Genomic DNA, 115,343 nt, shown 5'->3' with positions numbered 1-115,343 from the left:
AGAGGCGGGTTTTGTTTTTCCGTCTCCAGGGCTCTGTCAAACGCCAGGAGACACCCATGAGTAGCCCACTGCCGCAGTCCACGGTCGACGCTGGATTGCTTGAGCATTACGTAAAGAAAATCCTCGCCGCGCCGGTCTACGACCTGGCGGTACGCACGCCGTTGCAGCCGGCCCCGGCGTTATCGGCGTTGCTGGGTAATCAGATCCTGCTCAAGCGCGAAGACCTGCAGCCGACGTTTTCCTTCAAGATCCGCGGTGCCTATAACAAGCTGGTGCAGCTTAGCGATGAGCAAAAGGCCTGCGGGGTGGTCACTGCGTCTGCTGGCAACCATGCCCAGGGCGTAGCCCTGGCGGCGCGTGAACTGGGGATCAAGGCGACGATTGTGATGCCCAGCACCACCCCCGAATTGAAAGTACTGGGCGTACGCTCCCGGGGCGCCGACGCGGTGCTGCACGGGGCAAGTTTCCCGTTCGCCCTGGCCCATGCATTGCAGTTGGCCGAACAGTCGGGGGCTACCTTTGTGTCGCCCTTCGATGATCCCGACGTCATCGCGGGACAGGGCACCGTCGCCATGGAAATCCTGCGCCAGCAACAAGGCGCACTGGACGCGATCTTCGTACCGGTGGGTGGAGGCGGGTTGATTGCCGGCATCGCGGCATACATCAAGTATTTACGACCAGAGGTGCGGGTCATTGGCGTGGAGCCTGAAGGCTCCAGCTGCCTGCTGGCGGCCTTGCGTGCCGGCGAACGGGTGATATTGCCCAGCGTGGACAGCTTTGCCGATGGTACCGCCGTGGCGCAGATCGGCGCCTACGGCTTTGAAATCTGCCGCCAGCATGTCGATGAAGTCATCACCGTCAGCAACGATGAACTGTGCAGCGCGATCAAGCTGATCTACGACGATACCCGCTCCATCACCGAACCCTCAGGTGCCCTGGCGGTTGCCGGAATCCGCCGCTATGTGCAACGCAACGGGGTGCTGGGGCAGACGTTGGTGGCGATCAACTCCGGGGCCAATATCAACTTCGATAGTTTGCGCCACGTGGCTGAGCGGGTGGCGGCACAAGCCTGACGCCCCCCCTTGTGGCGAGCGGGCTTGTCGGAACGCCGCATCGCCCGCGCTGGGCGGCAAAGCCGCCCCAAACCAGGCGCTACGGAGAATCTGATACAGCGCATTCGGCTGAGGGGGGCTGCTTCGCAGCCCAGCGCGGGCGATGCGGCGTTCCGACAAGCCCGCTCACCACAGAAGGCCGATCTGCGCGTTACTGCTCGCTAGCCTTCTCGACGGTGGTCGATGCCGACCAGATGCGGTAACGCACTTCGACATCTTTTGGAACATATACAACGATGGGCAACTTGCTGTTGTAACGCAGCACAAAACCATCGCCGACCACCGGCACAAAGTCCTCGCGGGTCTTGCCATCGGGGCAGGCCATCATCGTGCTCATGGGGCCGCTGACCTTCTCCAGGCGGTAAAACGGGTAGCCCCAACCTTCGAGGTTTTTCTCTTCCAGAACACCGCCCAGACGCTGCTGGTTGCAGTCCACAGGCAAGGTTTTACCCGCGAGGATTTCGACCTTGAAGTCCTGTTCTTGGGGCTTTTGCGGCAAGTGGATGACCTGGCGAACATGCCCGGCATCGGCCTTGGGGTAGGGCGCGATATCTTCAAGCTTGGCCGCATTGGCCTGGGCGGCGAGCACGGTCATGGCCAGTACCGAAAAGATGTTGAGGGCAGAAGAGGTCATGGGACGTCCTTATCTTTGGGGATGATAAACAGGTGCTGCCACGATGCACGCCAACGTCCGGTAGTGCAAACCGGCAGCAACTTATATAAGGGTTGCTGGTGCTTATGAGGAAAGGATCCTACGCCGACAGACACAAGGAGTAGGCTTTGCAGTTGAAAGCGCCTGCCAGGGTTGGCAAGGCGTGAAGTCAACCGTCCTGACGCGGCGGTCAGACTATTGATATCTATAAAAATTCATTGGCGGTCTCAAAAAAGGAGAGGTTCAGCCATGTTTTCGGAATTGGAACTACGCGGCATTATTGAAGGAAGTTTCCTGCCCAGACGTTGTGAATGCACCAAGGCACAGGATGCGTCGTTGACCATCGAAGTCTACGGTGACGAGGGTAGGCTTATTAAACTCACCGGCATCCAGGCCGATAAACTCAACAGCAGCCGAGCCATCTGCAACCTGATCACCGAGCTGCGTGAAGACCTCAAACATGCCCACGCCCATGCGCCCGCTCCGCGCAGAGCGGGTGCGAGGCTGTACTGATCAGTCCGTGGCCGGATCGCGGGCCTGGATAAACCCCAGGCCCAGCAGCAACTCCGTGCCCACGGCCAACAGAATCCCCGGGCCGGCATGGCCATTGAGCCATTCGCCGATCCCCAGCACCGCCAACCCCAGGCAGCCCACGATAAACCCTGAAACCAGTGCGCTGCGCGGGGGGGATGGGGGCATGTGGCGCAACCGATAAAACATGATCCCGATAGCCAGGAACAGCACGCCATTGCGTCGAGCAACGAGCCCGCTGGCGGCGGAGTATTCCACGCCCCAGAGCCACAACAGCCAGTCTGGCCGGATGCCCCAGGCAACCGCGAGGGCCAGGCACAGCACGGCGGTAAAAGTGGCGAGCGAGGGGAAGCTGATGCGCATGGCGAGTCCTTTCGGCCGTTTCAGAGGGGCCCAAGAGTACGCTGTGTGGCAAGCCTCAGACAAATCCGATACGGCGCCGGCCCCGCGCGCTGCTACTGTCCGGCCACATCTGTCGCCAGTGGCTGAGGTAGGGCGTGCAACAAAAAATCGCAGCAGAGTTTCTCGGCACCTTCTGGCTGACCTTCGGCGGCTGTGGCAGTGCCATTCTGGCGGCCGCGTTTCCCGGCCTGGGCATTGGATTTGCCGGGGTGGCCCTGGCGTTTGGCCTGAGTGTGCTGACCATGTCCTACGCGGTAGGCAGTATCAGTGGCGCGCATTTCAACCCGGCGATCACGGTCGGCCTGTGGGTTGGAGGACGACTGCCGGGGATGGATGTGCTGCCTTACCTCATCGCTCAGGTCGCCGGGGCAACGGTCGCGGCGGCGATCCTCGCGCTGGTCGCCAGCGGTCGGCCGGGCTTTGCACTCGGCGAGTTTGCCGCCAATGGCTACGGTGCGCTGAGTCCGGGGCAGTACAGCCTGCTGGCCGCCATGGTGGTAGAAAGCGTGGGGACGTTCTTCCTGGTGTTTATCGTCATGCGAGTGACCGCGCCAGGTGCCGCGCCAGGGTTTGCGCCGATCGCCGTGGGCCTGACGCTGACCCTGATTCACCTGGTGTCGATTCCCGTCACCAACACCTCGGTCAACCCGGCGCGCAGTACCGGGACGGCGCTGTTTGCCGGTACCGAGTACCTGATGCAACTCTGGCTGTTCTGGCTGGCGCCGCTGATCGGCGGCATCCTCGGCGCCTGGGTGGCCCGAGGCGTGCGAGTGACGACGAAGTGAAATTGCGCGGGGTTACTCGTTTAATTGATGACGATAGGGCAGGTCTGGCCCGGTCTTGCCACAGGTCAGCGCGGCGGCGCGAATGGCGAACTTGAGCATGCCGTCAATCTGCTCCCGGCCCAGGCCCTGTACGCCTTCCATCGAATCCAGTTGCTGCTCGGTGAGCCAGGCAATCAGGGCCGCCTGGAAGGTGTCACCAGCGCCCACCGTATCGGCCATCACCACCTTGACCGCCGGTGCCGACCAGTTGCCATGCTGGCGACTGAATACGCTCGCGCCATCGCCGCCACGGGTCAGGAAAATCAGCTGGCAACGGTGCTGCAACCAGCCTTGCAACACGCTTTCTGGCGCCTGGCCGGGGTAGAGCAGGTGCAAGTCTTCATCGCTGACCTTGATCAGATCGGCATAGTGCACCAGCTCAGCCACTCGCCGGCGCCACAGTTCGATATCCGGCTCGGGGTTCAGGCGCACATTTGGATCGAGGCTGATCAGGCGCCTGCCGCTTTCCCGGCGGATCAGGGCCAAAAGGCTGTCGGCAACCGGCTGCACCACCAGGGAAAACGAACCAAAATGCAAGCCGCGTACCCGTCCATCGAGGGCGGGTAGGTGTTCGACCTGCAACTGCCGATCGGCACAGCCTGCGCCCCGAAAGCTGTACTGCGGGGAACCGTTGGCCCCCAGGGCAACCATTGCCAGGGTGGTCGGCGCGGCAAACTCCACCAAGTAATCGTCGCGTACCCCTTCATCCTTGAGGACCTGGCGCAGGCGCTGGCCCAGGTAATCTTTGGACAACCCGGCGAACAACCCCGCTTCGATTCCCAGGCGGCGCAGGCCCACGGCGACATTGAACGGCGAACCGCCGGCAATCGCCTTGAAATTGACTTGGGACGCAGGTGCGCTGGCATCCTCTTGGCTGAAAAAATCAAACAGCGCTTCGCCACACACTAGATACATAGTTATTCGCTCTTAAAGGGTTGCCACAAGCTGTTGATAGCGCTCATAGGCCTGCTGATAAGCCCTGACGCTGGCGGCGACGGGTTGGGTGCGGCTGGCCGGGTCGATGCTGACGCAGCGTGCGCACAGTGCCTGCAGGCTTTCGCCGGACTGGCACCATGCGGCCTGGATCGCCGCGCCCAGGGCCGCCGCTTCGCTCTGTTCGGTACAGACCACTTCGGTGTCCATGATATCGGCGACCATCTGCCGCCACACCGGGCTTTTCGAGCCGCCGCCGGTCAGGCGGATACTGTGGCTTTGCAGGCCGGTCTGGCGCAACAGGTCCAGGCCTTGGCGCAAGCCAAAGGTGGTGCCTTCGACCACTGCGCGGCATAGGTTGCCACGGGTCATGTTGGTCATGGTCAGCCCGTGCAGGCTGCCGGTGGCGTGGGGCAGGGCGGGGACGCGCTCGCCATTGAGAAACGGCAGCATGCTGACGCCCTCGGCGCCAATCGGGGCCTGGGCCACCAGGGCGTTGAACGCCACCAGGTCCAGCTCGAACAGCTCGCGGATCACCCCGGTGGCGTTGGTCAGGTTCATGGTGCAGATCAGCGGCAGCCAGCCGCCGCTGGACGAGCAGAATGTCGCCACCGCGGCCTGGGCGCTGACATTCGGCTGGTCGGCGAATGCATACACGGTGCCGGACGAGCCGAGGCTCATGGTAAACACCCCAGGCTCGATGTTGCCGGTGCCAATCGCCCCCATCATATTGTCGCCGCCGCCACTGGACACAATGGCCCCAGGGTTGATCCCCAGGCGTTCGGCGATGGCCGGCAGAATGCTGCCCACGGGCTGGTCGGCCTCGATCAACGCTGGCAAAGCTGCCTCCAGGCGCCCGCTGGTATCGATGTGACGCAGCAACCCAAGGTCCCATTGGCGGCTGCGTACATTGAAATAGCCGGTGCCCGAGGCGTCGCCATACTCGGCGCAGGCGCGGCCGGTGAGCCAATAGTTGAGGTAATCGTGGGGCAGCAGGATATGGGCGATTCGTGCGAAAACATCCGGGTGTTGTTCCAGGGTCCATAGCAACTTGGACACGGTGTAGCCTGGCGCAATCGCTACGCCCAGGCGCTCCAGGGAGCCGCTTTCACCGCCCAGGTGCTCTAGTAATCGGCTGTTTTCGGCGCTGGTTTCGGTGTCACACCACAGCTTGGCCGGGCGCAGCACCTGGCCGTGTTCATCGAGCAGCACCAGGCCGTGCTGCTGGCCGGAAACTCCGATGCCGAGAATGTCCTGGCCGTCCACGCCGGCTTGTTGCAAGGCGCGGTGGGTGGCCTCGGTAAAGGCGTCCAGCCACTCCTGAGGGTGCTGCTCGCGCCGGCCATTGGCGCCGCTGATCAGGGTGTGGGCAGCGGCGCCCAGGCCCAGCACCTTACCGCTGGCGGCGTCGAGGACGATGGCCTTGGTGCCTTGGGTGCCGCAGTCGATGCCGAGGAATAGAGATTGCCGGGTCATAGTTATCGCTCAATGGAACGCGGTCAAAATGTGGGAGCGGGCTTGCTCGCGAAAGCGGCGTATCAGCCAAACATCTATCAACTGACCCACTGCTTTCGCGAGCAAGCCCGCTCCCACATTATTTTGCTCAAGCTTTGTCAGTGAAGGTTGGCGAGCAGCTGCTTCAGGGTCTCTGCGACACCTTTGTCACGCAAACTGGCAAAACACCGCTCAAACGCTGCCACAAACTCAGGTGAGTTGGGAATTGCCGGGCCAAAAATCTCTTCCACACTCAGCAGTCGCTGGCTGATCGAGGCGTCATCCGCCACCAGCGCCCGGCAGAAGTCGGCGCGGGGGTCGGGGATCGGGTAGCGCACGCCGTTCTCGTCCACACCTTGCAGGTACAAGGCCCAGGCGGCTACCACCAGCGCTGCGCGCTCAGTGTCGCGGCCCTCGGCAATCAGGCGGTTGATCGTCGGCACAGTGAACTTGGGAAACTTCGACGAACCATCGGAGCAGACTCGCTCCAGTTGATCGGCAATCGCCTGGTTGGAGAAGCGCTCCACCAAGGTCTGCTTGTACTGCTCCAGATCGATGCCCGGCACCGGCGCCAGGTTGGGGGTCACGTCCAGGTCCATATAGGCGCGCATATACGCGACAAACAGCGGGTCGTTCATGGTCTCGTGGACAAACCGGTAGCCCTTGAGAAACCCCAGGTAGGTCAGGGCCAGGTGACTGCCGTTGAGCAGGCCGATCTTCATTTCTTCATAAGGGGTGACGTCGTCGGTGAACTGCACACCCACCTGCTCCCAGGCTGGCCGGCCGTTGACAAACTTGTCTTCCAGCACCCATTGCACAAAAGGCTCGCACACCACTGGCCAGGCATCATCGATGCCGTGTTCATCATGCAGTTGCAGGCGGTGGGCGGTACTGGTCATGGGCGTGATGCGGTCGACCATGGCGTTGGGGAAACTCACATTGGCCTGGATCCAGTCATGCAGTTGGGCATCGCGCAGCGCGGCGAACGCCAGCAGCGCCTTGCGGGTCACGGCGCCGTTGTGCGGCAGGTTATCGCAGGACATCACGGTAAAGGCCCGAATGCCGGCGGCACGGCGCTGGCTCAGGGCTGCGCAGATAAAACCGAATACCGTCTGCGGCGCCGTAGGGTGAGCGAGGTCATGCTGGATCTGCGGCAGGTGGGCCATGAACTCACCGTTGCTGTCGTCGATGCAGTAGCCGCCCTCGGTGATGGTCAGCGACACGATGCGGATTTCAGGGCTGGCCAGTTTATCGATCACGGCCTGGGCGCTGTCCTGCGCCAGGAGCATGTTGCTGATGGCGCCGATCACTCGCACTTCGGTGTCGTCGGTGTCGCCCAGTTCATACAGGGTGAACAGATAGTCCTGGCCGGCCAGGTCATCCCGCGCCTTGCGGTCTTCGGCGCGCAGGCCAATGCCGCAGATGCTCCAGTCCAGGCCGACACCGGTGTTCATCAGGGCGTCGGTGTAATAGGCCTGGTGTGCGCGGTGGAAACCGCCGACGCCGATATGGGCGATGCCCTGGCGCGTGTCGGCGAGGGCGTAGGTCGGCAGGCGCACTTCAGGTGCCAACACGTTGAGGTTGTGTTTATTGAGTTTCATCAAAAGCTCTCGCGAAATCAGGCGGCAGCGCGCAGTGGGCGGGCCACCGCAACACCGTCGGTGTCGAACAGATGGCAGTGCGCCGGGTCCAGGTGCAGTTGCAGCGTCTCGCCATACTGGCTGGCCATGTCGCCACGGATCCGCATGGTCAGCGGCTCGCCACTGGCGGTGAGCACATGGCAGAACGTGTCGCTGCCCAGGCGCTCGCCAACGTCGGCGGTAACGGTGAGGGTGGTATCGCCCGGCGCGGCCAGTTCCAGGTGCTCGGGGCGGATGCCCAGGGTCACGGCACTGCCCACGCTCAAGCTGGCACTGTGCAACGGCAGGCTGATCAAGGTGCCGGCATCCAGTTGTACTTCGCAGCCTTGGCCTTCGACCCGGGTGACCTTGCCCTTGAGAAAGCCCATTTTCGGCGTGCCCAAAAAGCCCGCGACAAACAGGTTGGCCGGTTGGTGATACAGCTCCAGTGGCGAGCCGACCTGTTCGATGCGCCCACTGTTGAGCACCACCACCTTGTCGGCCAGGGTCATGGCTTCGACCTGGTCGTGGGTTACGTAGATCATGGTGGCTTGCAGTTCTTTATGCAGGCGCGCCAGCTCCAGGCGCATTTGCACGCGCAGGGCCGCGTCGAGGTTGGACAGCGGCTCGTCGAACAGGAAGATCTTCGGGTTGCGCACAATCGCCCGGCCAATGGCCACCCGCTGGCGCTGCCCGCCAGACAACTGCTTGGGCTTGCGCTCCAGCAGCGGGCCCAACTCCAGGATACGTGCGGCCTCACTGACTTTGCTGTCGACGATCTGCTTGTCCACGCCCGCCAAATCCAGGGCAAACGACATGTTCTTGCGCACGCTCATATGCGGGTACAGGGCATAGGTCTGGAACACCATGGCCAAGTCGCGCTTGGCCGGGGTCACCTCGGTGATATCGCGGCCATCCAGTTCGATGGTGCCTTCGGTGACTTCCTCAAGGCCGGCAATCAGGCGCAGCAGAGTGGACTTGCCACAGCCCGAAGGCCCGACAAAGACCACGAATTCCTTGTCGTTCACTTGCAGGTCGATGCCCTTGATGATGGAGAAACCTTCGAAGCCTTTTTGCAGATTCTTGATTTTCAGGTTGGCCATGATGGGCCTCCTTTTATAAGGGGTCGTTATTTCACTGCGCCAAAGGACAAACCGCGCACCAACTGCTTCTGGCTGATCCAACCGAAGATCAGGATCGGCGCGCAGGCCAGGGTCGAGACTGCGGACAATTTGGCCCAGAACAAACCTTCGGGGCTGGAGTAGGAGGCGATCAGCGCGGTCAAGGGCGCGGCATTCGACGAGGTCAGGTTCAGCGACCAGAACGCTTCGTTCCAGCACAGGATCAGCGACAGCAACACCGTGGAAGCCAGGCCGCCCTTGGCGATGGGCAGCAGCACCCGCACCATTTCCTGCCACAGGGTGGCGCCATCCAGGCGTGCGGCTTCGAGGATGTCCTTGGGAATGTCCTTGAAGTAGGTGTAAACCATCCACACCACAATCGGCAGGTTGATCAGGGTGTAGATGATGATCAGCGCGATGCGCGTATCCAGCAGGCCCATGCCCTTGGCCAGCAGGTAGATAGGCATCAGCACACCCACGGGTGGCAGCATCTTGGTCGACAGCATCCACAGCAGCGTGCCCTTGGTGCGCTGGGTTTCGTAGAACGCCATGGAGTAGGCCGCCGGCACCGCAATCAGCAGGCACAAGGCGGTGGCGCTGAAGGAAATCACCACTGAGTTCCAGGCGAAGCTTACGTAATTGCTGCGCTCGTTGATGAGCAGGTAGTTCTCAAGGGTAGGGGTGAAAATAAACTGTGGCGGCGTGGCAAACGCGTCGATTTCGGTCTTGAAACTGGTAAGTACCATCCAGAAGATCGGGAAGAAAATCACGATCGCGATGGCCCAGGCCAGGGTGCCGAGCAACAGGCTTTGCAGGCGGCGGGATTGTTGAAGCGTCATGGCGCGGCCCTCAAGGCTTGTCAGTCAGGTTTTTGCCGAGCATCCGTACCAGGATGATCGCCGCGATATTGGCAATGACCACGGCAATCAAGCCGCCGGCCGAAGCCATGCCCACGTCGAACTGCACCAGCGCCTGGTTGTAGATCAGGTAGGCGAGGTTGGTCGAGGCGTAGCCGGGGCCGCCGTTGGTGGTGGTGAAGATTTCGGCGAACACCGAGAGCAGGAAAATCGTCTCGATCATCACCACCACGGCGATGGGCCGGGCCAAGTGCGGCAGGGTCAGGTGCCAGAAGATCGCAATCGGACCGGCACCGTCCAGGCGCGCCGCTTCTTTCTGTTCCTGGTCCAGGGACTGCATGGCGGTCATCAGAATCAGGATGGCGAAGGGCAGCCATTGCCAGGACACAATGATGATGATCGACAGCAGCGGGTAGTGCGCCAGCCAATCCACCGGCTGCGCGCCAAACAACTTCCACACCGCCGCCAGCACGCCGGACACCGGGTGGAAAATCAGGTTCTTCCAGATCAGCGCACCCACCGTGGGCATGATGAAGAACGGCGAGATCAGCAACACCCGCACCAACCCGCGACCGAAAAACTCGCTGGCTTCCAGCAAGGCACTGATCAACACGCCCAGCACCACACTGATCAGCAGCACGCTGCCCACCAGCAACAGGGTGTTGGTGGCGCCGGGCAGGAAGCCGGAATCGGTGATGAAGTAGGTGAAGTTCTCCAGGCCCACGAATTGGTTTTCGCCGGGGTAAAGCAGGTTGTAGCGGATCAGCGAAAAGTACAGGGTCATGCCCAGAGGCACGATCATCCACAGCAGCAACAGGGCCACCGAGGGGCTGACGAGGAGCCAGCCGGGGTTGAGCAGGCGGTTTTTACGCGGTTTATCCGCAGCAGCGGTTTGCACATTCATAGGATCAAAACCAGTTTGCAGAGCGAGAGTCGGAGCGCGGTCAGTGTGGGAGCGGGCTCGCTCGCGATAACGGTGGTTCAGCCGACATATTCGGTGACTGATACGCCGCTATCGCAGGCAAGCCAGCTCCTACATTTACGGGGTGAGGCTGGGTTATTTGGGATAGCCGGCGCGCTTCATTTCCCGCTCGGTGGTGGTTTGCGCGGCCGCCAGGGCCTGGTCCACCGTCTGCTGGCCGGTCAGGGCGCCGGAAAAGAACTTGCCCACCTGGGTGCCAATCGCCTGGAACTCAGGAATGGTCACCAACTGGATACCGATATACGGCACCGGCTTGAGGGTTGGCTTGGTCGGATCCGCAACCTTCAACGACTCCAGCGTGACCTTGGCAAAGGGGGCGGCCTGCATGTACTCCTCGCTGTAGGTCGAGGCGCGGGTGCCCGGCGGCACGTTGGCGATACCGTCGGTCTTGGCCACCAGCGCGCCGTACTCCTTGGAAGTGGCCCAGGCACTGAAGACCTTGGCCGCGTCCTTGGCCTTTGAACTGGTCGGGATCGCCAGAGACCAGGAATACAGCCACGAGCTGCCCTTGTCGGTGACTTGTTGAGGGGCAAAGGTGAAGCCGACGTGATCGGCGACCTTGCTCTGGGTCTTGTCGGTAACAAATGAGCCGGCGACGCTGGCATCCACCCAGATCGCGCACTTGCCGCTGTTGAACAGCGCCAGGTTCTCGTTGAAGCCGTTGCTGGATGCGCCCGGCGGGCCGGATTTTTTCATGTTGTCGACGTAGAAGTTCAGTGCATCTTTCCACTCGGGTCCGTTGAATTGTGGTTGCCACTTTTCATCGAACCAGCGTGCGCCATAACCGTTGGCCAGGGTGCCGATCAGTGCCATGTTTTCGCCCCAACCGGCCTTGCCGCGCAGGCACAGGCCGTACTGTTCCTTGCTTTTGTCGGTGAGTTTTTCGGCAAACTCGCCAATCTGCACCCAGGTCGGGTGTTCAGGCATGGTCAGCCCGGCCTGCTTGAACAGGTCGGTGCGGTAGTAAGTAATGGAACTTTCTGCATAGAAAGGCAGGGCGTACAGCGTGCCCTTGACGGAAAGGCCGTCGCGCACTGAGGGGAATACATCGTCCAGGTCGTAGGACGGCGGCAGATCCTTCATTGGCTCCAACCAACCCTTGGCGCCCCAGAGTGCAGCTTCGTACATGCCGATGGTCAGCACATCGAACTGCCCGCCCTGGGTGGCGATATCGGTGGTCAGGCGTTGGCGCAGGACGTTTTCTTCCAGTACCACCCAGTTCAACTTGATTTGCGGATGCTCGGCCTCGAAGGTTTTCGACAGCTTTTGCATGCGGATCATGTCGCTGTTGTTGACGGTGGCAATGGTCAGGGTCTGTGCGCCCAGGCTGGCGGCGCTGAGAGTCATGCAGGTACAGGCAAGCAGTGCTTTTGCTGGGAAAGTCATCGCGCACTCCGTTTCTGCGCCCAGGGGCTACAGAAGGACAGTTATTGTTGTTGTGTCTTCCATGACGGCAGGAAGAGTGTGCGTTGATTACAGCCTTCTGCAGGCGCGGTGACAAATCCTTGAGCGCACTAGGACTGATACTTTTTTGCACTCAAACGAGCGATCTTTTACCGGCGTCGCGCTCAGGCCAGGTTCTGCTCGGTCAAGCGCTGCATAGCCAGCCGTCGATAATGGGAGGGCGTCATGCCTTTGAGCTGCTGAAAGCGCCGATTGAAGTTGGAGATATTGTTGAAGCCTGACTCAAAGCACACATCGGTGACGGCCTTGTCACCATCGGCCAGCAGCTCACAGGATTTACTGATGCGCAGGCGGTTGACGAACTCGATGAAAGTGCGCCCGGTCGCCTGCTTGAACACCCTGGAAAAGTACGTCGGCTTCATTCCCAGATGGTCGGCCACTTCTTCGAGGGGCAACTCCCGGCCGTAGTGGGCGAAGATATAGTCCACCGCACGGTTAGTGCGGTCGATGCTGTGCTCATCGGCCAACTGCGGCGTGGTCACCCCGGACAGCAACTGGTAATCCTCACAGGCACTCAACACTTCCAGCAGGATAAAAAAGTGCCCTAGCCGCGCCACGCCGCGCGCGTTTTCTATCTGCTGCATCAGCGTCATGGCCTGGGCGATGGTGTGCTTGCAGCGAAACTCGATGCCGTACTTCGCCCGCTCCAGCAGCGGCGCCACAGCCTTGAGCTCACTGAAGACCGGAACCGCGCTATCAAACAACTCGTCGGTAAAGTTCACCAGCATGTCGCGCTTGGGCACCACCTCATCTTCGGCCACCTGGCTGATCCAGTTATGGGGCAGGTTGGGCCCGGTGAGGAACAGGCTTTCGGGATAGAAGTTGCCGATGTAGTCGCCGATAAACACCTTGCCGGAGCTGGCAATAATCAGGTGCAGCTCGTATTCCTTATGGAAATGCCAGCGCACCAGCGGGCAGGGGAAACCGTGCTGGCGATAGATGATGGACAGGCCATTGTGGTCGTCCATCAATTCATAGGAGGGGTCGGTGATTCGCGCGGCTCGAGTCATGCTGGCGTCGCTTTTATTGTGGTCGCGCAACCGATAATGCCCCGTTGCGCAGCACCTCGCCAGCATTTAGAACGTGCGGTTTTTCGCCTCGATCCACTGCGCCATGTACTGGGTACTTTTATGCAGATGATGGCGCAACATGCTGCCGGTAAAGTTATTGCGCCGATGTTGTGCCAGTTCGTTACGGCAGTGTTGCAGGCGTTCGACCAGCGCAGGGCCGTGGAGTGACGCGCTATAGCGCTGGGCGAGCAGCACGCGGCCATGTTCCTGCGCCTCGTTCCAGGCTTGCCGGTCCTGGTACAAGGCCACGGCGGCATCGGCCAGGGCCGTGGCACTCTGGGCGATCAGCCCTGGCCACGGTTGTTCGTCGGTCATGCCTTCGGCGCCGATGGGCGTGGTGATACTGGGCGTGCCACAGAGCATGCCGTCGGCCAGCTTGCCCTTGATTCCGGCGCCGAACCGCAGCGGGGCCAGGCAGATACGTGCGCCTGACATGACTTGCAACGCGTCTTCTGCCCAGTTCATCACATGAAAGCCCTGGGCCGGGTTATGCAGCGCAGTGGCCTTGGGTGGCGTGTAGGCGCCATAGATATGCAACTGGGCACCGGGCAAGCGCTGGCGAATCAATGGCCAGATGCTGTTTTTCATCCATAACACCGCGTCCCAGTTGGGCGCATGGCGGAAATTGCCGATGCTCAGGAAATGCGCGCGGTCTTCATAAGGCACAAACGCCTCGGTGGCCGGCGCGACCATCAACGGGCACCAGTGGAGCAGGGCCGCGGGCACCTTGAAGTGTTCGGTCAGCAACTGGATCTCCACATCGGAAATCATCAGGCTGATATCGCAGCGGTAGATCGCGGCGATTTCGCGCTTGGCCAGGTCGGTATCGGCCATCAGCTGGAATTCGGCGTCCAGGGCCTTGGCGAATAGCGGGCCGAAGTCATCTGCCGCCGGATGATCCTTGAGGTAATCCTTCAAGCGCTGCTGGCGGGCATCGCGCAGGCTCTGCAAATCGGAGGTTTCCAGCACGCGCAAGGCATCCGGGCACTGCTTCTCTACACGCCAGCCGAACTGCTCTTCCATCATGAAGCGATCGAACAGCACGATATCCGGGGCCAGTTCCCGGATAAATTCGTCGAAACTGCTGTTATTGAGCTCAATGGCGCATTCGCGAATGCCCAGTGCGCCGAGGTCCGCCTTGTGTTCGCCGATCGCTGCCGGGCTGCTGAAGGTTATTTCCCAGCCTTGAGTAAGAAAACTCTCAAGTATCTGCATCATATGCCCGCCCGCAGCCGAGGAGCGGGGCTCCGGCCAGACATAACCAATGACCAGAACGCGGGTGGCAGACGGATTGTTCAACGATGAATTCCTTCAAGGGCAGGGCAAAAGCGGCGCAATTAAACCACAGCCGCCCGGCCCGGGCGCAGTCATGACATTTTGTGTTCGGCCATAGGTGTCAATCGCACTTTGTGGTTAACTTCGGCCTCTCGAATTCGTTTCATCTAACCCAGCATAAGGATTCCGTTCATGGCTCAAGTCACCCTCAAAGGCAACCCGGTCCAGGTTGAAGGCGCGTTGCCGCAAGTTGGCACCCAGGCCCTCGACTTTTCCCTGACCGCAGGCGATCTGTCGGACGTCACCCTGGCGACTTTCGCCGGCAAGCGCAAAGTACTGAACATCTTCCCAAGCGTTGATACCCCGACCTGCGCGACTTCGGTGCGCAAGTTCAACGCCCAGGCCAACGACCTGAACAACACCGTTGTACTGTGCATCTCCAGCGACCTGCCATTCGCCCAGGCGCGCTTCTGCGGTGCCGAAGGCCTGGAAAACGTGAAGAGCCTGTCGGACTTCCGCAACGCCGATTTTGCCGTTGACTATGGTGTATCCATTGCCGACGGCCCACTCAAGTGCCTGACCGCCCGCGCCGTGGTAGTCCTGGATGAAAACGATAAAGTGCTGCACAGCGAACTGGTTCGCGAGATCGCCGAAGAACCAAACTACGACGCGGCCCTGGCTGTGCTGAAGTAATTGTTCCGGCGCGTTACTGTCGCTTTGCAGTAACACGTATGATGCATGCTTGCGGCCTGGCCTAGTCCAGGCCGTTTTTATTTGTGCTTCAGCGGTTTAGCCCAAATTGCTGAGGTTTCACCTCGAAAAGTAAATGTTTGTAAGCCCGAAGGTAAATAGCCGGTAAAGGCGCTTTTCTAAACGCGCCCCAGTGCTTATCTTTCAGCCTCCCAAAGAAGAAGCCCTCGCATCCAATGGTTGATCAATCCATGCAATCGTCTCCCCGTAGTTCCCGCCGCTGGCTGTTTGGCTTGCTTGTCCTGTTGGTGATTGCCGGCCTGTGCTGGAAGTTCTGGCCCACAGGCTCTGCCCAGAAAGAGGCCCCGGCGGCCAGGACCAGCAAGACGGGGATGATGCGTCCCGGCTTCGGCGGCTCCGGTGCTGCGGTGCCCGTGCGAGTCGCACCGGCGGTCACTGGCGATTTCCCGGTGTACTACAAGGCGCTTGGCACCGTGACGGCGCTCAACACCATCAATGTGCGCAGCCGGGTCGGGGGAGAACTGGTCAAGATCGCGTTTGAAGAAGGGCAGATGGTCAAGGCCGGCGACCTGCTGGCGCAAATCGATCCGCGCAGCTACCAGAACGCCTTGCTCCAGGCCCAGGGCACGCTGCTGCAAAACCAGGCCCAACTGAAAAACGCCCAGGTCGACCTTGAGCGTTATCGCGGCCTGTATGAGCAGGACAGTATCGCCAAGCAGACCCTGGATACCGCCGCCGCGTTGGTCCTGCAATACCAGGGCACGGTCAAGACCAACCAGGGCGCGGTGGATGACGCCAAGCTCAACCTTGAATTCACCCAGATCCGCGCGCCGATCTCCGGCCGTGTGGGCCTGCGCCAACTGGACGTCGGCAACCTGGTGGCGGCCAACGACACCACCGCCCTGGCAATCATCACCCAGACCCAACCGATCAGCGTGGCCTTCACCTTGCCGGAGAACAGCCTGCAAACCGTGTTGGCCCGCTATCGCACCGGCAACAAGCTGCCGGTGCAGGCGTGGGACCGTGGCGACCTGCAACTACAGGCCACCGGCGTACTGCAGAGCCTGGACAACCAGATCGACGTCGCCACCGGCACCCTGAAATTCAAGGCCCGTTTCGATAACCAGGACCAGGTGCTGTTCCCCAACCAGTTCGTCAACGTGCGTCTGTTGGCCGACACCCTGAAAAACGTAGTGCTGGTGCCGTCGGCGGCAATCCAGTTCGGCACCAACGGCACTTTTGTCTATGCCCTGGACGGTGACAAGAAGGTCAAGATCCGCACGCTGGTCATTGGTGATACCGATGGCCAGAACACCGTGGTCAAGGAAGGCCTGGCTGCGGGCGACCGCGTGGTGCTGGAAGGCACCGACCGCCTGAAGGACGGCACCGACGTGGAAGTGGTCAACGACAGCAACCAGGTGCCCACCACACCCACTGAACATTTGCAGGGCAAGCCCGCGGCACAAGGCGAAAGCAGCCCGGCGGCGGATGCCGGCAAGGCGCAAAAGGCCGGCGCATGAACCTGTCACGGCTGTTCATCCTCAGGCCCGTCGCCACCACCCTGAGTATGCTGGCCATTGTCCTGGCTGGCCTGATCGCCTATCGCTTGATGCCGGTGTCAGCCTTGCCCCAGGTGGATTACCCGACCATCCGCGTCATGACCCTGTACCCAGGCGCCAGCCCGGACGTAATGACCAGCGCGGTCACCGCGCCCCTGGAGCGCCAGTTCGGGCAAATGCCCGGCCTGACGCAGATGGCCTCGACCAGTTCCGGTGGGGCCTCGGTGCTGACCCTGCGCTTCAACCTCGACGTCAATATGGACGTCGCCGAGCAACAGGTGCAGGCGGCGATCAACGCGGCGAGCAACCTGCTGCCCTCGGACCTGCCGGCGCCCCCGGTGTACAACAAGGTCAACCCGGCCGATACCCCGGTGCTGACCCTGGCTATCACTTCCAAGACCATGCTGTTGCCCAAGCTCAATGACCTGGTCGATACGCGCATGGCGCAAAAAATCGCGCAGATCAGCGGTGTCGGCATGGTCAGCATCGCCGGCGGCCAGCGCCAGGCGGTACGGATCAAAGTCAATCCCGAGGCCCTCGCCGCCAACGGCTTGAACCTGGCGGACGTGCGCAGCCTGATCGCCGCCTCCAACGTCAACCAGCCCAAGGGTAACTTCGACGGCCCGACACGGGTGTCGATGCTCGATGCCAACGACCAGTTGGTATCGCCCGAGCAGTACGCCGAATTGATCCTGGCCTACAGCAACGGTGCGCCGCTGCGCCTCAAAGACGTCGCGCAGATCGTCGATGGCGCCGAGAACGAGCGTCTTGCCGCCTGGGCCAATGAAAACCAGGCCGTGCTGCTCAATATCCAGCGCCAGCCGGGGGCCAACGTGATCGAGGTGGTGGACCGGATCAAGGCGCTGCTGCCAAGCATCACCGACAACCTGCCCGCGGGCCTCGACGTCACGGTGCTCACCGACCGCACCCAGACCATCCGCGCCTCGGTCACCGATGTGCAGCACGAATTGCTGATCGCCATTGCCTTGGTGGTGATGGTGACGTTCCTGTTCCTGCGCCGCTTCAGCGCCACCATCATTCCGTCGATTGCCGTGCCGTTGTCCCTGATCGGCACCTTTGGCGTGATGTACTTGGCCGGGTTCTCTATCAACAACCTGACCTTGATGGCCCTGACCATCGCCACCGGGTTTGTGGTGGACGATGCCATCGTGATGCTGGAGAACATTTCCCGCTACATCGAGGAAGGCGAGACGCCACTGGCGGCCGCGCTCAAGGGCGCCAAGCAGATCGGTTTCACCCTGATTTCCCTGACCCTGTCGCTGATTGCGGTATTGATCCCGCTGCTGTTCATGGCCGATGTGGTCGGGCGGCTGTTCCGCGAATTTGCCATCACCCTGGCGGTGGCGATCCTGATTTCCCTGGTGGTGTCCCTGACCCTGACGCCGATGATGTGCGCGCGCCTGCTCAAGCGCGAACCCAAGGAAGAAGAACAGGGCCGCTTCTACAAGGCCAGCGGCGCCTGGATCGACTGGCTGGTCGCCGCCTACGGGCGCAAGCTGCAATGGGTACTCAAGCATCAACCGCTGACCCTGCTGGTGGCCATCGCCACCCTGGGCCTGACGGTCGTGCTGTACCTGGTGGTGCCCAAGGGCTTCTTCCCGGTGCAGGACACCGGGGTGATCCAGGGCATTTCCGAGGCGCCGCAGTCGATTTCCTTTGCCGCCATGAGCCAGCGCCAGCAAGAACTGGCGAAGATCATCCTCGAAGATCCTGCGGTGGAAAGCCTGTCGTCCTACATCGGGGTCGATGGCGATAACGCCACCCTCAACAGTGGCCGCCTGCTGATCAACCTCAAACCCCATAAAGAGCGGGACCTGAGCGCTGTCGAGGTGATTGCGCGCCTGCAGCCGACGTTGGACAAGCTGGTGGGTATTCGCCTGTTCATGCAGCCGGTGCAGGACCTGACCATCGAGGACCGCGTCAGTCGCACCCAGTACCAGTTCAGCATGTCGTCCCCGGATGCCGAGCTATTGGCACTGTGGAGCGGCAAGCTGGTACAGGCCCTGAGCCAGTATCCGGAACTCACCGATGTGGCCAGCGACCTGCAGGACAAAGGCTTGCAGGTATACATGGTGATCGACCGCGATGCCGCCTCGCGCCTGGGCGTGTCGGTCGCCAATATCACCGATGCGCTGTACGACGCCTTCGGCCAGCGGCAGATTTCCACGATCTACACCCAGGCCAGCCAGTACCGCGTGGTGCTACAGGCCCAATCCGGTGAAAGCCTGGGGCCGGATGCGCTGAACCAGATTCATGTGAAAACCACCGATGGCGGCCAGGTACGCCTGTCGAGCCTGGCCCGCATCGAGCAGCGCCAGGCCCAGTTGGCGATCACCCATATCGGCCAGTTCCCGGCGGTGATGATGTCGTTCAACCTGGCCCCCGGTGTGGCCCTGGGCAAGGGCGTGGAACTGATCAACCAGGTGCAGAAGGACATCGGCATGCCGGTCGGCGTGCAGACCCAGTTCCAGGGCGCCGCCCAGGCTTTCGAAGCTTCGCTGTCGAGCACCTTGCTGCTGATTCTGGCGGCGGTAGTGACCATGTACATCGTGCTTGGCGTGTTGTACGAAAGCTACATCCACCCGATCACCATCCTCTCGACCTTGCCATCGGCAGCGGTGGGGGCCCTGTTGGCGCTGCTGCTCACGGGCAACGACCTGGGGATGATCGCGATCATCGGCATCATCCTGCTGATCGGCATCGTGAAGAAGAACGCGATCATGATGATCGACTTCGCCCTCGACGCCGAACGCAACCAGGGCCTGGACCCGCAGACCGCGATCTACCAGGCGGCGCTGCTGCGCTTCCGGCCAATCTTGATGACCACCCTGGCGGCGCTGTTCGGTGCGGTGCCCCTGATGCTGGCCACCGGTTCCGGCGCCGAGTTGCGCCAGCCCCTGGGCCTGGTGATGGTCGGCGGCTTGCTGTTGAGCCAGATCCTTACCCTGTTCACCACGCCGGTGATTTACCTGTACTTCGACCGCCTTGGCCGTCGCTGGCGCAAGACGCCAGAAACGCTGGAGCCGGTTGAACCATGAACCTCTCCGGACCTTTTATTCGCCGGCCGGTAGCTACCATGCTGCTGAGCCTGGCGATCATGTTGCTGGGGGGCGTCAGTTTCAACCTGCTGCCGGTGTCGCCCTTGCCGCAGATCGACTTCCCGGTGATTGTGGTCTCCGCCAGCCTGCCTGGCGCGAGCCCGGAAGTAATGGCGTCTACCGTGGCGACGCCCCTGGAGCGCTCCTTCGGTTCGATTGCCGGGGTCACCACCCTGAGCAGTTCGTCCAGCCAGGGCTCGACCCGGGTGATCCTGGCATTTGACTCCGACCGCGATATCAACGGCGCGGCGCGAGAAGTGCAGGCAGCGATCAACGCCTCGCGCAACCTGTTGCCCAGCGGCATGCGCAGCATGCCCACCTATCGCAAGATCAACCCGTCCCAGGCGCCGATCATGGTGCTGTCGCTGACCTCGGACGTGCTGCCCAAGGGCCAGCTGTATGACCTGGCCTCCACCATCCTCTCCCAAAGCCTGTCCCAGGTGCCGGGTGTGGGCGAAGTGCAGATCGGCGGCAGCTCCCTGCCGGCAGTGCGTATCGAACTGGAGCCCAAGGCCCTCGACCAGTACGGCGTATCCCTGGATGAAGTACGCGACACCATTGCCAATGCCAACGTGCGCCGGCCCAAGGGCTCGGTGGAAGATGGCGAGCGTAACTGGCAGATCCAGGCCAATGACCAATTGGAAAAGGCCAAGGACTATGAGCCGCTGTTGATCCGCTACCAGGACGGCGCGGCGTTGCGCCTGAGCGATGTGGCAAAGATCAGCGATGGCGTCGAGGATCGCTACAACAGCGGCTTCTTCAACAACGATGCGGCGGTGTTGCTGGTGATCAACCGCCAGTCCGGCGCCAACATCATCGAGACCGTCAAGCAGATCAAGGACCAGTTGCCGGCGTTGCAGGCGGTGCTGCCGTCCAGCGTCAAGCTCAACCTGGCCATGGACCGCTCGCCGGTGATCACCGCCACCCTGCATGAGGCGGAAATGACCCTGCTGATTGCCGTGGCCCTGGTGATCCTGGTGGTGTACCTGTTCCTTGGCAATTTCCGCGCCTCGCTGATCCCGACCCTGGCGGTACCGGTGTCGCTGGTGGGCACCTTTGCGATCATGTACCTGTACGGTTTTTCCTTGAACAACCTGTCGCTGATGGCCCTGATCCTGGCCACCGGCCTGGTGGTGGATGATGCCATCGTGGTGCTGGAGAACATCTCGCGGCATATCGACGACGGCATCGCGCCGATGAAGGCGGCGTACCTGGGGGCCAAGGAGGTCGGTTTTACCCTGCTATCGATGAACGTGTCGCTGGTGGCGGTGTTCCTGTCGATCCTGTTTATGGGCGGGATCGTCACCAGCCTGTTCCGTGAGTTTTCCATCACCCTGGCGGCGGCGATCATCGTTTCGCTGGTGGTCTCGTTGACCTTGACCCCGATGCTCTGCGCACGCTGGCTCAAGCCTCATGACAAAGGGCAGCAGACTGGCTTGCAGCGCTGGAGCCAGAAGGTCAACGACCATATGGTCGCGGGTTACGCGCGCAGCCTGGATTGGGTGCTGCGGCACAAACGCCTGACTCTGCTCAGCCTGTTTGTGACCATCGGGGTGAACATCGCGCTGTATGTGGTGGTGCCAAAAACCTTCATGCCGCAACAGGACACCGGGCAACTGATCGGTTTTGTACGCGGCGACGACGGCCTGTCATTCAGCGTCATGCAGCCGAAGATGGAGATTTTCCGCAAGGCTGTGTTGAAAGATCCTGCCGTGGAAAGCGTGGCCGGCTTTATCGGTGGCAGCAACGGCACCAACAACGCCGTGATGCTGGTGCGGCTCAAACCGATCAAGGAGCGCAAGCTGTCGGCCCAGGCGGTGATCGAGCGCCTGCGCAAAGACGTGCCGCTGGTGCCCGGTGGCCGCTTGATGCTGATGGCCGACCAGGACCTGCAATTTGGCGGTGGCCGCGACCAGACGTCCTCGCAATACTCCTACATCCTGCAAAGTGGCGACCTGGCCGCCTTGCGCCTGTGGTACCCGAAAGTGGTCGCCGCGCTGCGTGAACTGCCGGAACTGACCGCCATCGACGCCCGCGAAGGCCGTGGCGCGCAACAGGTAACGCTGATTGTCGATCGCGACCAGGCCAAGCGCCTGGGCGTCGACATGAACATGGTCACCTCGGTGCTGAACAACGCCTACAGCCAGCGGCAGATTTCCACTATCTATGACAGCCTCAACCAGTATCGGGTGGTGATGGAGGTCAATCCGAAATACGCCCAGGATCCGATCACCCTCAATCAGGTGCAGGTGATTACCGCCGACGGCGCACGGATCCCGCTGTCGACCATCGCCCACTACGAAAACAGCCTGGCCGACGATCGCGTCAGCCACGAAGGGCAGTTCGCTTCCGAAGACATCGCCTTCGACATGGCCCCCGGGGTCACGGTGGAGCAGGGCACGGCCGCTATCGAGCGGGCGATTGCCAAGGTCGGCTTGCCCGAAGACGTCATCGCCAAGATGGCCGGCACCGCCGATGCCTTTGCCGCCACCCAGAAAAGCCAGCCGTTCATGATCCTTGGCGCGTTGGTGGCGGTGTATTTGGTGCTGGGGATTCTGTATGAGAGCTACATCCACCCGCTGACCATCCTCTCGACCCTGCCGTCGGCCGGGGTCGGCGCGCTGTTGTCGATCTACGTGCTGGGCGGCGAGTTCAGTCTGATCTCGCTGTTGGGCCTGTTCCTGCTGATTGGCGTGGTGAAGAAGAACGCGATCCTGATGATCGACCTGGCGCTGCAATTGGAGCGCAAGGAAGGCATGCAGCCCCTGGAATCCATACGCAGCGCATGCCTGCTGCGCTTGCGACCGATCCTGATGACCACCCTGGCGGCAATCCTCGGAGCCTTGCCTTTGCTGCTGAGCACCGCCGAAGGCGCGGAAATGCGCCAGCCCCTGGGCCTGACGATTATCGGCGGCCTAGTGTTCAGCCAGATCCTGACCCTTTACACCACCCCGGTGGTTTACCTCTATCTCGACCGCCTGCGCCACCGTTTCAACGGCTGGCGCGGGGTGCGTACCGACGCTGCCCTGGACACTCCGCTATGACCGCAACGCACCTGCCTGTAGGCGCTGGCTTGCCAGCGAAAATCTCCAACGAAAACGCTGGGCACCTGACTCACCGCCGCGCCCTCAGGTTTTTCGCGAGCAAGCTCGCTCCTACAGTGTTTTGCGCCATGCTCCTGAGTGCCTGCGCCATTGGCCCGGATTACCAGCGCCCGCAAGTGGCTGAGCCTGCGCAGTACAAAGAAGCCCAGGGCTGGCGCCAGGCCGCGCCCAGCGATGCCCTGGCCCGTGGCGCCTGGTGGGAGTTGTATGGCGACCAGCAACTCAACAATCTGGTGGACAAGCTCAACAACGCCAACCAGACCGTGGCCCAGGCCGAAGCCCGCTACCGCCAGGCCCAGGCTACCGCACGCAGTTCCCGTGGGGCCTTCTTCCCGACGGTGGACCTGAGCGCCGGCAAAACCCGCGCCAGCCAGGGCACAGGCAGCAGCAATGCAAGCCTGAGCAGTTCCAGCAGCGGTATCCGCGACACCCTCAACACCCAGTTGGGCGTCAGTTGGGAAGCGGATATCTGGGGCAAGTTGCGCCGAGGCCTGGAAGCCAGCAATGCCAGCGAACAAGCCAGCGCCGCCGACCTGGCCGCCATGCGTTTGAGCCAGCAGTCGGAGTTGGTGCAGAACTACCTGCAACTGCGGGTCATGGACGAGCAGACCCGCCTGCTGCAAAGCACCGTCGAGACTTACCAGCGCTCGCTGCAAATGACTGAAAACCAGTATCGCGCCGGTGTCTCCGGCAAGGACGCTGTGGCCCAGGCCCAGACCCAGCTCAAAAGCACCCAGGCCAGCATGATCGACCTGATCTGGCAGCGCGCACAGCTTGAAAACGCCATTGCGGTGTTGATTGGCGAGCCTCCAGCCACGTTCAACCTGGCGGTGAGCAAGGACATTCCCGCTTTGCCGCAGATCCCTGCCAGCCTGCCATCACAATTGCTGGAGCGCCGCCCGGACATCGCTTCGGCCGAGCGTGCGGTGATCGCCGCCAACGCCAATATCGGCGTAGCCAAAACCGCCTACTACCCCGACCTGACCCTGAGCCTGGCCGGTGGTTATTCCAGCAGCACCTACGCCGACTGGATCAGCCTGCCCAACCGTTTCTGGTCGGTGGGGCCAAAACTGGCGATGACCCTGTTCGACGGCGGGCAGCGCTCGGCGGAAGTTGACCGCGCCGAAGCCTCCTACGACGAAACCGTGGCCAAGTACCGCCAGACCGTGCTCGATGGCTTCCGCGAGGTGGAAAACTACATGGTCCAGCTCAAGGTCCTGGAAGACGAGGCCGGCGTGAGCAACCAAGCCCTGGAATCTGCCCGCGAATCCCTGCGCCTGACCCAGAATCAGTACAAGGCAGGCCTGATTGCGTACCTGGATGTGGTTAACGTCCAGGCCACGGCATTGAGCAACGAACGCACCGTGCTGACTTTGTTGCAGACCCGGCTGGTGGCCAGCGTGCAGTTGATCGCCGCACTGGGCGGCGGATGGGACGGCCAGATGCAGCCACGCGAAGAGTAATCGGTATCTCTGACAGCAGTTGGTGAGGCTGTTGGGGCGGCTTCGCCACCCAGCGCGGGGCAAGCCCGCTCGCCACAAAAAGTCAGCGTTGCGCAGCAAACTCCAGGCTGCCACAACCCCCCTGTGGCGAGGGGGCTAGTCCCCCGTTGGGTGGCGAAGCCGCCCCAAAACCATCCCCCTCGGTCTATCTGACAGCAGTTGGTGAGGCCATTGGGGCGGCTTCGCCACCCGGCGCGGGGCAAGCCCGTTCGCCACAGAGAAGTCTGTTCGTCAAAGGGCGATTTCAGGTGATGGCCTTGTGACAATATTTCACCTGTCCAAGAATTTTTGTCGCTACAATCCCGGCTTTTCCCGGCATGGATGCCGCTCGCACTGTCATCCCTAGAGAAGCCCCATGCTTACCGGCAGTTATTCCCCCGCACTGGTCCTGATTTCCCTACTGGTGGCGATCCTCGCTTCCTATACCGCCCTTGATTTGACCGGCCGCATTGCCACGGCCAAGGGGCGGGCGGTGTACCTGTGGATGGCCGGCGGGGCACTGGCCATGGGCTGTGGCGTATGGTCGATGCATTTTATCGGGATGTTGGCGTTTAGCCTGCCCATCACCCTGGGTTACGACATTGGCATTACCGCGCTGTCGCTGCTGATCGCCATGCTGTCCAGCGGCTTTGCCCTCTGGCTGGTCAATCAGCCGCGCTTGCCGGTCTGGCAACTGGGCTTTGGCGCCTTGATCATGGGGGCCGGCATCAGCGCCATGCACTACACCGGCATGGCTGCCATGCGCATGACCCCGGGGATCGACTACGACCCCACTTTGTTCGGTGCCTCGCTGCTGATCGCCGTCGGTGCTTCGGCCGCTGCCCTGTGGATTGCCTTCAACCTGCGGCGCAATACCCCCTATGTACGCCTGGCGCGGGGCGGCGCGGCAGTGGTGATGGGCGTGGCGATCGTCGGCATGCACTACACCGGCATGGCGGCAGCCCGTTTTGCCGATGGCAGCTTTTGCGGGGCGTCGGTGGATGGTCTGAGCGGCAGCGGCCTGGATAACCTAGTACTGGTGACCACCCTGGCGGTGCTGGCCATCGCGCTGTTGACCTCGTTGCTCGACGCACGTCTGGAAGCCCGTACCGCCGTGCTGGCCGATTCCTTGTCCCTGGCTAACCAGGAACTCACCCATCTGGCCCTGCACGACCCACTCACCGGCTTGCCAAACCGTACGCTGCTGGCCGATCGCATTCAGCAGGCGATGCAGTTGGTGGCGGAGCAGGGCGGCTGTTTTGCCCTGATGTTTATCGACCTGGACGGTTTCAAACCGGTCAACGATGCCTTTGGCCATCATCTGGGCGACCAATTGTTGCGCGAAGTGGGCCTGCGCCTGCGTGAAGACCTGCGCAGCCAGGACACCCTGGCCCGGATCGGCGGCGATGAGTTCGTGTTGCTCGTGCAATTGAGCCAGCCCGACGATGCACTGCGCCTGGCCGAGCGCCAGGTGGGCCTGATCAACAAGTCGTTCCGGGTGGCCGAGCATGACTTGAACATCTCTGCCAGCGTCGGTATCGCTCTATTCCCCGGCAATGGTGCAACGCCCCAGGAACTGCTGATGAATGCCGATGCGGCGATGTATCACGCCAAGAGCATGGGCAAGAACGGCTATAGCTTTTTTGATGTATCGATGAACACCAACGCGCGCCGGCAGCTGCAACTGTTGCAGGATTTGCGTAATGCGGTGGAGCAACAGCAGTTGCGCCTGCATTACCAGCCCAAGTTCGACGCCCTCAGTGGCCGCGCTGTCGGTGCCGAGGCCCTGTTGCGCTGGGAGCATCCGCAACATGGCTTGTTGCTGCCGGACAAGTTTATCGAGCTGGCGGAAAAGACCGGGGTGATCATTGCCATCGGCGACTGGGTACTCAACGAAGCGTGCCGGCAAATGCAGGTGTGGTACGCCCAGGGGTACCGGGACTGGCGCATCGCGGTCAACCTGTCGGCCCTGCAGTTCTGCCATGCCGGGCTGGTCAGCAGTGTGGCCAACGCCCTGCAACGTCACCAGTTGCCGGCCAATAGCCTGACCCTGGAAATCACCGAAACCACCGCCATGAGCGATGCCGATGCGAGCATGACGGTGTTGCAGAAGCTCTCGGAAATGGGCGTGGACCTGTCCATCGACGACTTTGGCACCGGTTATTCCAGCCTGATGTACCTCAAGCGCCTGCCGGCCAACGAGCTAAAGATCGACCGTGGTTTTGTGCGGGATCTGGAGCATGACAGTGATGATGCCGCCATCGTTTCGGCCATTGTCGCCCTGGGCCAGGCCCTCGGCCTGCGCATCGTCGCCGAAGGGGTCGAGACCGACATGCAACAGGATTTCCTCACGCGCCTGGGCTGTGATTCGTTGCAAGGCTATCACCTGGGCCACCCGCTGCCGGCGGATACCTTCATGAGCGCGATCATGGCCAAGGAGCAATTGCCTCCGCCGCCTACCCAACCCTGAGATCAATTGACCCCGGTCCATGCAAAACCTGGCAGGCGCAGGTATTCTTGGATCCAACAGCTCAGGTTGAACGGGGAGTCAGTACACATGGACAAAGTCGTCATCATCACCGGTGGCAGTCGTGGGATCGGGGCCGCCACGGCGTTGCTGGCGGCCCGCCAGGGCTATCGCATCTGCATCAATTTCCAAACCGATGAAGACGCCGCGCTGCGTGTACTGGAGCAGGTCCGGGCACTCGGCGCCCAGGCCATCGCGGTGCGCGCCGACGTGAGCATCGAAGACGAAGTGATCAGCCTGTTCCACCGCGTCGATACCGAGTTGGGGCGCGTCACCGCGCTGGTCAACAATGCCGGCACCGTGGGGCATAAGTCGCGGGTCGATGAGATGTCCGAGTTCCGCATCCTGAAAATCCTCAAGACCAATGTGTTGGGCCCGATCCTGTGTGCCAAGCATGCATTGCTGCGCATGTCGCCCAAGCACGGCGGGCAGGGAGGCAGCATCGTCAATGTGTCCTCGGTGGCGGCACGCCTGGGGTCACCCGGTGAGTACGTGGACTATGCAGCCTCCAAGGGCGCGCTGGACAGCTTCACCATTGGTTTATCCAAGGAAGTGGCGGGCGAGGGGATCCGAGTCAACGCGGTGCGTCCGGGTTATATCTTTACTGACTTCCATGCCTTGAGCGGCGACCCGGATCGGGTCAGCAAGCTTGAATCAGGCATCCCCATGGCCCGTGGCGGGCGCCCGGACGAAGTGGCCGAAGCCATCATCTGGTTACTGTCGGACAAGGCCTCGTATACCACCGGGACCTTTCTTGATCTGGGCGGCGGTCGCTGATCCTGCCTGGGTGCTGAGAGCCCCCTCACAAAGGGGGGGCTACCTGGCTTTTCGTGGCGAGCGGGCTTGCCCCGCGCTGGGTGGCGAAGCCGCCCCAATCGCCTCACCACGTTGTGCCAGATACACCGAAGTGGCTGGTTTTGGGGCCGCTGCGCAGCCCAACGGGGGACAAGCCCCCTCGCCACAGGGGGGCGTTGCAGCAGGTGGGAACTTACTGTGGATCGCAGATTTTCAGTGGCGAGCGGGCTTGCCCCGCGCTGGGTGGCGAAGCTGCCCCAATCGCCTCACTACGTTGTGCCAGATATACCGAAGTGGCTGGTTTTGGGGCCGCTGCGCAGCCCAACGGGGGACAAGCCCCCTCGCCACAGGGGGGGCGTTGCAGCAGGTGGGAACTTACTGTGGATCGCAGATTTTCAGTGGCGAGCGGGCTTGCCCCGCGCTGGGTGGCGAAGCCACCCCAATCGCCTCACCACGGTGTGCCAGATATACCGAAGTGGCTAGTTTCCCAGCGGGAGTGCCCTCTCACCACCGACACGAGCCCGTGTCAGAAGTTGCTTAACGCCTGATACCCCTGGCGCGCAAACTGGTCCAGGCGGTCTGCCTCCGAGTCATGCAGGATGGTGACGCCCAAGTCGGAAAAGCCGTCGATCTTGCCGTTACGTTCCTCGCTGCCCTTGAGCTTGTCTTCGTCCAGGTTATCAACGAAGCGCAGCACTTTATCCAGGTTGTAGATCGCATCGGCGCGGGCCTGGGGGGCTTTGTTGGCCAGCGTCCAGTCCCCCACGTGGCGCTTGAGGTCCGGCTGGAGCTGAAAGCGATCATTGCCTGCAAGGAAGTCCCTGAGCACCGGGCTCTGTTCGATAATCCTTTCTGCCGAACGATGGTCACCTGTCGGGCGTCCGGTTGGCCCGTTCAACTGGCGAACTTCGCGCTGTTCGGCCACCCGCATGTAGTTGGGTGGGAGCGGCAGCGGAAGATGGAAGAATGGCGGCAATACACCTCGCATCAAACGTTTCCTGAGCAATGGAGAAAATGGATCCCCCTACGTGGCACGTTTCAGTGTTTGGTTCCCTTTCAAGCGCAGCCCCTTAAAACGAACGCACAATGCGCCCCAACGTTTCCATGGCTTTTTCCGCCGCCTCATCCCACGGACTGCCGTAATTCAAGCGAATGCAGTTACGAAAGCGTTGGGTCGGCGAAAAAATCGGCCCCGGGGCGATACTGATGCCCTGGGCCAGGGCCATCTGGAACAGTTTCAGGGAGTCGGTCTGTTCGGGTAGTTCCAGCCACAGGAAATAGCCGCCGGCGGGCTGGCTGACCCGGGTTTGCGGCGGAAAGTAGCGACCGATGGCCGCGAGCATGGCACTTTGCTGCTCTTCCAGGGCATAGCGCAGTTTGCGCAGGTGCCGGTCGTAGCCGCCGTGTTGCAAGTAATCGGCAATCGCCGCCTGGGCGGGCATCGAGGCGCATAGCGAGGTCATCAGTTTCAAGCGTTCGATTTTTTGTGCATAACGACCTGCCGCCACCCAACCTACACGGTAGCCAGGGGCCAGGCTCTTGGCGAATGAACCGCAGTGCATCACCAGGCCTTCGGTGTCGAACGCCTTGGCTGGCTTGGGCGCCTGTTGGCCGTAATACAACTCGGCGTACACGTCGTCCTCGATCAGCGGCACCTGATGGCCGCGCAACAACTCAACCAACGCCTGCTTCTTGGCCTCGGGCATGGTTGCACCCATGGGGTTCTGGAAACTGGTCATACACCAGCAGGCCTTGATCGGGTAACGCTCCAGGGTCTGGGCCAGCACCTGCAGGTCGATGCCATCGCGTGGGTGTACGGGGATTTCCACGGCCTTGAGCTTCAAACGCTCAAGCACTTGCAGGCAGGCATAAAACGCCGGGGCCTCGATGGCCACCAGGTCGCCCGGTTCGGTCACCGCCTGCAGGCACAGGTTCAGCGCTTCGAGGGCGCCGTTGGTGATCAGCAATTCCTCCATGGGCAGCATCAAGCCGCCGACCATATAGCGCAGGGCAATTTGCCGGCGCAGTTGCGGGTTGCCTGGCGACATGTCGGTGACCACCATGCGCGGGTCCATCTCGCGGCTGGCGCTGGCCAGGGAGCGGGCCAGACGTTGCAGGGGGAACAGCATCGGGCTGGGGAAGGCCGAGCCGAAGGGCACGGTCTGAGGGTCCTTGATCGAATCGAGTACCGAAAACACCAGCTCGCTGACGTCCACCTCAGTGGACTCGTGGACATGGGCGCTGACCGCCGGCTCGGAAAACGGGCTGGGGGCATGGGTATTGACGAAATACCCTGAGCGCGGCCGCGCACGGATCAGGCCACGGCGCTCCAGCAGGTAATAGGCCTGGAACACCGTGGACGGGCTGACGCCGTACGTCTGGCTGGCATAGCGCACCGACGGCACGCGCTGGCCCGGTCCGAGGACACCGGAGCGGATCAGTTCAGCGATGTCGTCGGCAAATTTCTCGTAGCGTTTCATCGTGATCCTAGGTTCTACACAGGTCAAAATGTGGGAGCGGGCAAGCCCGCTCCCACAGGGGGGGTGTCAGCGGTTCAGCGGCGCCACAAAACGGCTGTCGGCGACACTATAAACACTTGGCTCATCCATATCCGTCACCTTGAAGCGGATGGTTTGCGAGCTGCTGGTCGGTTTGTCACTGGTCAACGCCACCGAAACCGGCAGATCCGTGATTTCCCCTGGCGCCAGGCTGACCTCGGTCTTGCCCTGCAGCTCGAAGCCCTCGCCATCTACCAGCTCCACGCGGTAATCCTGGCGCTGTTGGGTTTTGTTGATGATCTTCAGGCTGTAGATGTTCTCGATCAGCCCCTGACTGTTTTCCCGGAACATCCCACGGTCCTTGGTCACGTCAAGCGACACCATTGGCCGCTGCACCAGCGCCATCACCAACGCAGCGATCATCACCAGCAGCACCGCACTGTAGCCGATCAAGCGCGGTCGCAGCAGGTGGGTCTTGCCACCCTGCAACTGATGCTCGGAGGTGTAGCTCACCAAGCCGCGGGCATAGCCCATCTTGTCCATGATCGAATCACAGGCGTCGATGCAGGCGGCGCAGCCGATACATTCCATCTGCAGGCCGTCGCGGATATCAATGCCGGTAGGGCAGACCTGTACGCACAAGTGGCAGTCGATGCAATCGCCCAGGCCGACCTCGGCCGGGTTCACATCACGTTTGCGCGGGCCACGGCTTTCGCCACGGGCAGCGTCGTAGGAAATGGTCAGGGTGTCCTTGTCGAACATCACGCTCTGGAACCGCGCATACGGGCACATGTGCATGCACACCGCTTCACGCAGCCAGCCGGCGTTGATGTAGGTGGCGCCGGTAAAGAACAGCACCCAGAACAGGCTGACACCGCCCATTTGCCAGGTCAGCAGCTCTTCGGCCAAAGGCCGGATCGGGGTGAAGTAGCCGACAAAGGTCAAGCCGGTCAGTACGCTGATCGCCAGCCACAGCGTGTGTTTGGCGGCGCGGCGCGCCAGTTTGTTCACGCCCCAGGGCGCAGCCTGTAGCTTGATCCTTTGGTTGCGCTCGCCTTCGGTGACTTTCTCGCACCACATGAACAGCCAGGTAAACGAGCTTTGCGGACAGGTGTAACCGCACCAGACGCGGCCGGCAAACACGGTGATCGCGAATAGGCCAAAGGCACAGATGATCAACAACGCCGACAACAGGATGAAGTCCTGGGGCCAGAAGGTCGCGCCAAAGATATGAAACTTGCTTTCAGCCAGGTCCCACAACACCGCCTGGCGCGAGTCCCAGTTCAGCCACACGGTGCCAAAAAACGCCAGGAACAAAAAGCCTGCGCCACTGATACGCAAGTTGCGGAACAGGCCGCTGAAACTGCGGGTGTGGATCTGGTTATCGCTGGATTTGGCCTTCATCTTCTTTGGATGTGCAGGCTCGAAATTTTCTACTAATCGGACGGGGATTCTATCGCTCATGGTCTTTCGCTCATCAGCCTCCATCAGGCGGATGAACTATGGGCCGCGATCTGTTTGCATAACAGACTCAGGTAAATCGATAAAAAGCGGATCAGATGGGTTTTTACCCCGGCCCTGCGACAATGTGCAGCACCCCGCAAGCCGTGGGGCCGGTGCCTGGATCAACAGTGCACCAGGCATGCTGATCCAGATCAATCAAATCACCGAATCACCGTCAGTGGCCTTGAGGTGCTTGCGCCCATCGATGGCGCCGGCGACGGTCAAGGCGTCGGCTTCAGCCTCGGTGATATAAATCCGTTGGCCGTCGATCTCCACTGCAGACATGGATTTATCACTGTCGGTGATCACCGTCACGTCCCCCACAGGAAGGCTGCGCTCTTCGCCGCTGTCATCGATCTTGAAGTAACTGGTCTGGTTTTCGGTACGTACGGGCATGGTGTTCTCCTGGTTGCAGGGTTCTGTTCTTTAGGTCCCGGCCCCTGGTCAATGGTTCGGCGCAACTGACTGGCGGTCGTTGCTGTCCATCTTCTATCCCCCATGAAAAGGACAGGACCATGGACGCCTGGTGGCAAGAAGTCTGGCAAACCCTGCAAAGCGAATTCGCCGATATCGGTGATGCGCGACAACTGACGCAAATCACCGTACGCCTGCTGATTGCGGCGATTCTCGGTGGCATCCTCGGCTTTGAACGTGAACAAAAAGGCAAGGCCGCGGGTGTACGCACCCATATGCTGGTGGCGATGGGCGCGGCGCTGTTTGTGCTGGTGCCGCAGATGGCCGGTTCCCAGGCCGATGCCATGAGCCGGGTGGTGCAGGGGGTGATCGCCGGGATCGGCTTTCTAGGCGCGGGCACCATCCTCAAGGGCAAGGAGGAGGAGGCCGGCCAGCACGTCAAGGGTTTGACCACTGCGGCCGGCTTATGGATGACCGCTGCGATTGGTGTCGCGGCGGGTCTGGGGAAGGAATCGACTGCGGTCCTGAGTACGCTCCTCGCCTTATTGGTGTTCAGTGTGATGCCCTGGATCGTCAGGGGGCTAGAGAAGGACCGCTGATTTACCTGGCCGTCTTGTCGATGGCCGTCTGGTCAGGGGCGGCGCGGTTGAGCAATGCGCCGAGGCTCCTCAGTGTGTGGGCGTTTTCTTTGATGTGACGTACATGTGCTTGGGAGGCCAGGATGGCTCCCTGCGATCGGTCCCATTGACTGATGGCGGTGTTCCACGCCGACTCGGGATCGGCAAGAGCCAGCTTGAGGCTGTTATCGAACCGTTCCGCTTCATACTTTCTTTCGATGCTCTTCACGTAGGCACCCATGGATTCGTTCAGCCCTTTGCTGATGGCGCTTTCGCTCAATCGTGCGCCGAGATCCCTCAGGGCTTTACTGGTTTGCGCCGATGGGGAGGCTCCGCGCAGCATGCCGATGGTGTCCTTGTTTATTGAGTCTTTAAGCTGAGACAGCAACTCGCTAGCCGCAGGAGACTCAGGATCTTTCAGCAATGCCTTGATGTTCTGCTCACTCAGCATATTGCGGATCCCACTCAGACGTTGGTTGCTCTCCTGTTCGCTCTTGGCGTCTGGCGCCGGATCGCTGGCGGGAGTGGTTGAGGCTTTGACGGAGGATGGCTTGACCGGCTGGTTACCCCAACCAGGGCCTGAATCCAGCATAGCGCTCAGGGACTGGGGATTCTTCGTCGATGCGCCAGAGGGCGTTGTGGATCCCTGGGGTGGCTCGCTTGGTTGAAGAGGGCGGTAGGTATTCAATCCGGTATTGATGGACGACATGATGGTTTTTCTCTGTACGCGTTGAATGGTCGCGACGTCTTTCCCGGAGTCCAGGGACGCGCCCCCCCAATATTCACACGGAGCGGGCGAGCCCACCTGAAGATAAATCTTCTAAAACCGTCAGAAACGTCGGCAACGCAAGCGTCCATTCAGACGATCACGGGCGGCATGGTTTTCGGTGGCTCCTCCACCGCCGGGGGCTGGGTGCCAGGCGGCTCCTGCTCAGGAATCGGCTCTGGTTCGGTCGGCGGCAAGGTCGGGTTATCAATATTCGGGTCTGGGGTTTCAGCAGGAATCGGGATGTTCATCGCAGTGGCCTCGTTTGTGCTTTGCTCAATCGGTGGACAACCGTCATGGCCGTTTGATTCCCGCCCGGTGGCGGTACATCCACCTGAACTTTTCCAAGGCCACCGGGCTCGGACCTTATGTAGCCGGCTCAGGAAGAGCCCGCTTGCGGCACTGACAATCAAGCACAAGAGCGTCCATGGGGCGTAAGGGGAGATGCTCGATGACTGCTGAAAGACCCGCATTACCACTGTCCCAGGCACTGTTACTGCCCAGGATCGCCATTGAAGACACCACCCCTGTGATCGACGCCGGCGCCTTTGCGGTCAAGGCGGTGCAAGGCCAGCGTATCCAGGTGACGAGCAATGTGTTCGCCGATGGCCATGACCAGTTGGCGGTCATGATCCGCTGGCGGGCCTTGAGTGAGGACGACTGGCACCGCGTGCCCATGAGTGACCAGGGCAACAATGCCTGGCAGGGCGCGTTCAGCGTGATCGAGCAAGGCCCCCACCAGTATTGCGTCGAAGCCTGGATCGATCATTTCGCCAGCTTCTGCTACGAGTTGGGCAAAAAACACATGGCCGGCGTCCCCGTCAGCCTGGAACTGCAGGAAGGTCGCAACCAGGTCCTGCAAGCCGCTGAACGCAGCGAAGGCGCGTTGCAGGAGCACTTGCAGCAATTACACCAGCAGCTCTCCGGGTTGCTGGAAACCGAGCAGGTCGCGCTGTTTCTGCACGAAGACAGTGCGCATCTGATGGCCCAGGCTGATTTGCGCCCCTATCTGAGTATCAGCCCGGTGTATGCGCTGGATGTGGAACGCCCACAGGCACTGTTCGCCAGTTGGTACGAGCTGTTCCCGCGCTCGATTACCGACGATCCGGCGCGCCACGGCACCTTCAATGACGTGCATTCGCGCCTGGCGATGATCCACGACATGGGCTTTGACGTTCTGTATTTTCCGCCGATCCACCCTATCGGCCGCAGCCATCGCAAGGGCAGGAACAACTCATTGAGCGCCGGCCCCGATGATCCCGGCAGCCCGTATGCCATCGGCAGCGAGGAGGGTGGCCACGACGCGATCCATTCGCAACTGGGCACCCGCGAGGATTTCCGCCGCTTGGTCGCGGCCGCCGCCGAGCATGGCCTGGAGATCGCCCTGGACTTTGCCATCCAGTGCTCCCAAGACCACCCGTGGCTCAAACAACATCCCGGCTGGTTCAACTGGCGCCCGGACGGCACGATCAAATACGCGGAAAACCCGCCGAAAAAATACCAGGACATCGTCAACGTCGACTTCTATGCCGCCGATGCGATCCCCAGCCTGTGGCTGGAGCTGCGCGATATCGTGCTGGGCTGGGTCGAGGAGGGGGTCAAGACCTTCCGCGTCGACAACCCGCACACCAAGCCGCTGCCATTTTGGCAATGGTTGATCAGCGATGTACGGGCCCAGCACCCGCAAGTGATCTTCCTCGCCGAAGCCTTCACCACCCCGGCGATGATGGCGCGCCTGGGCAAGGTCGGTTACTCCCAGAGCTACACCTATTTCACCTGGCGCAACACCAAGGCCGAACTCAGCGAGTACTTCACCCAACTGAACCAGTCGCCCTGGCGCGAATGCTACCGGCCGAACTTTTTCGTCAATACGCCAGACATCAACCCAGGCTTCTTGCATGAATCCGGCCGCCCGGGCTTTTTGATCCGCGCCGCGCTGGCCACCATGGGCTCGGGCCTGTGGGGTATGTATTCGGGCTTTGAACTGTGTGAAAGCGCGCCAGTACCGGGCAAGGAAGAGTATCTGGACTCGGAAAAGTACGAGATCCGCCCCCGGGACTTCAGCGCCCCCGGCAACATCATTGCCGAGATCGCCCAACTCAACCGCATCCGCCGGCAAAACCCGGCGCTGCAGACACACCTGGGCCTGACGCTCTACAACGCCTTCAACGACAACATCCTGTACTTCGGCAAGCGCAACGAGGATGGCAGCAACTTCATCCTGATCGCCGTCAACCTCGACCCGTTCAACGCCCAGGAAGCCCATTTCGAATTGCCGCTGTGGGAGATGGGCTTGCCGGACGACGCCCAGGTCCAGGGCGAAGACCTGATGAATGGCCATCGCTGGACCTGGTACGGCAAGACCCAATGGATGCGCATTGAGCCCCATATGCCGTTTGGCATCTGGCGCATAACCCATTCTTGATGCTGGCGGCGATCAAATGTGGGAGCGGGCTTGCTCGCGAAGGCGGTGTGTCAGCCAAGTATCAACCCACTGATCCACCGCTTTCGCGAGCAAGCCCGCTCCCACCTAGATCTAGCCCAGTGTCTAAGCTTTTTTGAATTTTCCAGGAGTTTCCAATGGCGAAGAAACCCAAGGCTGCCACCTTTATCAAAGACCCGCTCTGGTACAAGGACGCGGTGATTTACCAGGTTCACGTCAAATCCTATTTCGACTCCAACAACGACGGCATCGGTGATTTCCCCGGGCTGATCGCCAAACTCGACTACATCGCCGACCTGGGCGTGAATACCATCTGGCTGCTGCCGTTCTATCCCTCGCCACGTCGCGACGACGGCTATGACATCGCCGAATACCGTGGCGTACACAGCGACTACGGGACCATGGCCGACGCCAAGCGCTTTATCGCCGAGGCGCACAAGCGCGGCCTGCGGGTGATCACAGAGCTGGTGATCAACCACACGTCCGACCAGCATCCCTGGTTCCAGCGGGCCCGCAAGGCCAAGCCCGGCTCCAGTGCGCGGGACTTCTACGTGTGGTCCGACGATGATCAGAAATACGACGGCACCCGCATCATTTTCCTCGACACCGAAAAATCCAACTGGACCTGGGACCCGGTCGCCGGCCAGTACTTCTGGCACCGTTTCTATTCCCACCAGCCGGACCTCAACTTCGATAACCCGCAAGTCATGAAAGCCGTGCTGTCGGTGATGCGCTACTGGCTGGATATGGGCATCGACGGCCTGCGCCTGGACGCCATTCCCTACCTGATCGAGCGCGACGGCACCAACAACGAAAACCTCCCCGAAACCCACGATGTGCTCAAGCAGATCCGTGCCGAGATCGACGCCAACTACCCCGACCGCATGCTGCTGGCCGAAGCCAACCAGTGGCCGGAAGATACCCAGCTGTACTTTGGCGACCAGAAGGGCGATGACGGCGATGAATGCCACATGGCCTTCCACTTCCCGCTGATGCCGCGCATGTATATGGCCCTGGCCCAGGAAGATCGCTTCCCGATCACCGACATCCTGCGCCAGACCCCGGAAATCCCCGCCAACTGCCAATGGGCGATTTTCCTGCGCAACCATGATGAGCTGACCCTGGAAATGGTCACCGACAAGGAGCGCGACTACCTGTGGAACTACTACGCCGCCGACCGCCGCGCGCGTATCAACCTGGGCATTCGTCGACGCCTGGCGCCATTGATGGAGCGCGACCGCCGACGCATCGAGCTGCTCAACAGCCTGCTGCTATCCATGCCCGGTACGCCGACCCTGTATTACGGGGATGAAATCGGCATGGGCGACAACATCTACCTGGGTGACCGCGACGGCGTGCGTACGCCGATGCAATGGTCCATCGACCGTAATGGCGGGTTTTCCCGCGCCGATCCGGCCAGCCTGGTGCTACCACCGATCATGGACCCGCTCTACGGTTATCAGTCGGTCAACGTCGAAACCCAGGCCCAGGACCCACACTCACTGCTGAACTGGACCCGCCGCATGTTGGCGATCCGCAAGCAGTCCAAGGCATTTGGGCGTGGCAGCCTGAAAATGCTCTCACCGAGCAATCGCCGGATCCTCGCCTACACCCGCGAATACACGGGCGCCGACGGCAAGCACGAAATCATCCTGTGTGTGGCCAACGTATCGCGCACGGCCCAGGCGGCGGAGCTGGACCTGTCGGCCTTTGCCGGCATGGTTCCGGTGGAAATGCTCGGTGGCAACGCATTCCCGCCCATCGGCCAGCTGAATTTCCTGCTGACCCTGGCGCCGTACGGCTTCTACTGGTTCGTGCTCGCCAGCGAAAACCAGATGCCTAGCTGGCATGTGGAACCGGCTCAGAGCCTGCCGGATTTCCCCACACTGGTCCTGAAAAAACGCCTCGAAGAGTTGCTCGACGCGCCATCTCGCACCACCCTGGAGCAAACCTCGTTGCCCACCTGGCTGCCCAAGCGGCGCTGGTTTGCCAATAAGGACGCGGCCATCGACGGTGTGCGCATCGCCTACGGCGTGCGGTTTGGCGATGCGCAGCACCCGGTGCTGCTCAGCGAGATAGAAGTGACCAGCGCCGGGCAGACCAGCCGTTACCAATTGCCCTTTGGCCTGCTGGGCGAAGACCAGTTCACCAGCGCCTTGCCGCAACAACTGGCCCTGGCGCGGGTCCGCCGGGTGCGCCAGGTGGGCTTGATCACCGATGCTTTCAGCCTCGACAGCTATATCCGCGCCGTTATCGAAGGCCTGCGTGCGCAGACCGTACTCAGCAGCAGCGATGGCGAGATCCGCTTCGAACCGACCCCGCAATTGGCCGATCTGCCGGTGGGGGACGAGTTGCAAGTGCGCTACCTGGCGGCTGAACAGTCCAACAGTTCGGTGGTGGTTGGCGAAAGCCTGGTGTTGAAGCTGATCCGCAAAGTCAGCGCCGGGGTCCACCCGGAACTGGAAATGGGTGCCTACCTGACCGCCGCCGGCTACGAACATATCTCGCCCTTGCTGGGCTCGGTGGTCCGTCACGATGCCGAAGGCCAGGACAATCTGTTGATGATTGCCCAGGGCTATCTCAGCAACCAGGGCGATGCCTGGAGCTGGACCCAGAACAACCTGGAGCGGGCGATCCGCGACGAACTGGCCCAAGCCATTTCCGAGCAGGAACAGCACTACAACGCCCTCGGTGAACTGGCCGACTTCGCCGGGTTGCTCGGGCAGCGGCTGGGGGAAATGCACAACGTCCTGGCGGCGCCAACGAACAATCCAGACTTCCAGCCGCAAGTCACCTCGGCCAAAGACAGCCTCGCCTGGGGCAAGCAGGTGGGCAGCCAGGTCGAGCGCGCCCTGCAGTTGCTCAAACAGCATCAAAGCCAATTGAACCCTGACGATCAGGCGTTGGTCACTCAACTGCTGGCACAGAAAAAGCGCATCGCCAGCCATGTGCAGGATTTGGCGAAAGCCACCCTGGGCGGTTTGCGCATTCGTGTGCATGGGGATTTGCACCTGGGCCAGGTACTGGTGGTCAAGGGCGATGCCTACCTGATCGACTTCGAAGGCGAGCCCGCCCGGCCGCTGCACGAGCGCCGGGGCAAGCACAGCCCGTACAAGGACGTCAGCGGCGTGTTGCGTTCGTTCGACTATGCCGCCGCCATGGCCCTGAATGTGCAAGCACAAGGCCTGGATCACTCGGCCGACGCCGATGCGGCACGCCTGCGGGTCGCTGATCGTTACCTGAGTGAAGCGCGGCAGGCATTTATCCAGGCGTATCAACAGGCTACATCTACACTGGCGCATGACTGGCAGGATGCCAACGGAGCGCAAGCGGCACTGGCGTTGTTCAGCCTGGAGAAGGCTGCGTACGAAGTGGCCTACGAAGCGCAGAACCGTCCGACCTGGTTGGCGGTGCCATTGCGTGGGTTGCATGGGTTGTTGGCCGGCCACATTTAGGAGGCTTCCTGTGTCAGACCCTTATTCAAAACCGCAAGCAGTGGGAGAAATCATGAGTTTTACACACAAAGAACCGCTGCAATCGACGTTCACGGTCATGCCTGCACCCAAGGATATTGAAGCCCTGGTGCGGGCCGAGCACCCGGATCCGTTTGCGATCCTCGGGCCCCATGAAGATGAGGCGGGCGGTCAGGTCATCCGCGCGTTTTTGCCCGAAGCCCTGAGCGTCGAGGTGCTGGCACGTGGCAGTCACGAGGTCCTCGGCAGCCTCGACGCCACCCCGGTCCCAGGTTTGTTCATTGGGCATTTCGCCACACGCCAGGGCTACCTGCTGAAGATCCAGTGGGCCGGCGGCGAGCAGATCACCGAAGACCCCTACAGCTTTGGCCAGTTGCTCGGGGAAATGGACCTGTACCTGTTTGCCGAAGGCAATCACCGCGACTTGAGCAACTGCCTTGGCGCCCAGGTGATGAGCGTTGACGGCATTCAGGGCGTGCGCTTTGCGGTGTGGGCGCCGAATGCGCGGCGGGTCTCGGTGGTGGGCGATTTCAATATCTGGGACGGGCGCCGCTACCCGATGCGCCTGCGTCATCCGGCTGGGGTGTGGGAGATCTTTATCCCGCGCCTGCAACCGGGGGCGGCCTACAAATACGAAATCCTCGGCGCCACCGGCATCTTGCCGCTCAAGGCCGACCCCATGGCCCTGGCCACGCAACTGCCACCCGACACTGCGTCGAAAGTCGCCGCGCCGTTGCAGGTGGCGTGGGCAGATGAGGCGTGGATGCAAGCCAGGGGTGAGCGCCAGGCGGCCAGCGCGCCGCTGTCGATCTACGAACTGCACGTCGGCTCCTGGCAGTGCGAACTCGATGAATTGGGCGAAGTGGCGCGCCAGTACGGTTGGCGCGAACTGGGCGAGCGGCTGATTCCCTATGTGCAGGAACTGGGTTTTACCCATATCGAGTTGATGCCGATCATGGAGCACCCATTCGGTGGCTCCTGGGGCTATCAGCCGCTGTCGCAATTTGCGCCCAGCGCGCGCTTCGGCTCGCCCGATGACTTTGGCGCGTTCGTCAACGCCTGCCATCAGGCGGATATCGGCATCATTCTCGACTGGGTGCCCGCGCATTTCCCCACCGACACCCACGGCCTGGCGCAGTTTGATGGCACCGCACTGTACGAATATGGCAATCCCCTGGAAGGCTTCCATCAGGATTGGGACACCCTGATCTACAACCTGGGGCGTACCGAGGTTCACGGTTTTATGCTGGCCTCGGCGTTGCACTGGCTCAAGCATTTCCATATCGATGGGCTGCGGGTGGATGCGGTGGCGTCGATGCTGTATCGCGACTATTCGCGCAAGGCCGGCGAGTGGGTGCCCAATCGCCACGGCGGGCGCGAGAACCTGGAAGCCATCGACTTCCTGCGCCATTTGAACGATGTGGTGGCGCTGGAGGCCCCTGGCGCCCTGGTGATTGCCGAGGAATCCACGGCCTGGCCCGGTGTCAGCCAGCCGACCCAGCAGGGCGGCCTGGGCTTCAACTACAAATGGAACATGGGCTGGATGCACGACTCGCTGCATTACATCCAGCAAGACCCGGTGTACCGCGCCCACCATCACAATGAACTGAGTTTTGGCCTGGTGTACGCCTGGTCCGAGCGCTTTGTGCTGCCGATCTCCCATGATGAAGTGGTGCACGGCAAACACTCGCTGATCGACAAAATGCCCGGCGATCGCTGGCAGAAATTCGCCAACCTGCGCGCCTACCTGAGCTTTATGTGGATGCATCCGGGCAAAAAACTGTTGTTCATGGGCTGTGAGTTCGGCCAATGGCGCGAATGGAATCACGACCAGCAACTGGATTGGTACCTGCTGCAATACCCCGAACACCGGGGCGTGCAGAAACTGGTGGGCGACCTCAATCGGCTGTACCGCGAAGAACCGGCACTGCATGAACAGGACGATGCGCCGCAAGGCTTTCAGTGGTTGATTGGTGACGATGCGATCAACAGCGTGTATGCCTGGCTGCGTTGGAGTAAAAGCGGCAAGCCCGTGTTGGTGGTGGCCAACTTCACCCCAGTACCCCGTGAGGCGTACAAGGTGGGCGTGCCACTGGCCGGCCGCTGGAAAGAGCTGATCAACAGCGATGCCGACACCTATTCCGGTTCCAACTACGGCAATGGCGGCGAAGCCTTTACCCAGGACGAGCCGCTCCATGGGCAGCCGGTATCACTGTCGTTGAATCTGCCGCCATTGGCGGTGCTGATTTTGCGTCAGGAGTAAGCACCAAGGAGCCGGCTTGCCGGCTCCTACAAATACAGTTACCACTCTCTTTGGAACATTTTCCTACGTCAGATCCACACATTCGTGCCGGTGATCAAGCGTAGGTTCCTACTTCCCTCGTACGTCGCCGTGTCTGTGTATCACTGCCGGAGACGAACACACCATGACGTCAGTCCACCTCAACGCGCCACGTACGGCCGTTACTCCTCTCAACGTGCAACCCGTAGCCACCCACGGCAAGCCTGGCTTGGCGTTGGTAGCGCCAGCCGAGCAACCCAGCGGTTGGCAACGGGCCGCGGTGCGCGGAAAGCTGGCGGATCTGGACGAGATATTGAGGGTTCTACACGAGCTGAAAGCCTCGAAGGATCCCGGTGGCTTTTCCAAAAAACATTTGTTTCTCAACAAAGACTCACCGCTGATACCGCCCAATGGCTCTACCCAGCCTGGCACCAACCGCCTCGACAACATGCTCAAGTTCTACGGCGTGGTGCCGTCCGCCCCCAACACCCCCGCTCAAGTGCAGGCGGCAATTGATGCCGCGCAAGATGCCCGCAGCGAAATTGCCTTGGGCCTGGACGATCATTCGAGCGATGTGGACGGCTTGCTGCAGCAGAAAAATGACGGCGCAATTGCCCAATGGGTGAGTGAGCTTGAGACAAAGTACAAAAAGCCTTTGCTCGGCCTTTTGACCGAAGGCCTTTCCCCCCAGACGCTTGCCAACGCCCAGGACACGCCAGCTGCGGTGCTGGAACAAATACTCAAGTCACCCAAGGCCGATGATCTGATTCAACAGTTACTGAGGAAGCTGAGCGGGACGGGGCCTGCGTTGGATGGCATTGTCGCGCCAGAGGTCAAGATCAAGTTATTGATCAAGGCGCTGGCCCTGAGCCTGGACCCGGTGCAGGGGCGTAAAAACGCGCAGATTGCCGGCTTTGACCTGGCGTCCAGCGCCCATTGGAGCCAGGGCTACCCGGCGATTAATGCGCAGTTCAGGCAACACCTGGTCGACTCAAAGCAACTATCTGCCGAACAGGCGTATCTGGCGGCCTATCTTCTGCGGCCACAGTTTCCGGCCGACTTTGCCGTGCGCGATATTCCCGCAGACCTGCCGTACAAAGGAACGGCCGTATCCGTGAACTTTCAGCACGGTGTCAGACTGGCCGAAGCCCTTGAACCGGGTTCATCGCGACGCATGGGGTTCCAAGCGCTGGTTGATCTGCCTGGCAAACTCAGCCAACAAGCGACCACCGACGAGCAATGGTCGCTTATCGCCTCGACCCGCATTCCGGCGACGTTGGACTGGGCTGTGGCGCAAGGTGTACTGCCACAAAAGGCCGATTATTCGTCGCAAGAGATTAACCAGGCGGTTGAGGCATTTGATGCCCATGTCGATACGGTGGTAGAGGCTACCCAGCAACTGGGGGCTGACGTGCCCATGCGCAAAAATTATTTCGAACACATGGCAAAGGGCACCTCACGCACTGAAGTGCTGTCCCTGGTAAGTCCGCTTTTTGCCCTGTACAGGTATCTCAGTGGCGAAAAACTCACCCCTGCCGAAGTCCGCTATCAATACCCTGTTTATGACGAAGACACATTCAAGGCGAAGTTTGACAAATACCTGGCCGATACCAAGACAGCCTATGGAAAACTGGTTTGCAGTTACTTGTCCCAGTTGCCAGTACAGGACCGCAGGGCGATTGAACAGGGTGACGTTACGGTTTATGCACTGCGCACCAAACCCGGCTCCGACAAAGAAAGCGATGACGAGAAAAAGGCGGCAGTGACGCGCCCGGCGTTTGTGCTCAAGACGGTGCATGAGGGCGAAACAAGCTATTACGAAGTCAATCCGGTCAAGGGCATTGCCCGGCGTCGCGACGACTTGAAACCTATTCTCGAATCCTACAATCACGCCGATAAAAGCTATGGCAAAGACTTCATTTCAATCGAACACACCACCGAGGGCGAACCGTCTGAAGAGTTGGTGGTGCGCAATACCAGCCCAGACAGCAAGGCCAGGTTCAAGGCGCAGTGGGCGGCCTACAAGGCAGGCAAGGGCCCTAAACCCCCAAGTTTTTCTATCGTTGTGCCACAGCAGCTCGCGCACTTTTCGGCGTCGTCGGCCCAATCTAACAGTGCAATGCCGCAAACCCTGACGTCGGAACGGTCTGCGGCAATCGCGGTGACTGTTACTGAAAAGTTGTTTTATGTCGACCCAGACACTTTAAAGGCATGGGCAGCGTCGGACCCCGAAAGGGAAAGTGCGGCGCAGAAAAATGATGAGATGTTCTGGCAGCGCGTCAAAGGGACTGCCCAGATGGTTATTCCGTTCTGGAGTGGCATTGAAAGCCTGGTCAACGGTGATACCAAGCAGGGTATCTGGGATCTCGCCGGCGATGGACTGATGGCGTTTGCGGGCCCAGCGGGCAAGTTTGCTGCGGGTTCGGTGCGCCTTGTATCCACCGCGGGTGGCATCGGTTTACGTGCACTGCTGCCAAAGTTTGGGCCGCTGGTAAAGAAGTTCGCAGTTTCAGTCGTGCGCAATTTGAACCCCCTTGATCCGGTAATGCCCGCTTTCAACACCAAGGCAGGCAACTTTCTCAGGTTCAAGGGCGCGGATATCAAAAGTATTCAGGCGGGCATCACCCAGTTCAAACAATCCGCCGCTCTCAAGTTGCCCGGCAGGGGCCGTTACGACATTACCCCGCACATTGCCTTGACGCCCAGGCCCTTGGCGCATGGGCAGACCTTGCGCGTGGCCGAAGGTCTCTCCAGCGATCAAGTGCGCGTGTTGACGCGACACAAATACAGCGACGTCATCGTGGGCGATGACGTTTATCGCTATAACCCGGAAAAGCCCGAGAGCCTGATCAAACTTGGCGGCGCGGATCATACCGGGCCGCTCGAAGACTTGGTGCCAACCTGTGGCGCTGGGGGCAAGAGGTCCAGGCGTGACGTCAATGACCTGTGCTACACCAAGCAGATCGAGCCTGGCGGAACCTCAGTATTCCAGGACGCCCAGGCACTTGAACATCGACGCCTGATTCCTGGTGCCGGGCAGGCCAACGGGCCACGGACCGTGATTCATGAGCACCGCCGTTACCGCGTCAACGAAGCGGGCAACCAGGAACTGTTGCCGCTGGCGAGTGCGCAACCTGTGGCCTACAAGGCGCGTACCACCGGAACCCTGGTCAACGAACCGGATTTTGGCTACGACGACTTTGGTCTGCCCCGGGCGATCAACCGCGAAACCGTGGTGATCAAGATGGATGCGATCAGCGACTTGAGCAACGATCAGCGGGTTGTCAGAGGTTTCAAGATCAACCATGACAATCGCCAATACGTGGTGGTCGAGGCCGATACCGGTGTGCATTACTACAGCGAACTCAATGGTAACGGCCAACTTGATTTTCATCGCATGACCCGTAACGACCCGCTGGACGTTGAATTCATCAAACAGTACGACCAATACAAGGATATTTACGGTTTTGTGGCCCAAGGCCTTCCAGACAATCCGTTGGTGGTATTGCCCAGCCTTGAGAGCCTGATCAAGAAAATCGTTGCCGACGAACCCATGTCGCCCGCAGACATCAGCCATCTTGCCAACGTCTTGAAGGGGCTTTCCCCCGAGAAACAGCGCGAAGTCCTGATGGGGGTGTACGCGGCAGGAAACAACCCCGGACATGTGGTGGTCGCGGCAAAACCGATTCGACTTGCGCCGATCAAGAAACCGGCTGACTTCGCCCAGTTGCCGGTCGAACAACAGAATCGCGTGTACGCACAAGAGGCCAGGGCAGCGGTTGACGAGCAGTTCCAGGCCACTGGCATCCGCTCAGCCAATCAACAGGTTCCCGGACTTGTCGGTGAGGTCGTGCGTAGCGAGACGGCAACGCAAATGGTGGGTTGGCTTTACACCCGCACGGGCGCGCCGAACTATAGCGAAATGGTGCTCAAGACCGGTGCCGGCAATTGTGACCAGATGGCCAAAGTCGCGGTTGATACGATCAATGCCAATGGTGGCAGTGCGCGGATCGCCCAGGTCAAAGGCCATACCTTCGCGATTGTCGGCGGGCCACCGGGGCAGCCGCGCAGCAAAGGCTTTGTGGGGCCGGAGTGGGACGACGCCTGGGTCGTCGATCCCTGGGCCGGTATCACCTGCCGGGCAGCAGATTATCCCGCCGCGTTCAAGGCGCGGATGCAGGAGTGGAGCCAGTCGGGCAGGCGCATCCTGATCAGCGACGCAGGGACGCCACCGCGTTCAGTATGGAGCGATCCCATGGAGCCGCGCTGGATAAGCGCAACCGTCGATGGCGAAGCCCAAGTGTTCCAATAACCCTGCGCCCTAGAACTCCATCCTGACGCCAACGGTGCCCTTGCGCCCATCCAGGGCATTGCTGTCCAGATTGCGCTCATAGCCCAACTGGCCATACAGGCTGATCTGCTCGGACACCTGCAGGGTGGCGCCTGCACTCAGGTCCAGGGTGGTGGATTTTTGTTCGGTATCGATATCCGTCACACCGTTGAAACGCACCCGATTGGTTCCTGAGGAGGCATGCCAGACATCGGCGCGCAGGTAGGGCTGGACCGGCATCGAGGCCAGGGTATAACTGCCTCGCAGCCTGGCGCCGAGCCGGGTGGTGATGGCGGTATCGGCGGAAAACGACACGTCGGAAACCCCGTCATTCTGGCGATCGAGCCGGGTTTTATTGGCGATCAACTGCAATTGCGGCTCCAGCACCCAGTTTGGCGCGACGGGCAGCGGTATGCCCACTTCCACCGAACCCAGGACATCGTGACCTTTGGTCTTGAGCTTGAGGCCCCGATCAGACTCGCTGCTGCCATGGAGGCGGGTGCCCATCAGCACGGCATCGACGTACCAGCCATACGGGTCGATCAAGGTCCAGTACACGCCCAGGCTATCGCCACGCAAGGTGGTGTTGCCGGCATCCAGATGCTGCCAGCCGCGGTTGAAACCATCGATATTGCCCCGCAGGCGGCTATGGCCGACGAAGAAACCTACACGCTGTGTCTGGCCGTTGGCCGTGGTCCAGGCATGCAGGTCGCTGCCCACCTGGAAGCCTGTGACCGAGCTGTCCAAGCGCGGGCTGACCGTGCCGGCATAGGCCTGGCGGCTGCTGTTGCCATAGACCCGGCCCCAACCCGCCGGGAATGAACCGCTGGCGGTCTGGCGCGCCTGGTCGCCCATGCGCTCATGGTAGGTGCCGAGCATGGCCCGCACCGTCTGCTGCGCCGCCGGAAACAGTGCCGAATACACCGGGACTTCGGGGCGATAGATCGGGATCGGCGCTTCACCGGGAACCGGTGTTGGCAAGTCCACTGGCGTGCCTTCGCCGGGAACCGGCACCGGCAATGGCTCCACAGGCTCCTCGGGGGTGGGGAGCGGAGCCGCCACAATGGCCGAGCGCAAGTACCACTGCTGCTCGGAGCCAGCAGTGACACCGCCTTTGAACAGAAAGTACTCGTACGCCCCAGCCGATACCGAGCCCCCCGCCAGGCTGAAGGCCCGATCGCTCCCCGTCGCCCCGTTGAGAGCTTCGACCACCTGGATGCCGTTGCTCAGGGTTTCAGCGCCAGCCCCACCCAGATTGCTGACATTGAGGGTGGTGCTGCCCTGTAGCGTGCCCTGGTTCACCACCAGTTTGTCACTGGCCGAGCCATCGCCGGCCAACACACTTTGCAGCGCCATCTGGCCATTGTTGCCGGTGTAGTTGCCATTGACCGTCAAGCTGTCGGTAGCGCTGGTGCTGCCGCTGGTCATGTCGATCAGGCCGCTGTTGTTGAGGGTGGCCAACTGGCCGGCAGTGATGGGGCTGATGGCGCCCAGGCTGACCGACAGCACACTGCTGCCGTCGATATTCAAGGTGCCGGTACCGCTGCCGGTATCACCGAGCTTGAAATCACCGACCAGGGTAAAGCGCGAGCCATTGTCCAGGTTGACCTGTTCCCAGTTGGCGTAGCGCTCAGCGTTGGTGGCCTGGGTGTTGTCAAAGGTCAGGGTATCGAGGCCCAGGCCGCCATCGATCAGGGGCGTCGCGGCGAGGGTGGCTTGCGTCAGGTTCTGCAGCAGCGCGGTGTCGTTGTCCGGGCCCATATTGACCGTCGAATTGATCGTCCCGGCGCCGATCCAGTTGAACTGGTCGTTGCCAAAGCTCATGAGCACCTGGCCGTTGACCACGCCGCCGGTCAGGGTGAACAAGTCGTTGCCGCCGCTGACACTGACGTTGCCGCCGATATAGCCCCCGGAAATGCTGATGGTGTCCAGGCCAAACCCGGTCACCAGGTTGCCGTTGATCCGCCCTCCCAGCAGGGTGTAGAAGTTGTTGTCGAGCTTCATGTCGACCCGGCCGATAGTGCCCGCCGATTGGGTGGCCACATCGCCATCTTCGAAGGCCCCCACGATCTCGCCGCCACTCATATTGAACGTATCTCGACCGTCGCCCTGGGCCAGGCTGGCGACACGACCGCCGCTTTGCGCGTAGGCATCGATGCCATCGCCCTGGTTGATCGCGCCAACAGTGCCGCCGCTGACCTGGATGCTATCGGCCCCGTCGCCCTGGGTTACTGCGCCCACGACCGCATCCAGTTCCACCCGGAAAATATTCGCCCCGTTGCCCATGTTCAGCGCGCCCATGCTGCCCGAATGCGCTTGCACCAGATCGTGGCCGTCGCCAAATGTGACGGCGCTGGTAATTGCGCCATTGCCACCGGCAGGCAGGTTGAGGGTGTTATTGCCGTTGAGATCGCTAAAGCCGGGCGTAGTGCCACTGTCGCAGGTGGTGGTGTCGTCGCCGGCTGTGATCACAGGTGTACAGGCCGCGTAGGCCGGTAGCGAGAGGGTTGTCATCAGGGTCGCGCTGGCCGTCCAGGCGCTCAGGTGCAGCAGAGAATATCGCCGTGTGCTCATGATCCATCCTCGGTCGATGGCAGCTGACTACCCGTCGCCTGCAGGGGGCAGGCACGGTACGGACCATGGCAACAGGAAGCACGATAACGATAAGGGACGGCTAGTTCCGTTTCGTAAAACATCGCCAATGCAAGGGGTTGGCATGGCTTTCTCGACTGCACCTGAACCTGTGCAGTGCTTGTTCCACGTTAGCAACAGCCGCCAAGGGCTGCCACTGTCAGAATTAACAGGTATAGACCAGTTAAAGGAACACAATCTCGTAGGGCTCGCGCATCCGCTCCAGCAACACCGGTGGCAGCATCGGCGCCAGGCCGATCAACGGATCGCCGAGCAATTGGCTGGCGTAGGCATGGGCGGCGTGGCGTTTGCGCGCCACACTCCAGGTGTCGAGGCGCACCTTGCGCGCACACTGCCAGGGCATGCGCCCGGCTTCGCGGGCGGGCCGATGCCAGGCCCAGATCGGCAACTCCAGCAGACGCGCGCCGGTCAGCGCACAGGCAATGGCGGTGGCGCGGCCGACGGCATCGTGGTCGTCATTGCCGTCATTGCGCCAGGTGGTAAACACCGCATCGCCAGGTTGCAGGTAGCGGGCGATGAATTGGCTCAAGAGCTGTTCGCGACCGGCCAGGTCGTTGTCGCAAAAGCCACCGCGAATCCACTTCAGGCTGTGCAGCGGCAAGCCAAGGCGACGCAGGGCCTCGACACTTTCCTGGGGGCGAAACACGCTCAGGCGTTGCGCCGACCACTGGTTGGAACCCGGATGACTGGCACTGCCGTCGGTGATCGAGATCAACTTCAAGGGGTAGTCAAGGGCACTGAGCAGTTGCAGCAAACCACCGCAGGCCAGCACTTCGTCACCTGGGTGCGGGGCGACTACCACCACCCGCGAGCCGGCAGGTACCAAGAGGGAAGGGCTGATGGTGGGGATTTGTGCCAGTTGCGGCGCGCTGTTCCAGATTTGCGCCGGCGTAGGGCGACCGTCGTTCAAAGTGGCGGGTTTGATCAATGTCACATCCTTGTCCTGATGATGCAGGTCGTGCCCCGTTAACGGGTCGACTCTCCTTTTTTATCGCGCAGGCACCAAGGCCTGAGCGGCACACTGGCACTTCGAATCCTGAATTGCCGTCCATTAGTATTGTTCATCAGCCGGATTTCGCCGAGTAAAGTTGCAATTTTTTCAAGATGGCTGCATCAGGCCTTTCAAATAGTCGCCAAAACCGCCCTGTGCGCGGCAGTCCAGACGCGCACTGGTGATGACTTGGGGCGCATGGCTCCAGGCGATGGTTGCGCCACAACGCTCCAGTTGACGCACCAGTTGCACGTCTTCATGACAGGGCAGGGGCTCAAACCCGCCGGCGCGCACATAGGCACCGGCACTCACGCCCAGGTTGGCCCCATGGATATGTCGGTGCCCGTCACAGGCTTGGTAGGCCTGGTGGTAGCGCGTCTGTGCCGTCTGGTCGAAGCCTTCGCTCCAGGCATCCACCGTGACCGTACCGCAGACCGCATCCACGCCCAGGGCCAGTTGCGCCACCAGCCAATCGGCGGCGACACGGCTGTCGGCATCGGTGCAGGAGATCCAGCGGGCGCCATGGTTGAGCAGGTATCGCGCACCCACCCCGCGTACTTGGCCGACATTACGAGCCTCCACGCAGAGGCTGTGCACCTCGAACGCCTGGGCAATGGCGCTGCTGCGGTCGGTGCAGCTGTCGAGAACCACGAGGATCTGCACCTCTTCGCCGAGCAATCCCGGATGGCTGGCGGCGATCATCGCGGCCTTCAGGCACTCGGGCAACAGCGCCTCTTCGTTGTGCACCGGGATCAGAATGCCGATCATCGCAGGCCCTCACGGTGGGCGACCGAGGCGCTTTCGCGGGACCACAGGTCGAGTAGGAAATCACTGTCAGCCACCTGCGCCACGCGCGACATGCCCAGGCGTTGGTGCAACAACTGGTGGACCTGTTCCGCCGTCTGTGGGCAGCCGTCGATAGGCGGGCGCCAGTGGCAGGCCAGCACCTGCCCATCGTGGGTCAACGCAGCCAGGACCTGCTCGATCAACAGGCACAGGTCGTCGTGGTCGAGGTAATAGCACCACTCACTGAGCACGATCAGCTCGAATCGACCTTCCGGCCACTGTGCCGGCAAGCGGCTCTGGCGCACCTGGGCGTGGGCAAAGCCCTGCAGGCGCACCCGGGCCAGGGCCACCGCCTGGGCTGCGGTGTCGCAACACAACAGCTGATCACAGCGCGGCGCCAGTTCGGCGCTCAATTCGCCATTGGCGCAGCCGGGTTCGAAGATCGACGTATAACGGGGTTTGCTCAGCAATCCCAGGGTCAAGGCGCGTTTGCGCTGTTCATACCAGCGCTGGCGAAAGGCCCAAGGGTCGTCATTGTCGACAAACAATTGGTCGAAATAGGCGGTGGCAACACTCATACAAACACCACTTCAAAAGGTTGCAATAGCCGCTCCAGCACGTGGGGTGGCAATACGGGCGGCAAGTCGATCTGTGGGTCACCCTCCAATTGGCTGGTGAACGCGTGCAAAGCATGTCGCTTGCGCGCTACGGCAGCGGGCGCCAGGGCGATCTTGTGCGCACGGTGCCACGGCACCCGTGGGTCTTCGGGGGTTGCCCAGTGCCAGGTCCACACCGGCAATTCGATCAACTGCGCGGCCACGGCCCGAGCGGCCTGGGCACTGGCGCGGCCCACGGCTTCGTGGTCGCAATGGCCATCTTCGCGCCAGGTGGTGAACACTACGTCCGTGGGCTGCAGGTGCTGCTGGATAAACTGCGCCAATGCCGGTTCCCGCGCCTGTACCTGGCTGTCGGAGAAACCGCCGCGCAGCCAGGTCAGGCGCTGTTGTGGCCAACCCAGGCGTTGCAGCGCCTCGGCGGACTCCAGGGGGCGCACCTCGCGTAAGCGCTGGCGAGGCCAGCGGGCCGAGCCGGGATGGCTGGCGCAACCATCGGTCACCGACACCAGCAGCAATTCGCGCCCCAGCGCGGCCAGGCCTTGTAACAGGCCGCCGCAGCCCAGCACTTCATCATCCGGATGGGGTGCGATGATCACTGCGCGTGCGCCTTCGGGCACCAACTGCGCCACATTGACCAGCGGTAGCGCGGCGACCCGCGCTGAATCTTGCCAGGCGCGCAGTGGGGTGCCCTGGCCGACAATCGGGTTGGCTTTCACAGTTGCCACGTTCCTGCAGATTGCTGCGACAGCTGCTGGCCGAGGGCCGCCAGGTCACGCTCGGCATGACTTTGGCGCAAGTACACCGGCAAGTCGGCGATCAGTTGGGCAAAGTGCGGGTCCAGGCAATACGGCCCGGCCCCCATGGCCCGGCCAACATGATGGATGACCTCGTTGGCGGCGGCTTCAATTGCTGCCCGCGTGCGGCGTGCCAGCAATTGGGCATTGGCCAGGGGCTGATCGTCGATCTGCCGTGCAGCTTTACGCAACACGGTCGCGGCGGCGTACAAGGCCATATCCACCGCGCCCAGATGCGCCAGCGCATGGGGCTCCTCGCGACGGTGACAGTGTTCGCGCAGCGCTTCGGCCAGACGTTGCGCCGCGCCGTACCAACACGCGGCGATGCCGACCCCGCCTTGCCAGAACCCCGGGCGCTGCAGGTAATCCCCGGGCCCGCCGACGGCAACCGCGACGGCGTTGTCGAAAACCACCTCGACACTCGCACTGGCGGCCATGCCCACGGCTTGCCAGCCGTCGCCGGTCACTTCTACACCCGGCTGATCCATCGCCACCGCGACCAACTGCTGGCGTTGCTGCTCATCCCAGGCGGTCAACAATCCATGGCTGACCACCGCAGCGCCGGAGCACCAGGCCTTGCGGCCCACCAGCCGCAGTTGGGTGCCAACGCGTCTGACCTGCACCCGTGCCGCCGGCGGTTCGGCGGCCCACATGCCCCAGGTGCTGCCCGCTGGTGGGGTCTGGGCATTGAGTTCGGCCATGATTGCCAGCGCGTCTGTGTGCCCTTCATACAGCTTGCACAGGCTCAAGTTGTGGCCGGCCACCTGGGCCAACTGACTGAAGCGCAGCAGCGTTTGCCCGCCACCGGGGCGCGGCAATTGGTCAAGGCCCGCGTCCACCATGGCTTTGAGGGTCAGGCCAACGCCCTCGATGTCAGCCAGTTCGTGGCGATTGAGTTGGAGAAAATCGTGCAACGCCATTTCACACCTCTTCCTCATGTTGTAGCTCGAACAGTAGCAGCGAGCGCCCGGTCACGGCGTATTCGTGATCAAAATCGAAACGTTCCTGGCCGCGCACGGCCGGCTGGTTGGTATCGACCATGCAGGTCCAGAAGCCGCCATCGGGCACCTGTGGCAAACGGAAATTCACCAGGTCATGGTGCGCATTCACCACCAGCAGCAGCGTGGCATCGGCCCCTGGCCGGCGAATCCCGGTTTCCTGGGCGCGGCCATCCATCAACATCCCCAGGCAACGGCCCTGGCTGTCCTCCCACTGTTCGATGGTCATTTCGTTGCCATCGGGAGCCAGCCAGGTCACGTCCTTGACCCCGATGTCTTCGTTGTAGTCGCCCACCAGGAAGCGCCCGCGACGCAGAATCGGGTAGGCCAGGCGCAGCTTGATCAGGCGCTTGACGAACTTGAGCAAGGACTTGCCATCTTCATCCAGCTCCCAGTTGACCCAGCCGATTTCGCTGTCCTGGCAATAGGCATTGTTGTTGCCGTGCTGGGTGCGCGCGAATTCATCCCCGGCCACCAGCATCGGCGTGCCCTGGGCCAGCAACAGGGTGGCGAAGAAGTTGCGCATCTGGCGCAGGCGCAGCGCGTTGATCTCGGGGTCTTCGGTGGGGCCTTCGACGCCGTGGTTCCACGACAGGTTGTTATTGCTGCCGTCCTGGTTGTTCTCGTCGTTGGCTTCGTTGTGCTTGTCGTTGTAGGACACCAGGTCATGGAGGGTGAAGCCATCGTGGGCGGTGATGAAATTCACCGAGCTGTAGGGGCGCCGCCCGCGCTGGTTGAACATTTCGCCGGAGGCGGTCATTCGCCCGGCAAAGTCGGCCAGTTGCCCATCATCGCCTTTCCAGAACGCGCGCACGGTGTCGCGGAAACGGTCATTCCATTCCACCCAGCCTGGCGGGAAGTTGCCCACCTGATAACCGCCGGGGCCCACATCCCAGGGTTCGGCGATCATTTTCACCTGGCGCAGCACCGGGTCCTGGCGGCAGGCGACAAGGAAGCTGTGACGCTCGTCGAAACCACCGTGATAACGCCCGAGAATGGTCGCCAGGTCGAAGCGGAAACCATCCACATGCATCTCCGTGGCCCAGTAGCGCAGGGAGTCGGTGACCATTTGCAGCACGCAGGGATGGCTCAGGTCCAGGGTGTTGCCGGTCCCGGAATCGTTGATGTAGAAGCGCTTGTCGTCGGGCATCAGGCGGTAGTAGGAGGCATTGTCGATGCCGCGCATGGACAGGGTCGGACCTTGCTCGTTGCCTTCGGCGGTGTGGTTGTAGACCACATCGAGGATCACCTCCAGCTTGGCTTCGTGCAGGTGCGCAACCATTTCCTTGAATTCGGCGATCTTGCCGCTGGCCAGGTAACGCGGGTCGGGGGCAAAGAACGCGATGCTGTTGTAGCCCCAATAGTTGGTCATGCCTTTTTGCAACAGGTGCTGGTCATTGACGAAGGCGTGGATCGGCAGCAGTTCCACCGATGACACGCCCAGTTGGCGAATGTGCTTGAGCACATCGTCGACCATCAGCCCGGCGCAGGTGCCGCGCACGGCCTCAGGGACCGAAGGATGGCGCATGCTGATGCCGCGCAGGTGGGTCTCGTAGATGATGGTGCGGTCCCACGGTGTGCGCACGGGCTGATCGTTGCCCCAGGTGTGGGCCGGGTCGATGACTTTGCATTTGGGCACGAAGGGTGCGCTGTCGCGCTCATCAAAGCTCAGGTCGGCATCCGGGTGGCCGATGGTGTAGCCAAACAGGGCTTCGGACCACTTGAGCTCGCCCACCAGTTGCTTGGCGTAGGGGTCGATCAACAATTTGTGATGGTTGAAACGATGGCCGTTGGCAGGATCGTAGGCGCCGTATACACGGTAGCCGTAGATCAGCCCCGGGTGGGCGTCGGGCAAGTAACCGTGGAAGGTCTCGTCGGTGTATTCCGGTAGTTCGATGCGCTCAAGTTCCACTTCGCCGGTATCGTCGAACAGGCACAGCTCGACTTTGGTGGCGTTGGCCGAGAACAGTGCGAAATTGACCCCCAGACCGTCCCAGGTCGCGCCGAGGGGGAAGGGCAAGCCTTCACGAATCCGCGATGGCTCGGTATCGGGTGTCTTGGTCATAGTGTTGCTCCTGCAAAGTTTTTTCGGGCCGAACGGGGCCGTGCTGACATCAGGTCAGATCAATCGTTGAGCTGTTTTGTAGGAGCCGGCGCGCCGGCTCCTACGGGAAGGTGGGTCAGCCGACGGGCTTGCGTGGGGCTCGGGGCTTTTTGGCGGCGGCGGGTTTTCCCGCCGCAGGTTTTGCCTTGGCCTTGGTGCCGGCCTTGGGTTTGGTGGGGGTCAGTGCCTCGGCTTCGGCCAGTTTGCGGGCCATTTCCCAGTGACGGGCTTCCTGGCCTTCGGGCTTACCTTCGGACTCCCAGATCTGATACGCGAATTCACGGACGCGCTTGTCTTCGGTGCTCATCGCAATGCTCCTCACAGAAAATTTCAGTTCTCTTGATCGTCAGAATGGATAAAGACATTCACCGGGACATCCCCCAGGGCTGCGCTGATCAGTAGCTCCTTGTTGGGTGTGACTACGCCTGTTTGCAAAAGTCCCTTCCAATTTTGCATCGTGGCGTCGAACGGTAATTGGATCCGGGTATCGCCCCAAACCTGCGCATCCACCCGGGGTTGGGCGCTGTTTTCAAGCAGCGCGTGGGTCCAGCGCGGCACCACCACCAACAGCCATTGGCCCTGATACTCGCGACTGAAGGCAACCACCCGTTGGGCATGCCTGCCCAGCACTTGCAGTGGTTCATAGCGGCCCCTGGCAAACAGCAGTGGGTGGGCCTTGCGCAGGTTCAACACCTGGGCAATCAACGCCTGTTTCAGGTGCCCGTCACGCCAGCGCTCAAGCAAGGCGCCCGGTTCTGCCGCCAGTGCCCGTTGCCGGGCGCTGAAGTCCACCGGCCGCCGGTTGTCCGGATCCACCAGGCTCAAGTCCCAGAATTCATCGCCCTGGTACAGGTCCGGCACACCTGGCACGGTGTTGCGCAGCAAGGATTGCGCCAGCCCGTTCAAGGCACCGGCGGGGGCGATGGCCTCGGCTGCAGCGTGGATCGCCGTGCGCAAGGGCAAACCGCTCGGGTCGAGCAGCAAGCGCGTGAGGAAGGCTTCGACCCCCTGCTCATAGAGGTCGTTGGGTGCGCTCCAACTGCTGTGCAATTTGGCTTCGCGCAGGGCTTTTTGTTGCCACTGCCAGAGGCGCTGACGGTAGTCGCCGGTGTCTTGCAGACCCAGGTCCAGAGGCCAACTGCCCAGCAGCACTTGATAGAGGATCAGCTCATCGCCAGCCGAAGGAATGCCCGGGTCATCGCGCAAGGGCAGGGCCAGCCTGCGCCAGTGCTGCACCTGCTCGACGTACCACGGCGCACATTCGCTGAGCACCGCCAGGCGCGCACGGCTGTCTTCGCCGCGCTTGTGGTCATGGGTGGCGGTGGCCAGCAGGTTATCGGGGAAGGTCTGCAGGCGCTGCTGATTGGCGGCATGAAAGTCAGCCAGGGGCGCGCTGAACTGCTCGGTACTGAAGCCTACGTCATTGCGCGAGAGCAATACCGCCGAGCGGTAGAAGGCGGTGTCTTCCACGGCCTTGGCGGCCGCCGGCGAGGTCAGTTGCTGGAAGCGCACGCACGCATGTTTGAGGATCTTGCGCGGTTGCCCCACGGGACGCTCGCGCCAGGGTTGGCCACCGAGCCACTGTTGCAGGTAGTCGAGCACTGGCCAGTCGGCTTCGCTCAAGGTCCCTCGGGCGCCGGCCAGGGCCTGCTGGAACACGCATTCGTCAGCAGCACTACGGCCACAGGCGCTGATATAGGTGCGGTATACCGGGAAATGTACAACCAGCTCCTGCAAGGCGCGGCGGATCGCGCCCAGGGTCAGGTCGCGGCTCATCACGTCCGCACGGGCCACTTGCAGCAGGGCCTGGGCCACGCTTTCAAAATCCCCGGCCAGGGAGCCGTTGAGGATTTGTTGCCGGGCCAGCCAGGCTTCTTCGATAAACGCCGAAGGCCGCCCGCTGGCGTCGCGCCAGAGTTGGGCCAAGGGTTCGAAACCCTGGGGAGCGTGCTGCACCAGCGATACCTGGTTCATGAATTCATAGCCGGTGGTGCCATCTACCCGCCAGTCTTCGCGCAGGGCTTCGCCGTCGCCAAGGATCTTCTCGACAAAGATCGGCAAGTGGCGACTGGGTGACAATCCATCCACGCGCCGCCGCAACTTGCGGCAGTAGCCCCGTGGATCGGCCAGGCCGTCGATATGGTCAATGCGCAAACCATCCACCAGGCCCTCGCTGATCAGTTGGAAAATCTTGCTATGGGTGGCCTCGAACACCGTGGTTCGCTCTACCCGCAGGCCACCAAGCTCGTTGACGTCGAAAAAGCGCCGCCAGTTGATGTCATCCGCCGCCGTGCGCCAACTGGCCAGGCGATAGGCTTGTTGTTCGAGCAACTGATGCAGGCGCGCAAAACCTTGGGGTTGGCGCGCATCAAACATGTCCAGGGCCTGTTCGATGGCCGCCAGGGCCAGTGGGTCCTGCGTCCGCTGCGCCAGTTCCTGTTTCAGGCTGGCGGCCTGGGGCCAGGCATCGGCCTGATACGCCAGGGCGCTGAAGCGGTCGGCCAAGTCTTTGAGGGGGGCATGGGCGCGCAGGATATCGCCGTAGTCACTGGGGCAGATCGGGAAACGGTGTTCGTAGTGCTCGACAAAAAAACTGCCCTGGGCCGGGTCAAAACCCAGGGGCAGCGCGCCGCTTTGCAGGGCTTCGCCGTAGTCGCTACCGAGGAAGGGCATCAACAGTTGGCCCTTGAGCAGCGGGTCCGGTGAGTGCCACTGGATATCGAAGAACTCGCTGTAGGGGCTCAGGCGCCCCCATTCCAGCAGGTCCAGCCACCAGGGGTTGTCGCTGCCGCCGACGGCCATGTGGTTGGACACGATGTCCAGAATCAGGCCCATGTCGTGTGCCCGCAGGGCCGCCACCAGGCGGCGTAGCGCCGGTTCGCCGCCAAGCTCTGGGTTGACGGTGGTCGGGTCGACCACATCGTAGCCATGCATCGAGCCGGCGCGGGCCTTGAGCAGGGGGGAGGCGTACAGGTGGCTGATGCCCAGGCTGGCGAAATACGGCACCAGCGGCACCGCATCATCGAGGGTAAAGCCCTTATGGAACTGCAGGCGTTGGGTGGCCCGTAGCAACACGGTGTTCATCGGTCACGCTCTAGGGCCTGATTGCGCGCCACAGCCAGCAACTCCAGGCGCCGCGCGGCGTTTTCGTCGTCGAGCAACTGCGCAGCATCCCCCGGCAAGCGCCGGCGCCAGTTGGGATGGGTGTCGATGGTGCCGGGCAGGTTGGCTTGCTCTTCGACGCCCAGGGCATCTTCCAGGGGCAGCAACACCAGCGGCGCACGGGTGTGGCCGAGGTAGCGCACGCTGGCATCAAGCATATGGTCGGTTTCGTTGCGCAGTTCATCGCGCAAATTCTGCGGGTCTTGCACCAGGGCCTGGCGCAGTGCCTCGCGCTCACGCTGACGGTGTTCGCTCCATTGTTCCACCGTGGGCGCGTCGATCAGCCCTAATTGCACATTCCAGTCGATATCGCGGCTGTGCCACCAGCCATAGAGTGTCGGCAGGTCATGGGTGCTGGTGGTGGCCAGGGCGTTGTCCGGCCAGTCGAGGATCGGCGTGAAGCGCCCGTCATGGTCCTGTTCAAACAACAGCACACGCATGCCAAGCATGGCGCGGGCGCTGAGTTTTTCCCGCAGGCCCTCGGGCACCGTGCCCAGGTCTTCGCCCAGCACAATCGCCTGGTGCCGGCTGGATTCCAGGGCCAGCAGGCGCAGCAGGTCATCCACCGGGTAATACAGGTACGCGCCTTGTTTGGGCGAGGCGTCCTTGGGGATGACCCATAGCCGTTGCAGGCCCATCACATGGTCGATACGCAAACCGCCGGCATGGGCGAAGTTGGCCCGCAGCATTTCGATGAACGCCCGGAAACCATTGCGTTTGAGGCCTTCGGGGGAGAACGCGGAGATGCCCCAGCCTTGGCCGGCACGGTTGAGGATATCCGGTGGCGCGCCCACGGTAAGGTCGGCCAGCAGTTCATCCTGCCGGCTCCAGGCCTGGCTGCCGCCACCGTCGGCGCCCACGGCCAGGTCGGCAATCAGGCCGATGCCCATGCCACTGCCCCGTGCGGCTTGCTGCGCGCGTTCAAGGCAGCGGGCGATCAGCCACTGGTTGAATGCGAAGAAACCAATTGCTTCGCTCTGTTCGGCGGCAAATTGTGCCAATGCGGCGCTACCGGGGTCGCGCCATTCCTCGGGCCACTGGCGCCAGTCGAGGCTTTCACCGCTGGCGGCGCGTACGGCCTGCACGGCTTCGAAGCGGCAGTGGTTTTCCAGGGCCTCGCCACCGGCCTGACGGAAGCTTTGGAAGTCCGCCTGCTGCGGGTGTTCGCCCTGGCAGAAGTCCTCGTACAGGGCCCGCAGCAGGCGTTGCTTGGCCTTGGCGGCGGCGGGCCAGTCGATCAGGCTTTGTTGTTCCAGCTCTTGCAGTTCATCGGCCAGCCCCGTGGACTCGATGGCGCTGCGCAATGCGCGTTCGCCGAGGATGCAGCCGGGGGAGGCATACAAGCTATTGAGGAACAGGCGGCTGGACGGTGAATAAGGGCTGAAATGCTCGGTATCGGCACTGAACATTGCGTGCATCGGGCTGATCGCCAGGGCGTCAACGCCCCGTTCAGCCGCGGCGCGGGCCAGTTGTTCCAGGGCCTGGGTGTCACCGAACCCACCATCGCCGCTGCGGCGCAAGGCATATAGCTGGGCACTCAGGCCCCAAGCGCGGGCGGGCTGACTGTCCACCGCCTCGGCGACGCTGAAACACTGATGAGGGGCAACGGCCAGGGTGAAGGACTGGTCGGCGATATGCACCTGGTGGTAGCCCACGGGCAGGACGCCGGGCAGGGTGGCTTCGGCGTCCAGCGCCAGGCTTTGGGTGCTGCCGTCTTCAAGGTGAACCTGGCACGGCGTGTGGGGGCTGAAGTAAGCCGCCAGGTCAAGGCCGCTGCCAACGTCTACGGTCAACAGCGGCGCCAGGTGCCTGTCTTGCTGCACGCGCTCCAGGTCTTGCAGGCTGGCGGCGATGGCGGCATCGGTGTCGGCGGGGTGGCCGAGGCCTTGGAGCACGGCGCGCAACGCGTCGGCGCTGACATGCTGCGGGCGGCCGTTGGCGTCGATCCAGTCCACCGCCAGGCCCGCACGGCTGGCGAGTATTTCCAATTGCGCTTCGCTCAAGAGTGCTCTCCAACAGATGATGAGGTGTCACCCGGCGTCAGGCTGACGCGGGCAGAGAAGGGCGTGAGTAACTTAGGGTCGCTGCTGGTGCTGAACAGTTCGTGGATACCGGCCGGGTGCTGCAGGGTGGCCGGGCTCAGGTTGAGATCGATCTGCAACAGGCGGCCGTTGCCCAGGCGCCAGCGTGCAGACACCGCGCCCTGGCCGAGGACTTGCGCGCCGAGGGCGGTGCTGCCGGGCAGGTGGGGCACGATATGCTGTTGGCGCAGGCCCAGTAGTTGCCGATACAGCACCGCCGGCGCTTGGGTAAACCGTGGCATGGAGCGCTCAAAGGTCTGCAGCGCATTGGGGTCGGGAATCTGTGCGCGGCGTGGGGGATCACTGAAGGCGGCGAAGTCCGCAAATTCATTGCGCCGGCCTTCGCGTACAGCCTCGGCGAGCTCGCCGTGATGGTCGGTAAAGAACAGAAACGGCTGTTGGGCGTTGACTTCATCCCCCATGAACAGCAGCGGGATCATCGGCGACATCAATAGCAGCGTGGTCGCCGCCTCCAAGGCCTGGGGCGAACACAGTTGGTGCAAGCGCTCGCCGAGGGCGCGGTTGCCGATCTGGTCGTGATTCTGCAAAAACAGCACAAAGGTGCTGGGCGGCAAATGAGCGCTGGGCTCGCCGCGCCGGATACCGTGGCGCGTGGTTTCGCCCTGGTAGATAAAACCTTCGCCCAGGCAGCGGGCCAGTTTGGCGGTGGGGTCGTCGGCAAAGTCGGCGTAGTAGGCGTCGGTTTCGCCGGTCAACAGCACGTGCAGGGCGTTATGCCCGTCGTCGTTCCATTGCGCGTCGAAGCCCTGCTGTAACAGGCCGGCCTGGTTGAATTCGTTTTCCAGCACCAGCCACACGTGGCGGCCCGGGTCTACCTGCTCACGTACCCGTTGGGCCAACTCCGTCAGGAACGCCGGGTCGTTGATGGCATGCACCGCGTCCAGGCGCAGACCGTCGAAGCGGTAGTCCATAAGCCACATCAGGGCGTTGTCGATAAAGAAGTCGCGCACTTCGCGGCGGCGAAAGTCGATGCCGGCGCCCCACGGGGTGTGGCTGTCTTCGCGGAAAAAGCCTTTGGCATACTGGCCCAGGTAATTGCCGTCGGGACCAAAGTGGTTGTAGACCACGTCGAGGATCACCGCCAGGCCATGCTCATGGGCCGTGTCGATCAGGTGTTGCAACTGCTCGGGTGTGCCCAGGGACGCCTGCGGTGCGTAGGGCAAGACCCCATCGTAGCCCCAGTTGCGTTCACCGGGGCATTGGGCCAAGGGCATCAGCTCGATGGCGGTGACGCCCAGCTCTGCCAGGCGTGGCAGGTGCTGCTCCACAGCGGCGTAGCCACCCAGTATCCCCACATGCAGCTCGTAGATCACCGCTTCATGCCAGGGCCGGCCTTGCCAAGTGCTGTGGCGCCAGGAGTAGGCCAGGGGATCGACCACCACGCTGTCGCCATGCACATCGGCATGCTGCAGGCGTGAAGCAGGGTCCGGCACGTCCCGCTCACCATCAACGGTGTAGTGGTAGCGGGTGCCGGCCCCACAGCGTACATGGGCGACAAACCAGCCCTCTGCCTGGGGCAGCATGGGCACTGACTGACCATTGTGCAGCTCGACGCTGACATCAGACGCATCAGGCGCCCACAGGGCGAAGCGGGTATGTTGCGCATCCTGCATGATCGCGCCGTGGGGCCATGTTTCCAGAGTCCGTAACGGCATCTATTCCAACCTCTTTATGCTTTCGCTGATTTTCCCAGCGCTTTCGCTACCAGTTGCTCGTAAAGTTCAGCATAGGGTTCTACCGCCTGGCACCAGTTGAACGGCGCGGCCATAGCTCGGCAGCGCATGGCGTTGAGCAGGCCTGGGAAGGCAAACACTTTGAAGGCGCGGGCGAGGGCGGCTTCGTAGCTTTGCACGGTGGATTCGTCGAACAAAAAGCCGGTCACGCCGTCTTCGATGGTGTCAGCCAGGCCACCGGTATTGCGCGCCACCGGCAGCGAGCCGAAGCGCTGGGCGTACATCTGGCTCAGGCCGCAGGGCTCGTAGCGCGAGGGCATCAACAAAAAGTCGCTGCCGGCAAACATGCGACGGGCGTCGGTTTCGTTAAAGCCGATACGCACCCCGATGCGCCCGGGGAAACGCAGGGCCAGGGCGCGCATGGCTTGCTCTTCTTCCGGCTCGCCACGGCCGATAATCGCGATCTGCCCGCCGTTTTCCACAATAAAGCCGGCGACGGCTTCGGTCAGGTCCAGGCCTTTCTGGTACACCAGGCGCGACACCACGGCGAACAGCGGGCCGGTGGACGCGTCCAGGCCGAATAGCTTGCGCACATGGCTGGCGTTGACCGCCTTGCCTTGCCAATCGCCGATATTGAAGGGGTGATCCAGGTGCGGGTCGGTGGACGACTCCCAGCTTTCATCGATGCCGTTGGGAATACCACTGAGCAGACCTTGCTGGGTCTTGCTGGCAAGGAAGCCATCCAGGCCGCAACCGAACTCGGGGGTGGTGATCTCCCGGGCGTAGGTGGCGCTGACCGTGGTGATATGGCTGGAATACGCCATGCCGGCCTTGAGAAACGACATCTTGCCGTAGAACTCCATGCCTTCCTGTTGCAAGGCATGTTCGGGAATCCCCAGCTCCGGGGTCGAGGCCAGGCTGACCACACCCTGGTAAGCCAGGTTATGGATGGTGAACAGCGTGGGGGTGCGTGAGCCACGCCAGTGCATATAGGCCGGCGCCAGGCCGGCTGGCCAGTCATGGGCGTGCACCAGGTCCGGGCACCAGTGGATTTGCGCGAGGTTGGCGGCAATATCAGCGGCGGCCAGGCCCAGGCGGGCGAAGCGGATGTGGTTATCGGGCCAGTCGCGCCCGTTGTTGGCGCCATAGGGCGTGCCTTCGCGCTCGTACAGTTCGGGGCAGATCAGGACATAGATGACCAGGCCGTCCTTGAGGTCCATGCGCCCGATCTTGCACGGCGGCAGCGCAGCATGGCCGCCGAGTTCGCCGATGATATGGATCGGGTTGTCGCTGTCCAGCACCTGGCGGTAGCCCGGAATCAGCACGCGCACATCGTGCAGGTGCGCCATGGCACGGGGCAGGGCCGCAGACACGTCCCCCAGGCCACCGGTTTTCACCAGGTCGGCCAGTTCCGAGGTCACAAACAGGACTTTCTTGCGATTGGGGTTTTGAGACGAGACCGGCCGCACTGTGCCGGGCAGGTCAACCAAGGCGGTTGGCCCATCGACCGGCTGACTGAAACGCTGTCCCTGAATTCCCGAAGCGGCACTGATCATAATTCTCTCCCATGTGTGAGTCAGCCGAGAGCCTGGCGCCCTCGGCGAAAGTCAACCGCGTCCTGCGGTCACGCGCACTAGCACTGCACAGACTGGCAAGGCTTATGCCAATTGCACCGAACTGATAAATAGATTGGATGGGCGGACGTCCGGCTGGCGCCGGTAGCGTGCGTCCTACCTTAAACCTGACCTACGGCAGAGTTGGAAAGTTTAGATTTATTGCGGGGGCTTTTATTCTGATCGTGACCCATCGGTCATGAGTCTAGGGCAGAGGCCAGAGCCTGCAAGGGTTGTAGGATAATTTTGTAGGACGATTTTATTTTCCAGCCAGACGCTTCCCTTGCAGGAGCTGGCTTGCCGGCGATGAGGCTCAAGGCCGCCATCGCCGGCAAGCCGGCTCCCACAGGGGAATGCCTCTTCGTGGGGCATCGGGGTTGGGCTGCTCGATAGGAGTGCAGTCGGCTACTTAAAGTGATTTGTTAAGAGTTGATATCTATATAAATCAATATCTTGCTAGATATAGTTGAAGTAACTAATCAGATCAGGCTGCGCAATGCCTGCCCACTGGCCCACGCCTGGATGTCTTCGATCATCTGCCCATAGAACTGCCGGTAGTTGTGCTCGCTGACATAGCCCACATGGGGGGTGGCCAATACATTGGGCAGGTGGCGAAACGGGTGATCGACTGGCAACGGCTCATGTCCGAACACATCCAGCGCCGCGCCCGCCAATCGCCCATGGCTGAGCGCATCGATCAACGCCGCCTCATCGACGATCGGTCCGCGTGCGGTGTTGACCAGCCGCGCGCCGGGTTTCATCCAGCCCAGGGCCTGAGCGTCCACCAGGCCACGGCTGCGCTCGCTGAGTACCAGGTGAATCGACAGAACATCTGCCTGCTCGAACAGTTCGCGCTTGCTGACCCAGGTCACCCCGACAGCCGCCGCCCGTTCTATGGTGAGGTTTTCACTCCACGCAATCACGCGCATGCCAAACACTTGGCCAAACTGCGCCACGCGCTGGCCGATGCTGCCCAAGCCGAGGATGCCCAGGGTCTTGCCATGCAGGTCGCCGCCCAGCCCTTGCTGCCACTGGCCGGCGCGCAAGGAATTCGCTTCGGCCAGCAGATTGCGGGTGGAAGCCATGATCAGGGCCCAGGTCAGCTCGGGCGCCGCGTGTTTGTAGCTGTCGGTGCCACACACCTGGATGCCCAGGGCCTTGGCGGCGGCGAGGTCGATGGCCGCGTTGCGCATGCCGCCGGTGATCAGCAATTTAAGGGCCGGCAGTCCCTGCAGCAGCGCCTTGTCGAAGGTTGTGCGTTCACGCATCAGGCAAATCACCTCAAAACCCTGCAAACGCTCGATCAGGGTCGCGGTGTCGGCGGGATAGTCATGCAGGAAGTGCACCTTGCCGATCGCTTCCAGGGCGGACCAATCCACTACGTCACGTGCCACATTTTGCCAATCGTCAATGACTGCGATCTGTACTGACATGCACACCTGCCTAGGGTTAAGTGGAATTAGAGCGCCTTGAGTCCTTGCAACAGCGCCTGGTGAAAGTGCGCGGGTTCTTCCATCTGCACTACCGATGGCGGTGATATCAGACGTACCAATCAGCAGCAGGGTGGGCATCTGCAGGTCCTTGAACTCGTAGTACACCGGCTGGGTGAAGATCATGTCGTAAATCAACGCCGAGTTCCACGCCCCCCGTTTGTGGCCAGAGTGTTGATTGCCAGCTGCTGGAAGCTGTACTGATAGTGCTCGGGCTTGCTGGAGGTGCAGAAGCCGATCTGGTACGGCGCGATCAACCCGGTAACCGGCTTCACCGACGCCTCCCAAGTCGCGCCACAGAAGTTCTTGTCGTGCATCAACACCACATTGCGGTCATTGGCAGGGCTTTTGGCGGGCACGTCCATATACGTCAACCTGACGTCGCGCTTGACGATGTAGAATTATTTACTACGATTAACTTTGAATCGATTAACTATCAGGAGCCTCTATCATGGCAACCCCAGGGAAAACCCGATCTGTCACGGCTCACGTCCCTGAGCAACTGGCCCAAAAAGTCGATTTGATGGCAGAGCGTCTGGAGCGCTCCAAAAACTGGATCGTCAAACAGGCGCTCTCCGCTTGGATCGACCAGGAAGAAGAACGTAGCCGTCTGACACGCGAAGCCTTGGCAGATGTTGACGCTGGACGCGTCATTGATCACCAAGCAGTCCAGGCCTGGGCGGATAGCCTAAGCACCGACGCGCCATTGTCGGTACCGCGCTAATGGAGTTGAAGTGGACGAGCAGCGCGCTGTCCGACATTAGCCGGCTTTATGAGTTTCTGGCGGTGGTGAATCAATCTGCCGCCGCACACACGGTGCAGCGCCTCACTGCCGCGCCAACGACGCTGTTGGCCAACCCGCGCATCGGCGAACGCCTGGAAGAGTTCGAAGCAAGGGATGTGCGCCGAATTCAGATCGGCCAGTATGAGATGCGCTACGAAATAGTGGACTCCACAATCTATCTACTGCGCCTGTGGCACACCCGGGAGGATCGGTAACCTGTTAACTGTTATATCCAGTGCAGCGTCAGCATTGCCACCACGGCATAACGAGCCGCCTTGGCCAGGCTGACGATTAACAAAAACCGCCACAGCGGCTCCTTCATCACCCCGGCCACCAGGGTCAGTGGATCGCCAATGATCGGCACCCAACTGAGCAGCAACGACCAATGTCCCCAGCGTCGGTAATGGCTGCGAGCCTTTTCCAGTTGTGCGGCGCTGACGGGAAACCAGCGGCGATCCTTGAACACTTCGACCGAGCGCCCCAACAACCAGTTGACCAACGAGCCCAAGACGTTGCCCAGGGTCGCGATCCCCAGCAGCAACCCTACTGAGTACTTGCCATTGAGCAGCAGCGCGACGAGTACCGCTTCCGATTGCAGTGGCAACAGCGTGGCGGCGCCGAAGGCGCTGAAAAACAGCCCTGCATAGCCTGCGAGCATCAATCAGTGGGCCGGGTATTCGGCGACCACTACATCTTTGCCTTCGCGGGTCAGGCCAATGACTTGATAGGCGTCGCTCATGCCATCCATTTCCATGCCCGGCGAGCCCATGGGCATGCCCGGTGCGGCGATGCCCAGCAGGTCGTCACGCTTGCGCAGGGCCAATACCTGATCGGCGGGTACGTGGCCTTCGACGAATTTGCCGTCGATCACCGCGGTATGGCAGGACGCCAGGCGGGGTGCTACGCCCAGTCGCTGTTTGACCGAGCTCATATCGGCTTCAACATGGTCGTTGACCTTGAAGCCGTTGCTTTCCAGGTGGCTGATCCACTTCTTGCAGCAGCCGCAATTGGCATCACGGTGCACGTCAATCGGGATCAACTCGGCGGCCTGGGCCAGGGTGGATATGAACAGGGCCGACAGCAACGTCAGGCGCAGGGTGGTTTTCATAGACAGGTCCCATGGGTTACGGAGTGCGCAAAGAGGGCGCATTGTCCGCGCTTTTGCGCAGCAGGTCAGGTGGTTATGTTTCGAAATTATACGAGCACGCGAGAGCCCTGCAGCTTAGTGCCCGCAGCTTTCAGCAAGCTGAGAGGAACATGACAAGTTTGTCAGTTCAGGAGGTTTCCAGAAGCTGCTTGAGCTGGTCCATGGCCTGGTTCGACAGCTCCACCATGCGCGCTTCCAAGGTGTTGAGCTTCAGTTCGGTCTCATAGCTCAGCACGCGCGTGAACAAAGTGCCGCTGCCGCGAGGTTGTAGATAGTAGTGAATGCAGCCGTCTACGGCGAGCGAGGTAAAAACCGTCTTGAACTCCCGCGGCCGCTCGGCAATCTGCACCCGGTAGCTCATGGGGACCCGCACCCCGAGCAAGTCGATCATCTCGGTAAACCGCTGGCCGGCAGGCAGCGAGCCGCTGGTACCGGTGTCGGCGCTCAGGGATGTGGGGTGCCATTCGTGCCAGCGGTCAGGCTGGGTGACGTAGTCGTAGACGGCTTCGATGGGGGCTTGGATATAGCGTTCCTGGCTGATCTGCCTGACGTGGGCCTGGTGCTCGACAGCGTTCATGACACACCTCCTGTGTGGTGAGACGGAGCATTAGGAGCTGTCAGAATAGTCGTACTTGGCGACTGTGCATTGAAGATGTGTCACCGATTACACCCTGCGCACGTGGAAACGAAATGAAAAGTTCTCTGTTTAGACTGTTATATCTGACAGGTTCTTTTTTTTGAGTTTCGCTCTCTAATGACCAGGCTCCTCCCATTAACTTAGCAATCATGAAAGGGTGAAGAAAATGCCTAGTGACGCGCGCGTAGAAATTAAGAACGGTGACGTTAAATCGACTGGAACTATGGAGGGTGACATTTCAATCGGTGATGCTAAGAGCAGCTACTTCCGTGCGGATAGCGTTCATTACGTCAACAGTCGTTTAGCCCTCCAAGTAATGGGCACACAGGGGGAGGCTGAAAAAAGTACAGTAATCGCAGCAAGTTTAAGGCCGCAAACGCCTTCGGGCTCTTATAAACTTGGTGGGAGTGAAATCAATGACCTGAGCTATTACCCGCCGCGTGGAGACCTTTTATGGACGGTGACAGGTGGCGGAATCAATATCACATTTGATGAAGATGGGAAGCGTGCCCACGGGACCTTGCAAATTTTCGGCAAGCATCTACAGCAAACCCTAGAAGTGCTTGTGAGTTTCGATGTCAGAAATTAATCAAAGGCCTGCTGAGTGATGATTGTTCCCGATCAAGAGAACAATCATCGCTTTTGATCAGATCTGATAGTTTTTCAGTTCCCGTGCAATCACCATCCGCTGGATCTCACTAGTCCCCTCATAGATCTGGGTAATCCGCGCATCCCGGTAGTAGCGTTCCACTGGGTAGTCTTCCAGGTAGCCATAGCCGCCATGGATCTGCATCGCCGAGGAGCAGACCTTCTCGGCCATTTCCGAAGCGAATAGCTTGGCCTGGGAGGCCTCCGACAGACACGGCTTGCCGGCACTGCGCAAGCGCGCGGCATGCAGGATCAGCAGGCGCGCCGCATTGAGCCGGGTCTGCATGTCGGCCAGCAGGTTGGCCACGCTCTGGTGCTCGATGATGGCCTTGTCAAACTGCACCCGGTCACGGGCGTAGGCCAACGCGGCTTCAAAGGCCGCACGGGCGATGCCCAGGGCCTGGGCGGCGATGCCGATGCGACCGCCTTCCAGGTTGGACAGGGCAATGGCCAGGCCCTTGCCGCGCTCGCCCAGCAGGTTGGCTTCGGGAACTGTGCACTGGTTGAGGGTCACTGCGCAGGTGTCCGAGGCGCGGATGCCCATCTTGTGTTCGGTGCGGTCCACGGTAAAGCCTGGGGTGTCAGTGGGTACGAGGAACGCCGAAATACCTTTCTTGCCCAGCTCCGGGTCGGTCACCGCAAACACGATTGCCAATTTGGCGCGCTTGCCGTTGCTGACAAACTGTTTGGCGCCGTTGATCACCCACTGGCCATCACGCAGTTCGGCACGGGTGCGCAGGTTGTGGGCTTCGGAGCCGGCCTGGGGTTCGGTCAGGCAGAAGCAACCGATGGCCTGGCCACTGGCGAGTTGGGCCAGCCAGGTCTCTTTCTGTGCAGGTGTGCCGTAGTTGAGGATTGGGCCGCAACCCACTGAATTATGAATACTCATCAGCGCGCCTACCGCACCGTCACCCGCAGAAATTTCCTCGACGGCCAAGGCGTAGGCCACGTAGTCCACGTAGGTGCCACCCCATTCTTCCGGTACCACCATACCCAGCAGACCCAGCTCGCCCATCTTGGCCACCAGGCCGTCATCAATCCAGCCGGCTTTTTCAAAGGCCTGGGCATGGGGGGCGATTTCGCCTCGGGCAAAGTCGCGCGCCATGTCGCGAATCATGACTTGTTCTTCTGTAAATTCAATATCTTGCATAAGTTAGTTCCCGTTCTTCGCGAAGTCTTGGAAGAAGCTGTCGACGTGGTTCTGGTCCAATGCCGCTAACGTTGGCGGGTTCCAGTGCGGGGATTTGTCCTTGTCGATCAACAACGCACGTACGCCTTCGATCAGGTCGCCACGGGCAAACCACTGGCGGTCCAGGTGCAGTTCCAGCGCGAAGCAGTCCACTAGCGGCAGGTGCCGGCCACGTCGCAGCATCTGCAGGGTGACTGCCATGGCCAATGGGGAGCGAGTCTGCATCAACTGGGCGGTAGTCACGGCCCATTCATGGCTGTCGGCGACGGTCACTTGCTGTAATTGTTCGACAATGCTCGGCACGTCCGGCAGGGCAAAGAAGTGATCGATCGCCGGGCGCAGGGCGGCCAGCGGCGCATCGGGCAGTTGTTGCACCGCAAGCTTGGCCAGTAGGCCTTGCAAGTCCTTGAGCGGTGAGTCGTGCCAATGCAGGTGGTCAAGTTTCTGGTCCAGCTCAGCAAGCTTCGCGCTGTCCAGGTACCAGTCGGCGAGCCCGCAATACAACGCGTCGGCGGCGCGGATCTGCACGCCAGTCACGCCCAGGTAAATCCCCAGCTCACCGGGAATGCGCGGCAGGAAATAGCTGCCGCCCACATCCGGGAAATAACCGATGGCCACTTCCGGCATGGCCAGGCGACTGCGCTCGGTCACCACCCGCAGATCGGCGCCCTGGACCAGGCCCATGCCGCCGCCCAGGACAAAGCCGTCCATCAGGGCAAGGACCGGCTTGGGGTAGTGATGAATGGCCAGGTCTAGGGCATATTCTTCGACAAAGAAGTCTTCATGCAGCGTGTCGCCGCTCTTGAAGCTGTCGTACAGCGAGCGGATGTCGCCACCGGCGCAGAACGCCTTTTCACCGGCGCCGCGCAGTACCACCGCGCGCACCTGGGGATCAGCGGCCCAGCCGTGCAAGTGTCTCGACAGGCTACGGACCATGTCCAGGGTGATGGCGTTGAGGCCGGCGGGGCGGTTGAGGGTCAGGTGGCCGATATGGTTGCGTACTTCGGCCAGGACGCTGTCCTGGGAGGACTCGGTGCTGCGTGTCGCCTGGGACTGAGCCTGAGCAGTCATCTGTAACTCCCTGCTTTTATTGTTCTTTATCAAAATGTTCGCGGGCGAACCCTCTCCGGATCGTACCAGTGCAAATTTGCCCAGTACAAGCCGGAATCCTGCAGGTCATCTTTGCATTTATGCAGGGGGGTATTCGATAAAAAACCAGGGGCGGCGCGTTTAGACCCGGCTGGCCAGTACCTGGCCAATGCTACGGCGGCGGGCATGGTCTTCGGCGATATGGATCAGCTCTTCGAGCTCGGTGGGAGTGACGTCGAAAAACTGCTCCATTTGCGCCAGCGCCTGCTCCAGGTCCACTGCGGTGATTTTTGCATCCACTTGCGGCGACGCCGAAGGCACCATCACCGGCGCCTCGGCGGGGCCCTTGGGGTAGCGGGTGCGCGTCAGGTTGTTATAGGCCAGGGCCGAGAGCAACAACGTGGCGGCGCCCAGCATGACCGGCCCGACTTCTTGCCAGCCCAGGGCGATGGTGGCCGGGTCCGCCAGGACCAGGGTCATGGCCAGGCCACCCGAAGGCGGGTGCAGGCAGCGCAGCCAGCACATCAGGATCAAGGCCATGCCCGCCGCAAGGCAGGCGCTGCCCAGTGTGCGCCCCAATACGCGGGCCACCAGCAAAGCCACCACGGTGGCGCACAGGTAGCTGCCGATGATCGACCACGGCTGGGCGAGGGCGCCCGATGACACGGCGAACAACAGCACAGCGGAGGCGCCCAGCGGGCCCAGCAGGTGCATGGCCACTTCCAGGCCATACACCTGGGCGCAGAGCCATACGGTAAACAGGGTGCCCAGGGCGATGCCGATGGCGGCACGGCTCCATTCGGCGGGACGGGTATTGATGGCAGCGGGTAACCAGCGAGCGAGCATTGCGGGGCAGTCCAATCTTAAAAGGCGATCAAAAACGATGCGGGCCAGCGCCTACAGTAGGTTTGTGCATAACTGAGTGGCATCGGGCAAAAAAAGGGCTTTGCGGTGTTCCGCAAAGCCCTTCGAAAGTTCCAACATTTGGGGGAGGAACCGGTGCAGTGTGCCGTTCAAACAAAACTGCCGCCAATGCATATTAATGCAGGTTAAGTGCAGTAATTTTGCATCAAACCGGCTTGTGCCCTGGGCCGACCTTGCCCAGTACACGGTCGTGGTTTTCGGTGCTGTCCAGCGACTTCTGCACGCTTTCCCGCAGCCGTGGGTCGCTGGCCAAGGGCCCCTTGAGGGCGACAAGGGCGTCGCGCAGCTCCATCAACCGAGCGAGGGTGGGTAGCGGGATATAGCCGATGTGTACCGGCTCGATAGGCAATGGCTCGTCAGACACGGTAGCAATCCTCTGAGGCGTCTTTTTGAACGCCGGCGGTAACTATGTGGCGCAATGTAAAACGAGTGTAACCCTGGGGTCATAGGGCTGACAGAGGTGCTGCTACCGGTATTTACGGATACAAACGTAGGAGCTTTCTTGATAAAAGGCCCTCAGTCAGCAACCCGCTCCAAATGCAGCAACACATAGGTGTTTTTATCGAACTGCCCTGTGAGAACCGGCGTCAACCCTTGCCAGCGCGGCTCGTCGAGACGCATAAAGTCCGCCTTGTCCATCACCAGCCATGCCGGCACCGGCAGCGCTGCCAGGTCGGCAGGGGTCTGGGTGAACAGCGGCACCCGCTCACACTCCACATTGACCATGAACTTGATGGCCTTGGCGTCTTTACCCAGGCCATGCAATACCAACGGCGCCGGTTGTTGCCGGATCAGTGCATGAGCCTCGCGGGCAAAGGTGCGGGTGTCGTACAAGCGCCGTTCCAGGGGTTCGACCACCAGGATATACACGCTCCACACCGCCAGCACCGCGCAAAACGCCGGCGCGACCGGGCGCCAGCGCCATTTGAGGAGCATCCCGGCGACAAGGATCTGCAACCCCATCAACAGGCCCAGCACGCTGTTGAAATGCTCCAACTGCGCACCAAAGCGATGGCGCGCGACCAGCAGCGCACCGATCAACAGCCCCGGCGTCAATGCCCATAACCCCAGCATCAAGCCCCGCAGCCCCTTGAACAGACGCCCATCGGCCCTATGAAACGGGTACGCGGCGATGATCGCCACCATGGGCATCATGGGCAACACATAACGGGCTTTCTTCGCCTCGGGGATCGACAGGCCGAGCATCACGATCAAGCCCGCCGCGGTACAGCCCAACAGCAGCTGCCAGCCGCTATCAGCCGTGCGCCGGCCATTGAACAGCACCGCAAGCAGCGCCAGCAGGGCCAACGGGTATGCCAGGGCGTAGTTGCCCAGGGAGCTGGTGAAGTAATACAGCACGCTGCTGGAACCTTCGCGGCCATCCATGCGCCCGAGGAACTGCATGCGGATCACGTCCTGCATAAAGGCCTCACCGCCACTGACCTTGGCCAGCAACAGCAGCAGGCCCACGCATGCCACCAGCAACGCCAGGGCCAGCAGGCCGAAGCTGAACAACCGGCGCCACTGGTGGTTGAGCAGGTAATAGCTGCACAACACGCCAGTCGGGATCACCAGGCCGATGGGCCCGCGAATCGTGAAACCGAGCAATAACAGGAGCAATAGCCACGGCAGGCGTCGGGGGCTGGCGAAGTGATCGTGGGCATAGCCCAGGTAAAACACTGCCAGGGTTACCGCCGCCAACATCTGGTCCAGGGATACCGAGCGGGTTTCGCTGATAAATGTGCTGCTCAGCAACAGCAACGCAACACTCAACAACGCCCAGCGCCGGGAGTAGGGCGCGGTCAGGCGGTAGACCAGGGCGACGATGAGTGCCGACGCAATCGCCGTCGGCAACCAGGCACTGAGGCTGGTGACGCGCCCCAGGGGCAGCGACAACAGCCAGGTCAACAGGGTTGAGGTGGACAGGTAATCGGCGTACGGCTGGCCATAGGTCGTGGGGAAAAACCCTGGCCCATAGCGCAGCATTTCCTGGGCGAACAGCACGAAGCGCGAGTCGAAGCCGATAATCGCCTGGTCCCAGTTGCCGGCGATAAACAGCAGCAGCGCCAGCAGCCCGATGCCCCAGGACTGGCGGCGCAGGGTTGCGCCGAGCAGGTTGTCCACGCCTCAGGCCTCCGCCAACTGTGGCGTCCACTGTTGTTGGGGGATCGGCAAGTCGCACGATTGCCCACGGCCCATGGGGAAGTAATGGAAGCCCTTGCGCGCCAGGCGCTCGGCGTCATACAGGTTGCGCCCGTCAAAGATCACCGGTGCCTTGAGGCGTGCGTGTAGCAGGTTGAAGTCCGGCGCCTTGAATTGCTGCCACTCGGTGCAGATGATCAAGGCATCGGCCCCGCCCAGGGTCGATTCCGGGGTGCCCATCAGCATCAGCCGCGGGTCATCGCCGTAGAGTTTCTGGGTTTCCTGCATGGCCTCGGGGTCGAAGGCGCGCACGTTGGCGCCGGCGGCCCATAGCGACTCCATCAGCACCCGGCTCGGCGCGTCGCGCATGTCGTCGGTATTGGGCTTGAAGGCCAGGCCCCATAAGGCGAAGGTCTTGCCGCGCAATTCGCCTTTGTAGAACGCGCGGATCCGCTCGAACAGCTTGCTTTTCTGCCGCTGGTTGATGGCTTCCACCGCTTCGAGCAGGTCGCTGGAGCAATTGGCTTGGCGGGCGCTGTGGATCAGCGCGCGCATGTCCTTGGGGAAGCACGAGCCACCGTAGCCGCAGCCAGGGTAGATAAAGTGGTAGCCGATCCGCGAATCGGCACCGATGCCCAGGCGCACCGACTCGATATCGGCCCCCAAGTGCTCGGCCAGTTCGGCGATCTGGTTGATAAAGCTGATTTTCGTGGCCAGCATGCAGTTGGCGGCGTATTTGGTCAGCTCGGCGCTGCGCACATCCATGAAGATGATGCGGTCATGGTTGCGGTTGAACGGCGCGTACAGGTCGCGCATCGTATCGCGCACCTCTTCGCGTTCGCAGCCGATGATGATCCGGTCGGGGCGCCGGCAGTCGGCCACCGCAGAGCCTTCCTTGAGGAATTCCGGGTTGGAGACGATATCGAACACCAGGCTGCGCCCGGCCAAAGCCTTGTCGATATGCGCACGCAAGGTGTCGCCGGTACCCACCGGGACCGTGGACTTCTCCACCAGAATCACCGGTTCGACACGATGACGGGCCACCGCATCGCCCACCGACAGCACGTACTTCAAATCGGCCGAGCCGTCTTCGTCCGAAGGCGTGCCCACCGCAATAAACAGCACTTCGCCATGCTCGACCGCGAGTTTTTCCTCGCTGGTAAAGGTCAACCGGCCATTCTCCAGGTTTTCCCGGACCAAGCTGGCAAGCCCTGGCTCGAAAATGCTCACATGGCCCTGTTGCAGCAGGCGCACCTTGTTTTCGTCAACGTCCATGCAGATCACATCGTGACCGACCTCGGCCAATACGGTGGCCTGTACCAGGCCAACGTAACCACTACCAAATACGCTGATTTTCATGGGGCATTCCTGGGGCTTGTGTTGCCAATACGACGGGAGTTGATTGTCAGGACGCCGAGGATGACCAGTGCCACCCCCAAGGTCCGCGACAGGGAAAAGGGTTCGTTGAAGCCCGGCAGACAGGCCGCCAGCAGGTACACCAGGACGTAGCTGATACTCAGCAACGAATAGGCACGTCCCAGGGGCAGGTGCTGCAGTGCGCCGAGCCAGCAGAGCATCGACAGCGCGTAGGCCAGAATCGCCATGGCCACTATGCCCAACGCCAGCGGATCCACGGTGGCGTTGCCGAGCGCAGTGAGCCAGTCGGCGGGCAAGGGCAGACGCGTCATGCTCCAGCGCATACCCAACTGGGCGACGCTGACCAGCGCCACGCTGGATAAGGCCAAGGTAAAACCGCGCAACCGGCTCATACCTGACCTCCCAGCAGCATCACGCCCGCCATCACCAGGGCCACGCCAAGCCAGTGGCGGCGATCCACCGCTTCATGGAACACAAAGCGCGCCACCAGGGTGATCAAGACAAAATTCAGGCTGAGCATCGGGTAGGCAATCCCCACCTCCAGGCGTTGCAGCACCAGCAGCCACACCAGCAGGCCCAGACCCAGGCACAGCAGGGCCAACCACAACCAGGGCGAGCGCAGTTTCAAGGCCCAGCCCGCAGGCAACTCACGCCAGCCTTCGACGGCATACTTTTGTGCGATCTGGCCCATGCAGGTCAGCAGGCACGCGGCCAGAAGCAGCAGCAAGGTGATCACGGCGCCACCTGTGGGAACACCAGGATCACCATGTTGCCTTGCTCATAGCGTTTGCCATCTTTGGGCAGCAACTCGACTTCGCGTACTTCACTTTCACCCTTGACGCGCATCACCACGCCCACCGAACCCTGTTGGCGGGCCTCGGTCATCCATTGCTGGACTTGAGTGGTGTCGACCCGGCGCTCGGCGCTGTCGGGGTAGGCCAGGCCGTATTTGACTTCGCCCTGGGCGTCGTACAGCGTCACGTCCGGGCGCTTGAGCCGCCACGCCAGGGCTGACGCTGCGCCCAGGTCGTTACTCAGCAAACGGTTGGTACCTGCCAATTCTTGGGCATGATCATTAATGAACGGGTCCGGTGTCTTGTTATTGACCACCGAATGCGGCAACGCCGCTGGCACCAGGGCCACCAGCAACCAACTGCCCAGTGCCGGCGCCGCCCACAGGCGCAAAGGGCGTACCGCCTGCAGCAGGTTGGCGATGATCCAGCCCAGCAGCACGATAAACACCAGCACCAGGCTCGACAGTTCCTGCTGGTGGGCATAGATCGGCTTCTTCAATTGGAAGTACACGATTGCCAGCAGGCCCAGCACCCCGAGGATCAGGTTGAGCCAGCCATTGATCCGCAACACCCGGCCACGGGCCTGGGCCAGTTTGTCGGCCAGGGTATGGCCCATCAGCAATGCCAGCGGCAGCAGGCACGGTAGGATATAAGCCGGCAGTTTGCCCTTGCTCAGGCTGAAAAACGCCAGGGGCATCAGCAGCCACAACAGCACAAAGCCAGTCTTATGGGAGCGTTTGTCCTGCCACGCCTGTTTCAGGGTGGAGGGCAGCAGGGCCAGCCACGGCAGGCTGAACGCCGCCAGCAACGGCAGGTAGTACCACCAGGCTTCTTCGTGCTGGGCATCTTCACCGGCAAAACGCTGGATGTGTTCGTGCCAGAAAAAGAAGTTCCAGTAGTCGGGCTCCTGGGCATGCACCATCAGCGCCCAGGGCAGGCTGACCACAATTGCCACCACCACCGCGACCAAACCATAGGTCAGCAACTCACGAAAGCGTTTTTGCCAGACCATATAAGGCAGGGCGACCAGCACCGGCAGCAGCCACGCCAAAAAGCCCTTGGTCATAAAGCCCATGGCGCAGGCAAACCCCAGCAACGCCCAGGCGCCAAGGCGGGCGCGCCGGCTGCGGCTGTCGATACACAGCCACAAGGCCACACCGCTGAGGTTGACCCAGAAACTGAACTGCGGGTCGAGGTTGGCGTAGCCACCGGACAAAGCCACGCTGACAAAACTCATGTACAGCACAGCGCTGACCAGGCTCTTGCGTGGGTCATTCCACAGGCGCCGGGCCATGAAGTAGACCAAAAGGATGCTCAAGCCGGTGGCCAGCGCAGAGGCCACGCGCACACCAAATAGGTTTTGCCCGAACAGGGCCTGGCCGAGGGCGATCATCCAGTAACCGGCCGCCGGTTTTTCGAAATAACGGATGCCCATAAAGTGTGGCGACGCCCATTTGCCGGTCAGCAGCATTTCCTGGCTGATCTGCGCGTAGCGGGTTTCGTCCGGGATCCACAGGCCATGGGTCACCATCGGCAACAGGTAGCACAGGCCGAAGACCAATAGGAGCAGGGGCAGGGCCCAACGTCGGATCATGCCTGTTGTACTCCCAGCCAGCCTTCGCGGCCGCCGAGTACGCCGCGTGTCAGATGTGCCTGGGGCAGGCTCGCCGGGTCGGCCGGCAATAAGTTGCCCAAGGGCTGGAATTGGATGCCGCGCTGCCCTGCCTGGGCGAGCAACTGGCGAAATTCGTTGGCCATCAGAATCCCTTCTACTTCTGCGTGGATCGTATAGACGTTGAGTGTCGATTCGGTGAACCGATCAAGAATGAAGCCGTTGAAGTCCTTGGCCGCGACCTGTGGCCCAACCACCTCGTCGAAGGTCGGCAAGTCCACCGGGATCTGTGGCGTGCCGGCACTGCCGTCGGCGAGCGTCGGGCGAAACAGGCTAGTGCCGCGACAATCGCTGTTGTAGCGCAAGCCAAAGCCTTGCTTGGCCTGCACCACACGCTCGTCGGCGCGCCAGCCGGCGGCAGCAGAACACTCCACCGGAGCACCGAGGATATCCCTCAGGGTGTCGAGCCCACGGCGTACCTGTTCCACCAGTTGCGCATCGCTCCAACGCCCGGCGTTGGCCTGCCAGCCATGGTGATCCCAGGCGTGCAGGCCCACTTCGTGCCCGGCGGCCTTGGCCTGGCGCATCAGGTGCCCCAGGTCGCGGCCAATGGGCTTGCCCGGCCAGGCGGTGCCGGCCAGCAGGATGTCCCAGCCGTATAGCCCGGCCGCGTTGGAGCGCAGCATCTTCCACAGGAACTGCGGGCGGATCAGGCGCCACAAATGCCGGCCCATATTGTCCGGGCCGACACTGAAGAAGAACGTCGCCTTGATGCCGGCCTCATCCAGCAATTCCAGCAACCTTGGCACCCCATCACGGGTGCCTCGGTAGGTGTCGACGTCAATGCGCAGACCTGCCTTCATTATTTGCCTGCTTCGTTGGACTGGGCGATTTCCAGCATCGCTTCACGTAGGAAGAAGTCCAGGGTGTTGCCGATGGTTTCGCTCATTTCCACGCTCGGCTCCCAGTTCAGCAGGCGCTTGGCGTTGGCAATGCTTGGCTTGCGGTGCGCCACGTCCTGATACCCGGCGCCGTAGAACGCCTTGCTTTCCACTTCGCGAAAGCCGGCGAACGGCGGGAAGTTGCCACGCAGCGGGTGGGCTTCAAACTGGCGCAGCAGCTCTTCGCCCAACTGGCGGATGCTGGCTTCGTTGTCCGGGTTGCCGATGTTGATGATCTGGCCGTTGCACGCGTCGTTATCGTTGTCGATGATCCGCGCCAGCGCCTCGATGCCGTCGGCGATATCGGTGAAGCACCGTTTTTGTTCGCCGCCATCAAACAGGCGGATCGGCGTACCTTCCACCAGGTTGAGGATCAACTGGGTGATCGCCCGAGAGCTGCCGATACGCGCAGAGTCCAGGCGATCCAGGCGCGGGCCCATCCAGTTGAATGGGCGGAATAGGGTGAAATTCAGGCCCTTGGCGCCATAAGCCCAGATCACCCGGTCCAGCAATTGCTTGGAGACCGAGTAGATCCAACGCTGCTTGTTGATCGGCCCCACCACCAGGTTGGAGGTGTCTTCGTCGAAGTTCTGGTCCTGGCACATGCCATAGACTTCGGAGGTCGACGGGAAAATCACGCGCTTGTTGTACTTGACGCAGTAGCGCACCAGCTTGAGGTTTTCTTCGAAATCCAGCTCGAACACGCGCAACGGGTTGCGGGTGTATTCGATTGGCGTGGCGATGGCCACCAGCGGCAGGACCACGTCGCATTTCTTGATGTGGTACTCGATCCACTCGGAGTGAATGCTGATATCGCCTTCCACGTAATGGAAGTTGGGGTGGCTGCGCAGGCGCTCGATAGCGTCGCAGCCGATATCCAGGCCGTAGACTTCGTAGCGATCATCACGCAACAGGCGCTCGGACAGGTGATTGCCGATAAAGCCGTTGACGCCCAGGATCAGCACGCGGGTACGCCGTGGCTTGCGGCCCGACTCGGCGCCACGCAGCAACGAGCCATCCACCAGACCCAGCTCGTCCGCCAGGGCAGGGCCTGTGAGGTACAGGCCGTGGTCATTGCGCTGGCCGAAGTTGATCACCAGGGAATCTTCACCGCAGGCAATGCGCAGCGGGTTGACGCTGATCACGCGGCCGGGCGCCTGGCCTTCGTTGCCCTGGACCACCTCGGCTTGCCACACGATTAGCTTGTGCTCGCCCACGGCACAGAAAGCACCAGGGTACGGCTGGGTCACGGCGCGCACCAGGTTGAACAGCTCTTCTGCGGGCTTGCTCCACACCAGCTTGCCGTCTGCGGCGGTGCGGCGGCCAAAGCAGGTGGCCTGGCTTTCGTCCTGGGCGGTTTCGCTCAGCTTGCCTTGGGCCAGTTGCGGCAGCGCATCGCGCAGCAACTGGGTGGCCGCCTCGCGCAGCTTGGCGTGGAGGGTCAGACCGGTGTCGCTGCGCTCGATCATGACCTTTTGCTGGGCGAGAATCGCGCCAGCATCGGCACGCTTGACCATGCGGTGCAGGGTCACGCCGGTTTCGGTTTCGCCATTGACCAGCACCCAATTGGCCGGCGCGCGGCCACGGTATTTGGGCAGCAGCGAGCCGTGCAGGTTGAATGCGCCCTGGCGTGCGGTGGCCAACAGCGCCTCGCCCAGCAGGTTGCGGTAGTAGAACGAGAAGATGAAGTCTGGGTTCAGCTTGGCGACACGCTCGACCCACAGTGGATGGTTGGCGTCTTCCGGCGCGTGCACCGGGATGCCGTGGCGTGCGCACAACTGGGCGACCGAGCCGTAGAAGGTGGTTTCTTTGGGGTCGTCGGCATGGGTGAACACTGCCGCAATGTCGTAACCCGTAGCAAGCAGGGCTTCAATGCCTGCACAGCCAATGTCGTGGTAAGCGAAGACAACAGCTTTTGAACTCATGACGGAACCTGATTGGAAGGTGAAGTGGAAGACTGGGAGGAGGGCAGGCCATCGACAATGACCACCGGCGCGGGCGCTGCTGGCTCATTGCGCAGCACCTTTTCAATAAAAAAGCGTGGGCGGGCGCGCACATCGCTGTACATGCGCCCCAGGTACTCGCCCAGCAGGCCCATGCCGATGAACTGGCCGCCGGTAAACACAAACAGCACGGCGAACAGCACGAACAGGCCATCGCCGGCCCAATCGGCACCAAAGGCCAGGCGCATGACGATCAGGGCGAACGCAAACAGCATGCCCAGGGCCGCCAGGCTGAAGCCGACGATGGACAGCAGGCGCAGGGGCGTGGTGGTCATGCAGGTCAGCAGGTCGAACATCAGGCTGATCAGGCGCATGGGGCTGTATTTGGATTCGCCGTGTTCGCGCTCGGCGTGGTGGACCGGGATCTCGGTGGTATGGCGCGCAAAGCCGTTGGCCAGGATCGGAATAAAGGTACTGCGTTCACGGCAGGCGAGCATGGCGTCGACGATGGTGCGCCGGTAAGCACGCAGCATGCAGCCGTAATCGGTCATGGCCACCCCGGTGGAGCGCTGCACGGCCAGGTTGATCAGACGCGAAGGCCAGCGGCGGAAGGCCGAGTCCTGGCGGTTGTTGCGCACGGTGGCGACCACGTCGTAGCCCAGGGCGGCTTGCTCGACCAGGCGTGGAATCTCTTCGGGTGGGTTTTGCAGGTCGGCGTCGAGGGTAATCACCACCTCGCCACGGCATTGTTCGAAACCGGCCATGATTGCCGCGTGCTGGCCGTAGTTGCGGTTCAGGATCACCGCTACCACATGGCTGCCTTGCTCGCTTGCCGCGTCTTCCAGCAATTGGGCGGAACTGTCACGGCTGCCGTCGTCCACCAGGATGATTTCGTACTCATAGGCCAATTGCTTGCACGCAGCACGAGTACGACGCAGCAATTCGGGCAAGCTCTGTTCTTCGTTGTAGACCGGGATAACGATCGACACGCAATGAATAGGATAGGGTTTCAAAGATTCATGACCTCGGGTTAGAACAACTTTGAGCGCAGAGATGACAACAAGCAGCGGATGAAAGTGCGGGCGACTCAATAAAAAAGAGCCGCGTGCAGAGCCACCCTGAGTAAAGCCCATAACGGCCAAAGGTAAAGCATTATCAAAGGGTTAGTCAGCAAAGCGCGTCTTTCGCCAAGTAATGCGAGCAAGATTAAGCGCAAATGTGTCCAGCGAATATGAAAGGCAGATGAAAAACTCGTTTATTTGGTGGGCAGACAGCTAGTGTTCAGCTAGACAATAGGAGCGCAGACAAACGATAACTGTTTGCACTGTAGTCAGTATCTGTAAGTGCCTTAGTGCGTATTCACGTTGAATTAACCCGTTTTTTTAATTCATCGTGCCTGCAGAATCTTCTCTGCATCCCCCTGCCAGTCCCGGTAAAGTAAGCGGTCTCTTGCCTGGGTAGTCGGATGAATAGCGTGCAGTTTTTACGCGGCCAGTTACGGTCGGTCTTGATGTTGGTGTGGATGACGCTCGGGGTCGCGCAAACAGCTGCGGCGGCCGAGGAGGTACGGCTGACGCCGCTGGACCAGGTTCCGCTCGGGGTCGAGGTCCGGGGCAAGCAGGTGGCAGCATATAGCTGGGACGATCGGCAGGGCCGCAACCTGCTGGTATTGGCCGAACAGGAAGCCGGCGAGCGCGATGATGACGGTACGCAGTCGGCGTCCATCTATGCCGCCCAGTATCTGTTGGAGGGGGATCGCCCCAAGCGCCTGTGGATGCTGCATGACGATGTGCAGCGCTGCGAATTCGACGCCAGCCTGCACTTCGATAACACCGCGACCCGCGTCACCGACCTGCTGGGTGACGGCCTGAGCCAAGTGACCGTGGGCTACGCGCGCACGTGCACCAGCGATGTCAGCCCCCGTGAGTTCAAGCTGATCATGCACATCGGCAAGTCACACAAATACGGGCTGCGCGGTGTTGACCGCTATGGTGCCAGTTGGTGGGACGAAGAGGCCGGCGCACTGCGCGGTATGCCGCTGCCCACCGATTGCAGCGTTGCCGGGCAGCAGGCGTTGGTCAGTCAATACAAGGAGCAGGGCACCGACCTGCCTTTGCCAGGCTGCTACACCGACGAGCAAGACTTCGCCAAGGCGCCCGCCAAGCTGTTGGTTTTCATGCGCCAGCAGTGGTTTGCGCTGATGCAAAAACAGGACGCCGACTGGAGCCAGCAGCAAAGCCCGGCACCGGCCGAGGATGAGCCCTAGTTTGGTATGCAGCGCCGACCTGCGTTAGACTCGGCGCTCGCCAAACCACTAAATATCGAGATTAAACATAGGCTTAGTCTCGATATTTAATCTCAAGGCTGATCTATTTTGACCGAGATTTCCCGCAATCCCCTGACCCTGTATCTCGCGCGCCTGGCGCCTTCCAGCCAACTGACCATGCGCTACGTGCTGCAAGATGCTGCCGACCGCCTGGGTTTCGAAGAGATCAACCTGGAAGATATCGACTGGCACCTGCTGCAACCGGAACACGTGATGGCCTTGGTCGCCGTGTTGCGTGAAGACGGGTACGCGCCCAACACGTCATCGCTGTACGTCAACGCCGTGCGCGGGGTGATGAACGAAGCCTGGCGCATTAGCCTCATCAGCCAGGAGCATCTGCTGAAGATGCGCTCGGTCAAAGCCACCGCCGGCACGCGCTTGAGCCAGGGGCGCAACCTGCGCCGCACCTTGATCCGCGAGTTGATGGACGTCTGCGCCGCCGATCCAAGGCCACAAGGCCTAAGGGATGCGGCCGTGATCGGGATCCTGTATGGCTCGGGGATGCGCAAGTCAGAGTCGGTCAACCTCGACCTGGCCCAGGTGAACTTTGCAGAACGCAGCCTGAGGGTGATGGGCAAGGGCAATAAAGAGTTGATCAAGTACGCGCCCGCCTGGGCGTTTGCCAAGTTGCAGGCCTGGCTGGAGTTTCGCCGCGAGCACTTAAAGGAAGGGGAGCAGGACGATAGTTTCCTGTTCAACCGCATCCGCCGGGGCAGCCATATCACCCGCGAACGCATTACCAAACATGCGATTTACTACATCGCCCGCCAACGTGGCGAACAAGTGGGCGTAAAAATCATGCCCCATGATTTCCGGCGCTCGTTTATTACCCGGGTGATCGAGGAGCATGACTTGTCGATTGCGCAGAAACTGGCGCACCACACCAATATCCAGACCACTGCCAGCTATGACGTGCGTGATGATAACGAGCGGCGGCGGGCGATTGATCGGTTTGATCTTTGATCGCTGGAGAGCGAACACACCCCTTGTGGCGAGCGGGCTTGCCCCGCGCTGGGTGGCGAAGCCGCCCCAATAGCCTCACCCCGTTCGGCCAGGAACACCGAGGTGGTTGGTTTTGGGGCTGCTGCGCAGCCCATCGGGGGACAAGCCCCCTCGCCACAAGGGGAGCTTTAGCAGTCTGAAACATGTTGAAGACCGCTAGCTTTTTGTGGCGAGCGGGCTTGCCCCGCGCTGGGTGGCGAAGCCGCCCCAATAGCCTCACCCCGTTCGGCCAGGTACACCGAGGTAGCTGGTTTTGGGGCTGCTGCGCAGCCCATCGGGGGACAAGCCCCCTCGCCACAAGGGGAGCTTTAGCAGTCTGAAACCTGTTGAAGACCGCTAGCTTTTTGTGGCGAGCGGGCTTGCCCCGCGCTGGGTGGCGAAGCCGCCCCAATAGCTTCACCCAGTTCTGCCACAGCGTTCCCACTTAACCATGAGCCAAAAGCTGCTTTTTAAAGACCTTGAGCGCTGTGGCACACCAATGCCTGGCGCTCGTAGTTCAGCGCCTTGTTTTGTTCGGGCAATGCATACGGCGCAGTGCATTGCTTATCACCCCACTTGATCGTCAGGCTGCCCTGGTCCTCTTCGACCAGTACCAAGGCATTGCCGCTGGGATCGGCGATGGCCAACTGCTTGCCGCTGGCATCTTCCAGTGAGGCGCCGAACGCCATGGGCTGGTGCTGTGCATCAAACAGTTCAAACAGCACGCGCCGCCCGGTTTTGCCGCTGTAGCGGGCCAATACCACCGCACCGCGGCGCGGCACCAACTGCTGCGTGGCCTGGGTGATTTCAACATCACCGCCCAGGTCACGGGTGTCGAGGCTGATCCAGTTCACCCGATAAGGCTGTGCCGAGGGCACGACGGCATAGCCGTTGCGCCCGGTTTCAACCCCGCTGTAGCTGCTGACTTTAGCCCCGCTGATGCCCGGCACCTGGACCAAGGCAAAGGTTTCGCTGACGGTCTGCCCCAGGTTGATACCACCGGCGTGCGCCACCACCGAGCCGGCAACGTTAAGGTTCTGTGCGTCATACCCACGGCCCTGGCTATACCCCAGGCTGATATCGGCCATGGACGTGCGGCTGTTAATGTTGGCCGATCCCGATTGGCCACCCGTTCGGCTATGGCCGGCCTGGACCGAATAGAACACATCGCTGGTATCGGCCACATAGCCGTTGATACCTGCCTGGGTGCTGGTGTCGCCTCGCTGCGTGCTCGTGGTGACGAATGCGCGCGGTGCCCGGGGCTGACTGCCCAGGGGGAACGAAAAAGACAGGTTGAACTGCGTGTCGGAGTCGGGTGCACCCCAACTGACAATCTGCTTGGTGCGGGTCACGCCCAGGTTGTAGCTCAGATCGCCCCAGTTGTTGTTGTACCCAGCCGAAAAGCTTTGGGAGCCGCCGCGGTTCCAATAGCGCTGGTCGCTGGCGTTTAAGTAGAGGCTACCGAACTCGCGGTTGCGCCCGATGCTTTGGTTGATCGTCAGGTCGGTACGGGTTTTCGAGTTGCCCGTACGCTTGACGGCACCTTCACTGGTGTCCTCGACGTGGTCGGTCAGGGTGCGGTACCCCTCGGTCGAATAACGATAGGCGGCCAGGGTGAAGTTGGTGTCGGTGCCCGCAAAGGTCTTGGCATACAACGCACGCACGCTGTTGCCCTGGGTCGTTTGCCCTTGGGCGGCGCTCGAGGAGTGAGTGACGTCCATCGACACGGCGCCCAGGGATGTGTTCCTGCCGATACCCAGGGAGAGCGCCTTGTAGTCTTCGCTGACTTGCAGGCCGGCAATCGCGCTCAGGTTGCTGGTAACGCCGTAGGCGAGGGTGCTGCTGACAAACTGCGGGCTCGCCAAACCTTCAGCATTGCTGCTGAATTTACCGGCCGACACGCTGTACTTGACCTGGCCTTCACGCACCATGATCGGCAGGCTGGAGAACGCCTGCGTGGTTACACGACGACGACCGTCGGCCTCGATGATGGTGATTTCCAGGTCGCCGTTCGAACCGCTGGGGTAGATGTCGTTGATTTCGAAAGGCCCGGGCGCGACGTTGGCGGTGTAGAGGATGTAGTCGTTCTGGCGGATTTCTACCGTGGCGTTGGTCTGCGCCACGCCCCGAATCACCGGCGCATAACCGCGCTCGCTGTCGGCGCGCATGCCTTCATCGGACGCCAGCTTCAGGCCTCGGTATCGCACGCTGTCGAACAGGTCGGTATCGGAAAAGATCTCACCAGCACTGAACTGGCCCTTGAGCGCCGTCACGTCATGCTGCACATAGCTGCGGTTGCTGGTGAAAGTGCTCGGCCGCCCGGTGCCGCTGCTCAGGTTCGATTCGTTACGCAAGCGCCACGCGCCCAGGTTGATGCCGTTGCGCAGCCCCAGGTTGTTGTTGATGCGCGTCTCGTAGTCACCACCTGTGCGGCTGCTGTTGAGTTGATAGTTGATAAACGCCGCAGGCACGCCATCGTCCCAAAGCTCTGGGTCGACATAGCCGCGTATACCCCGTTGCATCGCGACCTGTGGAATGCTCGCCGCCAGGCGCAAGCGACTGGCGTCATAGCGCAGGGTGGCCTGGTCGATCAGCGTCGGTAGGTCGTAGCAGTCCTGGGGTCGGCTGGAATCGAGCTTGCCTTGGGCTTGCAAGAGGGTCAGGTCGATCCCCAGTTGCTTGAGCAAGTCCAGGGTCAGGCACGCATCGACCCGGCCGGTCTGTGGGTCGCGCTTGAAGTCGATATCGCGACGGCCTACCAGCACTTCGTTGCTGTACAGGTCAACCCGGTAGTTACCGGGCAGCACACTGTTGGCCGACAGCAGTTGCTGCAGGTCTACCGACGATTGTGCGCCCTGCAAAAAGGTGGTGTTGAACATTTTCAGGGACGGTTCATCGGCAACGGCCCAAGCGGGCGAGCCGACAAGAATGGCCAGTGACAGCGTACTCAACTTGAGTGAAGTGCAAGTTGAGTACGCGCGTAACGTGCGCTCGCTAGATAGGTAATGATTGGGCCTGCTGCCTAAAAGAAAAAACATGCAAAGAACCTATATCATCTCTGTTTATCGGATAGGCGAGGCACGCGAGTACGCACTCGAATCGAACCTGAGGAATTGACGGGAATACTTATTGCCTGATACGCGTCTCAGTGGCCTTGGCCGTGATGCGCGTCGAAAGTTGCGCACTGTATTTATCTTGTGCGCCATAGTCGTTAATACTGGAAAAAGACAGCTGCAATGTATCGTGGCCTTTCAGCTGTTTAACGCTGAACTGTTTTTCGGCGCCCGGCGCAATCATTGTCGAGTCGCTAGCCAGTTCCGATTGTTGCCCGGCCTGAAGTTTTATATCGGCCATGGATACGTGATACAGGGTCGGGTTTTTTACCGTCAGCAACGACTCTGCGCCGCGCTTGACCAGTTGCCACTCCAGTTGCGTGGGGGCCGCCAAGGCACTGCCTGGCAAACCGGCGGGGCGGAAAAAAATCTTGATGCGCTGGCGTACCGCCAACTGCAAGGTGTTTTCGGTGGTAGCGGCCTGCGGGATTTCCTGCACATTGAGCCAAACCACTGACTCACGATCCGTCGGCATGCCTGCACCCTCGTAGAGAATGCGCAGCAGTTGCTGCTCCTTGGCAAATATCCGCGCCAACGGCGGGGTCACGGCGAAGGGAGCTGCATTGGCTTGGGCATCACTGGCGTCGACCCAGGATTGAATCAATACATCCTGATTGCCGTTACGCACGGTGATATTGGCTTCCTTATGATCGCCATCGAAGACGATACGGGTGGAACTCAATGAAATGCTGGCGGCGACCTGAGTGGCCACAAGCAGAGTCAACAGCCCCAGGCCTGCGGCAATGGAACGAGGCAACATGATGTCTACCGTTTGGTGGTCGGATGAAGGGCGAGGCCCGAAGGCCCCGCATGTGTCAGGTGACGCGTGGGGTTTATTCGTATTGCAGGATGAACGGCAGGGTGGCATCACCGCGACCAGCCGTGGAGGCGCCGGCTGCACCGGTGGTGACGTAGGCTGCGGCAAAGCTCAAGGTTGCGTCACCGCCTTCGGTACCTTGGCCGTGAATGCCGCTTTCGATGCGCGCGGTCGCCGCAGAGCTGAGGTCGATCAGTGCGCCTTTGCTGTCGAGCAGGGCGATACCGACGTTGCTTGCGCTGCCGTTACCCGGAGTCAGAGCGAGGACCTTTTTACCAGTGACCAGGCCCGAGCCGCCGCTGTTGGCGTCAAAGATCATCGCCACTTTGGTGCCCTTGTTGCAGTTAATGCTGAGGTTGAAGTCCTTGGCTGTCACGCGTCCCGCAGCCGGGTTTTCAGCGGTGCCCATGTCTTTGATCGAGACCGAGCCCATGTCTACCGAGATCTCGCGAGCGGCGTTGGCACCGTCAACCGAACAAGCGTCGTTGTTGATCACGCCGGTGAAGGTGATTTTGCCGCTGCCGCCCAGGGTAGGGGTCGACGTGCCTTCGGCAAATGCACTGGCGCTAGCAATAACTGACACAGCGATAAGGGCCAGGGAAAACTTCTTCATGATGATGTCCGTTAGTGTTGGTTGTAGAAAGGGGTTGAAACTGCCAACGAACAATAGTGATTCTGTGCCTTAGAGAGAATAAGACGATTCTTATAAAGCACTGCAGGGTGAATTGGTTAAAGGCGGAAATGCTTGATAAGCGCGAACTAAACGCGGACTAGTTGAAGATGTTTTGCGCCAGGCAATAAGTTAACAAGTCCTGATCACTGCCAACTTCAAGTTTGCGCATGGCGGAAATCTTTTGCGCACTGATAGTCTTTGAGCTTCTATTCTGGCTGCGCGCTATATCACTGACACTTCTGCCTGAAATAAACAAACGCAATATCTCGAATTCCTTCGGCGATAGGGTCGAGAAACGCTCATCGATCGCGGTCATCGACTCGACAACCGAAGTTTTGGCCGGCTCCAGGCTGCGATACAACGCCTGTTGCGCAATTGACTTGAGGGCAAGCTGGATTTCGGTATGCAACTGGCTTTTCTGGATGACGCCCACCACCCCCATCTCTTGCAGGCGGGTCAGGATCAGATGATTGGAGATCATGGTCAGGATCAGAATCTGCACCTGGGGGAAATGCCGCTTAAGGTATTCCACCAGTTTCAAACCATCGCCGTAGGGTGAATCGCCGGGCATATTGTAATCGGTAATCACGATGTCGACGGGCTGCTGCTCAAGTAACCCTATAAGGCCCGCCGAACAGATCGCTTCGCCAACCACTTGAAAGCGCGCGTCTCGCTCGACGAGCTCTCGCACCCCCAGGAGCACGATGGGGTGATCGTCCGCAATAACCACAGTGAATGTTTTCATAGGGGGTGCCCGTAATGCTGGTTCTGTAAGTGAGAAAGGCTCATGGCTGCACGCTGAGCAAGGCTGAAAGTCTACTGCTGACCTGGTTTATGCGCATCTCCAGCGCGGGGTTGAGCCGGCCGCAGGCCAACTGGCTTTCCAATTCGATACACGCCTGGGCCAGATCCAGCGCTTGCACCGCCCCCAAGGCGCCGGCCACTGAGTGCAAGGTTTCGGCCAGGCGCCGGCAATCGCGTTGTTCAAGTGCGGCGCTGATGCGCTGCAGATCGTGCTGCACGCTGCTGACAAACAGTGGGCGCATTTTTTCCGACATCTGCACCGTGTCGATCACCGCAGGCAAGACGCGTATCGTCGGCTTGCACAGCTTGATCAATTGCGCGCGCAGGGTTTGCAGGCTCAAGGGCTTGACCAGCCACGCATTCATCCCGACTGCCAGGCAACGCACGCCTTCTTCGCGCATGGCATTGGCGGTGACACCGATGATCGGCAACTGAGGGTCGTGCTCCCTGAGGGTGCGGGCCAGTTCGTAGCCATTCATCAACGGCATGTTGACGTCCGTCAGCACCAGGTCGAAAGCCTGGGGTTGCCACAGGTGCATGGCCTGCTCGCCATTGTCTGCCAAGGTTACGGTGCAGCCCAGCGCTTCCAGTTGCTCCTGGATGATGGCCTGGTTCACCGGATTGTCCTCGGCGACCAGAATGCGCAGTTGCAACTGCCCGGCGCTCTGTTGTTCGGCGTGCTGCACGGCCTCCCGCTTACCCTGCTGCGCCAGCGAGACCACCGAGGCAATGGCACGTACATCATGTATATCCACTTCCCAGCCTTTGACAGTATGCAGCGGTGGGCTGTGCGCTCCCGGCACACACAATACCCGCGGCCCGGCCCAGGCCAATGGCGGGCCTGCGGGCAACATATCCACCAGCACGGCCTGCAGACTCTGTTGGGCCAGGGGCAGCCCTGCCACTGAGGCCTGGATACCCAGGCGGCCGAGCCAGGCGCACAGCGACTCTGCCAGCTCGCGCACCGGCGCCTGCACATACACCGGCGTAGTGCTCGGTTCAAGAGGCGTCAGCCCCGGCAACTCCCCCCGGCCTAACGGCAAGCTCATCTTCAGGGTGAAACTGCTACCCAGGCCAGGTTCGCTGACGACCTTGATCTGGCCGTCCATCATCTCGGCGAGCCAGCGGCAAATCGGCAGGCCCAGCCCGGCGCCGCCTTGGCCGGCGGTGTCCGGAGCCTGGTAGAACAAGTCGAACAGCTTGGCTTGCTGCGCCTGGCTGATGCCCACGCCAGAGTCGGTCACTTGCCACTCCAGATCCACGCTATCGGCCCCTCGGCGAAGCGCCCGGGCGCGAATCACCACGCGCCCTATGTCGGTAAATTTGAGCGCGTTGCTTACCAGGTTGTTGAGAATCTGGCGGATACGCATCGGGTCGCCGACCACGCAGTCCGGCAACTGCGCATCGATGCAGCCATACAGTTGCAGGCCCTTGCGCTGAGCAAAGGCGGCGTAGGTGTGCAAGGTGTCTTCGAGCATGTCCAGCGGGCAAAACTCGATGGATTCGATTGCCATCTGCCCGGATTCGATTTTAGACACGTCGAGCACATCACTGATCAGTTGGAACAACGTGGCAGATGAGCGTTGGATGGTGTGCAGGTAGGTTTTCTGGCGCGGGTCCAGGGCCGTCAGCCCAAGCAGCTCCAGGGTGCCGAGCACACCGTACAAAGGTGTGCGGATTTCATGGCTCATGGTTGCCAGGAACAGCGTCTTGGCTTCATTGGCCGCATCGGCGGCGCGCCGGGCATCTTCCAGGGCCAAGGCATCCTCAATATGCCGGGTGACGTCGTTGAACGCATAAAGCCGCACATCCTGGCCTTGATAACGGGTCGAGACAAAGCCGACCTGCAGGTGCCGGCCTTCGATTTCCAGGTGGGTTTCGCCACTGTCGGCGCTGTCGTGGACACGGCTGAGGGCCGCCACCAACCTGGCGGTGCCTGGCCATTGTTGGGCGCGCTGGTTCTCAATCAATACCTGGCCATCGGCGCGGCCCACCACACACAGACCGGTAGGCGCGGTGTCGATAATCACCCGACTGAACGCTACGCTTTCGGCAATACGCTCATGGGCCTGGCGCGCCGGACGAATCACTTGCTTGCGGTACCAGCGAGTGCCCGCCCAGACGATGGCCAGCACTGCACAGAGAAACAGCGCGAGGCTGGTCAGCGGCCACACGGCATAGCGGAAGAAATGTTTGTAGCTGACCCCATAAATCGCAGTCCACTGCGACTCGCCATTGCCGGTCATTTTGAACTCCAGGCCGCTGGTGCGCAGATTCAGCCCTTCGCTAAGGGACGACGCCAGAACCTGGGGCCCCGTCAGCGTCTGCCCGCCAGGGGAGATCAGGCTGAACCGATCGTAGATGGACGACTCCATGGTGCGTTCCACATCGTTGACGTGCGCCATATCCAGCAAAGTGGCAACCACCACCTGGTTATTGCCTTGACCCGCGCGTATTACCTGAGGGTTCAGGGTTACGCCGATATACGCCAATAACTGCGGAGTCGCAGGGGCCTTCCCGGAGGGGGTGAAGGCTTCCCAGTAAAGTCGGTCATCCACCCGGGGCAACTGCTCAAGCCTTTGCTGCACAGCGTCGGCCTGTTCGGCCGTGGGGCCATTGAACGGGGTTTTGCCGCCACGCTGGTAGCCGACCGCAGGCACCGCAATGTGGTAGTTGACCAGACGGTTGAGGATAAAGACGTGGGGCGATGCGTAAGGCGACGATGACCAGAAAGCGCTGTAGTAGCTGGCCAGGTGCACCCCAAGGGCAAAGATCTTCTGCTGTTCGCCAGGCGTGACCCGTTGCGCCTCGAACCGCACACTGAAGGGCACCGAAAAGGCGAACTCGCGACCTTCATAGAGGGTGTCGTGCATGTCCAGGCGTTGGCTCTGAAGGCTAGCCTGGGTGTTTTTGTAGCTGATCAGTTCCCGTTGGATAGCCGGCTGCGCCAGGATCCGGAGAAAGGTTTCCTGTTCCTGGATGTTTTCCATCAGCCGGGCAAAATGAAACCCCACGGCGGCGTACTGTTCATCGACGATCCGCTGCAGCGCCCAATAACTGGTGCCTGCCAGCAAAAACGCGACGCCGAGCACCCCCATGAGCCCTTTGTTCAAGCGCAGTGAGCTGCGGGTGAATGCTTCCAGGATCGCGTTGTTGTGCTTCATTGATGGTTTTCGCAGGCGGATGAGAAATCGGCGCTGGATGAAGTTTACTCCTTATACAGGTTAGACAAATCCGGGCCGTGGGCTAATGAGATATCGCAGGGCCATCATTGTTCAACAATTGCTGAAATTGTTCTGACGAGACCGCGTGGGAGATCAGAAAACCCTGCACCTGGGTGCAATCGATTTTGCGTAGCATCGCCAGTTGCTGGGGCGTTTCCACACCTTCGGCAACCACGGTCAGCCCCAGTTTGCGGCCCAGTGCGATGATGCTGGCCAGGGCCGACGTCATACCTTCGTTATCGTGGCAACCTTGCACCAACGCCTGGTCAATCTTGAGCTCGGTAAACGGGGTCGAGACCAGGTTCAGGTAGGAGCTGTAGCCTTTGCCGAAATCGTCCTGGGACAGGCCGAAACCCTTGATGCGCAGGCGGCAAGCGCCGGCATAGAAGTTGCTGATGTCCTGGGGCACCGAGCATTCCATCAGCTCGAAGCAGATCATCCCCGGGATGCCTTGGTGGTCCAGGACAAACTCCAGCAGGCGGTCTGCCAAGTCATGGCTATTGAGCAGATGGGTCGGTAAGTTGATCGATACCGGAACCTCATACCCGCGCTGGCGCCAGCGTTCCTGGGCATGGATCGCCTGTTTGAGCACCAGCCATAACAGGCGCTCCTCCAGGTCAAAGGTCTTGATTGCCGGTAAAAACGCGGCGGGCAACATCAACCCTTGCTCGGGGTGCATCCAACGCACCAGCGCTTCAGCGGCGACGATCCGGCCGTTGGCCAGGGATTTTTTGGGTTGGAACCAGGCCTGGATCTGCCCGTTGCCGATGGCCTGGAGGAGGGTATGCCGGTCAATCGCAGGCGTCGCGGCGGGCGGAGGGGAAGGGCTGCGATCCTTGTGGTTGAGCTGGCTGACCAGGCTGCGCAAAGCGTCGGCCGCGACTGGCTTGGAAATCAGCCCAATGACTTTTACATCGAGATTTTTCGCCACCAGGCTGGCCGCCATCAACATACGCCGGGAGGCGGCACTCATGATGGCCAGGGCAGGCTTGCAGCGCAGGGTCGCCAGGCTTTGGATAAATTGCACACCGTCCATGCCCGGCATCAGCAGATCGGTCAGCACCAGATCGAAATCACGCTGTCGCAATCGCTCCAGTGCCTCGTTCCCATCCTGGGCGGACTCCAGCATAAAGTCGCCCAATTCATTGAGCAGGTTCTGCAGGTACAGGTGCTGCAGGGGATGGTCCTCGACGATCAAAATACTATAGGGCTTCATGGGGGATCCGTGTGTAGGGCTCCAGATAGTTGAAGAGGGCCCGCAACGCAAAGGGTTTGACCAGGCAATGGTTCATTCCGGCGGCCAGGCACAAGTCGGCCTCGCCGCGCATGGCGTTGGCGGTTGCGCCGATGATGGGCAGCGCGCAACCTTGGCTGCGCAACTGCCTGGCTAATTCATAGCCGTTGACTCTGGGCATATTCACATCCGTCAGTACCACATCGAAGTTGGAGGCCTTGCACAACTGCAGCGCTTCATGACCATCGCAGGCCAACTCCACGGTGCAACCCAGCTCCTCAAGCTGGTCACGCAAAATCAGTTGATTGATAACGTTGTCCTCGGCCACCAGCACATGCAGGTCGAGCTTGCGCAGTTCGCGCGTTTGCACCTGCTCATCGACCCGGGCGACCCACAATCCTTGAGCCTGGCTGACCGCCTGGTGAATCGCGCTCAATTGGTTGAGGTTGGCGTGCCACGCACCGGTCTCGGCGTGCTGGCCATTGCTGCTGTTGCCACTGACCAGGATCACGGGTCCGGGCCAGTCGGGCATCAGGGGCTGTTCGATGGCGCCGGGATGCAGCTCTAGCAACAGTTGGCCGTCGGGGTGGGTGGGTTGGCCGGTCTGGGCCCGGGCGCCCCAGCGACGCAACCAACCGCTGATGGATTGAGCGAGTTCGGGAATCGGCGAAACCACGTAAACCGTCTCTGCGAGCAAGCTGCCCATGGGCGCGCAGGGCGCCACTTCGAGGGGCAGGGTCAGGCTGAAACTGCTGCCCAGGCCCAGTTCGCTGACCATGCGGATATGCCCATTCATCAATTGCGTCAGGCGCTGGCAAATCGGCAGACCAAGCCCGGTGCCGGCCACGACGTTGGTGTTGCCTTCGCTTTGATAGAACGGCTCGAAAATCATCGCCTGGTCTTCCTGGGCAATGCCTTTGCCGGTGTCGGACACTTGCCACAACACGCTGGAGCGCTCGTCGTCGCGGTCGAGCAACTTGACCCGTAGCACCACGCGCCCGTAGTCGGTGAATTTCACCGCGTTGCTCAATAGGTTGTTGAGGATCTGCCGCAGGCGGGTGACATCGCCCATCAGCCGTTCGGGTAACTTGGGGTCAAAGCAGGCGTAGAGCTGCAAACCCTTGCCCATTGCTGCCGCGGCGTAGCCTTGGATGATTTCATTGACCAGGTCCAGGGGCGAGAACTCGCTCAGTTCCAGCGCCAATTGCCCCGCCTCGATCTTCGACACATCCAGCACATCGCAGATCAGTTGCAGCAAGGTGGCCGAAGAACCCTCTATGGCATGCAGATAGTCTTTTTGCTGGGCATCGAGGCTGGTACGGGCCAACAATTCCAGGGTGCCCAACACACCGTACAGCGGTGTACGGATTTCGTGACTCATGGTCGCCAGGAACAGGGTTTTCGCGGCATTTGCTGCGTCAGCTGACTGCCGGGCTTCTTCCAGGGCCGCTTCCACTTGTTTGCGCGTACTGATGTCGCTGAATGCACAAAACAGTACGTCCTCACCTCTATAGCGGGTGGGCGCGCTGCTGAGGTAAAGGTGGCGGCCGTCGAGGGTCTCGAAGTAGTCACAATGCCCGGAGGGCGCACCATCGAATGCCTTATGGATCCAGCCGGCGCACAGTGTTTCACGCTCCAGGCCGGTCCCCAGCCACTGCTGGGCCAGGGTGTTTTCCAGCACCACTTGGCCGTCGGTGCGACGCAGCACGCACAAGGCCACCGGCGCGGTCTGGATCACGTCGCGCCCGAAGGCTTCGCTTTCAATCAGCGCCTGGATGCTATTGATTGACGGAATGATGAAGCGTTGATTGACCCGGCGCATCAGCAGCCAGATCAACGTTACGCTGAACAGGCAAAACACCAGCGACCCGAGCAACTCACGCCATAACCCCCGCACCACATCGCGCAGGTTGATCGTGTACATCAGTTGCCAGTCCGAAGATTTCAGTTGCTTGCGGATCACCAGGTGATCCGGCACCAGGCCATCGCCGACAAAGCCGAAAAAATTCTCGCCCTTGGGCTTGAGCAGGGACTGGTCCTGCCGTGGGTCATGGCTATTGGTAAACACCAGCATGCCCTGGGAGTTGAGCATCATAAATTCGCCCGCACTCTGGTCATTGAGGGTCGTGGAGACCTCTTGGCTTTCCATCTCCAGGCCCAGCCAGCCGGAGTCGGGGTCGCGCTCATCCAGCAAAATGAACAGGTAGAGATGGGAGTGCCCTTCGGTCTGGTCACTGAGCCAGAGTTCACCGGGGTCCAATGGATTGGACTTCTTCAACGTCCTGAGGCGGTTGAGCATGCACTTGGAAAACGGCAGTACCTGCTGCGTCGAGTCGTAGAGCCGGGTCAGTTGCGGATTGGGGCCGGCGGTCACGTAGAGCAGGTTGACCTGCTTGGTCTTCAGGTAACTGCGCATGCGCGAGGTCAGCCAGATGCTCCACTGGTGGCTTGGTGTGTTGCCCAGCAGCAGGCGCTGCTCTTCGCTGGAGGCTGGGTAAACCTGGGTCTTGGCCTGGGTGGATTTGCGTACCGCTGACAGGCTCAGGCTTTCGAGCAGCGCTTCACGGGTGGTGAAGAACGTGTGGGCCTCGGCAATGGCGCTACTCATATAGCCACGCCGCTGGGAGATGTCATTGTTGAAGGTGGAGAGCAGGAACGTATAGACACCGCTCAAGATGCCGACCAGTAAAACGGCGGCGAAAAGACGAAGCAGCCTTCTGGCTGCTTCGGGACGGGACAGGACGGGATTAATCTGCAGCAGATAACTTTTAAATCGCATAGGCGGATTTTAATCGGCCACCCAGTGCCTGGGCATAAGACGATCCTTAAAAGCCGCCGCGCACTTACTTGTAGAACATATCGACCACGACCGCAGCATCGAACGCGCCGGGAACGGGCAGGGTGCGCCACTTCAAGTCAGCCCTGAAGTCTTGGCGAGTGGTTTGGTTGGCACCCTTCATCTGGGCCAGGGGGAACCACTCATTGAAGGGTAGGTTCTGGTTCGTATAGTCCCAGGACAACGCGATGCCCACGGAGCTGTTATTGGTGGGCACCAACAAGCCATTGATCACGTTACCGCCGCCCGGGGTGGTGGCGAAGCGTGCGCTCACCGTATACGGGGTATCGCAGGCTTTACGCAGGCTCAAGCTGAAGGCAGCGGTGCTCGCCACTTCGCCGATCTGCGCCTTGCGCGAGGGCTTGGGGAAGCTCACCACATTGGGCGTTATCGTCAGGTCGGGGGTGCAAGGCACGAAGCGGATGTCGTTCACGCCGGTCACGATGTAGTTGAGGTTGCTGTTGGGGCGGTTGTTGAGACCGGTAATACCGTCCAGTTGAAACACCCGGTATTGCGACAGGGTACTGGCCTGGCCGTTTTGCGGGGTGGTACCAAATTTCTCGATAAACACGCTGAAGTTGAGGGTGAACCGGGCCTTGTCCCAACCCACGCAATTTGACAGGGTGCAACCGCGGTCGGAGTAGAACCCAGTGCCGTACTTGCCGCTGCTTTGGGTGATGGGCACCGAGTTATAGCGAATCCCGGCGCGAATACCCTGGCCGATGCTGACGCTTGCCGGGTTCAAGTAGAAATACACTTCCTCGCGCCCATGGTTAAAGTCGTCCTTGCAAATCACATTGACCGAGCGTGGGCCCGACTCCCAGATAATCGTGCCATCTGGCGCATCGGCCGCCACCGCCAATGCGGTACCCAGGGGGGCGGTGTCGGCGACCGAGCCGCTACCGTCCACCCGGCAGGCCAGCGCGTAGCTGGTAGCGGGGAGGGCGGCGCAGGCAAACAGGGTGGCTACGAGCAAGTATTTAAGAGGTGACATAGGTCGGTATTCCCCGCGATCTATCACTTGAGGGCCGCACGATGGCGGGCCTGCAAGCCGATATCGGTGATTTCGGTAAAGTTGATTTGGCTCCCGGCGCTGATGGGGGCCTTGGTGGTGAAGACTTTGCGTTCACCGGGCTTGAGCAATACGTAGTCATCCAACGCCTGAACCTGGCCGTCGGAATCGCTCTGCACATCCACCAGGGACAGATGAAACGCGCTTGGATTGGTGACGGTTACCGATTGCTCATCGGCGCGGCTCCACACCAATTGCTGCACGGCCTCGGACGAGCTTCCCGCAAGCCCAGGCGGGCGATAGAACAGCTTGAGCCGCTGGCGCACGGCAAATTGCACGCTGTCGGCGGCTTCCGGTTTCAGCGGGATTTCCATGACGTTGAGCAGGAACATCGATTCCACGTCGCCGGGCAAGCCTTCGCCGGCGTACAGAATGCGCAGCAGGTGGTGTTGTTGAGCATCCAATCGAACCAGCGGCTGAACCACGGCGAAGGGCACCGGCAGGGTTCCGTCATCGTTCTCGCCAGTGACCCAGCTTTGCACCACCAATTCACTGGGGGACTGATTGACGATATTGATGCTGGCTTCTTTATATTGGCCGAAGTAAATCAGGCGCGTGCCTTCAATCTTGACCGCCGCCTGCGCGCACGGCGCCAAGGCCAGCAGCACGATAACCAGCGCGCTGATCCAGAGCAGGGAGCGGCACAATGGCAAATGGTTGAGAGGTGACATGAGGGCCCGTAGCTTTCGGAGTGGCTTCGGGGGGCATGTTAGGAGGTGGGTGCCGGGGATTCTCTCAGGCGATTCTTAAAAGGGAGAATTGCAGGCTCAGGGCTGGGGCGCTTTCTGCTTGTCACCACCGAAAGTAACGCTCTTGTTAAAGAAATACCCCACCACACTCCAGTGCTGGTCATCGTTGCGAAATACCACCTTTTCCTTGACCGTGGTGGTGGAGAACGTCGAGGCGAACTCGATAAGCGCGTATTTCCCGGCGGGCGCATCAGGCATCTGCTCGATAAAGCCAATGGCTGCCGGCTCGCGTTTCTGCAGTACACCCAAGCCAAGGCGCAGGGCCTTGAGTCCGTTGACCCACACCCGTTCGGAGGTTTTCGCTTGCAGCACCGGACTGACGACTGGCCAGGTCATCTCGGCTTTACCCGCATCCAGTAACTCCAGAAACACCAGGGCAGCATCAAATACCTGCTGTTGCTGTTGCGGTGTTCCCGGGTCGGATGCCATGACCTTGGGTGTGCTCTTGTTGAAACTGATATCGCAACCGCCTAGCAATACGATACTGCACAGCACAATCGCCAACAGCTTCATGCAAAACCTCCAGAAGCGCCGTCATCCGTTGGGACGAGTAAAGATGAGCTTTGGAAGAGTTGCCATGGGCCGGGTTAAAAACCCGATATCGCCGCCGTGGTGAGCTGGGGCGGTTATAGGCGATCTGCAGCGGCAGGATAGGATCCTCCTGCCCACAAATATAACTAAACTAAATGACTATTTAGTTTAGTTATATTTGAAAAGCATAATAAAGGAGTAGGGTAGCTCCACCTCATCATTATCAAGGGAAAGTCAGTACCACACTGGCGCTGCCTCTGAAGTCGCCTGCGCTCGCGTTGCCGTTAGTCTCCAGTACGGATGCGAAGGTGAGTGATCTGTAGCCGGTTCCTGCAGAAAAGCTGTAGGAGCGGCCAGAGCCCACGCCTTCGACTGACAGCACTGAGTAAAGCCCTTCAACGCCATTGAGTTTGATGCGGCCTGCCATGTTTGGAGCGATCGCAACACTCACGTTAGCTGCGCGATTGCAGGTCACATAGGCAGTGGTGACCGCACGATTATTAGCAACATTGCTTAATGTGATATTGCCGTGGCGTAGCTCAATAGAACCGCTAATACTGCAACTTAGTGGCGGCTTTGGTGGGGTTGGCGTTTCGATGAGCCCTGAACCCGCTTTGGCACCTTTGCACTTCCAGGATGATATCTTGACCTTGTAGTCGCAAATGTGAAGGCCCACTTCTTCAAGCGCTGTGGTATCAATGTTTGGTAGGTGGATCCCTCTAAATAACTGATCGATAGATAATATGTTTAAATAGACGTCTGCTTGTTGTACATACGATGGTGTATTTATCAGCGGTGGAGCCAGATAAATTGGATCTATACTGTAGACATCATGAATCCGTTTGTAAGTCGGGAAGGCCCATACACCATCTTTGGTGGGCCAATTAATACGAGACCCATACTTGATGCTATTTCGACTCTCCATATAAACTAAATATTTGCCTTCGGAGACGTTTCCTCTAATTGAATATTTGTTTTGGTAGAATTCTACATACAAGCTTGCGTGCGCGGGACTCGTAATGAGTAATAACAGTAGAGTAGGAATGTATTTCATTTTTTCTCTGCTTCAAACACAGCGGTTGTGATGGTGCGCCCGAATCCTGGGGTTAATAGTAATAAGCCGAAATAGTCATGCTGCTTGAGAAATCACCGCCTTGAAGTTGTGCGTTTGGGGGGCGGCCAGCACCGCTTCAATGAGTCTTTGAAAGGGCTGGTCTTCAAGTACCAGTACGCTGAGTTCGGGCATAAGAAATGTCTGCGAGGCGGATAACAGACACTATGTTCGTTGATTCTTCCTACCAAATCTTTCATCTCGCTCCTTCGTTCATGTGGGAAATTTCCCACGAGAATGAGGAAAAGCTACAGACCCTACAATCAAGTCTCTGATAACTCTGAGAGTTTATCATCGGTACGGATGCTACCAAGCTCACTAGTCAGGCTTGAATCGTGAGCTTTATCCGCTCTCGCGGGTCGGCAATGTCGGGCACGTAGTTAAAATAGGTGTAATTGCGCCAGCGTAACGTACTGCTCCTAAAGGGATTACGAACCGAGTACGGATCAATGATCTGGTAAAACTCATCCAGCACTGGGCTTGGCAACGCTCGGACAATTTCTGCCGGCGGCGCGGGCGCCATACCCAGCGAGTCAAACAGCTTCTCCAGACGCTCCAGGCGCATGCTCAGCAGCCAAAGCATGTCAGGATCGGCATGACTTTTCACCAGACGCTGAACACAACTTTTGACGAAAACGTAGGCCACACGCCAGTTGGGATGGTAGTTGGCGGCAGTCTGGGCACCATGATTCTGGCCGTGATGAAAAACGCCTCAAGACAGGCTTCAAGCTCATCTGAACAACAGGCATAAGCTCAACAGCTGAAGCTGCTCCTTATGGTAGGAAGCGTTGCAGTTGAGCCTAGGTAATTTCCTGTGTAACGCAACACACACGAACATGCTCGTCTTTCGCATAATGTATATTATGTTAAATCACGTATTACGTACTTCAACCTCTGTTTGACACCCCGAGTACCTCTGCACGCTCAGGCCGCTCCAGTTCGCCACACTCTGGAGAGACACGTCTCAGGACACTGGCCCATCGGCAATGGATTCTTGCTCTGCCACAACCTGGTTACGCCCTTGTTGCTTGGCACGGTAAAGCAATAGATCTGCCTTATGGAACACATCATCCATCGAGTCGCCGGATCGCCAGAGCGCGACCCCCAGCGAAACTGTAATGTGACCAACAGCCTCCAAGGAGGTAGATGCGATCGAGAGTCGTAAACGCTCCGCGATGTCTACAGCTGCTGAGATTGAGCTATCGGGAAGCAGCAAAACGAACTCTTCTCCCCCTACACGGCAAAGCAGATCGGTCGGCCGAGAGTTCTGTTTCATCAGTCCTGCCACAGATCTGAGCGTCTCATCACCTACGTCGTGGCCAAAGGTGTCGTTCACCCGTTTGAAATGATCAATATCCACAGAAATCACAGCAATCGTCTTCTTCGACTCCAACCATACCGTGAGCATGTCTTGCATTGCTCGACGATTTGCCAGACCGGTAAGTGGATCACTTTGAGCTTGACGGTTGAGCCTGCCGATTTTTTCCTGCAATAAGCTGACGCTAAGCAAAAGTGCCCGACGTAACTGCCAGCTTTCCAGGTAGTCCACAGGGATGGCGCTGATGCGCTCATAGCTTTCTGGTACGTCTAGACGTCTGGCACTGTCCGCCAATCGGGATAAAGGGTTGGAGATTCTCGAGCCAGACCACCAAATCAGCAGCAAACCCAGAATACCCAGTGGCACGATCCCTTTAGCTACCTTCAGCGCGGTAACGCTCAACTTATCCTGAACAACGGCCATTGGTTGCTGCGAGACAATGCACCAACGGCTGCTGGGTATACCCGCGTAACCAGCAAGCATTTCATTCCCATCCCGGTCGACCGCCTGGAGTGAGCCGTTAGCCTGACTCAGTGCACCATCTACAATCAGATCACGTTCAATGAGCCTGCCGATTTGTTGAGCGTCAGGGTGGTAAAGCACACGCCGCTGACTATCTACGAGAAAGACATATGCCCCATTTTGTCGACGGTTCAAATCCATCAGAGCTTGAAGCGTATTCTGCTGCTCCAACCTGAGAGTCCCTCCAACCAGCCCGAGGTACTGCCCATTTGCATCGAAGATCGGCTGGGATACGAAAACCACCAGATTGCCAGTGATAGAGTGAAATGCGTTACTGATCATTGGCTTACGCTGCTCGAGCGGTTCACGGCGTTGTAGAGATTGACCGTTTAGCTGCAACCGCTCAGGCGCAGATGCGACGATGGTACCGGCGGCGTTGGTAATAAGCACTGAATTGAAGCTGTTGTCTTGCTCAAGCAGCCGTCGAGCCTCGACAGCCAGCAGTTCGCGGTCTGAGAAGTTCTTTGAAACAATGGCCGATCCGTATTTAAGGCGGTCAAGATCAGAACTCAACACCCCCTCTACAGCTGCAGCGATACGAGCAGCGTAAGCTCGGTTGCCCTCCAGCGCGTTTTCAATAAGCTCTCGCTTTTGGATCGTGAACATTACCCAAAATGTGTTTGCAAGAGTGACTGCGGCACTAAGCAGCGCAAATGTGAGCAGCACGATGCGTAGGTTCAGTCTGGGCTTGGGCTGAGAAGGCATTCGGTGTTCCAAGGATATGCAGGTCTAATTTGCTGAAGTCTCAGCCATTAGGTAAAGAATGCACGTCCGAGTGCTTCTAGCTTTTCGACAACACTTGCAGGATCTTAAATAGTGGCAATGTCGCTAGTTAGTGTCTCATGCATAAGCACCAGTCACCAACGGCTAGGCCCTCATGAGCTTACTTGCTCCACGCACTCAGGCTTCTTCAACTCCAGCGGTTACGCTAGCGTCTCGGGCTACCCTCGACAGATAAGTACCCTACAGATCTCAGAAACCACCTGCGCCGTTGCGTTTGCGATCGTTCCTTCATTACGACATAAAACCCAACCATGATCTGCGACCGCTCGCTCGAACGTCTCGGTACACGCAACATGTTCTTCCAGCCTATGGATCACCGTACTGTTCAGCCCACGCCGTCGCGCCGCAGCCCTCGCCCATGAAATATCCGGGGCGGTGACAATCCCCACGTGCAGGTCTGGCACTTGTACGTTTCGATCAATGTTCAATTGCAGAACTTCTGCAAACGGGACTATCCGGCGGAATGCGGCATCAGATGGGTACCAGCGATCAATCAGCACAATGCTATCGGGTGGCTGTTTAGCCAGCACGTGCTGGGAGATCCACGCACGGCTGTCAGCGAGGCGCACACAAATCTCCCACTCCAGGTCCCGGGAGGGATTTCTGATGAGTCTGTTAACGAGGGTCATTGTCGCCCCCCTAAAGGGATCGCTTTTTTTCTCGCAAAGTCGGATCACCTTTTTGTTATCTGCCCTCAATACTTGCGTAACGGCTTCCAGCAGTGTGGTTTTGCCGGTGCCCTTGGGGCCATCCAGAGCAACAAACAGCGCACGACTCATTGTCGCAGTTCAACCATCCGCTGGTTGTAGCTGTCACGTACGCACGCCTCTTTGTCGTCTGCCTTCCAGCAATCGTTGCGCCCCTTGATCCAGCCACGTTGCTCCGCCTTGAGCCGCTTGGCCTGGCTGCCGGCCTTTTTAAGGGCTGCGCTGTAGGTGCTCGCCATTTGGCGATCCAGGACGGAAAGCGCTTCGCTGCCACAAATCAGTGTCTCTATTGAACTGGACAGGTTCGCGCTGCAATTGAACGAAGGTCCCGTCTGGGCTTGTACGTTGAGGGCCAATCCTGCTGCGAGCATGGCCACTGGTAACAGCGCCGCCCGGGTAGTTGAATGCATAATGGTGTTCCTGCAAGGGTGTGAATGAGCGTCGCGATACGGGCCCACGGTGGCGGTTGCAACGCGTTTGATTCTTGCACGTTTTCTATATGTGGCACTGCATAGGTCGACAATGGCAAAAAACAGCGTTAGCAACAAGGCGACCGCGCCAAGCCGGAAAAATCTCGCGGCCGCCGATCGTCAGCAGCAGATGGTCGAACGGGCGATCACCCTCTTCGCCCAGAAAGGCTTCGCGTTGACGACCCGTGAGTTGGCTGAGGGGCTGCAGGTGACCCAACCCCTGCTCTATCGCTACTTTCCCAGCAAGCATTTACTATCGCGCTGTTCATTCATCTAGAGCTCCCCATGGCCAACCACGACCTCAGCTTCACCCCCGACCTCGATCCCGACTCGATCTCTTCCGACGTCATTGGCTTCAACGGCATCCTGGTCTCCACACAGATTCCGGTGCGCGCCGATGGCAGCCTGGAACTTGGCGATATCACCACGCAAAGCGAATGCACCCTGCAAGCCCTCAAAATCGCGCTAGAACGCGCCGGCAGCACCATGGACCGGGTCATGCACTTGACCATCTACCTCACCGACATGGCCGACCGCGCCGCATTCAACGAGGTGTACAAGCGCTTCTTCGCTAAACCCTGGCCAGTCCGCGCGGCGGTTGGCGTGGCGGCATTGGCGGTGGACGGCATGCGCGTTGAAGTCACGGCGATGGCGGCCAAGGGCTGAGTCCAGCGCGCCATTGGGCATCCAGCGGGTGCCCCCCCCGGCAATTCACGGCTACAATGCGCGCCTCAACCGTGACAAGCCTGACTAAAAAAACTATGTCCTTGCCCAAGCATCACCTGGAATTGCTCAGCCCTGCCCGCGATGTCGCCATCGCGCGCGAGGCTATCCTGCATGGCGCCGACGCCGTGTACATCGGCGGCCCAAGCTTCGGTGCGCGCCACAACGCCTGCAACGACGTGAGCGAGATCGCCCAACTGGTGGAGTTCGCCCGTCGCTATCACGCCCGGGTGTTCACCACCATCAACACCATCCTGCATGACGACGAACTGGAGCCGGCCCGCAAGCTGATCCACCAGTTGTACGATGCCGGGGTTGATGCGCTGATCGTCCAGGACCTGGGCGTGATGGAGCTGGATATCCCGCCCATCGAACTGCATGCCAGCACCCAGACCGACATCCGCACCCTGGCCCGGGCCAAGTTCCTCGATCAGGCCGGGTTCTCCCAACTGGTACTGGCCCGCGAGCTGAACCTGCAGGAAATCCGCGCGATTGCCGATGAAACCGATGCCGCCATTGAGTTCTTCATCCACGGCGCGTTGTGCGTGGCGTTCTCCGGGCAGTGCAATATTTCCCATGCGCAAAATGGCCGCAGCGCCAACCGTGGCGATTGCTCTCAGGCCTGCCGCCTGCCCTACACACTCAAGGATGACCAGGGCCGCGTTGTTGCCTTTGAAAAACACCTGCTGTCGATGAAAGACAACAACCAGAGCGCCAACCTGCGCGCCCTGGTAGATGCCGGCGTGCGCTCGTTCAAGATCGAGGGCCGCTACAAAGACATGGGCTATGTGAAGAACATCACCGCCTATTACCGCCAGCGCCTGGACGAAATCCTCGAGGACCGCCCGGACCTGGCTCGTGCCTCCAGCGGCCGCACTGCGCATTTCTTCCTGCCGGACCCGGAAAAGACCTTCCACCGGGGCAGTACCGACTACTTCGTCAGTGACCGCAAGATCGATATCGGCGCCTTCGACACCCCGACCTTTACCGGCCTGCCAGTTGGCGTGGTGGAAAAAGCCGGCAAGCGCGACCTGCAGGTCATCACCCATGAGCCGCTGTCCAACGGTGACGGTCTGAACGTGCTGATCAAGCGCGAAGTCGTGGGTTTTCGCGCCAATATCGCCGAGCCCAAGGGTGAGTTCGAAGAAGACGGTGCAAAACGCTACCGCTACCGCGTCGAGCCCAACGAGATGCCGGCGGGCCTGCACCAGTTGCGGCCCAATCACCCGCTCAACCGCAACCTGGACCATAACTGGCAGCAAGCGTTGCTCAAGACCTCCGCCGAGCGCCGGATTGGTGTGTCCTGGCAAGCCTGCCTGCGCGAAGACCAGTTGCAACTGACCGCCACCAGTGAAGAGGGTGTGAGTGCCAGCACCACCCTGCCCGGCCCGTTCGGCGTGGCCAACAAGCCGGAACAGGCGTTGGATACCTTGCGCGACCTGCTCGGCCAACTGGGCACCACCCAGTATCACGCCACGGCCATCGAACTGGATGCGCCGCAGGCGTACTTCATCCCCAACTCGCAGCTCAAGGCCTTGCGCCGCGATGTGATCGAAGCGCTGACAGTGGCCCGCGTCGAGGCCCATCCCCGTGGTGGCCGCAAGGCTGAAACCACGCCGCCACCGGTGTACCCGGAGTCGCACCTGTCGTTCCTGGCCAACGTGTACAACCAGAAGGCTCGCGATTTCTACCACCGCCATGGCGTGAAGCTGATCGACGCGGCCTACGAGGCCCACGAAGAAACCGGTGAAGTGCCGGTGATGATCACCAAGCACTGCCTGCGTTTCTCCTTCAACCTGTGCCCCAAGCAGGCCAAGGGCGTGACCGGCGTACGCACCAAGGTTGCGCCGATGCAACTGATTCATGGCGATGAGGTCCTGACCCTGAAGTTCGACTGCAAGCCTTGCGAAATGCACGTGGTCGGCAAGATCAAGGGCCATATCCTCGACCTGCCGTTACCGGGCAGCGGTGTACAGCAACAGGTCGTGGGGCATATCAGCCCGGCAGACCTGCTCAAGACCATCCCCCGCGCGCCACATTGAGTAAAACCCACGCCCCTGTAGGGGCCGGCTTGCCGGCGCCTACAAGGGGTGCTTGGATGGCGCCAAATCTTCTTTGACACGCCACCACCAGCCCCGCTGCAACCCCGCCGCCGCCAGCAGAATCGCCGCGACACCCAGCCATTGTGCCCAGCCCAAGCGATGCCCGTAGGCCATCCAATCAACCAGGATCGCCGCAATCGGGTAGATGAACGACAGCGCCCCGGTCAATGCCGTCGGCAGCTTTTGGATCGCCCCATAGAGCAGCACATACATCAGTCCCGTATGCACCACACCCAGCGTCAACAGCGCACCCCAAGCATCGACGGGCGCCGATAGGCTGTGCCACGAAACCAACGGCACCAGCAATACCGCACCGGTACTCACTTGAATCAGCGCCAGCAGATGGGGCGGCACAGCCTTCAGTCGTTTGATGATCAGCGCAGCGACGGCATACAAAAACGCCGCGCCAATCGCCTGCGCCACGCCCCACAGGTAATGATCACCACTGCCCTGCTGCTCGCCATGGGCACTGACGATCGCCAGCATGCCCACGAAAGCCACACTCAACCAGGCGAGCTTCTGTACGGTGATTTTTTCGCCAAGAAACAACGCCGCGAGCATCACTAGCATGAACGGCTGAACGTTGTAGACCGCCGTGCTGATCGCAATGGAGGCCTTGGCATAGGAGGCAAACAGCAACAGCCAGTTACCGACAATGGCCACGCCGCTCAACATCGCCCAGCCGAGTGTCGAGTAACTCAACCATCCGCCCTGCAGATACCCCAGCCGCCAACACACCAGCAGCAGGGTCAAGCCGCCGATGACACAACGCCAAAACACCACTTCGATGACTGGCACGCCAGACACCAGTACAAACCAGCCAATGGTGCCGGAGATCAGCATGGCGCCGACCATTTCCCACGACCCGCGACGTATGGATGTGTCCATGATTAAGCTCCTCGAGTGAGGCTCAATTATGGCAATCTGCGCCAAACAGGCTCCAGCGCCTGTAGAAGGCAAAAGGTGATCCTTACCTATTCTTATTAGGCAAAACCGCAAATCTGCTTAAGGAGCCCAGGATGATTGATGTTATCGACCAACAACTGATCGCCGCCCTGATGGACGACTCGCGCTGCTCGCTCAAGACCCTGGCGGGCATTACCGGCCTGTCCTCGCCCAGTGTGGGCGAACGTCTGCGACGCCTGGAGGAGCGCGGAGTCCTGAAGGGCTACACCGTGGATATCGACCCGAAACACTTTGGCTATTTGTTGCAAGCCATCGTGCGCATCCGCCCCCTGCCCGGCCAATTGCAGGAGGTGGAGCGGCAGATCCAGGCGATTCCGGAGTTTACCGAGTGCGACAAAGTCACCGGCGATGACTGCTTTATCGCCCGGCTGCACGTACGCACGATGGATCAGTTGGATACCTTGCTCGATCGTCTCAACGCTTACGCCGAAACCAACACCGCCATCGTCAAGAAAACCCCGGTCAAGCGCCGGCTGCCGCCGTTGGCCGACGGGCGTTAGCCGTCCAGCCCTGGGCGTAACCACGGAAAACCCCTGCGACAATAACGCTGGAATCCAAAGTCAGGTTCGCGTCACACATCGCTTTTGCAACGTGTGGAAGTGAACATGGCAATGGAAATGTCGAATACCGCAGCACATCAAGGAACACAGGAACCACCCCAAGGATTGGGCGCCATCCCCGGGCAAGACGCCACGCCACGGGAAGCGGCAGATAGAGAACTGGCGCAGCTCTATGCCCGGCAACTATTGGAATGCGCCCGGGTCCAGGACGTGGGCGATCCGGGCGCGTGGGTTTTACCCTCCCTACCGCCCGGCTCAGCCTTCGCGCAGTGGCAAGCGCACCTGCACGCACTGCTTTACAGCGAGCCCTTTAAAGTCTGGGCCGACGAGCAGCAGGTTGACCTATCCAAAACCATCCGGCTCGACAGTCAATCGGGACACATCGCCTTTAACGTCAACGGCACTGACAAGCTGTTTGGCGACCCGGCCAGCGATGTCCCCTTGCCTGCAATCTGGCCGCTGCTGGCCAGTACTGCCCAGGCGTTCGGTGCAGGCAGCTTTGTGCTGCCGGCGGACCCTCGCGCCAAAGGTGCATCCCTCGCTGCCGTCGGTCATTTTTATCAAGTGCCGGTCATGGCGACCAAGACCGAACTCGAGCAGCAGGCGGCGCTGGTGAGCCATCGCGGCTTTACGCCCTCGGCCACTCTCCAGGCGGCAAGATCCGAAGAGGCCTTCGCCGAGGCACAGCGAACATTCGGCGATCTACTTAACCTGCATATGCTATCTGTGCAGCTTGCGGCCCTGGCGCAAAACGCCAGCCCCTTGCCCGACAGCTTGAAATCCACGCTGTTTACGCTGGCCGCCCACTCTTCTGCGCTGAGCCGGGAACCGCTGGCGCCAGGTATGTCTTCCAGCCTGCAACGGTTTATCGAACGCAGCGGCTTTTTACAGCCGCAGAACGCGGCGCAGTTGATCAACCTTGCCAGTTACCTCAAGCGCCCGCCGCCGAGTAGCCCCGAGCATGGCAACTTTGGCGGCGCTCTCGCCTGGCCGATTCCGCCCAACGAAACCCAACGCCGCGAATGGATTGAACGCCTGCAACAAAGCGCTCATTACACCCCGGGAAACGGCGTACTCGATTACCTGGCAACCCACGTCACGCCTGGCGCTCCCGCAACCCTCCACGCCACCCGCAGCTGGCTTGGCCGCATGCTGCGCAGCGCCGAGGCAAAGACCCTGGGCGAAACGTTCCAGGGGATCTCGCTGCTTTCGCCCGACACTGACCTGTTACTCGCGGCGATCAGTGCAGACCTTGATCGCCAGACTGACGTCGATGGCAAACCAGGACGAAATATCGTCGCCGGGTTTGACCTGGCCCAAAGCGCGCACTGGTGCGCCCACCCCTCAAGCGTGGTCGATAACTTGCTGGAGCACCTGATTGGCAAACGCTCGATGACCCGGGACAAGGCGCCCATTGCAGTCTGCTTGCTGCTGTCTCACCGAGCGCCCGCCTTTCTCGTCAAGGAAATCCCCCAGCATGTAACCTGCGGTTCCCACACATGGGCCACCTTCTCAACCGCCGTCGCCCGTATCGAAGCGCTGGCTCCTGGGGCGTCGGCGGCCATGGTTTTCTCCCAGGTCATGGCCTGGGCGGACCTGGCGCCTGTCACCGCGCAGCAGGCAGCGGTTGAACAGGCCGCCCAGCGCGTGGCGCTCAAGGACTGGGGCGTGGCCCAGGGATTGCTGGCACACAATGCCCAGGACAACTACACCGACGACCAGCTTGAGTCCCTGCGCGAGGCGTTCAATCGGCAGCTCGACGAACTGAAAGCGGCCTCCACCGCCCTGCAGATCGGCATGCCCCAGCGCAGGAAGATGGCCTTGGCCGAGCTGCAAAAGGTGTTCGGCGAACAGATCCCCTTTGACGACAAATGCATCACCGACGCTGGGGCGCATCGCGACTATCGCGGGCCGTACTCGGTACTGGATCTCTACATGGCGGGGAAGCTGGACCGTCCCAAAGGCATCATCACTGCGCGTCAGGCCGGCCTCGGCGCCCTTGGCACGGCATCACAGCACACGCGCTTGAGCCTCAACTACTGGGTTTCTTCCAAGGCTGGCGTGAATATCAGCAGGATCCTGGCATCCCGTGCGCAGTTGCCGGACGTCGACCGCTTGTTCCGCCTGGCCTTTTACGCCTACAAACCGACACTCAGAAAAAACTTGCCCGTCATCGGCAAGCACCTGATATCGCGTTTGCCCCTGGACGCGCGTCGGCGCCTGGAGTTCGGCAAGCTGCAACTGTTCAAGGTCAGCAAAGCCACAAAACAGCCTTCCTTGCATATTTCCAGCAGCCCCATCTACCACTACGCCCTTGAGCCGCATCGTCTGTTGCTAAAAACCACCCTTGCCGGCGTTGCGCAAATGTTCGAGTACGACGTCAAGCAGCAGAGCATCGTGCGCCGCCCTGAGATGGACAACGCCCAGCGCGGGCTGCTGAACGAATACAGCAAGGACACTCTCTATCTGCAACCGTTTCACCCCCAAGGTGCATTTGCCCCTCCTATCACCCAGGCAACCCCCGATACAGGCCTGGTACCTTCCAGCTATTTCAGTGCCAGGACGGCGTACATCGCCGCTGCAATGGTCCAGGAACGGGCACTCAACACGATGCAGGCCCAGGCAAAAGGCCTGACCACGTTTGACACGGAATTCAACGCCGCCAAGTTTCTTCACAACACCATCATGAGCTTGATTCCGCTGCGATCGGCCATCGCCAACTTCCAAGAAGGCAACGTCGGTGCAGGGCTGGTGGATCTGTTCCTGGATATCTTTGGTCTGGTGATGGCGATCAGCAGCGCTGGTGCTTCGCTGGGCGCCAGGGCCACGATCAACCACGGGCCCAAGGTCATTCGGCTGCTCAACAGTGCAAAACGGGTCGCTCTGGTGACGATCAACGTCCTTAACCCCCTCGGCGGCGTAGATGATCTGGGCCGGTTGATTATCTGGGGAAGCAAACAGGCGTGGTTCTGCGCCGGCAAACTGGCCGGGAAAGTCGCCGATATCAGCGGGCTGACCGGGCAGGCGCGCCGGTTGGGGGCCCTGGAAAAATACGACTTGCTCGCCGCGAGTAAACGCTTTGATGCGGCGGCCACCGGCAACTTCAAGGTCATCGATGAGCTGTTCGAAGGTACGGCGGTATTTCATGCCGGCAAGTGGTTTGCCTACAACCCCGTCACCCGCGCGCCCTATGGCAAGCCCCTGGCCGTGTTCAACCCGAAAAGCCTGGCCATGGGCGGTGCAGTCAAAGAAGTCCGGGCCTTGGGCGAAGGTTTTCTGATGTTTGAAGATACCCACCGGGGTTGTCGTCGTTTAAGCCTGGACGCCCATGGCGTCATCGCGCCGGGCCATGAGGCGGCCTCGATGAAAATCAATGGCGAACTCATGAGCCCCAACGAGATGCTCGACTACCTGAAGGCCTGCGGGGTGAAAATTGATCACTATGACGAAATACGCCTGACGGTATGCGACTCGGCAACCGGTGGCGAACAATCCTTTGCCGCACGCCTGGCACGGCAGATAAAAAAACCGGTCAAGGGCTACGAGGGCTCTATGTATGTCGATCCCAATCTTGAATCAATCCACCTGGACAATTTCGTCAACCGTGCGGCCCGCCGGGATTACCTGGAGCGCACCTTCCTCGACACACCACGTAAGGTGCAAAACAAGTATGTGGAAATTGGTCGGCTGGACGATGGGGTCATGAAATACCATCCCGACCCCCGTTACAAACCGGTGAACTTTTCACCCGAGGGGATCGCACTGCCCAGGAAAAAACGGGCCTCAAGGCCAATGACCGAAGGGGAAATTGAGCAGCACGAGCGCCGGTTGGCCGCAGCGAACAAGCAGCACGACGAGCTCAACAACAACATCACTGATTTCAGCGAGTACGACGACTTCAACCGTTAAAACACCGCCCGGGCGCTGCTGGTCAACCGGTCACGACCCGGGATTATCCACCTGGATATAAAACGCAAACGCCGCCAGCAGCATCCAAAACACCGTGAACAACCAGGGTGTACGCACCGAAAACAGCAACGACTTGCGATAGCCCTTGTGCGACGACTCGGTCTCGCAGAACAACGGCGATTCATCGTAAGCCAGGCCCATCACCGGTTCACTGCGCAACAGTTCGCTTTGCTTGAAGTGCCAATGGTCAATGATGTCGTAGGCCGCACGGATGCCGGGCCAGGCGTTGAGCGAGCTGAACACGCCGAGCATCGCCAACAACAGCGGCACCACCAGGGTAAACAGCTTGCCCCACTCGGGGTTGAGGTTGCCCATGCAGGACACAAAGGCAATCACCAGGAACGACTGCGCCGTCAGGTAAGCATCGGTGCGGTTGGCAAGGATGGAGGTTTCGTATTGGATTTCCCGGCGATAGAAATCCAGGCGGTCCTTGGGCGAGCCAAAGATCTTGGCATCGTGTTCGGCATGGTCGGTCAGCGCCGATTCGGGGCTATGGGGGGAAATGATCCTGGGCACGATCGGTAATCCTTACGCTGCGTAATCCCCTTAGAAGAAGCGGCGATGCCCGAAGTTCAGGTCAATTGCCCGCACCGTTGTGGAGCATGGTGCATGCCTGGCGCGCACTGCACTTGCGCAGGCCGCCCCGATATTGGGCTGGTAGGCCGTTTAATCCCTATAAACGCGGTTTCGGCACAGCCATTGCTTTACTCCTCAAACCCCCTGCCTGCCCAGGTGAACACAGGAGCAAACGTTACCCCCCGACTCAGAGCCGACTCCAAAAGAAAGTAAGGACAAGGTCCGTTGGCGCCAAAAGCCACGGGCTCATAACAATGCGTTTTTTAAAGCGGCAGTGCCTGCAACGCTACACCCGGCACTGACAAGGTAATTGGAATGGCTCGATCTTTCTTTGACGAAATGAATGACGCAAATGGCGTGTGCCGTGCGCACTACCAGGATTTTTCCCGCTGGCTGGCCAACACCCCACCGGAACTGCTGGCCCAGCGCCGTCGCGAGGCCGACCTGCTGTTCCACCGCGCCGGGATCACCTTCACCCTGTACGGTGACGAGCAAGACACCGAACGCCTGATTCCCTTCGACATCATCCCGCGCAGCATCCCCGCCAGTGAGTGGAGCGTGATCGAGCGCGGCTGTATCCAGCGGGTCAATGCTCTGAACATGTTCCTCGCCGATATCTACCACGAGCAGCGCATTATCAAGGCCGGGATCATTCCCGCCGAGCAGGTGCTGGGCAATGAAGGCTATCAAAAAGCCATGATCGGCCTGGACCTGCATCGCGATATCTATTCCCACATCTCCGGGGTCGACCTGGTGCGTGATGGCGATGGCACCTACTACGTCCTCGAAGACAATTTGCGCACGCCCAGCGGCGTGAGCTACATGCTCGAAGATCGCAAAATGATGATGCGCCTGTTCCCGGAAGTGTTTGCCAAACAGCGCATCGCGCCCGTGGATCACTACCCCAACCTGCTGCTCAAGACCCTGAAAAGCGCGAGCCGCCTGGACAACCCCAATGTCGTGGTGCTGACCCCTGGCCGCTTTAACAGTGCGTTTTTCGAGCACGCGTTCCTGGCCCGGGAAATGGGGGTGGAACTGGTAGAAGGCGCCGACCTGTTCGTGCACGACCTCAAGGTGTTCATGCGCACCACCGATGGCCCGAAAGCGGTGGATGTGATCTACCGGCGCATCGACGACGCCTTCCTTGACCCCCAGGCGTTCAACCCCGAATCCATGCTCGGCGTCCCCGGCCTGGTTGCCGCCTACTGCGCCGGCAACGTAGTGCTGGCCAATGCCATCGGCACCGGCGTGGCCGACGACAAATCCATCTACCCCTATGTGCCGGAGATGATCCGCTTTTATCTGGATGAAGAACCGGTACTGCAGAACGTGCCGACCTTCCAATGCCGCAAGCCCGCTGAACTGTCCCACGTCCTGGCGCACTTGCCCGAGCTGGTGGTCAAGGAAACCCAGGGCTCCGGCGGCTACGGCATGCTGGTGGGCCCGGCCGCCTCGGCTGCCGAGATCGAGGACTTCCGCCAACGCATCAAGGCCCGGCCCCATGCCTATATCGCCCAGCCGACCTTGAGCCTGTCCACCTGCCCGACTTTTGTCGAAAACGGCATCGCACCACGGCATATCGACCTGCGCCCATTCGTGCTATCGGGCAAGGAAACCCGCCTGGTGCCGGGCGGCCTGACCCGAGTAGCGCTGCGCGAAGGTTCATTGATCGTCAACTCGTCGCAAGGCGGCGGAACCAAAGACACCTGGGTGGTGGAGGGCTGAGTATGCTGAGTAGAACCGCCGCAGATCTGTATTGGATGTCGCGCTACCTGGAACGCGCGGAAAACCTGGCGCGCATGCTGGAGGTCAGCTACTCGCTGTCGCTGATGCCCCAGGCCGGACGCAGTGATGGCCTGGACGAGCTGGCGATGTCGCTGCTCAGCAGCGGCACCCTGGACAGCTATCTGGAACGCCATCAACAGCTGGACGCCGAGCGCATGCTGCACTTCTTCGCCCTCGACGAGGAAAACCCGGCCAGCATCTACAACTGCCTGCGTGCTGCCCGGGGCAATGCCCATGCAGTGCGTGGGCGGATCACCGCCGACATGTGGGAAAACCTCAACGCCACCTGGTTGGAAATGCGCAGCATCGCCGCCGGCGGCCTGGCACGCCATGGCATCAGCCACTTCTGTGACTGGGTCAAACAGCGCTCGCACCTGTTTCGTGGCGCCACCTCCGGCACCATCATGCGCAACGATGCCTATCGTTTTATCCGCCTGGGCACCTTTGTCGAACGCGCCGACAACACCTTGCGTCTGCTGGATGCGCGCTACGAGATGTTTGGTGAAGAGTCCGAAGAAGTCAGCGACCTGTCCGCCCGCGGTTACTACCAGTGGAGCGCCCTGCTCCGTGCCTTGTCGTCGTTCGAGGCCTACACCGAGCTGTACCCCAATGCGCTGAATGCGCGCTCGGTGTCGGAGCTGCTGCTATTGCGCAGTGACGTACCGCGCTCGTTGCACGCGTGTATCGAGGAGTTGAGCCACATCCTCGCCGACCTGCCAGGCAGCTACGGCCGCACGGCCCAGCGTCTGGCTGCGGAGTTTGAAGCGCGGCTGCGTTACACCGGTATCGACGAGATCCTCGAAGAGGGCCTGCACACCCGCTTGACGGAGTTTATCGACACCGTGCGCGAACTGGCGCGGGCGATCCACAGCTCGTACCTGGAAGTGGTGTAGGCATCGCTTCACCTTGTAGGAGCGGGCTTGCCTGCGATGGGCATGAGTATCTACACAACTCGCTCTTCTGGGTATGTGTACATATCCGTTGCTGCGGTTACGGCGGCTATTGGTTCCGCCCTGACGGCGGGTCACTTTTGGAAAAGAGCCCCAAAAGTAACCAAAAGGGCTCTTGCCCCACCACTCGGCACCTCGCCTAGGCTCGGTGTGCCCGTAATCCGACATTGATTTGGGGGGCCGCCGCGCTGGGCCATCCATGGCCCAGCGCGGCTAAACCGGCGTCCTGCCGGTTTACCCCCCAAATCAATATCGGATTACGGCCAGCGTGGTTT

Annotated in this window: 90 protein-coding genes and 1 pseudogene; 28 read left to right on the top strand and 63 right to left on the bottom strand. The window is 60.7% G+C overall.

Features of this window, described 5'->3' with window-relative positions; genetic code table 11:
- Window positions 1-56 precede the first annotated feature (56 nt).
- On the top strand, window positions 57-1,073 hold the full coding sequence (ilvA, locus tag HBO09_RS18155) for a threonine ammonia-lyase, biosynthetic (RefSeq protein WP_169995407.1): 1,017 nt from the start codon (window positions 57-59) through the stop codon (window positions 1,071-1,073).
- Window positions 1,074-1,263: 190 nt separating this feature from the next.
- Here ilvA and eco read toward each other — a convergent pair whose 3' ends face one another.
- Window positions 1,264-1,746: a serine protease inhibitor ecotin gene (gene eco, locus HBO09_RS18150; RefSeq protein ID WP_169995409.1), complete on the bottom strand. Its 483-nt coding sequence runs from the start codon at window positions 1,744-1,746 to the stop codon at window positions 1,264-1,266.
- Between the two features lie 267 nt (window positions 1,747-2,013).
- Between eco and HBO09_RS18145 the strand changes: the two genes are divergently transcribed.
- Window positions 2,014-2,277 carry a DUF1652 domain-containing protein gene (locus tag HBO09_RS18145; protein WP_169995411.1) on the top strand — a complete coding sequence of 88 codons (264 nt, stop codon included), beginning with the start codon at window positions 2,014-2,016 and terminating at the stop codon, window positions 2,275-2,277.
- On the opposite strand, the gene HBO09_RS18140 is transcribed toward HBO09_RS18145, so the two are convergent.
- Window positions 2,278-2,658 carry a hypothetical protein gene (locus tag HBO09_RS18140; protein ID WP_169995413.1) on the bottom strand — a complete coding sequence of 127 codons (381 nt, stop codon included), beginning with the start codon at window positions 2,656-2,658 and terminating at the stop codon, window positions 2,278-2,280. It abuts the gene before it with no gap.
- A 134-nt stretch (window positions 2,659-2,792) separates the two neighbouring features.
- Here HBO09_RS18140 and aqpZ point away from each other — a divergent pair, with 134 nt between their 5' ends.
- Window positions 2,793-3,482 (top strand): aquaporin Z, encoded by a 690-nt coding sequence (aqpZ, locus tag HBO09_RS18135; protein ID WP_169995415.1) that lies wholly within the window; start codon window positions 2,793-2,795, stop codon window positions 3,480-3,482.
- A gap of 12 nt (window positions 3,483-3,494) precedes the next feature.
- Here the strand turns inward: aqpZ and HBO09_RS18130 are convergent, their stop codons facing one another.
- The 9 genes from HBO09_RS18130 to HBO09_RS18090 all read right to left on the bottom strand — a co-directional run bounded on the left by HBO09_RS18130 (window position 3,495) and on the right by HBO09_RS18090 (window position 14,360).
- A complete protein-coding gene (locus tag HBO09_RS18130) occupies window positions 3,495-4,436 on the bottom strand; it encodes a carbohydrate kinase (RefSeq protein ID WP_169995417.1) in 942 nt (313 codons plus the stop codon).
- Window positions 4,437-4,448: 12 nt separating this feature from the next.
- Window positions 4,449-5,930, bottom strand: a complete 1,482-nt coding sequence (xylB, locus tag HBO09_RS18125; protein ID WP_169995419.1) for a xylulokinase — start codon at window positions 5,928-5,930, stop codon at window positions 4,449-4,451.
- 137 nt (window positions 5,931-6,067) lie between these two features.
- Window positions 6,068-7,549: a mannitol dehydrogenase family protein gene (locus HBO09_RS18120; protein ID WP_169995421.1), complete on the bottom strand. Its 1,482-nt coding sequence runs from the start codon at window positions 7,547-7,549 to the stop codon at window positions 6,068-6,070.
- Window positions 7,550-7,566: 17 nt separating this feature from the next.
- Entirely contained in the window at window positions 7,567-8,670 is a 1,104-nt protein-coding gene (gene ugpC, locus HBO09_RS18115) for a sn-glycerol-3-phosphate ABC transporter ATP-binding protein UgpC (RefSeq protein WP_169995423.1), read from the bottom strand.
- A gap of 26 nt (window positions 8,671-8,696) precedes the next feature.
- On the bottom strand, window positions 8,697-9,527 hold the full coding sequence (locus tag HBO09_RS18110; RefSeq protein WP_169995425.1) for a carbohydrate ABC transporter permease: 831 nt from the start codon (window positions 9,525-9,527) through the stop codon (window positions 8,697-8,699).
- 10 nt (window positions 9,528-9,537) lie between these two features.
- Window positions 9,538-10,449: a sugar ABC transporter permease gene (locus HBO09_RS18105; RefSeq protein WP_169995427.1), complete on the bottom strand. Its 912-nt coding sequence runs from the start codon at window positions 10,447-10,449 to the stop codon at window positions 9,538-9,540.
- A gap of 153 nt (window positions 10,450-10,602) precedes the next feature.
- Window positions 10,603-11,913 carry a sugar ABC transporter substrate-binding protein gene (locus HBO09_RS18100; protein WP_169995429.1) on the bottom strand — a complete coding sequence of 437 codons (1,311 nt, stop codon included), beginning with the start codon at window positions 11,911-11,913 and terminating at the stop codon, window positions 10,603-10,605.
- A gap of 182 nt (window positions 11,914-12,095) precedes the next feature.
- On the bottom strand, window positions 12,096-13,001 hold the full coding sequence (locus HBO09_RS18095; RefSeq protein WP_169995431.1) for an AraC family transcriptional regulator: 906 nt from the start codon (window positions 12,999-13,001) through the stop codon (window positions 12,096-12,098).
- 66 nt (window positions 13,002-13,067) lie between these two features.
- Entirely contained in the window at window positions 13,068-14,360 is a 1,293-nt protein-coding gene (locus HBO09_RS18090) for a glycosyltransferase (protein ID WP_169995433.1), read from the bottom strand.
- A gap of 168 nt (window positions 14,361-14,528) precedes the next feature.
- Between HBO09_RS18090 and tpx the strand changes: the two genes are divergently transcribed.
- The 7 genes from tpx to HBO09_RS18055 all read left to right on the top strand — a co-directional run bounded on the left by tpx (window position 14,529) and on the right by HBO09_RS18055 (window position 27,614).
- Window positions 14,529-15,029, top strand: coding sequence for a thiol peroxidase (gene tpx, locus HBO09_RS18085; protein ID WP_169995435.1), 501 nt, complete (start codon window positions 14,529-14,531; stop codon window positions 15,027-15,029).
- Window positions 15,030-15,262: 233 nt separating this feature from the next.
- Window positions 15,263-16,567, top strand: a complete 1,305-nt coding sequence (locus HBO09_RS18080) for an MdtA/MuxA family multidrug efflux RND transporter periplasmic adaptor subunit (protein ID WP_169995437.1) — start codon at window positions 15,263-15,265, stop codon at window positions 16,565-16,567.
- The gene (locus HBO09_RS18075) at window positions 16,564-19,665 is read left to right on the top strand and encodes an MdtB/MuxB family multidrug efflux RND transporter permease subunit (protein WP_169995439.1); all 3,102 of its coding nucleotides are present in this window, start codon (window positions 16,564-16,566) and stop codon (window positions 19,663-19,665) included. The genes HBO09_RS18080 and HBO09_RS18075 overlap by 4 nt, the downstream gene beginning before the upstream one ends.
- Window positions 19,662-22,769: an efflux RND transporter permease subunit gene (locus HBO09_RS18070; RefSeq protein ID WP_169995441.1), complete on the top strand. Its 3,108-nt coding sequence runs from the start codon at window positions 19,662-19,664 to the stop codon at window positions 22,767-22,769. The genes HBO09_RS18075 and HBO09_RS18070 overlap by 4 nt, the downstream gene beginning before the upstream one ends.
- Before the next feature lie 128 nt (window positions 22,770-22,897).
- Entirely contained in the window at window positions 22,898-24,292 is a 1,395-nt protein-coding gene (locus tag HBO09_RS18065) for an efflux transporter outer membrane subunit (protein ID WP_262381278.1), read from the top strand.
- 394 nt (window positions 24,293-24,686) lie between these two features.
- Complete coding sequence (locus HBO09_RS18060; RefSeq protein ID WP_169995443.1) at window positions 24,687-26,780, top strand: EAL domain-containing protein; 2,094 nt, start codon at window positions 24,687-24,689, stop codon at window positions 26,778-26,780.
- A gap of 87 nt (window positions 26,781-26,867) precedes the next feature.
- Window positions 26,868-27,614 (top strand): SDR family oxidoreductase, encoded by a 747-nt coding sequence (locus tag HBO09_RS18055; protein ID WP_169995445.1) that lies wholly within the window; start codon window positions 26,868-26,870, stop codon window positions 27,612-27,614.
- A 544-nt stretch (window positions 27,615-28,158) separates the two neighbouring features.
- On the opposite strand, the gene HBO09_RS18050 is transcribed toward HBO09_RS18055, so the two are convergent.
- From HBO09_RS18050 to HBO09_RS18035, 4 genes are all read right to left on the bottom strand, one after another.
- The gene (locus HBO09_RS18050; protein WP_262381272.1) at window positions 28,159-28,620 is read right to left on the bottom strand and encodes a hypothetical protein; all 462 of its coding nucleotides are present in this window, start codon (window positions 28,618-28,620) and stop codon (window positions 28,159-28,161) included.
- A gap of 82 nt (window positions 28,621-28,702) precedes the next feature.
- Window positions 28,703-30,112 carry a GntR family transcriptional regulator MpaR gene (mapR, locus tag HBO09_RS18045; RefSeq protein WP_169995447.1) on the bottom strand — a complete coding sequence of 470 codons (1,410 nt, stop codon included), beginning with the start codon at window positions 30,110-30,112 and terminating at the stop codon, window positions 28,703-28,705.
- Window positions 30,113-30,178: 66 nt separating this feature from the next.
- Window positions 30,179-31,594, bottom strand: a complete 1,416-nt coding sequence (gene ccoG, locus HBO09_RS18040) for a cytochrome c oxidase accessory protein CcoG (RefSeq protein WP_169995449.1) — start codon at window positions 31,592-31,594, stop codon at window positions 30,179-30,181.
- 195 nt (window positions 31,595-31,789) lie between these two features.
- Window positions 31,790-32,029 (bottom strand): DUF3203 family protein, encoded by a 240-nt coding sequence (locus tag HBO09_RS18035; protein WP_169995451.1) that lies wholly within the window; start codon window positions 32,027-32,029, stop codon window positions 31,790-31,792.
- A gap of 119 nt (window positions 32,030-32,148) precedes the next feature.
- Here HBO09_RS18035 and HBO09_RS18030 point away from each other — a divergent pair, with 119 nt between their 5' ends.
- Entirely contained in the window at window positions 32,149-32,646 is a 498-nt protein-coding gene (locus HBO09_RS18030) for an MgtC/SapB family protein (RefSeq protein WP_169995453.1), read from the top strand.
- Between the two features lies 1 nt (window position 32,647).
- Here HBO09_RS18030 and HBO09_RS18025 read toward each other — a convergent pair whose 3' ends face one another.
- Both HBO09_RS18025 and HBO09_RS18020 read right to left on the bottom strand, forming a co-directional pair.
- Window positions 32,648-33,373 carry a hypothetical protein gene (locus tag HBO09_RS18025; RefSeq protein ID WP_169995455.1) on the bottom strand — a complete coding sequence of 242 codons (726 nt, stop codon included), beginning with the start codon at window positions 33,371-33,373 and terminating at the stop codon, window positions 32,648-32,650.
- Between the two features lie 149 nt (window positions 33,374-33,522).
- Window positions 33,523-33,681 carry a hypothetical protein gene (locus HBO09_RS18020; RefSeq protein ID WP_169995457.1) on the bottom strand — a complete coding sequence of 53 codons (159 nt, stop codon included), beginning with the start codon at window positions 33,679-33,681 and terminating at the stop codon, window positions 33,523-33,525.
- Window positions 33,682-33,881: 200 nt separating this feature from the next.
- Between HBO09_RS18020 and HBO09_RS18015 the strand changes: the two genes are divergently transcribed.
- From HBO09_RS18015 to HBO09_RS18000, 4 genes are all read left to right on the top strand, one after another.
- A complete protein-coding gene (locus tag HBO09_RS18015) occupies window positions 33,882-35,855 on the top strand; it encodes an alpha-1,4-glucan--maltose-1-phosphate maltosyltransferase (protein WP_169995459.1) in 1,974 nt (657 codons plus the stop codon).
- 155 nt (window positions 35,856-36,010) lie between these two features.
- Entirely contained in the window at window positions 36,011-39,328 is a 3,318-nt protein-coding gene (treS, locus tag HBO09_RS18010) for a maltose alpha-D-glucosyltransferase (RefSeq protein ID WP_169995461.1), read from the top strand.
- Window positions 39,329-39,380: 52 nt separating this feature from the next.
- On the top strand, window positions 39,381-41,609 hold the full coding sequence (gene glgB, locus HBO09_RS18005; protein WP_169995464.1) for a 1,4-alpha-glucan branching protein GlgB: 2,229 nt from the start codon (window positions 39,381-39,383) through the stop codon (window positions 41,607-41,609).
- A gap of 163 nt (window positions 41,610-41,772) precedes the next feature.
- Window positions 41,773-45,939 (top strand): hypothetical protein, encoded by a 4,167-nt coding sequence (locus HBO09_RS18000; RefSeq protein WP_169995466.1) that lies wholly within the window; start codon window positions 41,773-41,775, stop codon window positions 45,937-45,939.
- Between the two features lie 9 nt (window positions 45,940-45,948).
- On the opposite strand, the gene HBO09_RS17995 is transcribed toward HBO09_RS18000, so the two are convergent.
- The 14 genes and pseudogenes from HBO09_RS17995 to HBO09_RS17930 form a co-directional block, all read right to left on the bottom strand.
- Window positions 45,949-48,531: an autotransporter outer membrane beta-barrel domain-containing protein gene (locus tag HBO09_RS17995; protein WP_169995468.1), complete on the bottom strand. Its 2,583-nt coding sequence runs from the start codon at window positions 48,529-48,531 to the stop codon at window positions 45,949-45,951.
- Window positions 48,532-48,772: 241 nt separating this feature from the next.
- Window positions 48,773-49,534 (bottom strand): PIG-L family deacetylase, encoded by a 762-nt coding sequence (locus HBO09_RS17990; RefSeq protein ID WP_169995602.1) that lies wholly within the window; start codon window positions 49,532-49,534, stop codon window positions 48,773-48,775.
- Between the two features lie 174 nt (window positions 49,535-49,708).
- On the bottom strand, window positions 49,709-50,368 hold the full coding sequence (locus tag HBO09_RS17985; protein ID WP_169995470.1) for a glycosyltransferase: 660 nt from the start codon (window positions 50,366-50,368) through the stop codon (window positions 49,709-49,711).
- Entirely contained in the window at window positions 50,365-50,964 is a 600-nt protein-coding gene (locus HBO09_RS17980; protein ID WP_169995472.1) for an SAM-dependent methyltransferase, read from the bottom strand. Before HBO09_RS17980 ends, HBO09_RS17985 begins: the two co-directional genes overlap by 4 nt.
- On the bottom strand, window positions 50,961-51,719 hold the full coding sequence (locus HBO09_RS17975) for a PIG-L family deacetylase (protein WP_169995474.1): 759 nt from the start codon (window positions 51,717-51,719) through the stop codon (window positions 50,961-50,963). Before HBO09_RS17975 ends, HBO09_RS17980 begins: the two co-directional genes overlap by 4 nt.
- Complete coding sequence (locus tag HBO09_RS17970) at window positions 51,716-52,717, bottom strand: acyl-CoA dehydrogenase family protein (protein ID WP_169995476.1); 1,002 nt, start codon at window positions 52,715-52,717, stop codon at window positions 51,716-51,718. The genes HBO09_RS17975 and HBO09_RS17970 overlap by 4 nt, the downstream gene beginning before the upstream one ends.
- Before the next feature lies 1 nt (window position 52,718).
- On the bottom strand, window positions 52,719-54,860 hold the full coding sequence (gene glgX, locus HBO09_RS17965; RefSeq protein ID WP_169995478.1) for a glycogen debranching protein GlgX: 2,142 nt from the start codon (window positions 54,858-54,860) through the stop codon (window positions 52,719-52,721).
- Between the two features lie 115 nt (window positions 54,861-54,975).
- Window positions 54,976-55,206 carry a DUF2934 domain-containing protein gene (locus HBO09_RS17960; RefSeq protein WP_169995480.1) on the bottom strand — a complete coding sequence of 77 codons (231 nt, stop codon included), beginning with the start codon at window positions 55,204-55,206 and terminating at the stop codon, window positions 54,976-54,978.
- A 23-nt stretch (window positions 55,207-55,229) separates the two neighbouring features.
- The gene (locus HBO09_RS17955; protein WP_169995482.1) at window positions 55,230-57,983 is read right to left on the bottom strand and encodes a malto-oligosyltrehalose synthase; all 2,754 of its coding nucleotides are present in this window, start codon (window positions 57,981-57,983) and stop codon (window positions 55,230-55,232) included.
- Window positions 57,980-60,064: a 4-alpha-glucanotransferase gene (malQ, locus tag HBO09_RS17950; protein WP_169995484.1), complete on the bottom strand. Its 2,085-nt coding sequence runs from the start codon at window positions 60,062-60,064 to the stop codon at window positions 57,980-57,982. Before malQ ends, HBO09_RS17955 begins: the two co-directional genes overlap by 4 nt.
- Window positions 60,061-61,818, bottom strand: a complete 1,758-nt coding sequence (gene treZ, locus HBO09_RS17945; protein ID WP_169995486.1) for a malto-oligosyltrehalose trehalohydrolase — start codon at window positions 61,816-61,818, stop codon at window positions 60,061-60,063. The genes malQ and treZ overlap by 4 nt, the downstream gene beginning before the upstream one ends.
- A gap of 14 nt (window positions 61,819-61,832) precedes the next feature.
- Window positions 61,833-63,392 (bottom strand): glycogen synthase GlgA, encoded by a 1,560-nt coding sequence (gene glgA / locus HBO09_RS17940; protein WP_169995488.1) that lies wholly within the window; start codon window positions 63,390-63,392, stop codon window positions 61,833-61,835.
- A gap of 536 nt (window positions 63,393-63,928) precedes the next feature.
- Entirely contained in the window at window positions 63,929-64,882 is a 954-nt protein-coding gene (locus tag HBO09_RS17935) for a D-2-hydroxyacid dehydrogenase family protein (protein WP_169995490.1), read from the bottom strand.
- A gap of 26 nt (window positions 64,883-64,908) precedes the next feature.
- Window positions 64,909-65,325, bottom strand: a pseudogene (locus HBO09_RS17930) (hypothetical protein); the annotation flags it as partial.
- A 65-nt stretch (window positions 65,326-65,390) separates the two neighbouring features.
- On the opposite strand from HBO09_RS17930, the gene HBO09_RS17925 reads away from it, so the two are divergent.
- Entirely contained in the window at window positions 65,391-65,663 is a 273-nt protein-coding gene (locus HBO09_RS17925; RefSeq protein ID WP_169995492.1) for a ribbon-helix-helix domain-containing protein, read from the top strand.
- Window positions 65,663-65,938 (top strand): type II toxin-antitoxin system RelE/ParE family toxin, encoded by a 276-nt coding sequence (locus tag HBO09_RS17920; RefSeq protein ID WP_169995494.1) that lies wholly within the window; start codon window positions 65,663-65,665, stop codon window positions 65,936-65,938. The genes HBO09_RS17925 and HBO09_RS17920 overlap by 1 nt, the downstream gene beginning before the upstream one ends.
- 11 nt (window positions 65,939-65,949) lie before the next feature.
- Here HBO09_RS17920 and HBO09_RS17915 read toward each other — a convergent pair whose 3' ends face one another.
- The 3 genes from HBO09_RS17915 to HBO09_RS17905 form a co-directional block, all read right to left on the bottom strand.
- Entirely contained in the window at window positions 65,950-66,381 is a 432-nt protein-coding gene (locus tag HBO09_RS17915; protein ID WP_169995496.1) for a YqaA family protein, read from the bottom strand.
- Between the two features lie 3 nt (window positions 66,382-66,384).
- Window positions 66,385-66,831 (bottom strand): DUF411 domain-containing protein, encoded by a 447-nt coding sequence (locus tag HBO09_RS17910; RefSeq protein WP_169995498.1) that lies wholly within the window; start codon window positions 66,829-66,831, stop codon window positions 66,385-66,387.
- Between the two features lie 166 nt (window positions 66,832-66,997).
- On the bottom strand, window positions 66,998-67,447 hold the full coding sequence (locus tag HBO09_RS17905; protein WP_169995500.1) for an SRPBCC family protein: 450 nt from the start codon (window positions 67,445-67,447) through the stop codon (window positions 66,998-67,000).
- Between the two features lie 226 nt (window positions 67,448-67,673).
- On the opposite strand from HBO09_RS17905, the gene HBO09_RS17900 reads away from it, so the two are divergent.
- Window positions 67,674-68,096: a hypothetical protein gene (locus HBO09_RS17900; protein WP_169995502.1), complete on the top strand. Its 423-nt coding sequence runs from the start codon at window positions 67,674-67,676 to the stop codon at window positions 68,094-68,096.
- A 57-nt stretch (window positions 68,097-68,153) separates the two neighbouring features.
- Here HBO09_RS17900 and HBO09_RS17895 read toward each other — a convergent pair whose 3' ends face one another.
- From HBO09_RS17895 to arnC, 12 genes are all read right to left on the bottom strand, one after another.
- Entirely contained in the window at window positions 68,154-69,305 is a 1,152-nt protein-coding gene (locus HBO09_RS17895; protein ID WP_169995504.1) for an acyl-CoA dehydrogenase family protein, read from the bottom strand.
- A 3-nt stretch (window positions 69,306-69,308) separates the two neighbouring features.
- Entirely contained in the window at window positions 69,309-70,415 is a 1,107-nt protein-coding gene (locus HBO09_RS17890) for an enoyl-CoA hydratase/isomerase family protein (RefSeq protein ID WP_169995506.1), read from the bottom strand.
- A 159-nt stretch (window positions 70,416-70,574) separates the two neighbouring features.
- Window positions 70,575-71,279, bottom strand: coding sequence for an HPP family protein (locus HBO09_RS17885; RefSeq protein ID WP_169995508.1), 705 nt, complete (start codon window positions 71,277-71,279; stop codon window positions 70,575-70,577).
- Window positions 71,280-71,502: 223 nt separating this feature from the next.
- Window positions 71,503-71,721 (bottom strand): type VI secretion system contractile sheath small subunit, encoded by a 219-nt coding sequence (locus tag HBO09_RS17880; RefSeq protein WP_346266437.1) that lies wholly within the window; start codon window positions 71,719-71,721, stop codon window positions 71,503-71,505.
- Between the two features lie 152 nt (window positions 71,722-71,873).
- Entirely contained in the window at window positions 71,874-73,481 is a 1,608-nt protein-coding gene (locus HBO09_RS17875) for a glycosyltransferase family 39 protein (protein ID WP_169995510.1), read from the bottom strand.
- Between the two features lie 3 nt (window positions 73,482-73,484).
- Window positions 73,485-74,858, bottom strand: a complete 1,374-nt coding sequence (locus HBO09_RS17870; protein ID WP_169995512.1) for a UDP-glucose/GDP-mannose dehydrogenase family protein — start codon at window positions 74,856-74,858, stop codon at window positions 73,485-73,487.
- On the bottom strand, window positions 74,855-75,268 hold the full coding sequence (arnF, locus tag HBO09_RS17865; RefSeq protein WP_169995514.1) for a 4-amino-4-deoxy-L-arabinose-phosphoundecaprenol flippase subunit ArnF: 414 nt from the start codon (window positions 75,266-75,268) through the stop codon (window positions 74,855-74,857). Before arnF ends, HBO09_RS17870 begins: the two co-directional genes overlap by 4 nt.
- Window positions 75,265-75,612, bottom strand: a complete 348-nt coding sequence (gene arnE, locus HBO09_RS17860; protein ID WP_169995516.1) for a 4-amino-4-deoxy-L-arabinose-phosphoundecaprenol flippase subunit ArnE — start codon at window positions 75,610-75,612, stop codon at window positions 75,265-75,267. Before arnE ends, arnF begins: the two co-directional genes overlap by 4 nt.
- Window positions 75,609-77,264, bottom strand: coding sequence for a lipid IV(A) 4-amino-4-deoxy-L-arabinosyltransferase (arnT, locus tag HBO09_RS17855; RefSeq protein ID WP_169995518.1), 1,656 nt, complete (start codon window positions 77,262-77,264; stop codon window positions 75,609-75,611). The genes arnE and arnT overlap by 4 nt, the downstream gene beginning before the upstream one ends.
- The gene (arnD, locus tag HBO09_RS17850) at window positions 77,261-78,145 is read right to left on the bottom strand and encodes a 4-deoxy-4-formamido-L-arabinose-phosphoundecaprenol deformylase (protein ID WP_169995520.1); all 885 of its coding nucleotides are present in this window, start codon (window positions 78,143-78,145) and stop codon (window positions 77,261-77,263) included. The genes arnT and arnD overlap by 4 nt, the downstream gene beginning before the upstream one ends.
- On the bottom strand, window positions 78,145-80,148 hold the full coding sequence (gene arnA / locus HBO09_RS17845) for a bifunctional UDP-4-amino-4-deoxy-L-arabinose formyltransferase/UDP-glucuronic acid oxidase ArnA (RefSeq protein WP_169995522.1): 2,004 nt from the start codon (window positions 80,146-80,148) through the stop codon (window positions 78,145-78,147). Before arnA ends, arnD begins: the two co-directional genes overlap by 1 nt.
- Window positions 80,145-81,179: an undecaprenyl-phosphate 4-deoxy-4-formamido-L-arabinose transferase gene (gene arnC / locus HBO09_RS17840; protein ID WP_169995525.1), complete on the bottom strand. Its 1,035-nt coding sequence runs from the start codon at window positions 81,177-81,179 to the stop codon at window positions 80,145-80,147. The genes arnA and arnC overlap by 4 nt, the downstream gene beginning before the upstream one ends.
- Before the next feature lie 452 nt (window positions 81,180-81,631).
- On the opposite strand from arnC, the gene HBO09_RS17835 reads away from it, so the two are divergent.
- Both HBO09_RS17835 and HBO09_RS17830 read left to right on the top strand, forming a co-directional pair.
- Window positions 81,632-82,432 (top strand): hypothetical protein, encoded by an 801-nt coding sequence (locus tag HBO09_RS17835; RefSeq protein ID WP_169995527.1) that lies wholly within the window; start codon window positions 81,632-81,634, stop codon window positions 82,430-82,432.
- 108 nt (window positions 82,433-82,540) lie between these two features.
- Window positions 82,541-83,455 (top strand): tyrosine-type recombinase/integrase, encoded by a 915-nt coding sequence (locus tag HBO09_RS17830; RefSeq protein WP_159907665.1) that lies wholly within the window; start codon window positions 82,541-82,543, stop codon window positions 83,453-83,455.
- Between the two features lie 488 nt (window positions 83,456-83,943).
- On the opposite strand, the gene HBO09_RS17825 is transcribed toward HBO09_RS17830, so the two are convergent.
- The 12 genes from HBO09_RS17825 to HBO09_RS17770 form a co-directional block, all read right to left on the bottom strand.
- Window positions 83,944-86,409 (bottom strand): fimbria/pilus outer membrane usher protein, encoded by a 2,466-nt coding sequence (locus HBO09_RS17825; protein WP_346266438.1) that lies wholly within the window; start codon window positions 86,407-86,409, stop codon window positions 83,944-83,946.
- A 190-nt stretch (window positions 86,410-86,599) separates the two neighbouring features.
- Window positions 86,600-87,346, bottom strand: coding sequence for a molecular chaperone (locus HBO09_RS17820; RefSeq protein WP_169995531.1), 747 nt, complete (start codon window positions 87,344-87,346; stop codon window positions 86,600-86,602).
- 73 nt (window positions 87,347-87,419) lie between these two features.
- Complete coding sequence (locus HBO09_RS17815) at window positions 87,420-88,016, bottom strand: fimbrial protein (protein WP_169995533.1); 597 nt, start codon at window positions 88,014-88,016, stop codon at window positions 87,420-87,422.
- A gap of 157 nt (window positions 88,017-88,173) precedes the next feature.
- Window positions 88,174-88,821 carry a response regulator gene (locus tag HBO09_RS17810; RefSeq protein ID WP_169995535.1) on the bottom strand — a complete coding sequence of 216 codons (648 nt, stop codon included), beginning with the start codon at window positions 88,819-88,821 and terminating at the stop codon, window positions 88,174-88,176.
- Window positions 88,822-88,861: 40 nt separating this feature from the next.
- Complete coding sequence (locus HBO09_RS17805) at window positions 88,862-92,044, bottom strand: hybrid sensor histidine kinase/response regulator (protein ID WP_169995537.1); 3,183 nt, start codon at window positions 92,042-92,044, stop codon at window positions 88,862-88,864.
- Window positions 92,045-92,126: 82 nt separating this feature from the next.
- The gene (locus HBO09_RS17800) at window positions 92,127-93,320 is read right to left on the bottom strand and encodes an EAL domain-containing protein (RefSeq protein ID WP_169995539.1); all 1,194 of its coding nucleotides are present in this window, start codon (window positions 93,318-93,320) and stop codon (window positions 92,127-92,129) included.
- Window positions 93,307-96,117 carry an ATP-binding protein gene (locus HBO09_RS17795; protein ID WP_169995541.1) on the bottom strand — a complete coding sequence of 937 codons (2,811 nt, stop codon included), beginning with the start codon at window positions 96,115-96,117 and terminating at the stop codon, window positions 93,307-93,309. Before HBO09_RS17795 ends, HBO09_RS17800 begins: the two co-directional genes overlap by 14 nt.
- Before the next feature lie 64 nt (window positions 96,118-96,181).
- Entirely contained in the window at window positions 96,182-97,168 is a 987-nt protein-coding gene (locus tag HBO09_RS17790) for a fimbrial protein (protein WP_169995543.1), read from the bottom strand.
- Between the two features lie 23 nt (window positions 97,169-97,191).
- Window positions 97,192-97,917, bottom strand: coding sequence for a molecular chaperone (locus HBO09_RS17785; RefSeq protein ID WP_169995545.1), 726 nt, complete (start codon window positions 97,915-97,917; stop codon window positions 97,192-97,194).
- Between the two features lie 96 nt (window positions 97,918-98,013).
- Window positions 98,014-98,508, bottom strand: a complete 495-nt coding sequence (locus HBO09_RS17780) for a DUF4019 domain-containing protein (protein ID WP_169995547.1) — start codon at window positions 98,506-98,508, stop codon at window positions 98,014-98,016.
- Between the two features lie 241 nt (window positions 98,509-98,749).
- The gene (locus tag HBO09_RS17775; protein WP_169995549.1) at window positions 98,750-99,580 is read right to left on the bottom strand and encodes a hypothetical protein; all 831 of its coding nucleotides are present in this window, start codon (window positions 99,578-99,580) and stop codon (window positions 98,750-98,752) included.
- Window positions 99,581-99,959: 379 nt separating this feature from the next.
- Entirely contained in the window at window positions 99,960-100,220 is a 261-nt protein-coding gene (locus HBO09_RS17770; RefSeq protein WP_169995551.1) for a hypothetical protein, read from the bottom strand.
- 12 nt (window positions 100,221-100,232) lie between these two features.
- Between HBO09_RS17770 and HBO09_RS17765 the strand changes: the two genes are divergently transcribed.
- A complete protein-coding gene (locus HBO09_RS17765) occupies window positions 100,233-100,388 on the top strand; it encodes a hypothetical protein (RefSeq protein ID WP_169995553.1) in 156 nt (51 codons plus the stop codon).
- 213 nt (window positions 100,389-100,601) lie between these two features.
- Here HBO09_RS17765 and HBO09_RS17760 read toward each other — a convergent pair whose 3' ends face one another.
- The 3 genes from HBO09_RS17760 to HBO09_RS17750 all read right to left on the bottom strand — a co-directional run bounded on the left by HBO09_RS17760 (window position 100,602) and on the right by HBO09_RS17750 (window position 103,377).
- Window positions 100,602-102,182 carry a sensor domain-containing diguanylate cyclase gene (locus HBO09_RS17760; RefSeq protein ID WP_169995555.1) on the bottom strand — a complete coding sequence of 527 codons (1,581 nt, stop codon included), beginning with the start codon at window positions 102,180-102,182 and terminating at the stop codon, window positions 100,602-100,604.
- 236 nt (window positions 102,183-102,418) lie between these two features.
- Complete coding sequence (locus HBO09_RS17755) at window positions 102,419-103,039, bottom strand: dTMP kinase (protein ID WP_169995557.1); 621 nt, start codon at window positions 103,037-103,039, stop codon at window positions 102,419-102,421.
- Window positions 103,036-103,377 carry a lysozyme inhibitor LprI family protein gene (locus HBO09_RS17750; RefSeq protein WP_169995559.1) on the bottom strand — a complete coding sequence of 114 codons (342 nt, stop codon included), beginning with the start codon at window positions 103,375-103,377 and terminating at the stop codon, window positions 103,036-103,038. The genes HBO09_RS17755 and HBO09_RS17750 overlap by 4 nt, the downstream gene beginning before the upstream one ends.
- Window positions 103,378-103,489: 112 nt before the next feature.
- Here HBO09_RS17750 and HBO09_RS28670 point away from each other — a divergent pair, with 112 nt between their 5' ends.
- From HBO09_RS28670 to HBO09_RS17735, 3 genes are all read left to right on the top strand, one after another.
- A complete protein-coding gene (locus HBO09_RS28670; protein ID WP_222933919.1) occupies window positions 103,490-103,714 on the top strand; it encodes a helix-turn-helix domain-containing protein in 225 nt (74 codons plus the stop codon).
- An 8-nt stretch (window positions 103,715-103,722) separates the two neighbouring features.
- On the top strand, window positions 103,723-104,103 hold the full coding sequence (locus tag HBO09_RS17740; RefSeq protein ID WP_169995561.1) for a RidA family protein: 381 nt from the start codon (window positions 103,723-103,725) through the stop codon (window positions 104,101-104,103).
- A 95-nt stretch (window positions 104,104-104,198) separates the two neighbouring features.
- Window positions 104,199-106,202 (top strand): U32 family peptidase, encoded by a 2,004-nt coding sequence (locus HBO09_RS17735; protein WP_169995563.1) that lies wholly within the window; start codon window positions 104,199-104,201, stop codon window positions 106,200-106,202.
- A 39-nt stretch (window positions 106,203-106,241) separates the two neighbouring features.
- Here the strand turns inward: HBO09_RS17735 and HBO09_RS17730 are convergent, their stop codons facing one another.
- The gene (locus HBO09_RS17730; protein WP_169995566.1) at window positions 106,242-107,150 is read right to left on the bottom strand and encodes a DMT family transporter; all 909 of its coding nucleotides are present in this window, start codon (window positions 107,148-107,150) and stop codon (window positions 106,242-106,244) included.
- 131 nt (window positions 107,151-107,281) lie between these two features.
- Between HBO09_RS17730 and HBO09_RS17725 the strand changes: the two genes are divergently transcribed.
- Together HBO09_RS17725 and HBO09_RS17720 are read left to right on the top strand one after the other, a co-directional pair.
- Window positions 107,282-107,728 (top strand): Lrp/AsnC family transcriptional regulator, encoded by a 447-nt coding sequence (locus HBO09_RS17725; protein ID WP_169995567.1) that lies wholly within the window; start codon window positions 107,282-107,284, stop codon window positions 107,726-107,728.
- A gap of 165 nt (window positions 107,729-107,893) precedes the next feature.
- A complete protein-coding gene (locus HBO09_RS17720; protein WP_169995569.1) occupies window positions 107,894-111,697 on the top strand; it encodes a hypothetical protein in 3,804 nt (1,267 codons plus the stop codon).
- Window positions 111,698-111,727: 30 nt separating this feature from the next.
- Here HBO09_RS17720 and HBO09_RS17715 read toward each other — a convergent pair whose 3' ends face one another.
- Entirely contained in the window at window positions 111,728-112,273 is a 546-nt protein-coding gene (locus HBO09_RS17715) for a hypothetical protein (RefSeq protein WP_169995571.1), read from the bottom strand.
- A gap of 375 nt (window positions 112,274-112,648) precedes the next feature.
- Here HBO09_RS17715 and HBO09_RS17710 point away from each other — a divergent pair, with 375 nt between their 5' ends.
- Together HBO09_RS17710 and HBO09_RS17705 are read left to right on the top strand one after the other, a co-directional pair.
- Window positions 112,649-114,058 carry a circularly permuted type 2 ATP-grasp protein gene (locus HBO09_RS17710; protein WP_169995573.1) on the top strand — a complete coding sequence of 470 codons (1,410 nt, stop codon included), beginning with the start codon at window positions 112,649-112,651 and terminating at the stop codon, window positions 114,056-114,058.
- A gap of 2 nt (window positions 114,059-114,060) precedes the next feature.
- On the top strand, window positions 114,061-115,011 hold the full coding sequence (locus tag HBO09_RS17705) for an alpha-E domain-containing protein (protein ID WP_092236664.1): 951 nt from the start codon (window positions 114,061-114,063) through the stop codon (window positions 115,009-115,011).
- Window positions 115,012-115,343 lie beyond the last annotated feature (332 nt).

This window comes from Pseudomonas sp. WS 5027, assembly GCF_012985695.1.
Taxonomy (GTDB): Bacteria; Pseudomonadota; Gammaproteobacteria; order Pseudomonadales; family Pseudomonadaceae; genus Aquipseudomonas; species Aquipseudomonas hygromyciniae.
Note: the sequence above shows the minus strand (reverse complement) of the source record. Positions and strands in the feature narration are given on the sequence as shown.

Bases quoted from the DNA above. Each gene is read 5' to 3' on its own strand.
- ilvA (WP_169995407.1), top strand. From the start codon at position 57: ATGAGTAGCCCACTGCCGCAGTCCACGGTCGACGCTGGATTGCTTGAG.
- eco (WP_169995409.1), bottom strand. From the start codon at position 1,746: ATGACCTCTTCTGCCCTCAACATCTTTTCGGTACTGGCCATGACCGTG.
- HBO09_RS18145 (WP_169995411.1), top strand. From the start codon at position 2,014: ATGTTTTCGGAATTGGAACTACGCGGCATTATTGAAGGAAGTTTCCTG.
- HBO09_RS18140 (WP_169995413.1), bottom strand. From the start codon at position 2,658: ATGCGCATCAGCTTCCCCTCGCTCGCCACTTTTACCGCCGTGCTGTGC.
- HBO09_RS18130 (WP_169995417.1), bottom strand. From the start codon at position 4,436: ATGTATCTAGTGTGTGGCGAAGCGCTGTTTGATTTTTTCAGCCAAGAG.
- xylB (WP_169995419.1), bottom strand. From the start codon at position 5,930: ATGACCCGGCAATCTCTATTCCTCGGCATCGACTGCGGCACCCAAGGC.
- HBO09_RS18120 (WP_169995421.1), bottom strand. From the start codon at position 7,549: ATGAAACTCAATAAACACAACCTCAACGTGTTGGCACCTGAAGTGCGC.
- ugpC (WP_169995423.1), bottom strand. From the start codon at position 8,670: ATGGCCAACCTGAAAATCAAGAATCTGCAAAAAGGCTTCGAAGGTTTC.
- HBO09_RS18110 (WP_169995425.1), bottom strand. From the start codon at position 9,527: ATGACGCTTCAACAATCCCGCCGCCTGCAAAGCCTGTTGCTCGGCACC.
- HBO09_RS18105 (WP_169995427.1), bottom strand. From the start codon at position 10,449: ATGAATGTGCAAACCGCTGCTGCGGATAAACCGCGTAAAAACCGCCTG.
- HBO09_RS18100 (WP_169995429.1), bottom strand. From the start codon at position 11,913: ATGACTTTCCCAGCAAAAGCACTGCTTGCCTGTACCTGCATGACTCTC.
- HBO09_RS18095 (WP_169995431.1), bottom strand. From the start codon at position 13,001: ATGACTCGAGCCGCGCGAATCACCGACCCCTCCTATGAATTGATGGAC.
- tpx (WP_169995435.1), top strand. From the start codon at position 14,529: ATGGCTCAAGTCACCCTCAAAGGCAACCCGGTCCAGGTTGAAGGCGCG.
- HBO09_RS18080 (WP_169995437.1), top strand. From the start codon at position 15,263: ATGGTTGATCAATCCATGCAATCGTCTCCCCGTAGTTCCCGCCGCTGG.
- HBO09_RS18075 (WP_169995439.1), top strand. From the start codon at position 16,564: ATGAACCTGTCACGGCTGTTCATCCTCAGGCCCGTCGCCACCACCCTG.
- HBO09_RS18070 (WP_169995441.1), top strand. From the start codon at position 19,662: ATGAACCTCTCCGGACCTTTTATTCGCCGGCCGGTAGCTACCATGCTG.
- HBO09_RS18065 (WP_262381278.1), top strand. From the start codon at position 22,898: ATGCTCCTGAGTGCCTGCGCCATTGGCCCGGATTACCAGCGCCCGCAA.
- HBO09_RS18060 (WP_169995443.1), top strand. From the start codon at position 24,687: ATGCTTACCGGCAGTTATTCCCCCGCACTGGTCCTGATTTCCCTACTG.
- HBO09_RS18055 (WP_169995445.1), top strand. From the start codon at position 26,868: ATGGACAAAGTCGTCATCATCACCGGTGGCAGTCGTGGGATCGGGGCC.
- HBO09_RS18050 (WP_262381272.1), bottom strand. From the start codon at position 28,620: ATGCGAGGTGTATTGCCGCCATTCTTCCATCTTCCGCTGCCGCTCCCA.
- mapR (WP_169995447.1), bottom strand. From the start codon at position 30,112: ATGAAACGCTACGAGAAATTTGCCGACGACATCGCTGAACTGATCCGC.
- ccoG (WP_169995449.1), bottom strand. From the start codon at position 31,594: ATGAGCGATAGAATCCCCGTCCGATTAGTAGAAAATTTCGAGCCTGCA.
- HBO09_RS18035 (WP_169995451.1), bottom strand. From the start codon at position 32,029: ATGCCCGTACGTACCGAAAACCAGACCAGTTACTTCAAGATCGATGAC.
- HBO09_RS18030 (WP_169995453.1), top strand. From the start codon at position 32,149: ATGGACGCCTGGTGGCAAGAAGTCTGGCAAACCCTGCAAAGCGAATTC.
- HBO09_RS18025 (WP_169995455.1), bottom strand. From the start codon at position 33,373: ATGTCGTCCATCAATACCGGATTGAATACCTACCGCCCTCTTCAACCA.
- HBO09_RS18020 (WP_169995457.1), bottom strand. From the start codon at position 33,681: ATGAACATCCCGATTCCTGCTGAAACCCCAGACCCGAATATTGATAAC.
- HBO09_RS18015 (WP_169995459.1), top strand. From the start codon at position 33,882: ATGACTGCTGAAAGACCCGCATTACCACTGTCCCAGGCACTGTTACTG.
- treS (WP_169995461.1), top strand. From the start codon at position 36,011: ATGGCGAAGAAACCCAAGGCTGCCACCTTTATCAAAGACCCGCTCTGG.
- glgB (WP_169995464.1), top strand. From the start codon at position 39,381: ATGAGTTTTACACACAAAGAACCGCTGCAATCGACGTTCACGGTCATG.
- HBO09_RS18000 (WP_169995466.1), top strand. From the start codon at position 41,773: ATGACGTCAGTCCACCTCAACGCGCCACGTACGGCCGTTACTCCTCTC.
- HBO09_RS17995 (WP_169995468.1), bottom strand. From the start codon at position 48,531: ATGAGCACACGGCGATATTCTCTGCTGCACCTGAGCGCCTGGACGGCC.
- HBO09_RS17985 (WP_169995470.1), bottom strand. From the start codon at position 50,368: ATGATCGGCATTCTGATCCCGGTGCACAACGAAGAGGCGCTGTTGCCC.
- HBO09_RS17980 (WP_169995472.1), bottom strand. From the start codon at position 50,964: ATGAGTGTTGCCACCGCCTATTTCGACCAATTGTTTGTCGACAATGAC.
- HBO09_RS17970 (WP_169995476.1), bottom strand. From the start codon at position 52,717: ATGGCGTTGCACGATTTTCTCCAACTCAATCGCCACGAACTGGCTGAC.
- glgX (WP_169995478.1), bottom strand. From the start codon at position 54,860: ATGACCAAGACACCCGATACCGAGCCATCGCGGATTCGTGAAGGCTTG.
- HBO09_RS17960 (WP_169995480.1), bottom strand. From the start codon at position 55,206: ATGAGCACCGAAGACAAGCGCGTCCGTGAATTCGCGTATCAGATCTGG.
- HBO09_RS17955 (WP_169995482.1), bottom strand. From the start codon at position 57,983: ATGAACACCGTGTTGCTACGGGCCACCCAACGCCTGCAGTTCCATAAG.
- treZ (WP_169995486.1), bottom strand. From the start codon at position 61,818: ATGCCGTTACGGACTCTGGAAACATGGCCCCACGGCGCGATCATGCAG.
- glgA (WP_169995488.1), bottom strand. From the start codon at position 63,392: ATGATCAGTGCCGCTTCGGGAATTCAGGGACAGCGTTTCAGTCAGCCG.
- HBO09_RS17935 (WP_169995490.1), bottom strand. From the start codon at position 64,882: ATGTCAGTACAGATCGCAGTCATTGACGATTGGCAAAATGTGGCACGT.
- HBO09_RS17925 (WP_169995492.1), top strand. From the start codon at position 65,391: ATGGCAACCCCAGGGAAAACCCGATCTGTCACGGCTCACGTCCCTGAG.
- HBO09_RS17920 (WP_169995494.1), top strand. From the start codon at position 65,663: ATGGAGTTGAAGTGGACGAGCAGCGCGCTGTCCGACATTAGCCGGCTT.
- HBO09_RS17915 (WP_169995496.1), bottom strand. From the start codon at position 66,381: ATGCTCGCAGGCTATGCAGGGCTGTTTTTCAGCGCCTTCGGCGCCGCC.
- HBO09_RS17910 (WP_169995498.1), bottom strand. From the start codon at position 66,831: ATGAAAACCACCCTGCGCCTGACGTTGCTGTCGGCCCTGTTCATATCC.
- HBO09_RS17905 (WP_169995500.1), bottom strand. From the start codon at position 67,447: ATGAACGCTGTCGAGCACCAGGCCCACGTCAGGCAGATCAGCCAGGAA.
- HBO09_RS17900 (WP_169995502.1), top strand. From the start codon at position 67,674: ATGCCTAGTGACGCGCGCGTAGAAATTAAGAACGGTGACGTTAAATCG.
- HBO09_RS17895 (WP_169995504.1), bottom strand. From the start codon at position 69,305: ATGCAAGATATTGAATTTACAGAAGAACAAGTCATGATTCGCGACATG.
- HBO09_RS17890 (WP_169995506.1), bottom strand. From the start codon at position 70,415: ATGACTGCTCAGGCTCAGTCCCAGGCGACACGCAGCACCGAGTCCTCC.
- HBO09_RS17885 (WP_169995508.1), bottom strand. From the start codon at position 71,279: ATGCTCGCTCGCTGGTTACCCGCTGCCATCAATACCCGTCCCGCCGAA.
- HBO09_RS17870 (WP_169995512.1), bottom strand. From the start codon at position 74,858: ATGAAAATCAGCGTATTTGGTAGTGGTTACGTTGGCCTGGTACAGGCC.
- arnF (WP_169995514.1), bottom strand. From the start codon at position 75,268: ATGAGCCGGTTGCGCGGTTTTACCTTGGCCTTATCCAGCGTGGCGCTG.
- arnT (WP_169995518.1), bottom strand. From the start codon at position 77,264: ATGATCCGACGTTGGGCCCTGCCCCTGCTCCTATTGGTCTTCGGCCTG.
- arnD (WP_169995520.1), bottom strand. From the start codon at position 78,145: ATGAAGGCAGGTCTGCGCATTGACGTCGACACCTACCGAGGCACCCGT.
- arnA (WP_169995522.1), bottom strand. From the start codon at position 80,148: ATGAGTTCAAAAGCTGTTGTCTTCGCTTACCACGACATTGGCTGTGCA.
- HBO09_RS17835 (WP_169995527.1), top strand. From the start codon at position 81,632: ATGAATAGCGTGCAGTTTTTACGCGGCCAGTTACGGTCGGTCTTGATG.
- HBO09_RS17820 (WP_169995531.1), bottom strand. From the start codon at position 87,346: ATGTTGCCTCGTTCCATTGCCGCAGGCCTGGGGCTGTTGACTCTGCTT.
- HBO09_RS17815 (WP_169995533.1), bottom strand. From the start codon at position 88,016: ATGAAGAAGTTTTCCCTGGCCCTTATCGCTGTGTCAGTTATTGCTAGC.
- HBO09_RS17810 (WP_169995535.1), bottom strand. From the start codon at position 88,821: ATGAAAACATTCACTGTGGTTATTGCGGACGATCACCCCATCGTGCTC.
- HBO09_RS17805 (WP_169995537.1), bottom strand. From the start codon at position 92,044: ATGAAGCACAACAACGCGATCCTGGAAGCATTCACCCGCAGCTCACTG.
- HBO09_RS17800 (WP_169995539.1), bottom strand. From the start codon at position 93,320: ATGAAGCCCTATAGTATTTTGATCGTCGAGGACCATCCCCTGCAGCAC.
- HBO09_RS17795 (WP_169995541.1), bottom strand. From the start codon at position 96,117: ATGCGATTTAAAAGTTATCTGCTGCAGATTAATCCCGTCCTGTCCCGT.
- HBO09_RS17790 (WP_169995543.1), bottom strand. From the start codon at position 97,168: ATGTCACCTCTTAAATACTTGCTCGTAGCCACCCTGTTTGCCTGCGCC.
- HBO09_RS17785 (WP_169995545.1), bottom strand. From the start codon at position 97,917: ATGTCACCTCTCAACCATTTGCCATTGTGCCGCTCCCTGCTCTGGATC.
- HBO09_RS17780 (WP_169995547.1), bottom strand. From the start codon at position 98,508: ATGAAGCTGTTGGCGATTGTGCTGTGCAGTATCGTATTGCTAGGCGGT.
- HBO09_RS17775 (WP_169995549.1), bottom strand. From the start codon at position 99,580: ATGAAATACATTCCTACTCTACTGTTATTACTCATTACGAGTCCCGCG.
- HBO09_RS17770 (WP_169995551.1), bottom strand. From the start codon at position 100,220: ATGCTTTGGCTGCTGAGCATGCGCCTGGAGCGTCTGGAGAAGCTGTTT.
- HBO09_RS17765 (WP_169995553.1), top strand. From the start codon at position 100,233: ATGACTTTTCACCAGACGCTGAACACAACTTTTGACGAAAACGTAGGC.
- HBO09_RS17760 (WP_169995555.1), bottom strand. From the start codon at position 102,182: ATGCCTTCTCAGCCCAAGCCCAGACTGAACCTACGCATCGTGCTGCTC.
- HBO09_RS17755 (WP_169995557.1), bottom strand. From the start codon at position 103,039: ATGAGTCGTGCGCTGTTTGTTGCTCTGGATGGCCCCAAGGGCACCGGC.
- HBO09_RS17750 (WP_169995559.1), bottom strand. From the start codon at position 103,377: ATGCATTCAACTACCCGGGCGGCGCTGTTACCAGTGGCCATGCTCGCA.
- HBO09_RS28670 (WP_222933919.1), top strand. From the start codon at position 103,490: ATGGCAAAAAACAGCGTTAGCAACAAGGCGACCGCGCCAAGCCGGAAA.
- HBO09_RS17740 (WP_169995561.1), top strand. From the start codon at position 103,723: ATGGCCAACCACGACCTCAGCTTCACCCCCGACCTCGATCCCGACTCG.
- HBO09_RS17735 (WP_169995563.1), top strand. From the start codon at position 104,199: ATGTCCTTGCCCAAGCATCACCTGGAATTGCTCAGCCCTGCCCGCGAT.
- HBO09_RS17730 (WP_169995566.1), bottom strand. From the start codon at position 107,150: ATGGACACATCCATACGTCGCGGGTCGTGGGAAATGGTCGGCGCCATG.
- HBO09_RS17725 (WP_169995567.1), top strand. From the start codon at position 107,282: ATGATTGATGTTATCGACCAACAACTGATCGCCGCCCTGATGGACGAC.
- HBO09_RS17710 (WP_169995573.1), top strand. From the start codon at position 112,649: ATGGCTCGATCTTTCTTTGACGAAATGAATGACGCAAATGGCGTGTGC.
- HBO09_RS17705 (WP_092236664.1), top strand. From the start codon at position 114,061: ATGCTGAGTAGAACCGCCGCAGATCTGTATTGGATGTCGCGCTACCTG.